At 66.2% G+C, this 115,343-nt stretch carries 95 protein-coding genes, 2 tRNA genes and 4 pseudogenes (2 of these 101 cut by a window edge); 46 read left to right on the forward strand and 55 right to left on the reverse strand.

Annotated features, from left to right (window positions below; translation table 11 throughout):
* The 4 genes from MEU52_RS14925 to MEU52_RS14940 all read left to right on the forward strand — a co-directional run.
* On the forward strand, positions 1-838 hold the 3' portion of the coding sequence (locus MEU52_RS14925) for a branched-chain amino acid ABC transporter permease (protein ID WP_238122353.1). Its footprint begins 233 nt before the window's first position; only the last 838 of its 1,071 coding nucleotides appear in the window; its start codon lies beyond the left edge, outside the window; its stop codon occupies positions 836-838.
* A 62-nt stretch (positions 839-900) separates the two neighbouring features.
* Entirely contained in the window at positions 901-2,190 is a 1,290-nt protein-coding gene (locus tag MEU52_RS14930; RefSeq protein ID WP_238122464.1) for an ABC transporter substrate-binding protein, read from the forward strand.
* Between the two features lie 178 nt (positions 2,191-2,368).
* On the forward strand, positions 2,369-3,208 hold the full coding sequence (locus tag MEU52_RS14935) for an ABC transporter ATP-binding protein (RefSeq protein ID WP_238122352.1): 840 nt from the start codon (positions 2,369-2,371) through the stop codon (positions 3,206-3,208).
* 63 nt (positions 3,209-3,271) lie between these two features.
* Positions 3,272-4,516: a phenylacetate--CoA ligase family protein gene (locus MEU52_RS14940; protein ID WP_238122351.1), complete on the forward strand. Its 1,245-nt coding sequence runs from the start codon at positions 3,272-3,274 to the stop codon at positions 4,514-4,516.
* A 140-nt stretch (positions 4,517-4,656) separates the two neighbouring features.
* On the opposite strand, the gene hemH is transcribed toward MEU52_RS14940, so the two are convergent.
* The 3 genes from hemH to cpdR form a co-directional block, all read right to left on the reverse strand.
* Positions 4,657-5,736, reverse strand: coding sequence for a ferrochelatase (hemH, locus tag MEU52_RS14945; RefSeq protein WP_238122350.1), 1,080 nt, complete (start codon positions 5,734-5,736; stop codon positions 4,657-4,659).
* 120 nt (positions 5,737-5,856) lie between these two features.
* Positions 5,857-5,931, reverse strand: a tRNA-Val gene (locus MEU52_RS14950).
* A 61-nt stretch (positions 5,932-5,992) separates the two neighbouring features.
* Entirely contained in the window at positions 5,993-6,373 is a 381-nt protein-coding gene (gene cpdR, locus MEU52_RS14955) for a cell cycle two-component system response regulator CpdR (protein WP_238122349.1), read from the reverse strand.
* Between the two features lie 165 nt (positions 6,374-6,538).
* On the opposite strand from cpdR, the gene MEU52_RS14960 reads away from it, so the two are divergent.
* Positions 6,539-7,426, forward strand: coding sequence for an N-formylglutamate amidohydrolase (locus MEU52_RS14960; protein WP_238122348.1), 888 nt, complete (start codon positions 6,539-6,541; stop codon positions 7,424-7,426).
* A 1,285-nt stretch (positions 7,427-8,711) separates the two neighbouring features.
* Positions 8,712-9,494: a histidinol-phosphatase gene (gene hisN, locus MEU52_RS14965; protein ID WP_238122347.1), complete on the forward strand. Its 783-nt coding sequence runs from the start codon at positions 8,712-8,714 to the stop codon at positions 9,492-9,494.
* 4 nt (positions 9,495-9,498) lie between these two features.
* Here hisN and MEU52_RS14970 read toward each other — a convergent pair whose 3' ends face one another.
* Positions 9,499-10,443 (reverse strand): alpha/beta fold hydrolase, encoded by a 945-nt coding sequence (locus MEU52_RS14970; RefSeq protein WP_238122346.1) that lies wholly within the window; start codon positions 10,441-10,443, stop codon positions 9,499-9,501.
* Between the two features lie 258 nt (positions 10,444-10,701).
* Here MEU52_RS14970 and MEU52_RS14975 point away from each other — a divergent pair, with 258 nt between their 5' ends.
* From MEU52_RS14975 to MEU52_RS14995, 5 genes are all read left to right on the forward strand, one after another.
* On the forward strand, positions 10,702-11,214 hold the full coding sequence (locus MEU52_RS14975) for an Hsp20 family protein (RefSeq protein ID WP_238122345.1): 513 nt from the start codon (positions 10,702-10,704) through the stop codon (positions 11,212-11,214).
* Positions 11,215-11,389: 175 nt separating this feature from the next.
* Entirely contained in the window at positions 11,390-12,379 is a 990-nt protein-coding gene (locus MEU52_RS14980; protein ID WP_238122344.1) for a phosphoglycerate dehydrogenase, read from the forward strand.
* 70 nt (positions 12,380-12,449) lie between these two features.
* Complete coding sequence (locus MEU52_RS14985; protein ID WP_238122343.1) at positions 12,450-13,082, forward strand: TetR/AcrR family transcriptional regulator; 633 nt, start codon at positions 12,450-12,452, stop codon at positions 13,080-13,082.
* 102 nt (positions 13,083-13,184) lie between these two features.
* Positions 13,185-14,357 (forward strand): efflux RND transporter periplasmic adaptor subunit, encoded by a 1,173-nt coding sequence (locus MEU52_RS14990; RefSeq protein WP_238122342.1) that lies wholly within the window; start codon positions 13,185-13,187, stop codon positions 14,355-14,357.
* Positions 14,354-17,479, forward strand: a complete 3,126-nt coding sequence (locus tag MEU52_RS14995; RefSeq protein ID WP_238122341.1) for an efflux RND transporter permease subunit — start codon at positions 14,354-14,356, stop codon at positions 17,477-17,479. Before MEU52_RS14990 ends, MEU52_RS14995 begins: the two co-directional genes overlap by 4 nt.
* A 110-nt stretch (positions 17,480-17,589) precedes the next feature.
* Here MEU52_RS14995 and MEU52_RS15000 read toward each other — a convergent pair whose 3' ends face one another.
* Positions 17,590-18,159 carry an HdeD family acid-resistance protein gene (locus MEU52_RS15000; RefSeq protein ID WP_238122463.1) on the reverse strand — a complete coding sequence of 190 codons (570 nt, stop codon included), beginning with the start codon at positions 18,157-18,159 and terminating at the stop codon, positions 17,590-17,592.
* Positions 18,160-18,311: 152 nt separating this feature from the next.
* On the opposite strand from MEU52_RS15000, the gene MEU52_RS15005 reads away from it, so the two are divergent.
* Positions 18,312-18,992, forward strand: a complete 681-nt coding sequence (locus MEU52_RS15005; RefSeq protein ID WP_238122340.1) for a DUF1345 domain-containing protein — start codon at positions 18,312-18,314, stop codon at positions 18,990-18,992.
* Positions 18,993-19,106: 114 nt separating this feature from the next.
* Here MEU52_RS15005 and MEU52_RS15010 read toward each other — a convergent pair whose 3' ends face one another.
* Complete coding sequence (locus tag MEU52_RS15010) at positions 19,107-20,225, reverse strand: L,D-transpeptidase family protein (RefSeq protein WP_238122339.1); 1,119 nt, start codon at positions 20,223-20,225, stop codon at positions 19,107-19,109.
* A 270-nt stretch (positions 20,226-20,495) separates the two neighbouring features.
* Here MEU52_RS15010 and MEU52_RS15015 point away from each other — a divergent pair, with 270 nt between their 5' ends.
* The 3 genes from MEU52_RS15015 to metH all read left to right on the forward strand — a co-directional run bounded on the left by MEU52_RS15015 (position 20,496) and on the right by metH (position 26,244).
* Complete coding sequence (locus MEU52_RS15015) at positions 20,496-21,527, forward strand: ArsR/SmtB family transcription factor (RefSeq protein ID WP_238122338.1); 1,032 nt, start codon at positions 20,496-20,498, stop codon at positions 21,525-21,527.
* Positions 21,527-22,450, forward strand: coding sequence for a methylenetetrahydrofolate reductase [NAD(P)H] (gene metF, locus MEU52_RS15020; protein ID WP_238122337.1), 924 nt, complete (start codon positions 21,527-21,529; stop codon positions 22,448-22,450). Before MEU52_RS15015 ends, metF begins: the two co-directional genes overlap by 1 nt.
* A gap of 74 nt (positions 22,451-22,524) precedes the next feature.
* A complete protein-coding gene (gene metH, locus MEU52_RS15025; protein WP_238122336.1) occupies positions 22,525-26,244 on the forward strand; it encodes a methionine synthase in 3,720 nt (1,239 codons plus the stop codon).
* On the opposite strand, the gene MEU52_RS15030 is transcribed toward metH, so the two are convergent.
* Positions 26,207-26,743: a methyltransferase family protein gene (locus MEU52_RS15030; protein WP_238122335.1), complete on the reverse strand. Its 537-nt coding sequence runs from the start codon at positions 26,741-26,743 to the stop codon at positions 26,207-26,209. The two genes, metH and MEU52_RS15030, sit on opposite strands and share 38 nt — an antisense overlap.
* A gap of 242 nt (positions 26,744-26,985) precedes the next feature.
* On the opposite strand from MEU52_RS15030, the gene MEU52_RS15035 reads away from it, so the two are divergent.
* Genes MEU52_RS15035 through MEU52_RS15045 form a run of 3 tightly spaced genes read left to right on the forward strand, consistent with a single transcriptional unit; the run spans position 26,986 to position 29,330 of the window.
* Positions 26,986-27,513 (forward strand): YeeE/YedE thiosulfate transporter family protein, encoded by a 528-nt coding sequence (locus MEU52_RS15035; protein WP_238122334.1) that lies wholly within the window; start codon positions 26,986-26,988, stop codon positions 27,511-27,513.
* Between the two features lie 24 nt (positions 27,514-27,537).
* On the forward strand, positions 27,538-28,158 hold the full coding sequence (locus tag MEU52_RS15040) for a YeeE/YedE thiosulfate transporter family protein (RefSeq protein ID WP_238122333.1): 621 nt from the start codon (positions 27,538-27,540) through the stop codon (positions 28,156-28,158).
* A 5-nt stretch (positions 28,159-28,163) separates the two neighbouring features.
* Positions 28,164-29,330: an NAD(P)/FAD-dependent oxidoreductase gene (locus MEU52_RS15045; protein WP_238122332.1), complete on the forward strand. Its 1,167-nt coding sequence runs from the start codon at positions 28,164-28,166 to the stop codon at positions 29,328-29,330.
* 6 nt (positions 29,331-29,336) lie between these two features.
* Here the strand turns inward: MEU52_RS15045 and MEU52_RS15050 are convergent, their stop codons facing one another.
* The 9 genes from MEU52_RS15050 to MEU52_RS15090 all read right to left on the reverse strand — a co-directional run bounded on the left by MEU52_RS15050 (position 29,337) and on the right by MEU52_RS15090 (position 38,995).
* Positions 29,337-29,705, reverse strand: a complete 369-nt coding sequence (locus MEU52_RS15050) for an ArsR/SmtB family transcription factor (protein ID WP_238122331.1) — start codon at positions 29,703-29,705, stop codon at positions 29,337-29,339.
* Positions 29,706-29,841: 136 nt separating this feature from the next.
* Entirely contained in the window at positions 29,842-30,699 is an 858-nt protein-coding gene (gene rsmA / locus MEU52_RS15055; RefSeq protein ID WP_238122329.1) for a 16S rRNA (adenine(1518)-N(6)/adenine(1519)-N(6))-dimethyltransferase RsmA, read from the reverse strand.
* The gene (gene pdxA, locus MEU52_RS15060; protein ID WP_238122327.1) at positions 30,696-31,760 is read right to left on the reverse strand and encodes a 4-hydroxythreonine-4-phosphate dehydrogenase PdxA; all 1,065 of its coding nucleotides are present in this window, start codon (positions 31,758-31,760) and stop codon (positions 30,696-30,698) included. Before pdxA ends, rsmA begins: the two co-directional genes overlap by 4 nt.
* On the reverse strand, positions 31,760-32,674 hold the full coding sequence (locus tag MEU52_RS15065; RefSeq protein ID WP_238122325.1) for a peptidylprolyl isomerase: 915 nt from the start codon (positions 32,672-32,674) through the stop codon (positions 31,760-31,762). The genes pdxA and MEU52_RS15065 overlap by 1 nt, the downstream gene beginning before the upstream one ends.
* A gap of 273 nt (positions 32,675-32,947) precedes the next feature.
* Positions 32,948-35,368, reverse strand: coding sequence for an LPS-assembly protein LptD (locus MEU52_RS15070; protein ID WP_238122324.1), 2,421 nt, complete (start codon positions 35,366-35,368; stop codon positions 32,948-32,950).
* A gap of 83 nt (positions 35,369-35,451) precedes the next feature.
* Positions 35,452-36,543: an LPS export ABC transporter permease LptG gene (lptG, locus tag MEU52_RS15075; protein ID WP_238122323.1), complete on the reverse strand. Its 1,092-nt coding sequence runs from the start codon at positions 36,541-36,543 to the stop codon at positions 35,452-35,454.
* A gap of 4 nt (positions 36,544-36,547) precedes the next feature.
* Positions 36,548-37,711, reverse strand: a complete 1,164-nt coding sequence (gene lptF / locus MEU52_RS15080) for an LPS export ABC transporter permease LptF (RefSeq protein WP_238122322.1) — start codon at positions 37,709-37,711, stop codon at positions 36,548-36,550.
* A gap of 161 nt (positions 37,712-37,872) precedes the next feature.
* Complete coding sequence (locus tag MEU52_RS15085; protein ID WP_337927142.1) at positions 37,873-38,238, reverse strand: ArsC family reductase; 366 nt, start codon at positions 38,236-38,238, stop codon at positions 37,873-37,875.
* A 67-nt stretch (positions 38,239-38,305) separates the two neighbouring features.
* Entirely contained in the window at positions 38,306-38,995 is a 690-nt protein-coding gene (locus MEU52_RS15090) for a TetR/AcrR family transcriptional regulator (protein ID WP_238122320.1), read from the reverse strand.
* Positions 38,996-39,604: 609 nt separating this feature from the next.
* On the opposite strand from MEU52_RS15090, the gene MEU52_RS15095 reads away from it, so the two are divergent.
* The 3 genes from MEU52_RS15095 to MEU52_RS15105 all read left to right on the forward strand — a co-directional run bounded on the left by MEU52_RS15095 (position 39,605) and on the right by MEU52_RS15105 (position 41,821).
* Entirely contained in the window at positions 39,605-40,525 is a 921-nt protein-coding gene (locus tag MEU52_RS15095; RefSeq protein WP_238122319.1) for a lipid kinase, read from the forward strand.
* Between the two features lie 22 nt (positions 40,526-40,547).
* The gene (locus MEU52_RS15100; RefSeq protein ID WP_238122317.1) at positions 40,548-41,288 is read left to right on the forward strand and encodes a TerC family protein; all 741 of its coding nucleotides are present in this window, start codon (positions 40,548-40,550) and stop codon (positions 41,286-41,288) included.
* A 146-nt stretch (positions 41,289-41,434) separates the two neighbouring features.
* Positions 41,435-41,821, forward strand: a complete 387-nt coding sequence (locus MEU52_RS15105) for a hypothetical protein (protein ID WP_238122316.1) — start codon at positions 41,435-41,437, stop codon at positions 41,819-41,821.
* 67 nt (positions 41,822-41,888) lie between these two features.
* On the opposite strand, the gene MEU52_RS15110 is transcribed toward MEU52_RS15105, so the two are convergent.
* The 3 genes from MEU52_RS15110 to MEU52_RS15120 form a co-directional block, all read right to left on the reverse strand.
* A complete protein-coding gene (locus MEU52_RS15110; RefSeq protein WP_238122314.1) occupies positions 41,889-43,178 on the reverse strand; it encodes an NAD(P)/FAD-dependent oxidoreductase in 1,290 nt (429 codons plus the stop codon).
* Between the two features lie 75 nt (positions 43,179-43,253).
* A complete protein-coding gene (locus tag MEU52_RS15115; protein WP_238122313.1) occupies positions 43,254-44,657 on the reverse strand; it encodes a glutamine synthetase family protein in 1,404 nt (467 codons plus the stop codon).
* A gap of 227 nt (positions 44,658-44,884) precedes the next feature.
* On the reverse strand, positions 44,885-45,733 hold the full coding sequence (locus MEU52_RS15120; protein WP_238122312.1) for a DUF3108 domain-containing protein: 849 nt from the start codon (positions 45,731-45,733) through the stop codon (positions 44,885-44,887).
* A 367-nt stretch (positions 45,734-46,100) separates the two neighbouring features.
* On the opposite strand from MEU52_RS15120, the gene infC reads away from it, so the two are divergent.
* The gene (gene infC / locus MEU52_RS15125) at positions 46,101-46,625 is read left to right on the forward strand and encodes a translation initiation factor IF-3 (RefSeq protein ID WP_238122461.1); all 525 of its coding nucleotides are present in this window, start codon (positions 46,101-46,103) and stop codon (positions 46,623-46,625) included.
* Between the two features lie 150 nt (positions 46,626-46,775).
* Here the strand turns inward: infC and MEU52_RS15130 are convergent, their stop codons facing one another.
* Entirely contained in the window at positions 46,776-47,459 is a 684-nt protein-coding gene (locus MEU52_RS15130; protein ID WP_238122310.1) for a BA14K family protein, read from the reverse strand.
* A 213-nt stretch (positions 47,460-47,672) separates the two neighbouring features.
* On the opposite strand from MEU52_RS15130, the gene MEU52_RS15135 reads away from it, so the two are divergent.
* The gene (locus MEU52_RS15135; RefSeq protein ID WP_238122308.1) at positions 47,673-48,158 is read left to right on the forward strand and encodes a BA14K family protein; all 486 of its coding nucleotides are present in this window, start codon (positions 47,673-47,675) and stop codon (positions 48,156-48,158) included.
* A gap of 76 nt (positions 48,159-48,234) precedes the next feature.
* On the opposite strand, the gene MEU52_RS15140 is transcribed toward MEU52_RS15135, so the two are convergent.
* Both MEU52_RS15140 and MEU52_RS15145 read right to left on the reverse strand, forming a co-directional pair.
* Complete coding sequence (locus MEU52_RS15140) at positions 48,235-49,848, reverse strand: phosphoenolpyruvate carboxykinase (protein ID WP_238122306.1); 1,614 nt, start codon at positions 49,846-49,848, stop codon at positions 48,235-48,237.
* Positions 49,849-50,036: 188 nt separating this feature from the next.
* Entirely contained in the window at positions 50,037-50,783 is a 747-nt protein-coding gene (locus tag MEU52_RS15145; RefSeq protein WP_238122305.1) for a HugZ family pyridoxamine 5'-phosphate oxidase, read from the reverse strand.
* A 277-nt stretch (positions 50,784-51,060) separates the two neighbouring features.
* On the opposite strand from MEU52_RS15145, the gene MEU52_RS15150 reads away from it, so the two are divergent.
* From MEU52_RS15150 to MEU52_RS15180, 7 genes are all read left to right on the forward strand, one after another.
* Positions 51,061-51,759 carry a response regulator transcription factor gene (locus tag MEU52_RS15150; RefSeq protein WP_238122303.1) on the forward strand — a complete coding sequence of 233 codons (699 nt, stop codon included), beginning with the start codon at positions 51,061-51,063 and terminating at the stop codon, positions 51,757-51,759.
* A gap of 43 nt (positions 51,760-51,802) precedes the next feature.
* Entirely contained in the window at positions 51,803-53,572 is a 1,770-nt protein-coding gene (locus tag MEU52_RS15155; RefSeq protein ID WP_238122302.1) for a sensor histidine kinase, read from the forward strand.
* Between the two features lie 32 nt (positions 53,573-53,604).
* The gene (locus MEU52_RS15160) at positions 53,605-54,051 is read left to right on the forward strand and encodes an HPr kinase/phosphorylase (protein WP_238122301.1); all 447 of its coding nucleotides are present in this window, start codon (positions 53,605-53,607) and stop codon (positions 54,049-54,051) included.
* 105 nt (positions 54,052-54,156) lie between these two features.
* Positions 54,157-54,558 (forward strand): PTS sugar transporter subunit IIA, encoded by a 402-nt coding sequence (locus MEU52_RS15165; RefSeq protein ID WP_238122300.1) that lies wholly within the window; start codon positions 54,157-54,159, stop codon positions 54,556-54,558.
* Positions 54,527-54,895, forward strand: a complete 369-nt coding sequence (locus MEU52_RS15170; RefSeq protein WP_238122299.1) for an HPr family phosphocarrier protein — start codon at positions 54,527-54,529, stop codon at positions 54,893-54,895. The genes MEU52_RS15165 and MEU52_RS15170 overlap by 32 nt, the downstream gene beginning before the upstream one ends.
* A gap of 176 nt (positions 54,896-55,071) precedes the next feature.
* Positions 55,072-56,481: an ATP-binding protein gene (locus tag MEU52_RS15175; RefSeq protein WP_443267196.1), complete on the forward strand. Its 1,410-nt coding sequence runs from the start codon at positions 55,072-55,074 to the stop codon at positions 56,479-56,481.
* Between the two features lie 200 nt (positions 56,482-56,681).
* Positions 56,682-56,758, forward strand: a tRNA-Arg gene (locus MEU52_RS15180).
* 1,419 nt (positions 56,759-58,177) lie between these two features.
* Here the strand turns inward: MEU52_RS15180 and MEU52_RS15185 are convergent.
* The gene (locus tag MEU52_RS15185; RefSeq protein WP_238122297.1) at positions 58,178-58,900 is read right to left on the reverse strand and encodes an enoyl-CoA hydratase/isomerase family protein; all 723 of its coding nucleotides are present in this window, start codon (positions 58,898-58,900) and stop codon (positions 58,178-58,180) included.
* Between the two features lie 14 nt (positions 58,901-58,914).
* On the reverse strand, positions 58,915-60,078 hold the full coding sequence (locus MEU52_RS15190) for an FAD-dependent monooxygenase (protein ID WP_238122296.1): 1,164 nt from the start codon (positions 60,076-60,078) through the stop codon (positions 58,915-58,917).
* A gap of 155 nt (positions 60,079-60,233) precedes the next feature.
* On the opposite strand from MEU52_RS15190, the gene MEU52_RS15195 reads away from it, so the two are divergent.
* Positions 60,234-60,857, forward strand: coding sequence for an isochorismatase family protein (locus tag MEU52_RS15195; protein WP_238122295.1), 624 nt, complete (start codon positions 60,234-60,236; stop codon positions 60,855-60,857).
* On the opposite strand, the gene MEU52_RS15200 is transcribed toward MEU52_RS15195, so the two are convergent.
* The 5 genes from MEU52_RS15200 to MEU52_RS15220 form a co-directional block, all read right to left on the reverse strand.
* Positions 60,846-61,406, reverse strand: coding sequence for a MarR family winged helix-turn-helix transcriptional regulator (locus MEU52_RS15200; protein ID WP_238122294.1), 561 nt, complete (start codon positions 61,404-61,406; stop codon positions 60,846-60,848). The genes MEU52_RS15195 and MEU52_RS15200 overlap by 12 nt on opposite strands.
* Positions 61,407-61,603: 197 nt before the next feature.
* Positions 61,604-62,887: a TRAP transporter large permease gene (locus MEU52_RS15205; RefSeq protein WP_238122293.1), complete on the reverse strand. Its 1,284-nt coding sequence runs from the start codon at positions 62,885-62,887 to the stop codon at positions 61,604-61,606.
* Positions 62,884-63,450, reverse strand: coding sequence for a TRAP transporter small permease (locus MEU52_RS15210; protein WP_238122292.1), 567 nt, complete (start codon positions 63,448-63,450; stop codon positions 62,884-62,886). Before MEU52_RS15210 ends, MEU52_RS15205 begins: the two co-directional genes overlap by 4 nt.
* Before the next feature lie 31 nt (positions 63,451-63,481).
* Positions 63,482-64,672, reverse strand: coding sequence for an amidohydrolase family protein (locus MEU52_RS15215; RefSeq protein WP_238122291.1), 1,191 nt, complete (start codon positions 64,670-64,672; stop codon positions 63,482-63,484).
* A gap of 9 nt (positions 64,673-64,681) precedes the next feature.
* Positions 64,682-65,266: an amino acid synthesis family protein gene (locus MEU52_RS15220; protein WP_238122290.1), complete on the reverse strand. Its 585-nt coding sequence runs from the start codon at positions 65,264-65,266 to the stop codon at positions 64,682-64,684.
* A gap of 189 nt (positions 65,267-65,455) precedes the next feature.
* Between MEU52_RS15220 and MEU52_RS15225 the strand changes: the two genes are divergently transcribed.
* From MEU52_RS15225 to MEU52_RS15245, 5 genes and pseudogenes are all read left to right on the forward strand, one after another.
* Positions 65,456-66,133, forward strand: coding sequence for a GntR family transcriptional regulator (locus MEU52_RS15225; RefSeq protein WP_238122289.1), 678 nt, complete (start codon positions 65,456-65,458; stop codon positions 66,131-66,133).
* Between the two features lie 58 nt (positions 66,134-66,191).
* Positions 66,192-67,202: a TRAP transporter substrate-binding protein gene (locus tag MEU52_RS15230; protein ID WP_238122288.1), complete on the forward strand. Its 1,011-nt coding sequence runs from the start codon at positions 66,192-66,194 to the stop codon at positions 67,200-67,202.
* 115 nt (positions 67,203-67,317) lie between these two features.
* Positions 67,318-68,733 (forward strand): aldehyde dehydrogenase family protein, encoded by a 1,416-nt coding sequence (locus tag MEU52_RS15235; RefSeq protein ID WP_238122287.1) that lies wholly within the window; start codon positions 67,318-67,320, stop codon positions 68,731-68,733.
* 78 nt (positions 68,734-68,811) lie between these two features.
* Positions 68,812-70,467, forward strand: coding sequence for a GMC family oxidoreductase (locus tag MEU52_RS15240; protein WP_337927135.1), 1,656 nt, complete (start codon positions 68,812-68,814; stop codon positions 70,465-70,467).
* A 73-nt stretch (positions 70,468-70,540) separates the two neighbouring features.
* Positions 70,541-70,702: pseudogene (locus MEU52_RS15245) on the forward strand (transposase); the annotation flags it as partial.
* 93 nt (positions 70,703-70,795) lie between these two features.
* Here MEU52_RS15245 and MEU52_RS15250 read toward each other — a convergent pair.
* Positions 70,796-71,185 (reverse strand): annotated as a pseudogene (locus MEU52_RS15250) (alkanesulfonate monooxygenase); the annotation flags it as partial.
* A 330-nt stretch (positions 71,186-71,515) separates the two neighbouring features.
* Here MEU52_RS15250 and MEU52_RS15255 point away from each other — a divergent pair.
* The 3 genes and pseudogenes from MEU52_RS15255 to MEU52_RS15265 form a co-directional block, all read left to right on the forward strand.
* Positions 71,516-72,046 carry a flavin reductase family protein gene (locus tag MEU52_RS15255; RefSeq protein ID WP_238122286.1) on the forward strand — a complete coding sequence of 177 codons (531 nt, stop codon included), beginning with the start codon at positions 71,516-71,518 and terminating at the stop codon, positions 72,044-72,046.
* Positions 72,047-72,185: 139 nt separating this feature from the next.
* Positions 72,186-72,458: pseudogene (locus tag MEU52_RS15260) on the forward strand (hypothetical protein); the annotation flags it as partial.
* A pseudogene (locus tag MEU52_RS15265) lies at positions 72,453-72,848 on the forward strand (integrase core domain-containing protein); the annotation flags it as partial. The pseudogenes MEU52_RS15260 and MEU52_RS15265, both read left to right, overlap by 6 nt.
* Before the next feature lie 156 nt (positions 72,849-73,004).
* Here the strand turns inward: MEU52_RS15265 and MEU52_RS15270 are convergent.
* The 6 genes from MEU52_RS15270 to MEU52_RS15295 form a co-directional block, all read right to left on the reverse strand.
* A complete protein-coding gene (locus tag MEU52_RS15270; RefSeq protein WP_238122285.1) occupies positions 73,005-73,391 on the reverse strand; it encodes a (2Fe-2S) ferredoxin domain-containing protein in 387 nt (128 codons plus the stop codon).
* Between the two features lie 10 nt (positions 73,392-73,401).
* Positions 73,402-74,385 (reverse strand): CobW family GTP-binding protein, encoded by a 984-nt coding sequence (locus MEU52_RS15275; RefSeq protein ID WP_238122284.1) that lies wholly within the window; start codon positions 74,383-74,385, stop codon positions 73,402-73,404.
* Between the two features lie 4 nt (positions 74,386-74,389).
* On the reverse strand, positions 74,390-75,391 hold the full coding sequence (locus tag MEU52_RS15280) for a DUF6925 family protein (protein ID WP_238122283.1): 1,002 nt from the start codon (positions 75,389-75,391) through the stop codon (positions 74,390-74,392).
* 20 nt (positions 75,392-75,411) lie between these two features.
* On the reverse strand, positions 75,412-75,933 hold the full coding sequence (locus MEU52_RS15285; RefSeq protein WP_238122282.1) for a hypothetical protein: 522 nt from the start codon (positions 75,931-75,933) through the stop codon (positions 75,412-75,414).
* Positions 75,934-76,256: 323 nt separating this feature from the next.
* Positions 76,257-76,412 (reverse strand): hypothetical protein, encoded by a 156-nt coding sequence (locus MEU52_RS15290; RefSeq protein ID WP_238122281.1) that lies wholly within the window; start codon positions 76,410-76,412, stop codon positions 76,257-76,259.
* 11 nt (positions 76,413-76,423) lie between these two features.
* Positions 76,424-76,651 (reverse strand): CbtB domain-containing protein, encoded by a 228-nt coding sequence (locus MEU52_RS15295; protein WP_238122268.1) that lies wholly within the window; start codon positions 76,649-76,651, stop codon positions 76,424-76,426.
* Between MEU52_RS15295 and MEU52_RS15300 the strand changes: the two genes are divergently transcribed.
* The 6 genes from MEU52_RS15300 to MEU52_RS15325 all read left to right on the forward strand — a co-directional run bounded on the left by MEU52_RS15300 (position 76,650) and on the right by MEU52_RS15325 (position 83,779).
* Positions 76,650-76,844: a hypothetical protein gene (locus MEU52_RS15300; protein WP_238122280.1), complete on the forward strand. Its 195-nt coding sequence runs from the start codon at positions 76,650-76,652 to the stop codon at positions 76,842-76,844. The two genes, MEU52_RS15295 and MEU52_RS15300, sit on opposite strands and share 2 nt — an antisense overlap.
* Positions 76,845-77,167: 323 nt before the next feature.
* The gene (locus MEU52_RS15305; protein ID WP_273546285.1) at positions 77,168-78,316 is read left to right on the forward strand and encodes a transporter substrate-binding domain-containing protein; all 1,149 of its coding nucleotides are present in this window, start codon (positions 77,168-77,170) and stop codon (positions 78,314-78,316) included.
* Between the two features lie 40 nt (positions 78,317-78,356).
* Positions 78,357-79,064 carry an ANTAR domain-containing response regulator gene (locus tag MEU52_RS15310; RefSeq protein WP_238122278.1) on the forward strand — a complete coding sequence of 236 codons (708 nt, stop codon included), beginning with the start codon at positions 78,357-78,359 and terminating at the stop codon, positions 79,062-79,064.
* A 560-nt stretch (positions 79,065-79,624) separates the two neighbouring features.
* Entirely contained in the window at positions 79,625-80,659 is a 1,035-nt protein-coding gene (locus MEU52_RS15315) for an aliphatic amidase (RefSeq protein WP_238122277.1), read from the forward strand.
* A gap of 73 nt (positions 80,660-80,732) precedes the next feature.
* Positions 80,733-81,560: a CbbQ/NirQ/NorQ/GpvN family protein gene (locus MEU52_RS15320; RefSeq protein ID WP_273546265.1), complete on the forward strand. Its 828-nt coding sequence runs from the start codon at positions 80,733-80,735 to the stop codon at positions 81,558-81,560.
* 11 nt (positions 81,561-81,571) lie between these two features.
* Complete coding sequence (locus MEU52_RS15325; protein ID WP_238122276.1) at positions 81,572-83,779, forward strand: nitric oxide reductase activation protein NorD; 2,208 nt, start codon at positions 81,572-81,574, stop codon at positions 83,777-83,779.
* Between the two features lie 83 nt (positions 83,780-83,862).
* On the opposite strand, the gene MEU52_RS15330 is transcribed toward MEU52_RS15325, so the two are convergent.
* From MEU52_RS15330 to MEU52_RS15370, 9 genes are all read right to left on the reverse strand, one after another.
* Positions 83,863-84,051: a hypothetical protein gene (locus tag MEU52_RS15330; protein ID WP_238122275.1), complete on the reverse strand. Its 189-nt coding sequence runs from the start codon at positions 84,049-84,051 to the stop codon at positions 83,863-83,865.
* Between the two features lie 163 nt (positions 84,052-84,214).
* The gene (locus MEU52_RS15335) at positions 84,215-85,564 is read right to left on the reverse strand and encodes a tubulin-like doman-containing protein (protein ID WP_238122274.1); all 1,350 of its coding nucleotides are present in this window, start codon (positions 85,562-85,564) and stop codon (positions 84,215-84,217) included.
* Positions 85,565-85,725: 161 nt separating this feature from the next.
* The gene (locus MEU52_RS15340) at positions 85,726-87,738 is read right to left on the reverse strand and encodes a nitric oxide reductase activation protein NorD (RefSeq protein ID WP_238122273.1); all 2,013 of its coding nucleotides are present in this window, start codon (positions 87,736-87,738) and stop codon (positions 85,726-85,728) included.
* On the reverse strand, positions 87,735-88,550 hold the full coding sequence (locus MEU52_RS15345) for a CbbQ/NirQ/NorQ/GpvN family protein (protein WP_273546284.1): 816 nt from the start codon (positions 88,548-88,550) through the stop codon (positions 87,735-87,737). The genes MEU52_RS15340 and MEU52_RS15345 overlap by 4 nt, the downstream gene beginning before the upstream one ends.
* Positions 88,551-88,613: 63 nt before the next feature.
* A complete protein-coding gene (locus MEU52_RS15350) occupies positions 88,614-90,308 on the reverse strand; it encodes a tubulin-like doman-containing protein (protein ID WP_238122272.1) in 1,695 nt (564 codons plus the stop codon).
* A gap of 110 nt (positions 90,309-90,418) precedes the next feature.
* The gene (locus tag MEU52_RS15355; protein WP_238122271.1) at positions 90,419-90,745 is read right to left on the reverse strand and encodes a hypothetical protein; all 327 of its coding nucleotides are present in this window, start codon (positions 90,743-90,745) and stop codon (positions 90,419-90,421) included.
* A gap of 10 nt (positions 90,746-90,755) precedes the next feature.
* Positions 90,756-92,279: a hypothetical protein gene (locus tag MEU52_RS15360; RefSeq protein ID WP_238122270.1), complete on the reverse strand. Its 1,524-nt coding sequence runs from the start codon at positions 92,277-92,279 to the stop codon at positions 90,756-90,758.
* A gap of 91 nt (positions 92,280-92,370) precedes the next feature.
* The gene (locus MEU52_RS15365; RefSeq protein WP_238122269.1) at positions 92,371-93,123 is read right to left on the reverse strand and encodes a CbtA family protein; all 753 of its coding nucleotides are present in this window, start codon (positions 93,121-93,123) and stop codon (positions 92,371-92,373) included.
* An 11-nt stretch (positions 93,124-93,134) separates the two neighbouring features.
* Positions 93,135-93,362 (reverse strand): CbtB domain-containing protein, encoded by a 228-nt coding sequence (locus MEU52_RS15370; RefSeq protein WP_238122268.1) that lies wholly within the window; start codon positions 93,360-93,362, stop codon positions 93,135-93,137.
* Between MEU52_RS15370 and MEU52_RS15375 the strand changes: the two genes are divergently transcribed.
* Positions 93,361-93,537, forward strand: coding sequence for a hypothetical protein (locus MEU52_RS15375; RefSeq protein WP_238122267.1), 177 nt, complete (start codon positions 93,361-93,363; stop codon positions 93,535-93,537). The two genes, MEU52_RS15370 and MEU52_RS15375, sit on opposite strands and share 2 nt — an antisense overlap.
* A 492-nt stretch (positions 93,538-94,029) precedes the next feature.
* Here the strand turns inward: MEU52_RS15375 and MEU52_RS15385 are convergent, their stop codons facing one another.
* The 10 genes in view from MEU52_RS15385 to MEU52_RS15430 are tightly spaced (at most 41 nt apart) and all read right to left on the reverse strand, a layout consistent with a single transcriptional unit that may run on beyond the window.
* Positions 94,030-94,782: a thioesterase II family protein gene (locus tag MEU52_RS15385; protein WP_238122266.1), complete on the reverse strand. Its 753-nt coding sequence runs from the start codon at positions 94,780-94,782 to the stop codon at positions 94,030-94,032.
* A complete protein-coding gene (locus tag MEU52_RS15390) occupies positions 94,779-96,464 on the reverse strand; it encodes a condensation domain-containing protein (protein WP_238122265.1) in 1,686 nt (561 codons plus the stop codon). Before MEU52_RS15390 ends, MEU52_RS15385 begins: the two co-directional genes overlap by 4 nt.
* Before the next feature lie 8 nt (positions 96,465-96,472).
* On the reverse strand, positions 96,473-104,245 hold the full coding sequence (locus MEU52_RS15395) for a non-ribosomal peptide synthetase (RefSeq protein WP_238122264.1): 7,773 nt from the start codon (positions 104,243-104,245) through the stop codon (positions 96,473-96,475).
* Entirely contained in the window at positions 104,242-108,666 is a 4,425-nt protein-coding gene (locus tag MEU52_RS15400) for a type I polyketide synthase (RefSeq protein WP_238122263.1), read from the reverse strand. Before MEU52_RS15400 ends, MEU52_RS15395 begins: the two co-directional genes overlap by 4 nt.
* Positions 108,667-108,707: 41 nt before the next feature.
* Complete coding sequence (locus tag MEU52_RS15405) at positions 108,708-109,271, reverse strand: siderophore biosynthesis protein (protein WP_238122262.1); 564 nt, start codon at positions 109,269-109,271, stop codon at positions 108,708-108,710.
* Entirely contained in the window at positions 109,268-109,852 is a 585-nt protein-coding gene (locus MEU52_RS15410) for a hypothetical protein (RefSeq protein ID WP_238122261.1), read from the reverse strand. Before MEU52_RS15410 ends, MEU52_RS15405 begins: the two co-directional genes overlap by 4 nt.
* Positions 109,853-109,857: 5 nt before the next feature.
* A complete protein-coding gene (locus MEU52_RS15415; RefSeq protein WP_238122260.1) occupies positions 109,858-110,097 on the reverse strand; it encodes an MbtH family protein in 240 nt (79 codons plus the stop codon).
* Positions 110,094-111,551, reverse strand: a complete 1,458-nt coding sequence (locus MEU52_RS15420; protein WP_238122259.1) for an aminotransferase class III-fold pyridoxal phosphate-dependent enzyme — start codon at positions 111,549-111,551, stop codon at positions 110,094-110,096. Before MEU52_RS15420 ends, MEU52_RS15415 begins: the two co-directional genes overlap by 4 nt.
* Positions 111,548-112,462 (reverse strand): class I SAM-dependent DNA methyltransferase, encoded by a 915-nt coding sequence (locus MEU52_RS15425; protein WP_238122258.1) that lies wholly within the window; start codon positions 112,460-112,462, stop codon positions 111,548-111,550. Before MEU52_RS15425 ends, MEU52_RS15420 begins: the two co-directional genes overlap by 4 nt.
* Positions 112,455-115,343, reverse strand: the 3' portion of a protein-coding gene (locus tag MEU52_RS15430) for an amino acid adenylation domain-containing protein (protein WP_337927654.1). It continues 1,704 nt past the right edge of the window; only the last 2,889 of its 4,593 coding nucleotides appear in the window; the start codon falls outside the window, past its right edge; the stop codon is at positions 112,455-112,457. The genes MEU52_RS15425 and MEU52_RS15430 overlap by 8 nt, the downstream gene beginning before the upstream one ends.

A 115,343-nucleotide genomic window follows, 5' to 3' on the forward strand; every position in this document is an offset into this window, starting at 1 on the left:
CATCGGCCATGCGGTGTTCTTCGGCTTCGGCGGCTTCGCCTCGGCCTATCTCGCCGACAAGGGGGTGCCGGTGCCCCTCGCCATCGTGCTGGCGGGGCTGTGGACCACGGTGGTGGGCCTCATCTTCGGTCTGCCGGCGGCACGGGTGAAGGGGCTTTACCTCGCCATCGCGACGCTGGCCGCCCAGTTCATCCTGCAGGATTTCTTCGTGCGGGCGGAATGGTTCACCGGCGGCACCCACGGCGCCATCGCCGCGCCCTTCACCTTGTTCGGCTATGACCTCTCGGGAGACGACAAATACTTCTACGTGGTGCTGTTCTTCGTGGTCATCATGTATCTCGGCGCCACCAACCTCATGCGCACCCGGGACGGGCGGGCGCTGATCGCGGTGCGTGATCACTATCTCTCCGCCGAGATGATGGGGGTGAACCTGGCCAAGTATCGCACCATGGCGTTCGGCATCTCTTCTTTCTATGCCGGCATCGGCGGCGCGCTTTATGCCCATTATGTGGGGTTCATGTCGGTGGAGGGATTGGACATCCTGTTCTCCATCCAGTTCCTCGGCATGATCATCATCGGCGGCCTCGGCTCCATCATGGGCACGCTCATGGGCACCATCTTCATGGTGCTGCTGCCGGAGGCCACCGGCTGGGTGGCGGGGGCGCTGTCGGGCAGCGTCATCGATCAGGTGCTGCACCTGAAGGATGGCATCAGCTACCTGCGCGAGATGCTGATCGGCGCCGCCATCATCCTGTTCCTGATGTTCGAGCCGGACGGCCTCGCCCACCGCTGGCGCCAGATCAAGGCTTATTGGAAACTCTATCCGTTCTCGTTCTGAGTGTGACATCCCAAGCAAAAGACGGCGAACCGCCGCTTCGAGGAAACGCCAAGGAGACGATGATGCAGAAAAAGACCGCCGCCGCCCTCACCCTGGTGTCGACGCTGGCGCTGGCCAGCGCGGCGCCCGCCCTGGCCCAGCAGATCAACATCGGCCATCTGGCCGACTATTCCGGCGGCACCTCGGACGTGGGCCAGCCCTACGGCCAGGCGATCCAGGACACCATCGCCTGGATCAACGCCAATGGCGGGGTGAACGGCAAGACCATCAATTCCGACTTCAACGAATACGGCTACCAGGTGCCCCGGGCGCTCGCCGCTTTCAAGAAGTGGGTGGGCTCCGACAAGGTGGTGGCGATCCAGGGCTGGGGCACCGCCGATACAGAGGCCCTGGTGGGCATGGTGACCAAGGAGCAGATTCCCTATTATTCGGGCTCCTATTCCGCCTCCCTCACCGATCCGTCGGGCAAGGCGAACGAGCATTCCACCCGCTCCGCGCCGTTCAATTTCTTCTATGGCCCGTCCTATTCGGACGCCGCCCGCGCCATGGTGAAGTGGGCCGCCGACGACTGGAAGGCCAAGGGCAAGCCCGGCAAGCCCAAGTGGGTGCACATGGGCGCCAACCACCCCTATCCCAACTCGCCCAAGGCGGCGGCGGAAGCCTATGCCAAGGAACTGGGTTTCGAGGTGCTCGACCCCATCACCTTCGCCCTCACCCCCGGCGATTACACGCCCCAGTGCCTGACGCTGAAGCAGTCGGGCGCCAATTACGCCTATCTCGGCAACACCGCCGGCTCCAACATCTCGGTGCTCAAGGCCTGCAAGACCGCCGGCGTGGACGTGCAGTTCCTGGGCAATGTGTGGGGCATGGACGAGAACGCCATGAAGGCCGCCGGCGAGGCCGCCAACGGCGTGGTGTTCCCGGTGCGCACGGCGGTCACCTGGTCCGGCGATGCGCCGGGGCTCGCCACCGCCCGCGAGATCTCCAAGATCTCCGATCCCTCCGGCAACACCTATCGCCCGGTGCACTATCTCACCGCCATCTGCACCGCCCTCTACATGAAGGAAGCCATGGAGTGGGCGGACAAGAATGGCGGCGTCACGGGCGTGAAGATCCGCGACGGCATGTATCAGAAGAAGGACTGGGTGCCGAAGGGCATGGAAGGCGTGTGCGTGCCCTCCACCTGGACCGCCACGGATCATCGTCCCACCACCACCGTGGAGCTCTATCGCGCCGTGGTGAATGGCCCGACCGATGCCTCGGTGACCGAGCTCATCAAGAACGGCACCATCAAGCTCGAGAAGGTCACCACCGTCGATCTGCCGCGCAAGACCGAGCTGCAGGGCTGGTGAGTCCCCCCTGAACGTCCGCGTCCTCGCCCCCTCTCTTCTCGCGGGAGAGGGGGCGGGCGCGGAGAATTCCGGACCGCCGGGGGAGGTGGAAGACCCCTTCCCCCGGCGCTCTCCCACGCGGCACGCGGGCGTTCTGCCTGCCGCGCGGGTCCGCGTTAGACCGAAATCGGAGACCGCCATGGCCGAGGCCGCATTGAAGCTCGATCCCGTCGCCGAAACCGGGCCGGCCCCGCTGTTGGCGGTGGACAATATTGAGGTGGTCTATAACGACGTCATCCTGGTGCTGCGCGGCCTGTCGCTGAAGGTGCCGCAGGGCCAGATTGTCGCCCTCTTGGGCTCCAACGGCGCCGGCAAATCCACCACGCTGAAAGCCATCTCGGGCCTCCTGAAAACCGAGGATGGGGAGATCACCCGCGGCGAGGTGAACTTCCTGGGCGAGAAGATCAACGGCATCGAGCCGGACAAGATCGTGCGCCGGGGCATCTTCCAGGTGATGGAGGGGCGCCGCATCATCGCCGACATGACGGTGCTGGAAAACCTGCGCCTCGGCGCCTTCACCCGGCGCGACAATGAGGTGAAGAGCGACATCGAGCGGGTCTATGAATTCTTCCCGCGCCTGCGCGAGCGCACCGGCCTTGCCGGTTATCTCTCCGGCGGCGAGCAGCAGATGCTGGCCATCGGCCGCGCCATGATGGCCCGCCCCAAGCTCATTTTGATGGACGAGCCGTCCATGGGTCTCTCGCCTTTGATGGTGAAGGAGGTGTTCGCCATCATCAAGAAGCTCAATGTGGAGCTGGGCGTCACCATTCTGCTGGTGGAGCAGAATGCGCGGGTGGCGCTTTCGGTGGCGGACTACGGCTACATCATGGAGCAGGGCAAGATCGTGCTCGATGGCTCGGCGCAGATGCTGGCCACCAATGAAGACGTGAAGGAATTCTACCTCGGCCAGGGCGGCGGCGAGGAGCGCAAGAGCTTCAAGAACCTGAAAAGCTTCAAGCGCCGCAAGCGCTGGCTGTGAGCGGGCAGGGGAGGGGAAAAGCCCCTCGGATGATGGATCTCAGATGTTCAAGCAGGCCGCGCAATGACTGATCCGAACCGCTATTACGATGCCAGCGAGACCCGGGACCCGCAGGCGCGGGAGGCGGCGCTGTTCGCCGCGGTGCCGGCCCAGGTGGCCCATGCCAAGGCGAAGTCGACCTATTTCGCGGCGCTGCTGAAGGATGTGGAGCCGGAGGCCATCACCAGCCGGCAGGCGCTGGCGCAGTTGCCCGTCACCCGCAAATCGGAGCTGTTGGAGATCCAGCCGAAAAGCCTGCCGTTCGGCGGCCTCAATGCGGTGCCGCCGGGCAAGCTCTCGCGCATCTTCATGTCGCCGGGGCCGATCTATGATCCCGAAGGTCATGGCCCGGATTTCTGGCGCTTCGCCCGCGCCCTGTTCGCCGCCGGCTTCCGCGCCGGCGACATCGTGCACAATGCCTTCTCCTATCATTTGACTCCGGCGGGCTCGATGATCGAGGGCGGCGCCCATGCCCTGGGCTGCGCGGTGGTGCCGGCGGGCGTGGGGCAGACCGATCTGCAATTGCGCGCCATCGCCGACATCCGCCCCGCCGGCTATGGCGGCACACCGTCCTTCCTGAAGATCCTCCTCGACAAGGCGCGGGAGAGCGGCACCGACATCTCCTCGCTGAAGAAGGCGCTGGTGACCGGCGAGGCCTTCCTGCCGCCCCACCGGGCGGAGCTGAAGGCGGCGGGCATCACCGCCCGCCAGTGCTATGGCACCGCCGACCTCGGCCTCGTCGCCTATGAGAGCGAAGCGGAAGAGGGGATGATCGTCGACGAGGGCTGCCTGGTGGAGATCCTGCGCCCCGGCACCGGTGATCCGGTGGAAGCCGAGGGCGAGGTGGGCGAGGTGGTGGTGACCCTGTTCGATACGGATTACCCGCTGATCCGCTTCGCCACCGGTGATCTTTCCGCGGTCCTGCCGGGCATGAGTCCCTGCGGGCGCACCAACATGCGCCTGAAGGGCTGGATGGGCCGGGCCGACCAGGTCACTAAGATCCGCGGCATGTTCGTGCACCCGGTGCAGGTGAGCGCGGCGGTGAAGAAGCACCCGGGCGTCGCCAAAGCGCGCCTCGTGGTGGACCGCATCGGCGATGCCGATGACATGCTGCTGGAGGTGGAGGTGGCGGACGCCGCCGCCCTCTCCCAGGAGGCGCTGCTGGACGATCTGCGCGCCACCACCAAATTGCGCGGGCGCCTGGCCCTTCTCGCACCCGGCACCCTGCCGGCCGATGCCAAGACCATCGAGGATCGCCGGCCGGTGTGAAGCCAAAGGGCCTTGAGCTTGCCTCAGGGCCCTTTGGTATTTATGGCGCTTTGGTAGTCATGGACCTTTGGTCAAGCCCGCGCGGCGCTTGAGCGAACCCATTGGGGAGCGGTCGAAGACCGGGCCCGAAGGTCCCCGGATCAGGCCCTGATCCAGCCGCCGAGCTCGCGGCGCACCACATGGGCGAGTACGCGCATGCCGGCGTCATCATCATTGAGGCAGGGAATGGCGGCGAACTGTTCCCCGCCATGCTTCAGGAAGATGTCGCGGTTTTCGACGCCGATCTCTTCCAGGGTCTCCAGGCAGTCCGCCACAAAGCCCGGGTTGAACACCGCGATGCGCTTCACGCCGCTCTCGGCCAGCGCCTGCACGGTGGCGTCGGTGTAGGGCTGCAGCCATTCCTCCCGCCCGAAGCGGGATTGGAAGGTGAGGCGCAGCCGCTCCTCCCCCCAGCCGAGCCGCGCCCGCAGGAGCCGCGCCGTCTTGGCGCACTGGCAGGCATAGGGATCGCCCTTGAGGTGGTAGGATTTCGGAATGCCGTGGAAGGAGGCGAGAATCACCTCCGGCTCGAAGTCGAGCGCCGCCACATGGCGCTCCAGGTCCTCGGCCACCGCATCGATATAGACGGCGTCGTCATGCCAGGGCGGGGCGATGCGGACGGCGGGCTGCCAGCGCAGCTTTTTCAGCGCATCGAAGGCGGCGTCGGCCACGGTGGCGGTGGTGGCGGCGGCATATTGGGGATAGAGCGGCACCACCAGGATGCGCTCGCAGCCCTTGGCCTGCAGGGCACCGATCTTCTCGACGATGGCCGGGCGGCCGTAGCGCATGGCGAAATCCACCACCAGGCGGTCGTCGGTGCCGGCGAGGCGCGCGGCGAGCTTTTCCGCCTGGCTGCGGGTGATGGTGAGCAGCGGCCCCTCGTTGCGCTCGAGGTTCCAGATGGTCGCGTAATCGCGGCCCTTCCGGCCCGGGCGGGTGGTGAGGATGATGCCGTTGAGCACCAGCCACCACAGGGCGCGGTTCACCTCGATGACCCGGCGATCGGAGAGGAATTCCTTGAGATAGCGCCGCATGGACCAATAATCGGTGCCATCGGGTGTGCCGAGATTGACGAGGAGCACGCCGATTCGGCCAAAAGCGACGGCCGGATGATCACCCGCGGGCGATGACCCCGCATCGGCGGACGGGATCGGGGACGGTGGCAGGGGGGATTGGCTCATCAGGTCACCTCTGTGGCGCAGATGGAGCCTCGGAGCGGCGCCGTCAATCGGTCCGGCTGCCGCGGCGCGCAGGGCGTGCCCCGGAGGGGACGATCTGCTGTCGGTGAAGGTGAGGAGGGATGGTGGGCGCGACAGGGATCGAACCTGTGACCCCTACGATGTCAACGTAGTGCTCTCCCGCTGAGCTACGCGCCCCTCCACGGGAAGCGCCTCTATATCCACTCCGCCGGCGGGTGGCAAGGCGCCAAACGCAGGTTCATGCGGCGGCGAGCATCTTTCCCACTTCGGAAACGAGATCCCGCAGATGGAAGGGCTTGGACAGCACCTTGGCCTCGGTCGGGGTCTCGCCATCGGCATTGAGGGCGACCGCGGCAAAGCCGGTGATGAACATCACCTTGAGGTCGGGATCGAGCTCGGTGGCGCGGCGCGCCAGCTCGATGCCGTCCATCTCCGGCATGACGATATCGGTGAGCAGGAGCTCGAACGGCTCTTCGCGCATGCGTTCATACGCGGATTTGCCATTGTCATAGGAAGCCACCGAATAGCCGGCATTCTGCAGCGCCTTCACCAGGAAGCGCCGCATGTCATTGTCGTCTTCGGCGAGCAGGATCTTGGACACGCCGTTTCCCCTGATCATTCGTGAATCCGGCCCGGCCACGCCGGGCGCCCATGTGCTTTGTGTCGCCCAATCGGGTAAATTCGAGGTGAAAGCCCGGTTCCCCCTTCACAAGCCCCCCTTCGGGCGGGCATCATGTGGGGAAGCCAAGCCTTTAGAATCCCTCCAGAGTTTTTGCGGCGCACGATGACGGCCTGCCTCGCTGACACCATAGATCCCGCATTCGAGATCCTGGGCCTTGAGGCTGCCACCGGGCCGTTCCTCTTCAACTCCCCCCATTCGGGCCGCATCTACCCCCGAAGCTTCGTGACGCAGACGCGCCTGGACTTTGCCACGTTGCGCCGGTCCGAGGACAGCTTTGTGGACGAATTATTCGAGGACGTGGTGAACGCCGGCGCACCCTTCATGCGGGCGCTGTTCCCGCGCGCCTTCCTCGATCTCAACCGCGAGCCTTACGAGCTCGACCCGCGCATGTTCGAGGGTCGCCTGCCGCCGTTCGCCAACACCCGCTCGGTGCGGGTGTCCGGCGGGCTTGGCACCATCGCCCGGGTGGTGGGCGAAGCCCAGGAGATCTACCCGGCCCGCCTGTCGGTCGCCGAGGGGCTGGAGCGCATCGAGACCTTCTACAAGCCCTATCACCAGGCTCTGCGCCGCATGATCGCCGCCACCCAGCGGCGCTGGGGCGTGGCGGTGCTGGTGGACTGCCACTCCATGCCCTCCGGCTCGGCCCGGGACGACAGCACCCGCGCGGATTTCGTCATCGGCGACCGCTACGGCACCAGCTGCAGCGAGCGGGTAACGGAGGCGCTGGAGGCGGAGCTGAGCGCGGCGGGCTACCGGGTGCTGCGCAACAAGCCCTATGCCGGTGGCTATATCACCGAGCATTATGGCAACCCCGCCGCCGGCCTGCACGCGGTGCAGATCGAGGTCAATCGGGCGCTCTATATGGAAGAGGCCCTGTATCTGCGCGCGCCGGGCTTCGATCGCCTGCGGGCGGAGATCGGCGCGGCCATGCCGCGGGTGTTCGCGCGGCTGACCGGCGTGCTGGCGCCGCCGCGGGCCGCAGCCGAGTAAGGTCATCCACAACCTGAGCGGGCATGAAAGACTGGCGGCTCAAGGCCTTAAGGATCTGCCCTGCAGATCTGCAAAAGCTGCCTTGCGTTTTTTGAATGGCAGTTATACGAATTTGCTCGTCTGGGCTCCACCGTGTCCCTCGGGATACACGAGTGCGCGGTGGGGGCAGCGGTCTGAAGCGCCGAAGAGCGCGGACGGAATGCGCCAAGGGGCGCGACGTGCGGAGCGCTGACGGATGGTGGGGAATGGATCGGCCTTCGGGCGGCCGGAACCCTTCGATCCACCCCAGAAAAGAAAGGGGCCGTCCGTGTAAACGAACGGCCCAAGTCTAGGGAGGAAACGCCCAAGGAGGGCAGCGACACAGCGACGCCAATCGCCATGTCGCACTGCACAAATAGCCGAGTGCGCTGCCAGAAATCAAGTGCCCGTTTGTCGCATCGCACGGTAGAGAATTAATCCATTGTTTTTCTTTGATTTTTTGAGAGCCCGCTCAAGCGGCTAAGACCCCCTCCGGTCCCTGGTGCCATCTTTTCGTCACGAATCGACCGGTTCGCACACGACTGAACGTGCTGAAATGGCGTCGCCCGTCCGCCGGGTGGTGGGCCAGATGCTCCGCTTGGAGGCCGGGCCGCGGTCGCGATGCATCTTATTCGTGTGTTGAATGGATGCGGCGACTTTTCATTGTAGAATGCGGGTTGTGCGCGCAGGTCGTCCCGGCCCGGCGCAGTCGCAGCGAAGCCGTATAGCCAATGTCCGCGCCAGATGTGCTGGGGACATCAAAGACCTGCGGGCTGCAAAGAGGTGTGGAGACGCCCAAAAGACCGGTGGAGACGCAGCGGTGGAGGCGCCAAGACCTGTGGGCTTGCCAAAAGAAAGGGGCCGCTCGCCAAATGGGAGCGGCCCAAGTCTAGGGAGGAAACGCCCAAGGAGGGCAGCGGCACTGCAATAGGCAATGCCGCGCTGCATCAATATGCGGGGATCACCCTATTTCTTCAAGCTGCGCCGCCGCGGATTGTTTAGGCAGCTTTGGGGGTGAAAAAGCCCGCCGGCACACACTCTTGCACACATCTGCTCATTCCTTGATCCGCCCCTGCCCGAATCCTCGCCGCCCCACCGATGGGCGACGCGGCCTGCGGTTCGCACTTGATTGCCCGCGTGTTCCGCTGCATTCCGGGATCACGCCAGGGCCGGTGCCGCCTGTCCGCTGCACGGAAGGCGGGCGAAGTCCTTGCCACCGAAGCCGTTCGCGGGCTGCCGCAGGGGGCGGCAGATCTGGAGCGCATTCATGACCGCCGTCGCCATCGACGACTTCGTGCATCACCTCGCGACCGTGTCGGGCGAAGCGATTCTGCCCTTCTTCCGCACCGCTCTGGGGGTGGAGGACAAGAGCCACGGCACCGCCTTCGATCCGGTCACGGAGGCCGATCGCGCCGCAGAGCAGGTGATGCGGCGGATGATTCGCGAGGCGTTCCCCAGCCACGGCATCATCGGCGAGGAGTTCGCCAACGAGGACACTGACGCCCCCTATGTGTGGGCGCTGGATCCCATCGACGGCACCAAATCGTTCATCGCCGGCCTGCCGGCCTGGGGCACGCTGATCGGCCTCATGAAGGACGGCGACCCGGTCTACGGCATGATGCACCAGCCGTTCATCAAGGAGCGCTTCTTCGGCAATGGCGCGGTGGCGCGCTATCGCGGGCCGGCGGGAGAGCGGGTGCTGCGGGTGCGCGACTGCGCGCGGCTGGAGGACGCCATGCTCTACACCACCAGCCCGCGGCTGATGCATGGCGCCGACCGCACCGCCTTCGAGCGGGTGGAAGAGCAGGTGCGGCTGTCCCGCTATGGCGGGGATTGCTACGCTTACTGCATGCTCGCCGCCGGCCTGGTGGACCTGGTGATCGAGACCGAGCTGAAGAATCACGACATCGTCGCGCTCATCCCCATCATCGAGGGGGCGGGCGGCATCGTCACCAGCTGGGAGGGCGGCTCACCGGCGGAAGGTGGCCGGGTGGTGGCGGCCGGCAGCCGGGCGGTGCACGAACAGGCACTGCGCGTGCTGACCGCCTGAGGGCTCACAGCACCGGCGTGCCGGGGATGAAGGCGTCGAAGGCGGCCCAGAACTGGGCGCGGAAGATGTCCCGCTCCTGCAGGATTTCGTGACGGGCCGCCGGCACCACCACATGGGCGCCGGCGATGAGGCGCGCCGACAGATGCTCGATGGCGGCATTGGAGACGATGCGCTCGGCGCCCGCGGCGATCATCAGCAGCGGTTGGCGGATCTGCCGGATCACCTCCGGATCGGCCAGGGTGGCCATGGCGCCGTAGGCGGCATGCAGCCAGCCATTGGTGGGGGCGCCGAGGCCGAGTTCCGGGTGGGCCTCCACCAGGCTGGCGGCGCGGGCGTAGCGCACCGGGTCCGAGGTCACCAGGTTGCGGGCAAAGGGGATGGCGGTGATCGGCCGGCCGCGGGCACCGGGCACGAAGGCCCGCGCCAGCCCCGCATAGGCGAGGGTGGTGACCAGCGGACGCACCAGGCCCGGCAGCGGCACCACATCGACACCCAGCATGGGCGCCACCAGCACCATACGATCGAACCAGCGGTGGCCGGCCAGGGTGCCGTGGAGCAGGATGGCGCCAGCCATGGAATGGGCCAGCGCGAAGTGCGGCGCGGGGCAATCGGGCAGCAGCACCTCGCGGGCGAAGGCTTCCAGATCGGTCACATAGTCGCGGAAATGCCGCACATGGCCCTTGAGCGGAGACCGCAGGAGGCGCTGCGAGCCTCCCTGGCCGCGCCAGTCAAGGGTGGCGACGGCGAAGCCGCGGCTGCGCAGCTCCCGCACCACCTCGTAATATTTCTCGATGAACTCGGCGCGTCCCTGAAACAGCGCCACCGTGCCGCGCAGCGTGCCCTGGGGCATCCAGCGCGCATAGCGCAGGCGCACGCCGTCGGCGGTGGTGATCTCTCCGGTGATGGCGCCCTCGGGCGCCGGATCATCGGGACGGCTGAACAGGGTCATGGAATTTCGGCCCGGATGCCTGGAGGCGCAGAGGATCGGCTTGGGACGAGGGTTACACGCTCGCCGCCGCCACCACAACGATCCGCCTGATCGCCCCGCGCCGGCAGGGGTGAAACGGGATGACCGCGCGCGAACGCGGCGGGTCTTGACGGCTCTTGGGGGCCTTCCCACATCGAGAATGGCGCCGGTCATCGTGACGGCGCCAGGATCGGGCCCGGCTTCGGCGGGCCCTGCATGTCGCTTCAAGGAGGATATGCCATGCGTACGTTTGATCTGTCCCCGCTGTATCGCAACACCGTTGGCTTCGACCGGCTGTTTTCGCTGCTCGATTCCGTTGGCGGCGTCGATGCGGCACCCACCTATCCGCCCTACAATATCGAGCGGACGGGGGAGAATACCTATCGCATCACCGTCGCGGTGGCGGGCTTCACCGATGCCGAGCTGAGCATCGAGGTGAAGGAGAATGCGCTCACCCTCAAGGGTGAGAAGAAGGCGGCCGAGGAGCAGCAGAGCGCGCAGGTGCTCTATCGCGGCATCGCCGCCCGCGCCTTCGAGCGCCGCTTCCAGCTGGCCGATCATATGGAAGTGCGAGGCGCGGTGCTGGAGAACGGGCTGCTGCACGTGGATCTGGTGCGCAACATTCCCGAGGCCAAGAAGCCGCGCATCATTCCCATCGCCACCACCGGGGAGGCGCCGAAGGCGATCGAAGGCGGCACCACCGTCGAGGGGAATGCCGTGGCGGTACCCCAGCCGGCGCCCCAGGCGGCCTGACGTCGGGGTGACCTGACCCAAGGACCGGAGGTGCCGGGGTCCTGGCGCCTCCGGGACCTGTTCGGCGGCGACGCGGTGGGCGTCGCCGCTTTTCTTTTGTCGGCCTCTTGATCCGGCGCGATCCCGGCGCGAGGAGAGGGCAGACGTCGATTCCGTCGATCAGGATAGGCTGCCCGTGTCCGCAACGCCCCTCAAGGTTCTCGTCACCACCCGGCTGTTCGATGCCGCCGCCACCCGCTTCCTGGAGGATCGCGGCTTCGAGGTGGTGGGCTCCGGCCTGCCCGCCGACGCCATCGATACCGACATTTCCGATGCCGATCTCGACCGCCTCCTCGAGGGGGTCGGCGGCTGGATCGTCGGCCTGCGGGCGGTGACGCGGCCGGTGCTGGCGCGGCATCCGCAGCTCAAGGTCATCGCCCGCCGCGGTGTCGGCTATGACCGGGTCGACGTGGCGGCGGCGCGCGATCTGGGCCGCGTGGTGGCCATCGCCGCCGGCGCCAACGACCCCTCGGTGGCCGACCACACCCTGGCGCTGATGCTGGCGGTGATGCGGCGGCTGCGGGAAGGGCAGGCCCGCATGGGCCATGGCGACTGGCGGCCCCTGAGCGGCACGGATCTGTTCGGCAAGACCGTGGGCCTCATCGGCTTTGGCCGCATCGCGCGCGGCGTGGCGCGCCGGCTCAAGGGGTTCGATGCGCGGGTGCTGGTCACCACGCCGCGTCCAGACCTTGCCTGTGACGGCGTGACCTTCGTGCCCCTCGCCGAGCTGCTGACCCATAGCGATGTCGTGAGCCTGCATGCGCCGCTGACGTCGCAGACCCGGCATCTGATCGACAGCGCCGCTCTGGCCGCCATGAAGCCGGGTGCGGTGCTGGTCAACACCTCGCGCGGCGGGCTGGTGGACGAGGGCGCCCTGCTGGGGGCGCTGGAGCGCGGCCATCTCGCCGGCGCCGGTCTCGACGTGTTCGAGGCGGAGACCGATCCGGCCAAGCAGGCGCTCGCCCGCGCGCTGGTGGCGCGGGAGGACGTGGTGGCGAGCCCCCACACCGCCGGCGGCAGCCGTGAGGCGCTGGCGCGGGGCAACCTCATCTCCGCCCATTGCGTCGCCGCCGCCCTGTCGGACGAGGAGCTGCCGCCTGGTTGCGTGGTGGCCGACGGGCGGTAAAGCCGCCCTGCGCCTCTTGCGTCTTGATCGCTGACGATTTATGACAATCGTCAGTTCATTGGAGGCGCGTGTGACCGTCAGGGTGAAAGAGGCCGGCCGGCACAGGGAAACCGCGGAGGAGACGCGCGCGCGGATCACCCTGGTGGCCGAGGACCTGTTTCGCCGTATGGGCTTCGCCAAGACCGCGGTGGCCGATATCGCCGCCGAGCTGGGTATGTCGCCCGCCAATGTCTACCGCTTCTTTCCCTCCAAGACCGCCATCGTCGCCACCATCTGCCAGCGCTGCCTGGGGGAGATCGAGCGGCAGGCGGAAGTGATCGGCGCCGGCCCCGGCACGCCGCAGCAGCGCATCATCGACATCTATCTCGCCATCCTGCGCTACCACCGGGACAATTTCCTGGCCGAGCGGCGGGTGCACGACATGGTGCTGGTGGCCATCGAGAACAATTGGGACAATATCGAAAGCCACAAGGCACGCATGGGCGCGGTGGTGGCCAAGGTGCTCCAGGAGGGGATCGAGACGGGGGTGTTCGTGCCCCACGATCCCGCCCAGGTGAGCGGCATCATCCTCGGCACCTGCGTGCGGTTCTGCCATCCGGTGCTGGTGGCCCAGAATATCGATGAGGACCTGGAAGCGAGCCTGACCGCGACCATGCGCTTCATTCTGCGCAGCATTGAGGTGAACCGGTCCGATCTGGCCTGACTAGCGGTGCCTCGGCACCGCGTTTCGTCATGGGCGTTTTGTGACGATTACGAAAAAATATCAGCGTTGAACCATAACCGTTCAGCCGACAGGAACCGAACCATGGCCTTTCGTTCTTCGATCCTTCGGGATGGACTGCCCTCGCGCCGGGGGGGCCGGGCGGCGCTGCTGCCGGCGGCCGCCCTCACCTTGTCGCTGGCGCTGGCCGGATGTGGCGAGAGTGCCCCGGCGCAGACCGAGGCGGAACCGTCCCGTCCCGTCCAGGTGACCACGGTCGAGCTGCGCCCGCGGGAGGCGGAGAAGACCTTCGTCGGCGTGGTGCGGGCCCGTCGCGAGATCGATCTCGCCTTCCGGGTGGGGGGCAAGGTGGTGCAGCGCAAGGTGGAAGTGGGGGACCGGGTGCAGAAGGGCGATCTGATCGCCCGCATCGATCCGGAAGACCTGAAGCTCGAGCTGGAAAGCGCGCGAGCGGAGATGGCCGCCGCCACCGCCAATCTGGCGCAGACCACCGCCGAGGATGGCCGCTATCGCTCGCTGACGGCCAAGGGCGTCGCCTCCAATGCCGAGCTGGATCGTAAGGCGCTGGCCAAGGAGGAGGCGGTCGGCCGCCTCGAGCGGGCCAAGAGATCCCTGGAGCTGGCGGAGAACCGGCTCTCTTATGCCGATCTCGTCTCCGACACCGCCGGCGTGGTGGTCTCCACCGCTGCCGAGCCGGGGCAGGTGGTGTCCTCGGGGCAGACCATCGTGCGGGTGGCGCGGCTCGATGAGAAGGAGGCGGCGGTGGCGCTGCCCGAAACGGCGCTCGCGGCGGCCCGCAGTTCCGATGCCTCGGTCTCTTTGTGGGCCGATCCCAACCGGCGCATTGCCGCCCATCTGCGCGAGCTGTCGCCCCAGGCCGATCCCGCCTCGCGCACCTATGCCGCCCGCTTCACCCTGGAGAGCAACGACGATGCGGTGGCCCTGGGCATGACCGCCACCGTGACGCTGACCCCCAAGGCCGGGGTGATGGTGGCGCGGCTGCCGCTGTCCTCGGTGTTCGACAAGGGGCACGGCCCCCACGTGTTCGTGGTGGACGAGGCCACCCACACCTTGGTGGCGCGGCCGGTGGAGCTGGCCGGCTACACCGACGATTCGGCGCTGATCAGCAAGGGAGTGAGCCAGGGCGAGCAGGTGGTCACCCTCGGTGTCCACACGCTGGAGCCGGGCCGCAGCGTGCGCACCGTGCCGGCCAAGGATGCGGTGAGCACGACCGCCCGCGCCGAGGTGCGCCCATGAGCGCCGGCCCCACTCCCGAGGAGGCGGCGGCGCTCAAGAGCCCGTTCAACCTCTCGCGCTTCGCCATCACCCATCGGGCGCTGACCCTGTTCGCCATCATCCTTCTGGGGGCGGCGGGCTTCTATTCCTACCTCAACCTCGGCCGCGCCGAGGACCCCTCCTTCACCATCAAGGTCATGGTGATTTCCGCCGCCTGGCCCGGTGCCACCGCCTCGGAAATGCAGGCCCAGGTGGCCGATCCCATCGAGAAGAAGCTGCAGACCATGCCGCATCTCGACCGGGTGGAAAGTTATTCGCGCCCCGGCATCAGCTTCGTGCAGGTCTATCTCGCCGACACCACGCCGCCTTCTGCGGTGAAGGACCTGTGGTATCAGGTGCGCAAGAAGGTGGGGGACATCAAGGGCGACCTGCCCCAGGGGGTGATCGGCCCGAGCTTCGACGATGAATATGGCGACGTCTATTCCGCCCTCTACATGCTGAGCGGCGACGGGGCGTCGCCCGCCGAGCTCAAGCGCCAGGCGGAGATGATCCGCCAGCGGCTGCTGCGGGTGCCCAATGTGGAGAAGGTGGACCTCATCGGCGAGCGGCCGGAGCGGATCTATATCGAATTCTCCCACGCCCGCTTGGCCACCCTCGGCATCACCCCCGCGCAGATCTTCGACAGCGTGGCGCGGCAGAATGCGGTGGTGGCCGGCGGCGCGGTGGACACCAAGGCCGACCGCATCAATTTGCGGCTCAGCGGGGCCTTCACCGGCGCCGAGGCCATCGCCGAGGTGCCCATCAGCGCCGGCGGCGCGCTGGTGCGGCTCGGCGACATCGCCACGGTCAAGCGGGCCTATGAGGACCCGCCCAGCTACGTCATCCGCCAGCATGGCCGGCCGGCCCTGGGCCTCGGCGTCTCCATGGCCCAGGGCGCCAACATCCTCACCCTCGGCCAGGACATTCAGCGCGCCATGGCTGATGCCATGACGGAGGTTCCGGTGGGCATCGACGTGGTGCAGGTGGCGGACCAGCCGCACATCGTCGGCGAATCCGTGGGCGAGTTCCTGAAGACCTTCGCCGAGGCGCTGGTGATCGTGCTGGTGGTGAGCTTCCTGTCGCTGGGCTTCCGCTCCGGCATCGTGGTGGCCCTGTCGGTGCCGCTGGTGCTCGCCATCGTGTTCCTGGTGATGTTCGCATCGGGCATGGACCTGCACCGCATCACCCTCGGCGCCCTCATCATCGCTTTGGGCCTGCTGGTGGATGACGCCATCATCGCCATCGAGATGATGGTGGTGAAGATGGAGGAGGGCTGGGACCGCATCTCCGCCGCCAGCTTCGCCTGGACCTCCACCGCCTTTCCCATGCTCACCGGCACGCTGGTGACGGCGGCGGGCTTCCTGCCGGTGGGCTTCGCCCGCTCCTCGTCCGGCGAATATGCCGGCGGCATCTTCTGGGTGGTGGGCATCGCCCTCATTGCCTCCTGGTTCGTGGCGGTGCTGTTCACCCCCTATCTCGGAACGGTGCTGCTGCCGGATATGAAGGGCAAGCACGCCGCCGAAGACCTGCGCAGCGGCCGCCTCTATCGCCTGCTGCGGGGCATGCTGGAGGCCTGCCTGCGCCATCGCTTCCTGGTGATCGGCACCACCGTGGGCCTGTTCGCCCTGGCGGTGGTGGGCTTCGGCTTCGTGCAGCAGCAGTTCTTCCCCACCTCCACCCGCACCGAGCTGTTCCTGGAGATGCGGCTGCCGGAGGGCTCCTCCATCGAGGCCACCACCACCACCGCCAAGAAGGCCGAAGCGCTGGTGGGCGAGGATGCGGACATCCTCTCCGCCACCACCTATATCGGCCAGGGCGCGCCGCGCTTCTGGCTGGGTCTCAACCCGGTGCTGCCCAACCCCAATTTCGCGCAGATCGTCATCGTCACCAAGGATGTGGCGGCCCGCGAGCGGGTCAAGGCGCGGCTCGACAAGGTGGTGGCCGAGGGCGCCCTGTCGGAGGCGCGGGTGCGCGTCGACCGCTTCGTGTTCGGTCCGCCGGTGGGTTTCCCGGTGCAGTTCCGGGTGGTGGGGCCCGATCCCCTGAAGGTGCGCGACATCGCCGAGGAGGTGCGCCAAGTGATGGGCGCCGATCCGGCGGTCATCGATCCGCACCTCAATTGGGGCGAGCAGGTGAAGTCCATCACGTTGTCGGTGGACCAGGACCGGGCCCGGGCTTTGGGCTCCACCCCGCGCGACCTCGCCGAAACCCTGCAGACCCTGCTGTCCGGCTACACCGTCACCCAGTATCGGGAGGGCAACCTCCTGATCGGCGTGGTGGCCCGCGCCGTGCCGGAGGAACGGGTGGATCTGGAGCGGCTCGGGGCCCTCACCGTCACCAACCACAATGGGGTGGCGGTGCCCCTCGGCCAGGTGGCGCGCATCGCTTACTCCAGCGAGGAGCCGATCCTGTGGCGGCGTGACCGCGACCTGGTGCTGACCGTACGCGGCGACGTGCGCGACGGGGTGCAGCCGCCGGATGTGACTGCGCGTCTCCTGCCCAAGCTCGCCGCGGTGAAGGCGGCATTGCCCGCCGGCTATCGCATCGAGACCGGCGGCTCGGTGGAGGAGAGCGCCAAGGCCAACAAGTCGCTGGCGGCGGTGTTCCCCATCATGATCATCGTCATGCTCACCATCCTGATGATCCAGCTGCAGAGCTTCTCCCGGCTGGCCCTGGTGATGGCGACGGCGCCGCTGGGGCTTATCGGCGCCTCGGCGGCGCTGCTCGTGACCCACCAGCCCTTCGGCTTCGTGGCGCTGCTGGGCCTGATCGCGCTCGCCGGCATGATCATGCGCAACACGGTGATCCTGGTGGACCAGATCGACCATGACATCGCCGCCGGCGCCACCCCGCACCAGGCCATCGTCGAGGCGACGCTGCGCCGGGCGCGGCCGGTGGTGCTCACCGCGATGGCGGCGGTGCTGGGCATGATCCCGCTGGCGGAAAGCGTGTTCTGGGGGCCCATGGCCATCACCATCATGGGCGGCCTTTTGGTGGCGACGGCGCTGACCCTGCTGGTGGTGCCGGCCCTCTATGCCACCTGGTTCCGGGTGAAGGTGACCGCCGACGCTCCAGCGTCCGGCGCGCTCCACCCGGCGGAATGAGAGGGCACGGAACGGACATCGCCCCCGTCTCGTTCCGGCCTCTCTTCATGCGCGCGGCCCCGTCCGAAAGGACGGGGCCGCGTTGCGTTTCAGGCGGATGAGCGGACGGCTCAGGCGGTCTTCTGGCGCAGGGCAAGGCCGAAGAAGAAGGTGCCCACGCCGTTGACGATCAGGTCGATGCCCAGGAACAGGCCGAGGATATAGACCGAGTTCACCGGCCACTGAGCGATGATGATGGCGCCCAGCAGCAGGGTGATGAGGCCGGAGAACACGATCCAGCCCCAGCCGCCGGTGCCGCGTGAGCCGATGCCCGCGGCGATGCGGAAGATGCCTTCCACCGCCAGCGCCACGCCGATGAGCAGGGTGATGACGCCGGCGCCCAGCAGCGGATTGTACATGATGAGGCCGCCCGCCACCACGTAGAGCAGGCCGGCCAGCAGCCAGTAGAAGAAGCGGCCCCAGCCCTGCACGCGGAAGGCGTGGATGACCTGGATCACGCCACCCACCAGGATCAGCGCGCCCACATAAAGGGCGGTGGCGATGGTGGACACCAGCACATGGGCGAGGGCGATGAAGCCCAGGATGACGAAAGCGATGCCGAGCGCGACGAACCAGCCCCAATTGGCGCGGATGGCATGCAGCGTGTCGGTCAGCGCGGTAGAGGACGCGGGTGAAGGCATGGACATGAGCCGTCTCCAAAGATGCGTGTCGGCGCGAACAATCGGTGATGCGGGGAGCCCCCCGGGGCCACCATATAAGCACAACCCCATGAAGATCACGCAGATGTGTAAGATACTTAAGGCGTGAGCGTCGCGATGGTGGAGACCGGGGCATGAAAGAGAGGGAGGGGGCCGCGGCGCGGCCGCCGCTGCTGGCGCGGCTGCTGCGGGCACATCTGCGGCTGACGCTGGCGGTGGCCACCGCCGCGCTGGTGTTTGTGCTGCTGCCGCCGGCGCTGGGGCATGACGTGCGCTTCCTCGCCAGCTTCGATGTGGCGGCGGTGCTGTGGCTGGCGCTGGCGCTGCATCTGGTGGTCTCCTCCGATGCGGCGGTGGTGCGCCGGCATGCGGAAGCCGCCGATGAAGGGGCCTGGGCGGCGTTTCTCATCGGCCTGGTGGCGAGTTTCGCCGGGGTGGTGGCGGTGGCGCTGGAAGCCCATGCCTCAGGGGAGGGGACGGCGCACCGCCTCGCGCACATTCCCCTGGTGGTCAGCACGCTGGTGCTGGCCTGGCTGTTCTTCCACGGCGTCTTCGCCTTTCATTATGCGCGGGAATTCTATCGGCCCGAGGTGGCGGACGCCCACCCCATGCTGAAATTCCCCGGCACCGGCGAGCCGGATTATTGGGACTTTCTCTATTTCGCCTTCAACATCGGCACCGCGTCACAGACCGCCGATGTCTCCATCACCTCGCCGCGGCTGCGCCGGCTGGCCCTGGGGCACCAGATCGCGTCCTATCTCTTCAATGCCACCATCATCGCCCTGGGCGTGAACGTGGCGGCCGCTCTGGTGTGAGGCACAAAATCAATGTGACGGGCAAAGAAAAAGCGCGCTCGCAGGAGCGCGCCTTGTTTTTCGGGAGACAGCTCTTGCCGCCTGTCGATCGGGCGGCGAGCGCCGGATCGATGGTCAGCGCTGCGCTGCGGCCACCGGCACCGCCGCCGGGGCCATGCTCGCCTGAGCCGGGCTCGACACCGGCTTCGGCAGGATCACCACCTTGGTGCCCACCTTCACCCGGTCATAGAGGTCTTCCACATCGTTGTTCAGCATGCGGAAGCAGCCCGAGGACACGAACTTGCCGATGGTCTGCGGCTCGTTGGTGCCGTGGATGCGGTAGACGGTGCCGCCGAGATACATGGTGCGGGCGCCGAGCGGGTTGCCCGGGCCGCCGGCCATGAAGCGCGGCAGGTAGGGCTGGCGCTGGATCATCTCCGCCGGGGGCCGCCAGTCCGCCCATTCCTTCTTGGCGCTCACCCGCTCGGTGCCGGCCCAGGTGAAGCCTTCGCGGCCCACGCCGATGCCGTAGCGGATCGCCTTGCCGTTGCCCATCACGTAATAGAGGTACGTATTGGGGGTATCGATGACGATGGTGCCAGCCGGCTGGGTGGTCACATAGTCCACCGTCTGGCGGCGGAAGCGATCCGGCACCGGCTCGGCGGGATCCACGTCCTCGATGCGCGGGCCGGACGGCGCCTCCTGGGTGCCGGGCACGACGGCGGCGTTGGATTCATAGACACCGGCCGGTGGGGCGGCATTGGTGGGATACTGGCTCTGGCCATAGGTCTGCTGGCCGGCGTTGCCCTGCTGATAGGCAGGCTGGCCGTAAGGCGGCTGCGGATAGGCAGTGGCTGCCGGCTGCTGTTCGTAGCCCTGCTGCGGATAGGCCGACTGCGGATAGGTGCCCTGCTGCTGCGGATAGGCGGGCTGCGCCGGCTGCGGATAGCCGGTGGAAGCCTGCTGCTCCTGGCCGCCGTAGGACGGCGCCTGCTGATAGCCGGGGGGCGGCGCCAGATTGGTGCGCTCCACGCCATCGGCGGCCGCATTGGAGCCGCCGCGCGCATAGGGATCGCTGTAGCCGGGAGGTGCCGCGCCATAGGTGCCGCTGACGCTTCCGGGCGGCACATCCGCAGGAAGTGCCCCGGTCTCGTCGCGAGAGGGGTAGCCCGGATACGCGCTCTGGGCAAAAGCCGGTGCCGACAGCACGGTGGCCCCAAGGGCAGCGAGAAGGAGTGAGTGGCGCAAGGTCATGACAGAGGTGTTAACCCTGAAACGTGACGAAATTGGAAACGGCGCAAAGGAAATTTCGACACGCTGAGGTGGTAGCTGTACGCCCGATGCTGCCCCGCGCAACGTCAAGCACATGCCCCGTTCACAGCCGTTTAGCGCCGCCTCGTCGGGGAGGCAACGCACGTGGATGCAACGCCGCATATCGTGATCGGAATGGGTCGGTTCTGGGGCGGGGCACGGTGCCGCATCGGTGCTTGAAATTCTCCTCGCTCAAGATATAAGCATATCCTTATGTCTGACTCTGAGCCGCCGCGCCTGTTGTTCGCCTCCCTGCTCGATGCCCTGAAGGCGGCGGGGGAGGAAACGCGCCTGCGTCTTCTGGCGGTGCTGGGCGAGGCCGAGCTCACGGTCTCCGATCTCACCGAGATCCTCGGCCAGTCCCAGCCGCGCATCTCGCGTCACCTGAAGCTGCTGGCGGAGGCCGGGCTGGTGGAGCGGCATCGGGAGGCCAGCTGGATCTTCTATCGCCGCACCGCCGACGGGCCGCTCGCCGAGGTGGCCGGCCGCCTCTTCGATCTGCTGGATCCGCGCGACGGCGTGCTGGCGCGCGATCGCGAGCGGCTGGAGGCGGTGCGGGCGACCCGCGCCGCCGCCGCCCAGGCCTATTTCGCCGCCCATGCCCGCGAATGGGACGAGATCCGCAGGCTGCACGTGCCGGAAGCGGCGGTGGAAGCGGCGGTGCGGGCGAGCTTCGCCGATGCGCCCATCCAGTCGCTGCTCGATCTCGGCACCGGCACCGGGCGCATGCTGGAATTGTTCGCCGGCGGCATCGATCGGGGCATGGGTCTCGACCTGTCGCCGGAAATGCTGGCGGTGGCGCGCACCCATCTGGAGAAAGCCGGCATCCGCAACTGCCTGCTGCGGCAGAGCGACATCTATGCCGTGCCGGCACCGCGCGATTCCTTCGATGCGGTGATCGTGCACCAGGTGCTGCATTATCTCGATGACGGCGGGCGGGCGCTCACCGAGGCGGCGCGGGTGCTGAAGCCCGGCGGCCGGCTGCTGGTGGTGGATTTCGCCCCCCACGATCTCGAATTCCTGCGCGAGGCCCATGCCCACCGGCGGCTCGGCTTCGCGCGCGAAACGGTGGAGGCCTGGCTGATCCAGGCCGGCCTCGTGCCGGAACGGTTTCAAACCCTGGCGCCCGAACATGCGGGCGAGCAGGGGCTGACGGTATCGCTGTGGCTGGCGCGTGATCCGCGCGCCGGCGCGGCCGGGCAGGCGCCGGTTTCCGAGGGCGCCGCCGACAGGGAGGTGGCGTGATGGCGGGCGAAGTGCGGGCGAGCCGGGAAACCGGGCGGGCGCCGGTGACGGTGTCCTTCGAGTTCTTTCCCCCCAAGACCGAAGAGATGGAGAAGACCCTGTGGGCCTCCATCGGCCGGCTGGCGCCGCTTCAGCCGGAATTCGTCTCGGTGACCTATGGCGCCGGCGGCTCCACCCGCGAGCGCACCCACGCCACCGTGGCGCGCATCGTCAAGGAAACCACCCTCGCCCCCGCCGCCCATCTCACCTGCGTCAACGCCACGCGGGACGAGGTGGATGCGGTGATCCGCGCCTATGGCGAGGCGGGGGTGAAGCATATCGTGGCGCTGCGTGGCGATCCGCCCGCCGGGGTGGGCACCCGCTATGAGCCGACGCCGGGTGGCTATGCCTATGCGGCGGACCTGGTGGCCGGCATCAAGCGCATCGGCGATTTCGAGGTGTCGGTCTCGGCCTATCCGGAAATGCACCCCGAAAGCCCCTCCATCGATGCCGACATCGAGGTGCTGAAGGCCAAGGTGGATGCCGGCGCGACCCGCGCCATCACCCAGTTCTTCTTCGAGAACGACGTCTATTTCCGCTATCTGGACAAGGTGCGGGCGAAGGGCATCGACATTCCCATCGTGCCCGGCCTGCTGCCGGTGACCAATTTCAAGCAGGCCTCGAACTTCGCCACCCGCACCGGCGCCACGGTGCCGGCCTGGCTGCTCAAACGGTTCGAGGGGCTCGACGACGATCCGGAGACGCGCAAGCTGATCGCCGCCGCGGTGGCGGCCGAGCAGGTGACGGACCTCGTTGATCGCGGTGTCACCGATATCCATTTCTATACGCTGAACCGCGCCGACCTCGTCTATGCCATCTGCCACCTGCTGGGCCTGAGGCCGAAGGTGCCGGGCGTGGCGGCGGCGGAGACGCGCGCGGGGTAGCTGGTCCCGCGCCCCGTTGTTCGACATTTCATCTCACGGCGGCCGCTGATGCCGCCCGTAGCCCGAGATCGATCATGAGCTCTTCCGACGTCTTTTCCGCCCTCACCGCCGCCGCGCGCGAGCGCATTCTGGTGCTGGACGGCGCCATGGGCACCATGATCCAGGCGTTGAAGCTCGACGAGGCGGGCTATCGCGGCACCAGGTTCAAGGACTGGCCGCGCGACGTGAAGGGCAACAACGACCTTCTGAGCCTCACCCAGCCCGACGCGGTGCGCGAGATCCATCTCAAGTATTTCCGCGCCGGCGCCGACATCGTCGAGACCAACACCTTCTCCGGCACGACCATCGCCCAGGCCGATTACGGCATGGAAGAGATCGTCTACGAGCTGAATTTCGAGAGCGCCCGCCTCGCCAAGGAAGCGGCGATCGCGGCGGAGCAGGAAGACGGCCGCCGCCGCTTCGTCGCCGGCGCCTTCGGCCCCACCAATCGCACCGCCTCCATCTCGCCGGACGTGAACGACCCCGGCTTCCGGGCGGTGACCTTCGATGATCTCGCGAAAGCCTATGGCGAGCAGGCCCGCGGCCTCATCGCCGGTGGCGCCGACATCCTCCTGGTGGAGACCATCTTCGACACGCTGAACGCCAAGGCGGCGATCTTCGCCATTGAGGGGCTGTTCGACGAATTGGGCCTGCGCCTGCCGGTGATGATCTCCGGCACCATCACCGATCTGTCGGGCCGCACCCTCTCCGGCCAGACGCCTTCGGCCTTCTGGTATTCCCTGCGCCACGCGCAGCCCTTCTCCATCGGCCTCAATTGCGCGCTCGGCGCCAAGGAGATGCGCGCCCACATCGCCGAGATCGGCCGGGTGGCCGATACGTTGGTGTGCGCCTATCCCAATGCCGGCCTGCCCAACGAGTTCGGCCTCTATGACGAGAGCCCGGAAGCCATGGCGGCGCTGGTGGGCGAGTTCGCCACTTCCGGTCTCGTCAATATCGTCGGTGGCTGCTGCGGCACCACGCCGGACCACATCGCCGCCATCGCCGGGGCGGTGAAGGGCGTTCGCCCCCGCGCCATTCCGGAGCTGGAACCGCGCCTGCGCCTCTCCGGCCTGGAGCCGTTCGAGCTGACCCGCGAGATCCCGTTCGTGAACGTGGGCGAGCGCACCAATGTCACCGGCTCGGCGCGGTTCAGGAAGCTCATCACCAATGGCGATTTCCCCGCCGCGCTGGCAGTGGCCCGCGACCAGGTGGAAAACGGCGCCCAGGTGATCGACATCAACATGGACGAAGGCCTGCTGGACAGCGAGGCCGCCATGATCACCTTCCTCAACCTCGTCGCCTCCGAGCCGGACATCGCCAAGGTGCCGGTGATGGTGGACAGCTCCAAGTGGGACATCATCGAGCAGGGGCTGAAGCGCCTGCAGGGCAAGGGCATCGTCAATTCCATCTCGCTGAAAGAAGGCGAGGCGGCATTCCGCGAAAAGGCCCGCCTGGTGCGCCGCTACGGCGCCGCGGTGGTGGTGATGGCGTTCGATGAAGAGGGCCAGGCCGACAGCTACGCGCGCAAGACCTCCATCTGCAAGCGTGGCTATGACATCCTCACCGGGATGGGCTTCCCGCCCGAGGACATCATCTTCGATCCCAACGTGTTCGCGGTGGCCACCGGCATCGAGGAGCATGCGGGCTATGGCGTCGCCTTCATCGAGGCCACCCGCTGGATCCGCCAGGGACTGCCTTATGCCCATGTGTCGGGCGGTGTCTCCAACCTCTCCTTCTCCTTCCGCGGCAACGAGCCCGTGCGCGAGGCCATGCACGCGGTGTTCCTCTACCATGCCATCCAGGCGGGCATGGATATGGGCATCGTCAATGCCGGCCAGCTCGCGGTTTATGACGAGATCGAGCCGGAGCTGCGCGAGGCCTGCGAGGACGTGGTGCTGAACCGCCGCGCCGATGCCACCGAGCGGCTGCTGGCGCTGGCCGAGAACTTCAAGGGCCAGGGCCGGGAGAAGAAGGAGCAGGACCTCACCTGGCGCACCTGGCCGGTGGAGAAGCGGCTGGAGCACGCTCTGGTCAACGGCATCACCGACTATGTGGAGGCCGATACCGAGGAAGCCCGCGCGCGGGCCGAACGGCCGCTGCACGTGATCGAAGGGCCGCTGATGGCCGGCATGAACGTGGTGGGCGACCTGTTCGGCGCCGGCAAGATGTTCCTGCCCCAGGTGGTGAAATCGGCCCGCGTCATGAAGCAGGCGGTGGCCTATCTCATGCCCTTCATGGAGAAGGAAAAGGCCGAGCAGGGCCTCACCGCCGCCTCGGCCGCCGGCAAGATCCTCATGGCCACGGTGAAGGGCGATGTCCACGACATCGGCAAGAACATCGTCGGCGTGGTGCTGCAGTGCAACAATTACGAGGTCATCGACCTCGGCGTCATGGTGCCCACGGCCAAGATCCTGGAAACCGCCAAGGCTGAGAAGGTGGATGTCATCGGCCTCTCGGGCCTCATCACCCCGTCCCTGGACGAGATGGTGAACGTGGCCGCCGAGATGGAGCGCGAAGGCTTCTCGCTGCCCCTTCTCATCGGCGGCGCCACCACCTCGCGGGTGCATACGGCGGTGAAGATCTCGCCCCAATATGAGCGCGGCCAGGCGGTCTATGTCACCGACGCCAGCCGCGCCGTGGGCGTGGTCTCGAGCCTGCTCAATGCCGAGACCCGCGGCCCCTATGTGGCGGACATCCGCGCCGAATATGTGAAGCTGGCCGAGGCCCACGCCCGCGCTGACGCGAACAAGCAGCGGGTGCCGCTGGCCAAGGCGCGGGAAAACGGGCTGAAGCTCGATTTTTCCGGCTATGTCCCGCCCCGGCCGCAGCTGCTGGGCACCGAGGTGTTCGAGGATTACGACCTCGCCGACCTCGTGCCCTTCATTGATTGGACGCCTTTCTTCCAGTCGTGGGAGCTCACCGGGCGTTACCCCGCCATTCTGGACGACAAGGTGGTGGGTGAGCCCGCCCGCGCCCTGTTCAAGGATGCCCAGGCCATGCTGGCCAGGATGGTGGAGGAGAAGTGGGTGACCGCCCGCGCGGTGATCGGTTTCTGGCCGGCCAATGCGGTGGGCGACGACATTGTGCTGTTCCGCGACGAGAGCCGCGCCAACCCGCTCACCACCCTGCACACCCTGCGCCAGCAGCTGGCCAAGCGGGAGGGCCGCTTCAACCTGGCGCTCGCGGATTATGTGGCGCCCATGGAAAGCGGCGTCGCCGATTATGTGGGCGGCTTCGCGGTGACGACGGGCATCGGCGAGGAGGAGCGGGTGGCCGCCTTCAAGGCCGCCAATGACGATTATTCCGCCATCCTGCTGAAAGCCCTGTGCGACCGCCTCGCCGAGGCGTTCGCCGAGCGCATGCACCAGCTGGTGCGCACCAAATACTGGGGCTATGCGCCGGAGGAAGCGCTGTCGAACGAGGCGCTGATCGCCGAGACCTATCGCGGCATCCGCCCGGCGCCCGGCTATCCGGCCCAGCCCGACCATACGGAGAAGGGCACGCTGTTCGCGCTGCTGCACGCCACGGAAGAGGTGGGCATCCGCCTCACCGAGAGCTACGCCATGTGGCCGGGGGCGGCGGTGTCCGGCTTCTATTTCGCCCACCCGGAAGCCGCCTATTTCGGCGTCGGCCGCATCGAGCGTGACCAGGTGGAGGATTACGCCGCCCGCAAGGAATGGACGGTGGCGGAAGCCGAAAAGTGGCTCGCCCCCATCCTCAACTACGATCCCACCCGCCAGGCGGCTGCGGAATAGGGCGGGGGCGCCCGATCCAGCGCGGCACCCGCGCCGCATAAGAGGTGAAGGCGGGGCCGAACTTGGCCGCGAGGTGCCATTCCTCGCGGCGGGCGGCGAGACGGTCGGTGGCGAAGGCCGCCACCAGCGCGGCGCCCATCAGCCAAGCATTGCTCAGGACCAGACCGATCCCCAGCACCAGCAGCGTATTGCCCAGATAAATGGGGTTGCGCGTGAGCGCGAAGGGCCCGTGGGTGACCAAGTGGTCGGCTGCGCGGTGGGGCAGGATGTTGGTGTGCGCGCGGCGCAAGGTGTGCAACGCCCAGAAATCGAAGCCCAGCCCCGCCGCCGCAACCAGCACGCCGGTGCCGCGCAGGGGCCAGCCGATCACGGCGGCTGGCCACCCCACCGGCACGAAGGCCTGAAGACCGAGCCCGGCGACGAGGGCGGCGCCATAGATCAGCGGCGGCCAGGGAAGGCGGTTGGGCCGCGTTGCGGCATGATCGGGCATGGATGTCATGATGACTTCCCTCTGGCACCGGTGCGGGCGCTCGGCGTCGGCGGCATTCGAGCAGCCCATCCCATTAGCGCTGTTCATTGAAGCATAACCTGCGGGGGACGATCCGCGTGCGGCGCGTTCGACCGGGTGCCGCCGTGGGGCGACGGCCTCTTGCCAAAACATTCAAATCATATAATTTCATTTTCTTGAATATATAGGCCTGTGCCCCGGTGGCCGGTCCTGCCTCTCGCGGAGAGCTTCCCATGCGCATGTGTTCCCTGCGCCAGAAGGCGTGGTCGCCTTATGTGGCGGGCATCATCATCGGTCTGCTGCAGGTGCCGGCCTTCCTTCTCATCTCCACCGCCCTCGGCGCCTCCTCGTCTTATGTGACGGTGGGCGGCTACATCGCTGCCCTGTTCGATCCGGCGGTGGTGGGCATTGATTATGTGGCCAAGCACATGGCCGCTACCGGCAAGAACTGGTGGCAGGTGGCCCTGGTGGTGGGGGTGGCGCTGGGCGCCTTCCTGTCCATGAAGCTGTCGGGCGCCAAGCGTCAGGCCATCTCCCCCATCTGGGGCCGGGCACTCGGCACCCACAGCCCCGTGGCGCGTTATGCGATGGCCTTCGGCGCCGGCTTCCTGATGCTGTTCGGCGCCCGGGTGGCCGATGGCTGCACCTCTGGCCACGGCCTATCGGGCATGGCGCAGATGGCGGTCTCCTCCACCATCGCCGTCGCCTTCATGTTCGTGGGCGGCATCGCCACCGCCGTCCTCGTGCTGCGCCGCATCTGACCCGCGCCTTTCGGGAGAACCTCCATGTCCGTCTTTCCGGCCATTCTCATCGGTCTCGCCATGGGCGTCGTGTTCGGCTTCGCCTTCGAGAAGGCCCGGGTGTTCGAGCCCGGCATGATCGTGGGGCAGATGCAGCTGCGCAACTTCACCATGCTCAAGGTGTTCCTCACCGCGGTGGCCACCGGCGCCGTGGTGCTCGCCGCGCTGCAGGGTTTCGGCCTCATCAAGCTCGCCCCCAAGGCCACCTTTTACGCTGCCGATATGCTGGGCGGCCTGGTGCTGGGCGCCGGCATCACCCTGGCGGGGGCGTGCCCCGGCACCATTCTGGCGCAGATCGGCGCCGGCTATCGCGATGCCTGGTTCACCCTGGCCGGCGGCCTCGCCGGCGCCATCGCCTTCAGCTATGCGGAGCCCGCCTTAACGCCGCTGCTGTTCACCGGCGGCCCCGGCAGGCTCACCTTCATGGACCTGACCGGCCTGCCCTATCCGCTGCTGGCCGCGGGCTTCGCCGTAGTGCTGGTGGGTGCGCTGGTGGCTCTGGAGAAGTGGCGGCCCTGGCGGGACGATCTCGGTGCTGACGTGGATGGCGACTTCGCCGCCGCCCCCGAGGCGCCCGTGTCCGCCCGCCTGAAGGCAGCGGAGTGAGCGCCATGGCCGCCGCGCAGGCCGCGCCCGGCGCCGGCGAACGGCGCATCGTCATCCTCGGGGCGGGTTTCGCCGCTTTGACCGCGGTGCGGGCGCTCCGACGCGCCGGGGTGCGGGCGCCCATCACCCTGGTCTCGCCCTCGGCGACGCTGACCTATCTGCCCAGCCTCATCTGGATTCCCGCCGGGCTGCGCCAGGGGGCGGATCTGCAGGTGCCGCTGGCGGACTTCTTCGCCCGGCACGGCGTCACCCACCTTGCCGGGCAGGTGGAGGCGGTGAGCGATGGCGGCCGCATCGTCGAGACCTCGGCCGGCCCGGTGGCCAACGACATGCTGCTGATCGCCACCGGCGGCCGCTATATCCGCAAGCTGCCCGGCATCGAGCACGCCATCATCCCCTGTTCCGGCATCGCCGCTGCCGAGGCGGTGCGCGATCGCCTGGCGAACATGGCGGGCGGCACCATCGCCGTGGGATTCGGAGCCAATCCCAATGAGCCCTCGGCAGTGCGCGGCGGGCCCATGTTCGAATTCCTGTTCGGCATCGACACCCTGCTGCGCCGCCAGGGCCGGCGGGAACGGTTCGAGCTGGTGTTCTTCAACCCCTCCACCCAGCCGGGCCAGCGGCTGGGGCCGAAGGCCGTGGGCGGGCTTCTGGGCCAGATGGCGCGGCGCGGCATCACCACCCGGCTCGGGCACAAGATGGTGCGCTTCGACGCCCATGAGGTGGTCACCGAGGGCGGTGCCTTCGCCGCCGACCTCATCTTGTTCATGCCCGGTCTGACCGGGCCGGCGTGGCTGGAGGCGAGCGGCCTGCCCAGATCCCCCGGCGGCTTCATCGTCGCGACGGAGACCTGCGCCGTGCCGGGCCTCGAACGGGTCTATGTGGCGGGGGATGCCGGCTCCTTCCCGGGGCCGGACTGGATGCCCAAGCAGGCCCATCAGGCCGATCTTCAGGCCGAGGCGGCCGCCCGCAACATGGCGGCGGAGTTGGCCGGCCGCCCGGCCACCGCCACCTTCAAGCCCGAGCTGGTCTGCATCGTCGACACCCTCGACGCGGGCATGCTGGTGTTCCGCAACACGAGGCGCAATTTCGCTCTGCCGCGCCTTGGCCCCTTCCACCACCTCAAGCGCCGTTTTGAAACGCACTATCTCAAGGCCTATCGCCGGGGCTGAGGGGGCTCAGGGCGCCGCCTTGCGGCCGCAGAAGATGTCGTAGATCACCGTCAGCACCCGCTGCACATCCTCGCTGGCGAGGCGATAGAAGACCGCCTTGCCGTCGCGGCGGGTGGTCACCAGCCCGTCGAGCCGCAGCCGCGCCAGCTGCTGGGAGACCGCCGGCTGGCGCAGTGAAAGGATGGTTTCCAGTTCGGTCACCGAGCGCTCGCGCTCTGACAGAAGGCAGAGCAGCAGCAGTCGGTGCTCGTTGGCCAGGGCCTTCAGGAAGGCGCTGGCATCGCGGGCATTGCCCATCATGGTTTCGATCGTCGGCGAAACCGCGCCGGCGCGGCACAGCTCGCCGGCATCTGGTGGCGATCCAGTGGGGACCATGTGTGTCTACCTTGATCGAGACCGCCGCCCGCGTTGCGGGCCGCACTCCATTCAGCCGGTGGGCCGGTGATCACGCGGCGCGGGACCTCCCTGGCCGTGACGACCCTTCACCGCCGGCTAGCAAAACCTGCGCCAATCATGTGGTGGCGGCATGGCGCGCCGCGAAGGCGTTGGCCAGCGCCACGAACCCGTCGACGTCGATCTCCTCCGCCCGCGCCGTCTCCGCGACGCCCGCCGCCGCCAGCAGCGGCAGCGGATCGCCGCCCAGCGACTTGAGGCTCTGCCGCAGCATCTTGCGGCGCTGGCCGAAGGCGGCTTCGGTGACCCGCTCCAAGGTCGCCAGCGCACAGGGCGCGGGGCTAGCGCGCGGCACCAGGTGCACCACCGACGAGGTGACCTTGGGCGGCGGCACGAAGGCGGAGGGGGCGACGTCGAAGGCGATCCGCGCGGTGGTGCGCCAGCCGGCCAGCACCGCCAGCCGGCCATAGGCCTTGCTGCCCGGCGCGGCGACGATGCGCTCCGCCACTTCCTTCTGGAACATGAGGGTCAGTGAGGTGAACCACGGCGGCCAGGGGTCGCTCGACAGCCAGCCCACCAGCAGCAGGGTCGCGACATTGTAGGGCAGGTTGGCCACCACCCGCGCCGGCTGGCCCTCCAGCAGCGGCAGCACGTCCACCTTCAGGGCATCGCCCTCGATCACCTGTAGCCGGCCCGGATAATGGTCGGCTACTTCCGCCAGGGCATCGAGGCAGCGGCGGTCGCGCTCGATGGCGATCACCCGGCGGGCGCCGAGCGCCAGCAGCGCCCGGGTGAGGCCGCCGGGACCGGGGCCCACCTCCACCACCGTGGCGTCCTCCAGCGGGCCCGAGGCCCGGGCGATGCGCCCGGTGAGGTTGAGGTCCAACAGAAAATTCTGGCCCAGGGACTTCTGGGCGGACAGCCCATGGCGACGGATGACGTCGCGCAGGGGAGGCAGGTCGTCGAGGGCGCTCACGGCGTGGGAACCTGATGGCGGGATGGGGCAGGCTGCGCCCGGGTGTCGGCCCGTTCCGCCTGGGTATCGGCCAGCCGCCGCGCCAGCCGCAGGGCGGCCATGAGGCTGGTGGGTCGGGCACGTCCGGTACCGGCGAGATCGAAGGCGGTGCCGTGGTCGGGCGAGGTGCGGATGAAGGGCAGGCCCAGGGTGACGTTGACGCCGTCGTGGAAGGCCAGCGTCTTGGCGGGGATCAGCACCTGGTCGTGATACATGCCCACCGCCACGTCATAGGTGGCGCGGGCCTCGGGATGGAACAGGGTGTCCGCCGGCAGCGGGCCGCGCGCGTCGATACCGGCGGCGCGCAGCTGTGCCACCGCCGGGCGGACCACGTCCTCATCCTCGCGGCCGAGGGTGCCGTTCTCGCCGGCGTGCGGGTTGAGCCCGGCGAAGGCGAGCCGGGGCGCCGCCAGCCCGAAGCGCCGCTGCATGTCGCGGGCGATGATGTGGCCGGTCTCTACCAGGAGCGCCGGGGTCACGAGATCGGGCACCTGGCGCAGCGGCACATGGATGGTGGCGGGCACCACCGCCAGCGCCGGCGACCAGATCATCATCACCGGTCGCGGTGCGGCGCCGCCGGCGTCGGTGGCGCGATGGGCGAGATATTCGGTGTGGCCGGGAAAGCGAAAGCCGGCCGCGTACATCACCGACTTGGCCAGGGGATTGGTGACAAGAGCCGCTGCGCTGCCGGCGCGCACCAGGTCGATGGCGGCGTCGAGGCTGGCGAGCACGCTGGCGGCGCTGGTGGCGTCGGGCTGGCCGGGGGCGGCGGTGGCGCTGGGGCCCGCCGGCCAGACCGGCAGGGCGGCGGCGCCCAGGGCCTCCGCCGGCCGGGTGACGATGGCGATGGGGATGTCCAGGCCCAGCTCACCGGCACGCCGCGCCAGCAGATCGGGATCGCCGGTGGCCAGGAAGGCGGGCAGGTCGGCGCGGGCCTGCCAGGCCCGCAGGATGAGCTCGGGGCCGATGCCCGCGGGCTCTCCGGTGGTGAGGACGAGCGGGCGGTCCGCGGGCTGGCCCATCAGCGGTACTGAATCAGCGCGCCCTTGCGCAGCTCCGCCAGCAGCTTGCTGCTCACCGAATTGAACTGCTTGCTGGAGAGCTCGTCCTTGATCTCGCGCTTCTGCGGGCTTTCCCCGCGCACCTGGCGCTTCTCGCAGACGGCGAAGGTCTCGACGCCGGACTGGCTGACTTCCGGCGGGGTCAGACGGCCGACGGCGGTCTGGTCGAAGATCTTCTGCAGCGCCGGCGGCATGTCGGAGGAGAGGCGCAGGGCCGGCGGCCGCACCACCACTTCGCGCAGGCCCTTGAGCATCTCCAGCCCGCTTTCGCAGCCGTTGAAGCGGGCCCGCACCGAATTGGCCTCGGCGAGGCGGGCGCCGTGGCCGTTGGAATTGCGGGGCACCACGAAGATGATGGGGCGCAGCACGTATTCGGTGGCGGTGAGCGAGGTCTCACCGCGCTTCTGCAGGGCGGCGATGACGTCGGCATCGCGAATGGTCACTGAGCCGGCGCGGCTGCGCACATACTGGCCCCAGACATAGTCGGCGGCGAGCTTGGTCTTGAAGGCCTCGGGATCGAGGCCGCCCTGGGACAGGCCGGCGGCGAGCTGCTGCGCCGTGCGGCCGGAACGCTCGGCCACGCTGGCGAACAGGCGATCGGCGTCCTTCTGGTCGATGGTGGTCTTCAGGTAGCGAACCTGCTGGATCTTGAGGCGATCGTCGATCAGCTGCTCCAGCGCCTGCTTGGGCGAGATGCTCTTGCGGTCCAGGAGTTGAACGAGGCGCTGGCGCTGCGTCACGTCGTAGGAGGTGATGGGGTCGCCATTCACCATGACCACCACCTTCTGGGCCAGGGCGGTGCCCGGGGCGAACAGCGGCAGCAGCAGCGCGAGTGCGAGCGTCAGGAGCGGGGCGAGGCGAAGAGGAATGCGCATGGTCCTTATCCGAACGCGGCAAGCGACATACGGTCGGCAAGAGGAGGGAACCCCAGATCTTTGCCGGGGCGCTGTGGCACGAATGGGGCCAAGGTCTGGAGCCACGACCAGGGGCCAAGGCCGGACATCAGCGCCTGCAGCGGGCCCGGCGGCGAAGGAAGCGCCCTGCAACGGCAAGAGGACCACAGCGGGAACGCCCCGCCGGACACCGCGGGCAACGCAATGCCCGCAGACTAGCGTTTCAGCCGCAGCGGCTCAAGACCGCAGCGGCATTCACTGGCTGGTGTCGCCGCTGCCCGAGCCGAACGAGGTGGAGAAGCCGCCTTCGCCGAGGGTGCGCAGGCCGATCCGCAGCATCACCTTGTTCACCGGATCGCCGCCCGGACCGTTCACCGTGTAGTCGGTCACATAATTGAGGGCGAAGGTCAGGCAGTCGTCGATATAGCTGAGGCCGATCAGCGTGTAGTCGAAATCCGACTCGGCGATATTGTAGCGGACGCCGCCGCTGATGGTCCAATTGTCGGTCAGCTTGTAGCCGGCGGTGGTGTAGATGCCTTCGCGCAGCTCGTAATAGCCGAGCAGCGGCTGCGGCTCATAGCGGCCATAGGTGACCGAGACGCCCAGGCGATCGATCTGGCCGCGCCCCTGCAGCTCCAGCCGCTGCAGGGCGAAGTCCTCGTTGTCGAAGCGGAAGCGGGAGACGAACTCGAGCTGCTTGGTGGGCGAATAGCCGAACCGGGCCACATAATCGGAGGTGGTGGTCTCCAGCCCCGATTCCAGGCCGGTGTTGGCCATGTCGCCATAGGCGTAGGAGTTCTTGCCGAACAGGCTGTAGGACTGGCCGACCAAAGCGTTGACGGTACCGAAGCCGCGGATGACCGCATTGTAGGTGATACCCACATTGGCGCGGCTGCCGCCCTCGACCCGGTCATAGCCGGAATACTTGCTGAGCTCGAACAGGTTGGTGTCGTCGAACACCAAGCTCTGGGCGTCCTCGTTGGGGAAGGAGCCGATGTCGGTCTCGTTCGGGCGGATGATGATCTGCGCCCGCGGCTCGATGGTCTGGGTGCCCCAGCTCTCCGCGGAGATGAAGGGATAGCGGTAATCCAGACCGATCGCCGGCATGCCGCGAATGAGATCGTCGGAGCCGGACATCAGCGGATTCTGCCCGGCATAGGAGCTGCCATACATGTAGTTGTAGGGCAGCTGGTCGATGTTGACGGAGGCCACGTCCACGCGGGCGTTGACGAACGGCGTCCACATCTGGCCGGCGGAATCGGTGATGGTCTTCTTCCAGTAGAGCTCGGCGGACAGGCGCGTGTAGTCGCCCGGCGCGCCGCGCAGCAGGCACTGGGTGGGGTTGGGATTGGCCAGGGTGCAGGAGCCGGTGGGAATGCCGGTGGCGCCCACCGCCGAATCCCAGGACGACATGCCGATGAAATCGGCCTGCTCACGGGTCAGGCTGGTGAGGTTCACCTTGATGCCCGACTCGCCGCCCCACAGGGGCTTGTCGAAGACCTTGCTGTAATTGAGCGAGCCCACCACCGGAATGCGGTCCTGGTCGTCGGTCACCGACATGCCGAGGAAGTACATGCCGCGCAGATCGAAATAGGACCGGTCGCCCTGGCCGGTGAGGTACACCGATGACGTCTTGGTGGTGATGGTGTCGCCGGAGATGTTGTAATCGCGCAGGAAGGTGCGGTCCGACACCAGGGCGCCATCCCAGCCGAAGGTCCAGAACTTGTTAATCGCGAAGGCGCCGGAGGTCTCGATGGCGCCGCGATTGTCGCGATAGCCCGGCAGATAGTCCGGCAGGCCACCGGCGGTGGTGCTGATGAACTGGTCCTTGTCCTGCTGGATGATGCCGGAGGCGCTGATGGTGTAGCTGCCATTGGCCAGGCGCTGGCGCCACTCACCCTGCATCAGCACGCCCTGCTTGGTGGTGTAGGCGGGCGTCAGGGTGAGGTCGCGGTCGGGCGCGATGTTCCAGAAGAACGGCGTCGCCACCCCATAGCCGATCTGGCTGGACGAGAAGAACTCCGGCATCAGGAAGCCGGTCTTGCGCTTCACCGTCGGATCGGGGGACGACAGGTATGGGAAATAGGCCACCGGCAGGCCGAAGAACTCGACCGTGGCGTCCTTGTAATAGATCATCCGCTCGTCTTGGTTGTGGATGATCCTCTTGGCCTTGATCTGCCACAGCGGCGGCTTGCTGGGGTCGTCCTTGCACGGCTCGCAGGCGGTGTAGACACCATTCTGGAAGACGGTGACGTTGCCCTCCGTGCGATCGGCGCGGATGGCGGCGAAATGGGTCTTGTCCGGGGTGTCGAGCCGCAGAGAATCGATGAAGCCCTGCTTGAAGTCCTGGGTCAGCTGCAGGTTGTCGGCCGTGATGACCTTGCCGTCCTTGTCGGTCAGGCGGACATTGCCCTGCGCGTGGAGCTGATTGGCCTTGCGGTCCAGAATCACGCGGCGCGCCTCCAGGGTGGCGCCATCGTAATAGATCTGGACGTTGCCGGCCGCCGCGACGGTTTCCTTCTGGAAGTCGTATTCCATCTGGTCGGCCGTCACCAGCATCTTCTGGTTCGGGTCGATCTTCCGGTTGGGCATGATCTCGCTGCCCACCGCGCCACTATTCTGCGCGGCGGCGGGGGTGGCGAGGCCGGTCAGGCACAGCGCGAGCAGGGCGGCCACCGCACACGCAACACCGCTCCGCCGCTGCGTCCACGCGGGGCGATTGGGGTGCGTCGTTGTCGCGGCGGGGTGCAGAGCGACCCTCATCCGTCCTCCCGATACAACAGAATGACAGCCCCCATAACAATTCCGGCTACTGCTGGAAACCACGCTGCAGCAACAGGATGAACGATTCCTGCATCACCGAGATCCTCGGCGAGCTTGGTCCCAACATAAAGCAGAAACCCTGCCGCCACGCCACCGAGAATCGTCTGGCCCACCCCGCCGAAGCGGAACACGCGCAGCCCCACCACTGCGGCGATCAGCACCATGGCCACCAGCAAAAGCGGCCGCGCCAACAGGCTCTGCAGCTGCAGCCGATAGCGAGTGGCGCCGAAGCCGGCCTGTTCTGCACTGCGAATAGCAGAGGGCAGTTGCCAAAATGGCACGGTCTCCGGCGCGATCAGCGAATCCTGCACCTGGGAGGGATCGAGATTGGTGGCGATCTCATAGGTGTCGAAGTGTTGCAGGTCCTGGCCCGGAATGAGCACGCGGGCGTCGCGCAGGATCCAGGCGCCCTCGCCCAGGGTGGCCGAGCGGGCCTCGACGCGCTCCATCAGCCGGTCGTGCCTGTCGAACTCGTACACCACCACCGTCGACAGCTGGCGCCCGCCCTGGGAAGAGGCGGCGGCCTGGATGATGGCCTGGCCGTCGACGCTCTGCTGGCGCACCCAGAAATCGTCCTTGCTTGGCCCCAGAAGGGTGCCCGATCCGCCGAAGATCTCGCTTTCCAGCTGGTTCGCCCGCTCCTTGAAATCGGCGGAGAGGGGATTGAACACGGTGGTGGCGAACACGCCGATGAGAAAGGCCACCAGCACCGGCGGGGCGATGAACTGCCAGACCGACAGCCCCACCGCGCGGGCCACCACCAGCTCCAGGCGGCGGGACAGCAGGACGAAGGTGGCGATGCCGCCGAACAGCACCGCGAACGGCAGCAGCTGCTCGGTGAAGGCGGGGGCGCGGTAAAGGGTCACCAGCGCCACCATGGCGGCGGAGACGTTCTCGCGGTCGGCGGTGCGCCGCGCCATCTCCAGGAAGTCCACCAGCATGATGAGGCCGACGCAGGCGAAGAAGATCAGCCCCACGGCGGCGGCGAAGCGCCGGGCGAAATAGAGGCCGAGGGTGCGTCCGATCATGGCGTCACGACGCTCCGCCGCGGGCCAGCCGCTGCTTCAGGGCCTCGAGCGGCCCGTGGGCCCAGGCCGGCATGGCGAACTGCAGCCGGTCGCTCAGCACCAGGGCGCACAGGGCCACCACGATCAGCGGGAAGATGTAGATCAGCGGCACCGCCAGGGCGTGGCTTCGCAACTGGCCGGCGATGGCGAAATTGCCGATCTGCACCGCTGCCATGGCGGGAATGATGGCGAGGAGCGCCATGCCGCGGCTCTGGCGGGTGGTGCGCGGCCGGGCCAGCGCCGCCGCGGCGATGGCGAAATAGGCCAGCGGATAGAGCCCCGCCGACAGGCGCTTGTGCAGCTCCTCCCGGAACCGGCCGGGGAAGAACTTCTGGAAGAAGTCGTCGGGGGCCGGGTTCAGGATGTAGGCGAGGGGGCGCTCGGTGGGCCGGATGGCGGTTTCCTTGCTGCTCGGTGCCAGCGAGGACAGATCGAGGGCGTAGCGCTGGAATTCCACCACGGAGGTGCTGTTGTTCTTGGCGTTGCCGGTGTTGCGGCGGTGGATGGAGCCGTTCTCCAGCACCAGGAAGGTGCCGGCCGGGCTATCCACGATCTGCCCGCGATCGGCCAGATAGGTGGAGATTTCCTTGTCGCGGGCGTCGTTGATGAAGATGCCCTGCATCACCCCGTTGGCGGCGCGCTCGCGGACATGGAAGATCAGTCCCGGGGTCAGGCTGATGAAGCGGCCCGGCTGGGCGACGAACGACACCACGTCGGCGCGCACCTTGGTCACCTGGTCGCGAAAGGCGGCGAGGCTGGTGGGCACGATGACGACGGCCAGAGCCGCGCAGAAGGCGGAGACCAGCAGGGCGAGGATGATCAGCGCCCGCAGCACCCGCCACGGGCTCATGCCGGCCGCCGCCATCACCACGATCTCGCTGTCGCCGTTCAGCTTCAGCAAGGTGTAGGCGGTGGCGATGAACAGGGCCGCCGGGGCGATCACCAGCACCAGCGTGGGCATGGTGAGGCTCGTGATGGCGATGAAGGCGAGGATCGTCTGGCCCTGGCTGGTGACGAGGTCGAGCTGGCGCAGCGCCTGGGTGGACCAGATCATGCCGGCCAGCACCACCACCACGCCGGCAAACGCGATGGCGGCGGTGGAGAAGATGTAGCGATCGAGACGGCCCATCAGTCATTCACCAGATGCACGGAACCGCCCGCTGCTCACGCATGCCAGTTTCAAGCGGGCCCTGGATAGCGGCAAGGCTCGGTCGGCGCAATTCACCCAGCGTTGCACGGTGAGCGTGTATCGCGGGCAGGCGGCAGCGCGCGGCAATGCGTTGGGCGGGCTCAAGCGGCGGTTCCGTTGAATGCGGTCTCGTAGTCCTGCGGCTTGAAGCCCACCAGCAGGCGGCCCTGGTGCTCCAGCACCGGTCGCTTGATCATGGAGGGCTGCGCCAGCATGAGGGCGATGGCCTTGTCGGCATCGAGGTCCGCCTTGTCGGCCTCGGGCAGCTTGCGGAAGGTGGTGCCGGCCCGGTTGAGCAGCACCGGCCAGCCCAGCTCCGCCACCCAGCCGGCGAGCCGCGCGCGGTCGATGCCCTGGGTCTTGTAGTCATGGAAGGTGTAGGCGACGCCATGGGCGTCGAGCCAGGTCCGCGCCTTCTTCATGGTGTCGCAGGCCTTGATGCCATAGAGGGTGCTGCCGTCGGCCACGTGGTCTTCCTTCAATCGCGCGTTCGCCGGAGCGGCGGGCGAGGGGCGTTGCCGCTCGATCTGCACGTCAGTCCGCTCGACGTTTGGCGCCATAGGCGCTCATGAACATGTAGACGGCGCCCTTCACCACCTTGGCGGTGTGGGCGGGATCGGGCTGCTCCGCATTGCCCATCAGAATGGGCACGGTCACGCCGTCCTTGCACAAGGACAGGAACTGGCTGGCGGCCTGCTCGGCATCGGGAATGACGAGATCCCCCTGCTCGACGCGGGCGTTGAGATAGTCGGAGAGCCGGCGGATGCCCTGGCAGGGGCCGGCCTCGAAGAAGCGATGGGAGATCTGCGGAAACTTGCTGCCGATGGCGATCACGGTGCGCAGCGTGGCCATGTGCTCCGGCCGCACCATGGCGGCGATGAAGGAATGGCCGAGCTTGGTGAGCACCTTCTCCACGTCGGGCTCGTTGCGGTCCAGCACGAACATGCGTTCGGCGGTCTCGTTGCACTCGCTCGCCACCAGGGCGGCAAACAGGTCTTCCTTGTTCTGGAAGTAGACGTAGAGCGTGCCCTTGGAGACCCCGGCGGCGCGGGCGATGTCGCCCATGCTGGCGGCATCGAAGCCGCGCTCAAGGAAGACCTGGCGGGCGCCGGAGAGGATCTGGCGACGCTTCTCGGGATCCTGGCCCGCACCGGGCGAGCCCTCGCGCAGGTCGCACGCCTTGGCGTGGGCGCTGTCCGGGGCGCTGAGGTCGCTGGTGGTCACCTGTTCAAGTCCTCTTCGTTTCCGCCCGTTCTTGCGGCAGCGCGGGGGTTCACGCAAGTCCGCCCCGCAAGTCCGCCCCGCAAGTCCGCCCCGCGCTGGCGATGGACAGTCCTCCGCCCCGGTCAAAAAACTGACCGAACCGTTCGGTTCCCTCTTGCCATACCCAAAGAGCTGGTTTAAGTCAAAGTCAGTTCGACCGAACCGTTCGGTCAAATCCGTGGTTCCGCAACCCACGGACTGATCGGACTGAGGGAGGAGGGCACCGCCCCCGCTCTCCTCCCTCAAAATTCTTCGGCGAATCCGCAATTCCCCGCATTTCAGACCGTATCGCGCCGCCATTCGGACGCATGAGCGTGGGTGTGCCGCTGTCGCGGGATCAAGGCTGCGGCATCCTGCCACACCTGGCATGCCTTGGCGCAGGGGATGCAGACCCTACCTTGAGGCAGACCGATCCGGGCCCCTCTGGCGCGACGCTGCCGTCGCGTGATGTCGGATCGTGGTTTGCCGGGCATGAGCCTTCGGTGGTGCGCGCGCTGCAGTGCGGCGACCGCCGCCTGGTGTCTCCTCCCGGCACATCGCGTGACCCGAGGACCCAGGATCGAGCCGCCTATGACTGCACCGCCCTTGCGCCGGCGTGCGCTGCTTCTCATCAATCCCCGCGCCCGACAGGGCGACATGCCGCTGGACGCGGTGCGCGGTGCTCTGGCCGCCGGCGGCATCAGCCTCACGGACGGCGCTTGGCCGGGCGACGCCGGCGGGCCCAAGGGGCTCAGCGATCTGGTGCGGCACGCGGCGCCCCATCATGATCTGATCATTCTGGGCGGCGGCGACGGCACCCTCAATTCCGCGGCCGAGGGCCTGTTCGATACCCAATTGCCGTTGGGCGTGCTGCCCTTGGGCACCGCCAACGATTTCGCGCGCACCCTCGGCATTCCCACCGATCCGCTGGCCGCCGCACGGGTCATCGTCGCTGGCCGGCCGCAGGCCGTCGATCTCGGCGACGTGAACGGCCACCCTTTTCTCAACGTGGCCAGCGTCGGCTTCAGCGCCGATCTCGCCCGCGCCCTCACCGCCGACGCCAAGAAGCGCTTCGGCGTGCTGGGTTATGGGGTGGTGGCGGCCCGACTGCTCTGGCAGTCGCGGCTCTTCACCGCCTTCATCGAGCACGACGGCACGGTGGAAACCGTGCGCACCCTGCAGGTGTCGGTGGGCAACGGCCGCTACTACGGCGGCGGCATGGCGGTGGAGGCCAGCGCCACCGCCGACGACGGCCAGCTGGATTTCTACAGCCTGGAGGTGGCCCATTGGTGGCGCCTGCTGGGGCTGCTGCCCAGCCTGCGCCGCGGCACCCAGGGCCAGTGGGCCGATGTGCGGGCGTTCCGCACCACCGAAGTGGTGGTGCGCACCAGCCGTCCCCGCCCGGTGAACACCGACGGCGAGCTCGTCACCTTCACCCCCGCCCATTTCCGGGTCCGGCCCGGCGCCCTGCGCGTCTACGCGCCGGATGCCCCCGCCCCATTCCTGTTCTGACCCCCATTCGAGGCGAAACGTCATGGATTATCTGTTGCAGCTGGCCGCCGATCCCGGGGCCTGGGTGGCCCTGGTCACGCTCATCGCCATGGAGGTGGTGCTCGGCATCGACAATCTGATCTTCATCTCGATCCTCACCAACAAGCTGCCGGCGCAATATCGCGCCAAGGCGCGCCGCATCGGCATCGGTCTGGCGCTCATCCTGCGCCTCGCGCTGCTGGGCACCGTGGCCATCATCGTCACCCTCACCACGCCGGTCATCACCGTGTTCGGTCACGGCTTCTCCTGGCGTGACATCATTCTGCTGGCCGGTGGCCTGTTCCTGGTGTGGAAGGCCACCAAGGAGATCCACCACAATGTGGATCCCCACCCCAACGACGACATGTTCGATTCCAAGGTGTCCCTGGGCTTCGTCGCCGCCATCGCCCAGATCCTGATGCTGGACCTCGTCTTCTCCGTCGACAGCATCATCACCGCGGTGGGCATGACCGAGCATATTCCGATCATGATCATCGCCGTGGTGGTGGCGGTCACTTGCATGCTGCTGGCCGCCGGACCCCTGGCCCAGTTCATCGAGGCCAACCCCACGGTGGTGATGCTGGCCCTCGGCTTCCTCATCATGATCGGCATGACGCTGATCGCGGAAGCCTTCGGGGCCCATGTGCCTAAGGGCTATGTCTATGCCGCCATGGGCTTTTCCGCGGCCATCGAGGCGCTCAACATGGTGGCGCGCAAGCGCCGCGCGCGGCTTGAGCAGGGCTGATGCGGGGCCGATGCGGGGTGGCCGCGCGTGTCGCGGCCGCCACCCCTTGCGACAGCGGTAACCCTGGGTTCTAAAGGGAGGCCGCCGTCGCCGCGGTTGCCGGCCGAGGACCCACCCGGCCGGCTGCAGACGCAAGAGGTCAGCTCATGGGCACCATTCTTTCCCGCATGTTCGCGGTTCCCGGGCTTGCGGCGCGCCGCGCCACCATGGTGGCCGCCGCCGCGATGGGGGCGGGGCTGCTGGCCGCGCCGGCGGCGCAGGCGCAGACCTGCCTGGAGCAGATCGTCGTCGTCCAGCAGCAGTTGAAGAACCAGGTTCCCCAGACCCGGCAGCCGCCGGCGCAGCAGCAGAGTGTCGCCGCGCAGGATGCCCAGCAGCCGACGCCCGGCTCGCTGGCGGCGGCGGGCGTCACGCAGCCGGAATCCGGGCCACTGGGGGCGCTCAACGCGGCGATGAACCTGCAGGCCGCCGGCGATGAGGCGGGCTGCCTGAAGGCGCTGGCCGAGGCCCGCCGCCTGGGCGGGCTCGACTGAGGACGGTTGGACGACGGAGGTCTGCACGGGGCGGGCCCAAGGCGGGCCCAAGGCGCGCCGTCACGCCCTAGAGGCGGTCGCGCAGGGCGTAATAGCTGAGGCCGGCCACCAGCAGCGGGTAACGCAGGGCGGTGCCGCCGGGAAACCGCGGCACCGGCAGCTTTTCCAGCAGGTCGAAGCGTTCGATCTGCCCGCGCACCGCTTCGGCGAGGATCTTGCCGAACAGCGGCGCCAGCGCCACGCCATGGCCGCTGTAGCCGGCCGAGACCAGCACGTGGTCGGACATGCGCCGCACGAACGGCAGCCGCGTCAGGGTGATGCCCAGCACCCCGCCCCAGCCGTAGTCGATGCGCACGTCGGCGAGCTGGGGAAACACCCGCAGCATGAACGGCCGCACGAATTGCGGCACATTGCCATGCAGGTTGCGGCGATAGCTTTCGCCGCCGCCGAACAGCAGCCGGCCATCCCGCGACAGGCGGAAATAATTCACCACGAAGCGGCTGTCGGCCACCGCCGCGCCATCGGCGATGATGCCGGCGGCGCGCTCTCCCAAGGGCTCGGTGGCGGCAATATAGTTGCAGATGGACATGACATGCTCGTCCACCCGGTGGTCGAGCCCGTCCATGAGGCCATTGCCGCATTCCAGCAGGAATGAGGCCTTCACCGTGGCGCCGGTGTCGGTGGTGAGGGTGACGCCGTGCCAATCCTCGAAGCCCGACACACGGGTGTGCTCGTGGAGGCGCACCCCGGCCCGGGTGCAGGCGGCGGCGAGGCCCAAAGCGAAATTGAGCGGGTGGAGATGGCCGCCCCCATGGTCGTAGACGCCGCCATAATAGCCGGGCGAGCCCACCAGCGCCCGCACCTGCGCTTCGTCGAGGGGCTCCATGGCGTCATAGCCATAGGTGTCCTGCAGGTGGCGGGCATAGGCGTGGCTCTCGGCCACGTAATGGCGCTTGTGATCGGCCAGGATCAGCCCGTCGGTGAGGTCGCAGGAGATGTTGTGCCGGGCGATCAGGTCGCGCAGCAGGGTTTTCGAGTCCTCGGCGAGCTCCCAGAGCTTGCGGGCATCGTCGAGGCCCAGTTCCGCTTCGAGATAGTCCTGGTGGCGGCGCTGGCCGGAATGGATCTGCCCGCCGTTGCGGCCCGACGCGCCGGAGCCCACCTGCGAGGCCTCCAGCAGCACCACGTCGAAGCCCGCTTCCGCCAGATGCAGCGCCGCCGACAGACCAGTGTAGCCGCCGCCCAGCACGCACACATCCGCCCGGGTCTCGCCCTGCAGCGCCGGATAGGACGGAATGGCGTTGGCGGTGGCCACATACCAGGATGCGGGATGCGCCATGGGGCGGGGGGACGACATGGTCTGCTCCGTGCTGTGGCGTCCGCGCAGGCGTGAGGCCGGGGGCGCGCGGGGGAGGCCGCCGCGCGCCGTGGCTCACACGTTCAGCAGCAGATATTCCCGCTCCCAGGGCGAGATCACGCGCATGAAGGTCTCGAACTCCGCCTGCTTCACCGCCGCATAGGTGGCGACGAAGCGCTTGCCGAGCACCTCCGCCAGGGGCTCGGCCTCCTCGAATGCCGCCACCGCCTCCAGGAGGCCGCGGGGCAGGTCGAAGTCGAGGTCCTTGGCGTCGCCCTCCAGCGGATCGGTGGCGCGCAGCCCCTCGACCATGCCCAGGTAGCCGCAGGCCAGCGAGGCGGCGATGACGAGATAGGGGTTGGCGTCGGAGGACGGCACCCGGTTTTCCACCCGGCGCGCCGCCGGGGTGGAGGGCGGCACCCGGAGGCCGGCGGTGCGGTTGTCATAGCCCCACTGCAGGTTGATGGGGGCCATGGAATCGCGGGTGAGCCGCCGGTAGGAATTCACATAGGGCGCCAGGATGCACATCACCGCCGGCAGATACTTCTGGTGGCCGGCAAGGAAGGAGAAGAATTCCGGCGTCGGATCCCCCTCGTCGTCGGAGAAGATGTTCTTGCCGGTCTGGGTGGAGATCACCGACTGGTGGATGTGCATGGCGCTGCCCGGCTCGTTGGCGATGGGCTTGGCCATGAAGGTGGCGTAGATCTTGTGGGCGAGCGCCGCCTCGCGGATGGTGCGCTTGAACAGGAACACCTGATCGGCCAGCACCAGCGGATCGCCGTGGCGCAGGTTGATCTCCATCTGCGCCGCGCCGTCCTCGTGGATCAGGGTGTCGATCTCGAGTCCCTGCGCCTCCGAATAATCGTAGATGTCCTCGAACAGCGCGTCGAACTCGTTCACCGCCTGGATCGAATAGGACTGGCGGCCGATCTCCGGGCGGCCGGAGCGGCCCACCGGCGGCTTCAGCGGATAGTCGGGATCGGTATTGGGCTCCACCAGATAGAATTCGATCTCCGGCGCCACCACCGGCTTCCAGCCCTTGGCGGCATAGAGATTGATGATGTGCTTGAGCACGTTGCGCGGCGCGATCTCCACCGGGCGGCCGTCACGGTGGAAGGCGTCGTGGATCATCTGGGCGGTGGGGTCCTGGGCCCAGGGCACCGAGCACAAAGTGGAGAAATCCGGCTCCAGCACCAGGTCGCTGTCCGCCACCACCGAATCCACCAGCCCCTCATAGGAGGGGTATTCGCCGGAGATGGTCTGCAGGAACACCGACAGCGGCAGGTTCATCACCGGCGAGGAGAAGAATTTCGAGGCCGGCATGATCTTGCCGCGGGCGACGCCGGCAAGATCCGGCACGGTGCACTCGATCTCGGTGATCTCCCGCGCCGCCATCCAGGCCTTGGCCTCGCTCAGGGAGGCGGCCCCGTGGGGCGCGTCGGCCGCATGTTTGCCCGCCAGCTTGCTGCGTTTCGACATGATGTCCTCAAGCGTGACCTGCTCACGCCTCCCAAGGGAACACCGGCCGCCCCCGCAGTGTCAACGCGGGCTCATGCGAGGGCTGGAATGTCCCGGTGGCGGGCCGTGCGGAACGGGCCACGAACGAATCACGATCGAATCGCGCGGGGCCCACGGTTCGCTTTTCGCCCCCTACTAGCGCTAGTAGGCCAGGGCCGGCGGTAGCCGATTCCTGTAGATTGGGGCGGTCAGGGCTTGGTGGCGCTCGCCGGCACCGGCGCGTCCTTGGCCTTGGCCTCGAAATTGGTGGCCTGGAACAAAGCGGTGCCGATCATGGTCGCCACCGACACCTTGAACGGCGCCATCAGCCGGGTGCCCTCGATGGGCACCAGCCAGACGAACATGTCCTTGTTGTCCTGCATGTAGCGCACGGTGTAGCGGCTGGGGCGATGCCCGGCGACCGGCTTGTAGCGCACAGAGCAGACCACGGCGGGTCCCTTGTAGCCGGTTGCCTTCACGGTCTCGGTGCGCAGGTAGGAGAGCGTGATGTCGTAGCGCTGGCGCCCGTCGAACACCGGCACCGAGCGATCGCACGCGGCGGCGGACAGAAGGTCGGCGGTGCCCGGCACATAGACGAAGGCGCCGCTCATGGGATCGATGATGTTCTGCAGCGTGGTCTTGGTGAGCGGCACCCGATCGGGCAGGGGCTTGAGCGGCGGCTCGATTTCCATTTCCGCCAACGCGCCGCTGGTCATGGCGAGGCGGGCGAGCTCCTTCTTGCCATCCGCCTCGGCGTTGAGGGCGTAGACCCGGGGCACCATCTTGTCGCCGTTCAGGGCGCCGCGGGCCGCCGCCACCCCCTTGCCCGAGGAGACGGCCCGCAGCACGCCGGTGATGCGGCCGGAGCCGGAGATTTCGTAGCCCTCGGCCCCGGCTTCCACCACCACCGAGGCGCGCCCCAGTTCCACGCCGCCGACGCTCAGCACGTATTTGGCGTCGAGCCGGCCTTCGGCGCAGGCCGGTGCGGCCCACATCGCAAGGGCGCCGGCGACCAGCACGCCGCGGAAGAGACTGGAGGCGGAACCTGCGTCGATCATGTCTGTCACCGTGAATCCGGCAGCCCCGAGCGGGCGTGCCTTTCCGGATGCGCCGGAGCCATGCTCCCAGATGCGGGGGGAAGGCGGCTGAACTGTGGCTGCCGGGACTATGCCGCCAGCCGAGACCGCGCGTCCAGCGGGGGCGGAGCGGCAGGGTGTGGGCAAAGCGGTGCGCCAAACCGGGCCGGGGGTCCGGAAAATCCGCAAGGTCATTGACTTTCTGCCCGTTTATCCCGATCTTTCAGCCCTGCCCCAACCCTGGGTCCCGGCGACGGCCGGCCGATAAACGCGGCCGCCGCCCCACGAAGGACGGCCAGCGCTGGGGAAAGTGTTGATTGTTGAGGAGATCGAAGCCATTCGCCGCCCCATGAGACCCGTCGCGCCGGAGAAGGATGGACCGCGCGTCAATGAGGAAATCCGCATCCGCGAAGTCCAGTTGATCGACCAGGACGGCCAGAACCGCGGCGTGTTGGCTATCCGCGATGCGCTTGCATTGGCGCAGGAGGCCGGCCTCGACCTCGTGGAGATCGCTCCCAACTCGGCGCCCCCCGTCTGCAAGATCCTCGATTACGGCCGCTTCAAGTATCAGAACCAGAAGAAGGCCAGCGAGGCGCGCAAGAAGCAGAAGGTGGTCGAGGTCAAGGAGATCAAGCTGCGTCCCGGCATCGACGACCACGATTACGACGTGAAGATGCGCGCCATGCAGCGCTTCTTCGAGGAAGGCGACAAGGTCAAGGTGACGCTGCGCTTCCGTGGTCGTGAGATGGCGCACCAGGACATCGGCTACAAGCTGTTGCAGAAGCTGAAAGAGGATGTCACGGCCATCGCCAAGGTGGAGGCCGAGCCCATGCTCGAAGGCCGCCAGATGATCATGATTCTCGCTCCGCGCTGACGGAGCGCGCGGTCTGGTTTATCCGCATCCATGAAAAAGGCCCGAGGCGGCAGCGCCTCGGGCCTTTTCTTTTGCCATGCCGCTCGCCCCTGGGGCGCTGGGCCCATGGCCCGGGCGGCGGGCACCGCCGGGGCCATGGCTCAGGCCGTGTCACGGGCAGGGATGCTGCCGCCCGTCGTAGCCGGTGAAGGTCCCGGTGGAGGGATTGTAGGAGCGGTAGCGCTGCATGCAGTAGGCCACCGCGTCGTCATACACCGGCGCGCTGTTGGCGGCGGCCGCCGCGCCCAAAGCCAGGCCGGAGGCGACGCCGAGGGCGATCCAGGCGCCGGAATTGTTGTAATAGCCCCAGCCCCAGCCGGGACGATACCAGCCCCAGCCGGGATACCAGCGACCCGGTCCCCAGGCGCCGGGCGGCGGCCGCCAGCCCGGACGACCCCAGCCCGGGCCAACGGGACCCGGCCCCGGCCGCCAGCCGGGGCGATTCCAGCCCGGCCCCGGCCGATAGCCCGGCCGCACATGCGCATAATTGGGGCCGCGATACCCCGGACGACCGTAGACGGGCCGACCATAGGCGGGTCGGCCATAGCCCGGCCGTCCATAGGCGGGCCGGCCCATCCGCGGGCCATAGGCGCGCGCCGGCGCACGGGCCGGCCCCCTGTAGGCCCGTGCGGGGGCGCCGCCCCGCCACTCCACCGGCTGCACCGCGGCGCCGCGCGCCGTCTGATCGGTGAGCCCCAGGCGGAGCGCCTGCGCGCCCGCCGGCAACGGCGTAAACGACAGCAAGCCGGCCGCGACGGTCGCCGCCACCCATGCCACCTTCTTGATCCCGAGCATGATGTTTCACTCCCATCAGGCGTCGCTAACGTCAGGTCTCATTGTGTCAATTGTGGCGCCCGCTCAGCGTCGCGATGTGTCGAGAAAACGGCAATTGCGGCAATCGGTTCCGGCGACCGGCTGGCGATGATGAGCGGTTGCCATCTCCTTGCCCTCTCCATGGGGCATGAATCACCTCGGGCGGCGTTGCCGTCGTGCGAGAAGGAGAAGCGAATGCAGAAGAAAACGGCTTCCGCGGTCGGCATCGCCAGCAAGGCGATGGTGTGGACCCTCGTGGCCGGGCTCAGTGCCGGCGGCGTCACAATGAGCGCGTCGCAGGCGGTGGCCCAAGGGTTGGCGAGCGGAATGGCGACGATGGGAGATCGCCAGGCCGATGTCACGCAGGTACAGGGGCCGCCGCCCGGCCGTTATCGTCCCGGCCCGCGTCCCGGCTGGAACCGTCCGCCGCCCCCGCCGCCGCACGGGCGCTGGGGCAATCCCTATTGGCGCAACGGTGGCTGGTATTATCGCAACAATTCCGGGGCCTGGATCGCCGCCGGCGTTGCGGGCATCGCCCTGGGCGCCGCTGCGGCGGCGGCCGCCCAGAATGCCCAGAACCAGCGCGATGCGGTGGCCTACTGCATGCAGCGCTACCGCTCCTACGATCCGCGCACCGGGACCTATCTCGGTTACGACGGCTATCGGCACCCCTGTCCGTGAGGATGACCCGGGGGCGGCTTGCCGCCCCCGGGTCCTACACGGGGCGCCATGACCCCGGTCCGCTTACACGGTGCGCCTACTCGGCGGCGATGCGCACCTGGGGCTGGGCATCGCGCACCGCGGCATCCACATGGGCCTCGAACTTCGCGAAATTGTCCTGGAACATGGCCACCAGCCGGCGCGCGGTGGCGTCGAACTCGGCCTTGTCGGCCCAGGTCTTGGCCGGCTGCAGAATGTGCGGCTCGATGCCCGGCACCGAGGTCGGCACCTTGAAGCCGAAATAGGGATCGGTGCGGACATCCGCATGTTTGAGCGAGCCGTCGAGCACGCCGGCAAGCAGTGTGCGGGTGACCTTGATGGGCATGCGCCGGCCCACGCCATATTTGCCGCCGGTCCAGCCGGTGTTCACCAGCCAGCAGTCGACCCCGTGATTGGCGATGAGATCGCGCAGGAGGTTGCCGTAGACCGAGGGATGGCGCGGCATGAATGGGGCGCCGAAGCAGGTGGAGAAGGTGGCTTCCGGGTCCTTCACCCCCTTCTCGGTGCCGGCCACCTTGGCGGTGTAGCCCGAGAGGAAGTGATACATAGCCTCCGCCGGCGTCAGCCGGGCGATGGGCGGCAGCACGCCGAACGCATCGCAGGTGAGCATGACGATGTTCTTCGGCATGCCGGCGCGCCCGGTGGGGCTGGCATTGGGGATGAAATCCAGCGGATAGGCCGCGCGGGTGTTTTCGGTGCGGCTGCCGTCGTCGAAATCGGGCACCCGGGTGACCGGGTTGAGCGCCACATTCTCCAGGACCGTGCCGAAGCGGTTGGAGGCGGCGAAGATCTCCGGTTCCGCCTCCGCCGACAGGCGGATGGTCTTGGCATAGCACCCGCCCTCGAAATTGAAGACGCCGCTCGGGCTCCAGCCGTGCTCGTCATCGCCGATGAGGGTGCGGCTGGCGTCGGCCGAAAGGGTGGTCTTGCCGGTGCCGGACAGGCCGAAGAACAGGCACACGTCCCCCTCCGCGCCCACATTGGCAGAGCAATGCATGGGCATGATGCCCTGCTGCGGCAGCAGATAATTGAGGACCGTGAACACCGATTTCTTCATTTCGCCGGCATAGGAGGTGCCGCCGATGAGCACGATGCCGCGCGAGAAATTGACCGCGATCACGGTTTCCGAGCGCACCCCGTGGCGCGCCGGATCGGCCTTGAAATCGGGCAGGTCGATGATGGTGAGGTCGGGCACGAAGCCGTCGAGCTCGGCCCGCTCGGGCCGGCGCAGCATGGTGCGGATGAACAGGGAGTGCCAGGCGAAGGCGGTATAGACGCGCACCTTGATCCGGCAGGCGGGATCCGCGCCGCCATAAAGATCCTGGGCGAACAGGGTCTTGCCTTCGGCGAGGGCGAGGAAATCCTGGTGCAGGGCGTCGAACTGGGCCGGGGTGATGGCGCCGTTATTGTCCCACCATACGTTGTCCTCGGTGGCGGCATCGCGCACCACGAACTTGTCTTTCGGGCTGCGGCCGGTGTGAACGCCGGTTTCCGCGGTCAGCGCGCCGCCGGAGGCAAGGTGGCCCTCAAGGTGTTCCAGAGCGTGCTCATAGAGCTGCGGCTCGGTCAGGTTCCAATGGATCCTGTTGACATGTTTCAGCCCGAAGGCCTCAGCGCCACAAGCGCTGTTGCGGTGACCAGTCTCCAGCACGGCGTTTCTCCATCATCGTGTTTTCCGGCTTGCTGCCGGCTCTTTATGGCGGCGTCGAGGCCCGCTCGGCCGCCGACGCTGCGCGCCCCGCGCCGGGGCGCGGGACGAACCTGTAGCGCCCCGCACCGCGGGCGCGCGACGACCCCGTGACACAGGGTCATAGAGATGGCGATGCCGGCGGAGAAAAATCAAGCGGCCTTGCTGCTGCGCGCCTGCTCCACCAGCGCCACCAGGTCCTTGCGCACCGCGCCCACGTCGGTCTTGCGGTCCGAGAAGGCGAGGCGCCGCACGCTCGGGCCGGAGGTGATCTCGAAGCCCTCGGGGTCCAGTCCCACCATCCGCCATGCGCCATCGGCGGCGCCGGCCAGCACGGTGGCATACAGGCTCACCGCGTCGGCGTGGTCGGCATTCATGTGCGAGACGATGCCCTCATGGGCCTCGCGCACCGCTTCGGCGCCGCTCCAGTCGGTCACCAGGGCGCTGCCGGGCACATCGATGATGCGGCCGAAGCCTTCGACCAGATGGGCGTGGTCGAGATCGATGCGGTAGAAGGCGAAGTCCTTGAAATCCGCATAGCCGGTGGCCGCCTCATGGCGGGCGAGGTAGCGCGCGCGCACCAGGGGATCCTCGGCGGCGGCGATCCGGCCGATGAGGCTGGCCCGCGGCGCGTTGAGCGGATCATCCGCCTCCGCCGCCGACACCAGCAGCGACACCCGCGCATCGCGGGCGATGTTCTGGGTGTGGCGGGCCAGCTGGGAGATCAGCAGGGTGGGGCGCCCTTCCGGATCGGTGCCCACCGCCACCAGCGACGCATAGGGCCCGCCATCGGCATCGAGGGTGGCCAGGGTGCCGAACCGCGCCTCGCGGATCAGGCGGCGCACCGTGGCGGCGGCGGTGTCGGCCACGGAAGGGGCTTCGGATGCGGTCTGTGTCACGGGCGTGGCTCCTCTGTCGCGACGGAGGATGGGGAAGGCCCTCCGCGATCGCAAGTGGAGGGGACGCCCGGCACGGTCGGGAGGGGTAACTATAGAGGTATTCCAATGCAAGGGCGGGGGCTGGAACGCCACGGAATGGTTGGAGTCTGGTGAGAATCTCGCTATTTTGCAGCCGTTGGCGCTTGAGTGTCACATTTCGGCCACGCGAGGCGGGTTCACCGGCGCGTTACGGCCGCGCAGAACAGCCGGTCATTGTGGACGGCTTGAAAGAGGTGTCATGCCCACCATCGCCCTCGTCGACGACGATCGCAACATTCTCACCTCGGTGTCCATCGCCCTGGAGGCGGAGGGGTATCGCATCGAAACCTACACCGATGGCGCCTCCGCCCTTGATGGCTTCAAGACCAATCCGCCCGATCTCGCCATCCTGGACATCAAGATGCCGCGCATGGATGGCATGGAGCTGCTGCGCCGGCTGCGCCAGAAGACCGACATGCCGGTGATCTTCCTCACCTCCAAGGATGAGGAGATCGACGAATTGTTCGGCCTCAAGATGGGCGCCGACGACTTCATCAAGAAGCCGTTCTCCCAGCGCCTCCTGGTGGAGCGGGTGAAGGCCGTGCTGCGCCGCGCCGGTGCCAAGGACGGGGTGGTCACCCGCGAGGTGGACAGCGCCAAGGTGCTGGAGCGCGGCAACCTGCGCATGGACCCCGAGCGCCACACCTGCACCTGGAAGGGTGAGCCGGTCACCCTCACCGTCACCGAATTCCTGATCCTCCAGGCCCTCGCCCAGCGGCCCGGCGTGGTGAAGAGCCGCAACGCGCTGATGGATGCGGCCTATGACGACCAGGTCTATGTGGACGACCGCACCATCGACAGCCACATCAAGCGCCTGCGCAAGAAGTTCAAGTCGGTGGACGAGAGCTTCGAGATGATCGAAACCCTCTACGGCGTCGGCTACCGCTTCAAGGAATGAATCCCTCTCCGGTCGCTCCGCGTCCTGATCGGCGGTACGCGCGATGACCGCCGAAGCCGAACCGCACGATGCGACCCCCGCGCCGGAGCGCGGCGGGCTGCTCGGCGCGCTGAGGCGCGCCCGCCGCTTCGTGGCCTTCAAGAGCTTCTCGTCGCTGACGCGGCGGATCGTTCTGTTGAACCTCGCCGGCCTCTGCGCCCTCGTCTCGGGCATCCTCTACCTGTCCGAGTTCCGCTCCGGGCTCATCGATGCCCGGGTGCAGAGCCTCCTGGTGCAGGGCGAGATCATCGCCGCCGCCATCGCCTCCTCGGCCCAGGTGGAGACCAACTCCATCACCGTGGACCCCGACCGTCTGCTCGAATTGCAGGCCGGCGAAAGCTATGGGCCGAGTGAAGAAGGCTTTGCGCCGCTTGAGTTTCCCATCAATCCGGAGCGGGTCGCACCGGTGCTGCGGCGCCTGGTGGGCCCCACCGGAACCCGCGCCCGCATCTATGATCGCGACGGGCAGATGCTGCTCGATTCCCGTTCGCTCTATTCCCGCGGCGAGATCCTGCGCTTCGACGTCCCCTCCCCCAACGAGCCCCGCCCGGGCCCCCTGGAGCGGCTCTGGCGCGCCATACAATTGTGGTTCGCCCGCGGAGACTTGCCTGTTTACAAGGAGTTCGGGCCACAGGCCGGCAAGAGCTACCCGGAGGTGGCCATCGCCGCGCTCGGTGGCAAGGCCAGCGAGGTTCGGGTGGATGATCGTGGCCGGGTCGTGGTCTCGGTCGCGGTGCCGATCCAGCGCTTCCGCGCCATTCTCGGCGTCCTGCTGCTCTCCACCCAGGGCGGCGAGATCGACGCCGCGGTGCGGGCCGAGCGGTTTGTGATCGTGCGGGTGTTCCTGGTGGCCGCGGTGGTCATGGTGCTGCTCTCCGTGCTGTTGGCGGGCACCATCGCCGACCCGGTGCGCAAGCTGGCGGCCGCCGCCGAGCGGGTGCGGCGCCGCATCAAGACGCGGGTGGAAATCCCGGATTTCACCACCCGCGCAGACGAAATCGGCCACCTCTCGGGCGCCCTGCGCGACATGACCGGTGCCCTCTACAACCGCATCGAGGCCATCGAGAGCTTTGCCGCCGATGTCGCCCACGAGCTCAAGAACCCGCTGACCTCCCTGCGCAGCGCCGTGGAGACCCTGCCGCTGGCCAAATCCGACGCCTCGCGCGGGCGGCTGCTGGAGGTCATTCAGCATGACGTGAAGCGGCTCGACCGCCTGATCACCGACATTTCCGACGCCAGCCGCCTCGACGCCGAACTGCAGCGCCAGGAGGCGGTGGAGGTGGACCTCAAGCAATTGCTCGAGATGGTGGTCGGCATGGCCCAGGACGTGCGCAAGGACGACGGGGTGCGGGTGGCGCTGAGCTTCGAGCGGCCGCACGCCGGCGCCGCCGCTTTCCTGGTGCCGGGCCATGCCTCGCGGCTGGGGCAGGTGGTGGACAATCTGGTGTCCAACGCCCGCTCCTTCTCGCCGACGGGGGGCACCGTGAGCGTCGCCTGTCGCCAGCTGAAGGACGGGGTGGAGATCACCGTCGACGATGAGGGGCCGGGGATCCAGCCCGATGCGCTCTCGCGGATCTTCGAGCGCTTCTACACCGACCGCCCGCACCAGGGGTTCGGCCAGAATTCCGGCCTGGGACTATCCATTTCCAAGCAGATCGTCGAAGCCCATGGCGGGCGGATCTGGGCGGAAAACCGCATGGTCTCGGGGCCGGACGGCGCCCAGACCGTGGCCGGCGCCCGGTTCGTCGTGCGCCTGCCGGCGGGCGAGCCATGACGGAGCCGGCGCCCCCGGAGCACGCCCCCCCAATGCACGCCCCTTCGGTGCACGCGACCTGCATCGCCCTTGGCGATCGCGGGGTGCTGATCCGCGGCCCGTCCGGCTCCGGCAAGTCGACCCTGGCGCTCCAGCTGCTGCTCGATCCGCCCCGCGCGTTGCCGCTCGCCGAGCTGGTGGCCGACGACCGGGTGCTGCTGCGCGCGGCGGCGGGGCGGGTGTGGGCGCGGCCGGTACCGGCGCTCGCGGGGTTGCTGGAGGTGCGTGGCCTGGGGGTGCGGCGGTGGCCCCACCGCGACAGGGTGTCGCTGTCCCATGTGGTGGATCTGGCCAGCCCACTGGCCGCGCGCCTGCCATCAGATGAGGCGCAAACCGTTCGCATCTGTGATGTCGCGCTGCCGTGCCTGCGTCCGGTGTGCCTTGAAAGCGCAGCATTGTTGCTGGCGGCGGCCTGGTGCAGTCAACCTTACGAAAACTAAATGTGCTTTTGTGCGTTGCACCCCTTGCGTAATTTTTGAGCCGCTCTGAATATGAATGTCCCGCAACGCGGGAGGCCTTCATCGGGGGATGAAGGCGGAGGAAGCATGATCGGTCTCGTCCTCGTCACCCATGGCCGCCTCGCCGATGAGTTCCGCTCCGCCTTGGAGCACGTCATGGGCCCGCAAAGCCATATCGCCACCGTCACCATCGGGCCGGAGGACGATATGGAGCGCCGTCGGCAGGATATCATCGAGGCAGTCGCCCGGGTGCGCTCCGGCGGCGGCGTGGTGATTCTGACCGATATGTTCGGTGGAACCCCTTCCAACCTGGCCATCTCGGTGATGAACACGCCGGATGTCGAAGTGGTGGCCGGCATCAACCTGCCCATGCTGGTCAAGCTCGCCAAGGTTCGCGGCGAGCTGCCGCTCGCCGAAGCGGTGGACGTGGCTCAGGAAGCAGGCAGGAAATACATCAATGTCGCAAGTCGCGTCCTCGCCGGTAAATGATCTGTCGGGACGGGCCCTGCCGTCCGAAGACCCGGCCGAGGCCTGTGGCGGGCCGGTCGACCCCTCCGCGCTGGTGCGTGTGCTGCCCATCATCAACAAGCGCGGCCTTCACGCGCGCGCTTCCGCCAAGTTCGTGCAGACCGTGGAGCGCTTCGACGCCCAGGTGCGGGTGTGCCGCAATGGCGAAGCCGTGTGTGGCAACTCCATCATGGGCTTGATGATGCTGGCGGCCGCACCGGGCACTACGGTGACCGTGACGGCCACCGGCCGCCAGGCCGAGGAGGCTCTGGCGGCGCTGAGCACCCTGGTCGCCGATCGCTTCGGCGAAGAGGAATAGACGCACCCCCGACACCGATGCTGGCTTCGCACAAGGTCTGTGCTTATCTCTAGACATCACGTTTCCGCGCGTGGGACGCGCCACCGAAACGGGCGTTCGCCCCTGTGAGTGTCATGTTCGGGACCAGAGCCGATCCACCGATCGACCCGCCCCACCACCGCCGGGGCGGCTTCAGCTTGTCCGCGAAGCTCCTGGTCTTGACCGTGTTTGTGGTGGCGGCGGTGGAAGTGGCCGTGCTGGTGCCGACGATCGCCAATTACCGGGTGGCCTGGCTCTCCGATCGCCTGGCCGCCGCGCGCACGGCGGCGCTGGTGCTGGATGCGGCGCCGCAGGACAGCATTCCCATGGATCTCACCCGCCAGCTGCTCGCCAATGTGGGGGCGCAGGTGATCGTGGTGAAACGGGAGGATACGCGCCGTCTGCTGGCCGCCTCCGACATGCCGCCTCAGGTGGACGAGCATGTGGACATGCGGGACATGAATCTCTGGAGCGCGGTGCGCGGCGCCGTCGAGACCCTGTCGGCGCCCGATGGGCGGATGCTGCGACTGGTGGGCGAGGCCCCCTCCGGGGCGGACTTCATCGAGATCGTGCTGTCGGAAACGCCGCTGCGGCGGGCGCTGCTGCGCTTCACCACCACCACGCTGCTGGTGTCCGCCATGGTGGCGGGCGCCGCCGGCGCCCTGGTCTATTTCAGTCTCAACGCGCTCTTCGTGCGCCCCATGCGGCGGCTCACCGAGCGGATGACGGCATTCCGCGAGAATCCGGAGGATGCCTCCCGCATCATCGTGCCGAGTGGGCGGCGTGACGAGATCGGCACGGCGGAGGAGGCGCTGCAGGAGCTGCAGCGCGGCCTGGCGCAGACCCTGAGCCAGAAGAGCCACCTTGCCGCGCTCGGCCTTGCGGTCTCCAAGATCAACCACGACTTGCGCAATCTCCTGGCGTCTGCCCAGCTGCTGTCGGATCGCCTGGCGGCGCTGCCCGATCCCACGGTGCAGCGCTTCGCGCCGAAGCTGCTGGCGGCGCTGGATCGGGCCATCACCTATTGCGAGCAGACCCTGTCCTATGGGCGTGCCATGGAGCCGCTGCCGGAGCGGCGCGACGTGGCGGTGGCACCGCTGCTGGAGGAGGTGCGCGATACCTTGGGCCTGGGTCCCGGATCGGGCATCGCCTGGGTGGCGCAGGTGGAGCCGGGCCTGGTGGTGGATGCGGATCCCGACCAGCTGTTCCGGGTGATCTTGAACATCGGCCGCAATGCGGTGCAGGCACTGGAAACCCGCGCACCCCTCGATCCCGCGCGGGATCAGATCCGCCTGGTGGCACGGCGCGCGGGCGCGGCGGTTGAGATCGAGATGGGAGACACGGGGCCGGGCATTCCGCAGGACCGGCGGGCCCATCTGTTCGAGGCCTTCGTCTCGTCCGCGCGTCGCGGCGGCACCGGCCTGGGGCTGCCCATCGCCGATGAGCTGGTGCGGGCCCATGGCGGCGAGATCCGGCTGCTGGATGGCAAGGAAGGCACCACCTTCCGGATCACCCTGCCGGACCAGCCGGAACGGGACCGCCAGCGGCGGGAGCGCCTGCGCGCTTGAGGGCGGCCGCGCTCGCATTCGAGTATGCTTTGCGACCGGTGTTGTCCACAGGCTGTGGGCAGCAGGGCGATTTCGGCTTTTGCCCTTGCGCGGTCGAATGAAACGCAGTAGGTCACACACCTCGCTGGCGGAGTTCTCCGCCGCGGGTCCTGCGGAGGTCTCCTCCGAAAGCGGCATCCCAGCCGCCCACACAGGACGATGCGCCGGTAGCTCAGCTGGATAGAGCACCAGACTACGAATCTGGGGGTCGGGAGTTCGAATCTTCCCCGGCGCGCCATCTAAATCAAAGACTTAGAGATTTAGCGCAGACTAGAAAAACAAATTAGTCTGCGGAAATCCGGCCCGATGCTGGGGTCGACGCGTCGCGACATTTTGACTCCCCCTTTACGCTGTCGCCGCTTCGACAGGAATTCGTTGGCCGAGTGCCATGGGGGAGAGCGGATGACCGTCCGGCAGCTCATCGCCATCGCCCCCCACCCGGGGACAGGTGATCTTGGCCCTCTCTCCCCCGAGACCGCCGCCTGCTCATGGCTGGGCCGCGCGCTCTCAGGGCGGGACACAGCCGCCACAGCCCAATCCGTCCGATCCGCCCCGTTCGCCGCGCAGCCCAGGCCATGCTCGCGCGCGGCCGCACCCTCTCTGTCGCGCGCTCACGCGTCTCGGGGAGCCATGTCCGGGGACATGTCTCCGGCATCGACGAAGAAGGGATCGCCGTCATTGCCCCGCCCGTGGCTCTGATTGCGGCATTGTGCATCCTGGCCTATCGGCTCGCGACTTTCGCGCCGCCCGTCATGCTGGCCCTTGCCGCTGCCCGTTTCGCCCTTGGCACCGGAACTGGATCGGTCGGGTATCGCCGGAGTCATCTCAGGCGGTGCCTCCTTCGGTGTCCTGACGTTCCTGTTCGCGAGCGTTCGCACTCCATTCGTGCGCCTCGCCGTCGCTAGTCGCGCCGGCCGCCGTCGCGGCTATGCCCTCGTCCACGGCCTGACAGGCGAATCCATGTCGTTTCCCCTCTGGCGGATGGTCTTCTGCCTCGCCGGCGGCGCATGCATCGGCCTTGCGCGGTGGCGCCGCTGGCCGATCCGCCATGACCCGCCGCGCCGATGACTGCACAGGACGGAAACCACACGCAGTGAAGGGTTTTTGGGGGGGTGCCCTGCGGGCTGGGCTCAGACGATGGCGCAGGCGGAGACAGGGAACAGGAATCCGTCCTCGGTCTCCCGCAGGCCCACTCTCGAGGGAACGGCGCCAAGAAGCCCGGTTCGCGGTGCTACTTGAACAGGCGATGCAGCTTCGATCTACGCGGGAACGCTGCTATTCTTCCGAATGCTACCTCGAACCCGGTAGCGCCGGCCATCGACGACATTCCGGTCGCAAACCCCTTGTCGTGGTCGCTCCCCTGCAGGGGAACGACGAAAAGTCCACCGCACTGCTGCGGCCGAGGGCTTTGCCCGACCCTTTTGACGAAGCCCCTCATGGTCACGACGTGAGCGTGCGACACCGATGATAGCCCTCGGGCGCTTCCTTTTCTCCGCCGGTTTCAAGCCGCATCCATCGCGGCCTCGCTTGGTCTGGGTCTGACCGAAGGCCAACGACGAAAGCGCCGCTTCGATCCTGAAACCGCAACGTCCGCCTGCGGCGTTCTTCCGCCGCCGGCTAGGGTCGGCTTTGCAGCGCAAAGCCCGGGATCAGGCTGCTATCCCTTCAATTGCCGATGCGACATCTCGTTTGCATAGAGCGAGATCCCAAGTGACGGCGCAAGTGGTGCCGGCAGACTTTCGGTGCGCTCCAAGAACTCCTTCACGAGAGCAATTGACCGGCGATCGTAACTGGCAACCTGCTTCGCCATCGCGAGCACCACAGCGTCCAGATTCTCCGACGAAACGACGCGGGCCGCTAAGCCCAGCTGAATGGCCTCCTGCCCACTCAGTTCGCGCCCGGTGAAGATCAGGTCGCCGAGAATGCTACGCGGCAAAACATACCGATAATGGCTCAGCACGATGGTCGGTGGAATGCCATGTGGAATCTCCGGAAAGCTCAGCCTTGCATCCTCCGCCACGATCACAATGTCGCAGCGCCCTGCCAGTGAGAGGCCCGCACCTTCGGCCCGGCCGCGGATTGCTGCGATGGTGACCGCACGGCATCTTTGGACCGCCTCGTTCAACTTTTGGATTTGCTGAAATTCCTCGACAATGTCGAGGGGATCCGAAGACTGCACTGCAGGCCGTTGCCGGCCGAGAGAGAAGTCGGGGCCCGTCGAGCCGAGCACCACGACGCCCGGGCCGCCGTCAAGCGGGGCTACCGCGTTCAAGCTATCGGTCAATTCATCGATAGTGGCCGCGTCAATGCGGTGGCCGGCCTCGGGCCGATTCAGGGACAGGTAGAGAACGTCGCCATCGGTGTGGCTCAAGATGCTCATTTCGGCGCTTCCGCTCAAAGAATGGGAGTGTTCAAGATGCGATCGCTGACAGCAATGCGACCGGAGGCATTCTGCGCCAGCTCCCGGCGCGCCTCCTCCATCTGCTCAGCCGTCAATACCGCCTGTTCTTCCTCAAGCCAGCTCCGAGCAAAGGCATAGACGAAAGCACAACGCGCGTAGCGCGCTCGCCCATAGCGCATGAGGCGCTGCTCCAGCGTGCCATCCGCCTGCATCACCTCGTGAGCCAGGATCAGAGCGTCCTCGACCGCCATAGCTGCGCCCTGTGTCAGGTGAGGAGGCACAATGTGGGCTGCATCGCCCCCGATAGCGACACGCCCGCGATGCCAAGGCCAAGGCACCAACATCGGCTCCAAGGCACCATAGACGATATCGGATTGCTCATTCAGACTGGCGCTGACTTCCGATACGTAGCTGCCAAACTGGGCCAACCGCTCTTTCCAGAGCGAGGCCAGATCTTTCCGCTCGTAATAGGCGCCGATCGGCTCAGGGCGAATATTGAACAAATACATCTTGTCCTTGCTGATGGGCATCGCGCCGGCTTTTCCGCCGCACCCCTGCAAGAATTCCATGCCGGTGACACACTCCGGGCGGTCCACCTGGACCCGCCACGCCCCGATCCCGCAAGGCCGGGGAACGAACATTGTTCCAACAAGGTGCTGGCGCGTGGTCGAGCGGATGCCGTCGAAGCCGGCGACCAGGTCGAATGCGTCGTTCGTTCCGTCCGAGAAGCGCACGCGCACCACGTTCGCGTCGCTTTCATCATAGGCGCTGATCTGCAGCCCCAAGCTGACTTCCACGCCGATCCGCTTCGCCGCCGCCAACAAAATGCGGTGCAGCTCCGCACGCGACAGCGCGCAGACCGCCGGAACCCGCTCATCTCCCAGAAGAAATTTATGCTCGGCGATGAGACGACGTTGCGCGTCGAAGATCGTCATATGATCATAGATGAATCCATGATCCAAAATCTCCTCCAGCACACCCAGATGATCATAGACCCGCAGTGCATTTGCGGGCTGGCCAAGGCCGACTCCGGTCACGTCAAAGGCAGGCCGACGCTCGATCAACCTCACCTGCGCCCCACGTTGCGCAAAGGCAAGCGCCGCGGCCAAGCCCCCAACGCCGCCGCCGGCAACCAAGACCCTTCTGACCACATCCATGGATTTTCTCCAGCTCACGCCCTAGCGTCCGGCCGAAGCCAAGCCCACCCTCGGGCTCGGGAGCGGCCCCAGGGAGCTTGCTCCAGCCGATATTTTATGTATCCTAAGTTATATAACTTTTGTACGTCAAGCGAGTTCCGTGAAAAGGGGTCAGCATGACTGAGGTCGATACTTCGGTTTATCAGCGGCAAAAGTTCGGGCAGAAGCTCGGATTTGGGGTCTCGGCGTCGCTGGTGGTCATCGATTACACGCGCGGGTTTGCCGATCCCGCGATCCTCGGCGGCGGCAACATCGCAGCCGCCATCGCCAACACGGTGACGTTGCTGAGCGCAGCGCGTCACGCGGGCATTCCCATCGCATTCACCCGGCACATCTATGCGGACGATGGCAGCAACTTCAACCTGTTCAACGTGAAGCTTCCGACCAACAATCTCCTGACCACCAGCAGCGACGCAGCGCAAATCGTGCCGGAGCTTACCCCGACCGCCGGCGAGCTTGTCATCGACAAGCAGTATCCGTCCGCCTTTATCGGCACCAATTTAGCGAGCTGGCTCACCCAGCGGCGGGTCGACACCTTGATCGTGACGGGCTGCACGACGAGTGGCTGTGTGCGAGCCTCGTCCGTCGATGCCATGTGCGCAGGCTTCCGGCCCATGGTCGTGCGGGATTGCGTCGGCGATCGGGCTGAGGGCCCCCATGAGTCGAACCTTTTCGACCTGCAGCAGAAATACGCCGACGTGGTGTCCCTGACCGAGGTTCTGACCTACCTATCGCGATAAGCGGCGTCCCCGTTTGGGGCGCAGATCAGAAGCCGGAGACCCCTCGTCCTCCGGCTTCGCTGTCCGGTCGATCCCCCCGACATAAAACGCCATGATCTCGTGGACGGCCTCGCGCTCCTCGGGAGCGACCTGAGAGCGAAACGCGCTCATGTGCGCGTGCGCATCTTGCACGATATCGAACAACCGCTCTTCACCGCTGGCGGTGATATGGACGAGCGTCGCGCGCCGATCGGTTTTCGAGCGGGTTCTGCGGACAAGCCCCACCTTTTCAAGCTGTTGCACCAAGCGCGATGCAAGCGTCTGCACGATATTGAGCCGATCGGCGATGCGGCCCACCGGCAGAGCCTTTCCCGTCGCACCGAAGATCTGGATCAGCGCCTGATGCTCCAGCGGCACGAGATCGTGCTTGCGCGCGCAATCATCGATAGTCATCTGCACCTTGCGAATGACATAACGTGCCTGCGCCACTTTCTTCATGTAATCAGTAAACGCGTAGACGTGCGTTTTCTGATCGATGTCGACCCAGCTGACGTCCCGCGCGTTGTCCATCCCAAGGCACCCCGACTGCCGCCTGCACCCAAAGCGTACTTAGGTAGCAGATTTTTGGAGCCAGGTTGATCCGCTGCTTCCGCGCCATCGAGGAAGGCCGTATCCAGGGTCGCCCCTGGGCACGGCGCTCCGCTCAAAGCTCGCCGCAGGGCCGTTCGCCTCAGCTCCTGCGGGCCGCTGCGTGGGCGCGCGCATCTCTAGCCGGCCCGATACCACTCTAATGGCACCATCGTTAGAGACGGTATAAATGTAATCAGCAGCAGAACGAGCAGATATATCAGAACGAACGGAATAACTCCAATATAGAGCTGCGACATCGGCACCTTGAACAAGGCATTCGACGCGAACAGATTCAGGCCGAACGGGGGCAAGAACATTCCGATCGCAAGGTTGATGGTCACGATCAACCCGAAATGGACGGGATCGATGCCAGCATTAGCGATCACGGGAGCGAGCAGTGGCGTCAGGATCAGGATTGCAGGTGGCGGTTCCAGCACGCTCCCAATGAACAGCAAAGCCACGTTGAACGTCAGGAGTAGAACCCAGGTGTCGAGATGCAGGCCATTGATGAATTCCACCAACTGCTGCGGCAGGCCACTCGTCGTGATCAGCCACCCATAGGCACCCGCTACCGCGACGAGGATCATGATCTGCGCAACCAGCACCGTGGATTCCGTCAGGCACCGCCAGACGCCGGCCCATGTCAGCTCATGGTAAACATAAACGGAAACGAGCAAGGAATAGATGCAGGCAATCCCGGCCGCTTCCGTCGGCGTGAAAATGCCTCCATAGATGCCGCCGATAATGAGGACGGGAGTGAACAACGCCCAGCTGGCGCGCCGCGCAGCGGGAATGATGACCGACAGCTGCGGTCGCCCAGTGACCGGGATGTCGAGGATCTTCGCCCGCACCATCACATACATGCTTAACAGCGCCGCGATCATCAGTCCCGGGATGATGCCGGAAAAAAAGAGCTGCGTGATCGAGACCTGCGCCGTGATGGCATACAGGATCATCGGAATCGACGGCGGAATAATAACGTCGATGACACCTGTCGCTGTGATCAGGCTGACGGAAAAGCGCCGACCGTAGCCCTGGCGTTCCAGCGTGGGGATGGTGAGCTTCCCGATTGCGGCGACGCACGCGATGCTGGAGCCTGACATCGCACCAAAGGCGGACGCCGAGCCGATTGCCGCCACGCCCATCGAGCCGCGAATACCGCCGACCAGCGACAGGATAAATTCGATGAGGCGCGCGGCGATGCCGCCGCGAGCCATGAAGTCTCCCGCAAGGATGAAGAGCGGGATTGCCAGCAGAGGAAAGCTGTCCAGACCACCGAACATGGTGGTGTGAATGGCGCGGATCGGACCGACGTTGAGGTCGAGGATGCCGAAGATCGTCGCCGCCAGGAGCACGATGAAGATCGGCGCGCTCAGCGCGACCAGGATGACCGGCAGGCCGACGAAAATAAGTGCTGTCATGACGACGGCTCCAGTTCCGAATGCGCGTCATCCACCGCCAGTGGACCGAAGACCACGAGGCGCAAGACCATCATGACAGCGATGAGAATGACGCCCACCATCAGGAACGACTGCGGAATCCACATCGGCAATTCGAGCGCATCGCTGCGCTGGTTGAAACGAAAGAGCTTCGACACGACGAAGAAGCTATTCCATGCAAGCACGAGAAGAAGCGTGACAGAGAAGAACGTGATGAACGTTGCCACCGCAGCACGAAGCTGAGCCGGCAGCCTTTTCACCAGCATATCGAGATGCATGTGAACGCCTCTCCACGTCACCGCGGCGGATGATGAAAAGATGACGAACACCATCAGGTAGATCATCGCCTCTTCCGCCCAGCTGAATGCGTGGCTGAAGACATAGCGCCCCACCACATTCACCCCGCAGATGAGCACGATGCAAAGCAGCGCGACTGCACCGAGCTGCGTCGACACGTTCGAAAGGATGTCCCCCGCCCTGCGAAGCCGCGGAAAGCGGTCGGCGCGGGCTGGCGGCGCAGTTGCAAGGGTCGAGGCTTGGGTCATCTGAAAATTCCCGTCTTGGAAGAATCTTTTTTTAGTGAGCCTCCCCGCTGAAGGTCTGCATGATGGTGCTCTTCGCCACGCGGACCTTGCGGGTTGTTGCCGGGGTATTTCGACTGCGGCCGACGAAACGCGGCACGCCATTGGTTATGACTGCGCCGATTGCAGGGATATCTCCGTTCCGCAGACCGGAGAGCGCATCGGCCTGGGAGCCGCCATCGCATGCATCGATCAGCACGATGTCCGCCGCACGCCCCGGGGCGATGATGCCACTGTCGAGGCGGAATACCCGGGCATTGTTTCCCGTGGCCGCCGCAACCGCGATCTCCGGCGCCATGCCGCCGAGAGCGACTAGGTGCGTGATCGTGTACCAGATCCCCAATGGCATGATGCCGCTGCCCGTGGGCGTGTCCGTAGCGATCAGGAGACGTTCCAGTTGATGCGCCGATTTCAACAGGTCGGCCACCAGGAGCGTGGTCCGCAAATTGCCGGCGGTGCAGACCTGCAGCGCCATCTGCGATTCATTCACGAGGCGAGCGAAACCCGGCTCGGGCATCGCCGTCGGTCCGCCGTTCACGTGATAGGAAACGTCGGGGAGGATCTTGAGGAGATGTTCCGCCCAGATCCCGCCCGAACCGGGAATGGAGGAGCCGCCGGTGTGCACCATAGACACCATCCCGGCCCGCCGTGCGGCTGCCACCAGCGGCGCGTATTCGTCGGCGCTTGAGAAGGCACCAAACCCGGCCTTGCACATCCAGATGCCAAGACGCGCGGCGTCCTGAAAATCCTCCTCCGCCAGCCCCGGCTCGAGGATCAGGGATCCAGCGCACACGCGCATGCCCCCCGGCCGATAGGTCTGAAAGGACTTCATCGCCGCGACGGCAAGCGCCTTCACGCCAGCGGGGTCTCGCGGGCGCCCGGGAACGTGCACCTCCGACGCGCTGATGCTTGTGGTCACGCCGCCGTGCACGTAGCTCTCCAGAAATCCGACCGTCTTCTGGCGGGGCGTATAGTCTCCGAACGTGATGTGCACATGGGAGTCGATCAGGCCCGGCGCCGCGATCGTCCCGCCAGCATCGATCACGACATCGCAGCCGTCCAAGGACGCACCGGTTCCGACAGACACAATCTTGCCGGCCTCTGTGACGATTGTGTCGCCTGCCGCAACCGGGGCATCGATGTCCCCCGTGAGAACTCCACCCAGATTTGCGATTCCGACTTTCATCTGAGGCTCCTACACCGCCGCCACGGCCGCGCGGGCGACGACCTCCTCGTGGGTCAGGCCACCCACGCGTGCATTGAGGCGCCCCCCCGTTGCGAGCACAAAGATGATCGCGACCTCGTCCGGCGCCGGCCCTTCCGGAAGCATGATGGTCATGCCGTTGTAGTGCGAACGCACATAGACGTCGTCCGTGTGATTCAGCGGGATATCGACCGCCGTTCCGGGACCACCGACCTTGGTCATGGAAGAGATCCAAGCCTTGCCGGTGCCGATCATCTCGCGCATGGGGTTTGCGAAGCTCGTGGTCAGCAGGGCATTCGCGTGCTCCTGCTCGCCCGCGACGCCGACGATCCCCCCCTTGCCGTACGCCTGAATCTCCCCGCGGGCGACATACTTGGCCGCCATCTGCGCGAGGGTCGAACCGAGCGCCACGGATGCAGCGATTCCATCGGACAGATCAGCCTCGTATCCGCCGACCCATGGATTTTCAACGACCGCGACGACCGCAACTTTGCGAAGCGGAACGGCGGCCCGAATGCCGGCCTCTTCCCGTTGCTCGCTCAGGATCGAATAACTGCGACGAATCTTCAGTTCCATGCTCTGAACTCATTTTTCCGGGCTTGACGTTCTGTCATCATGTTTTAAAAATGTCTGACAATTTGTCAAACAGATTCACAGGTGCGCGTAGCCATGGACGGACGGCGGGGCAAAATCGCGAGCAAGCCAGCTGGGCCACGGAGGTCTCGACAGATCGATGCCGGAGGTTTGGAGCGCGGCGGCGATGGCTTGACGCGCGCCGATCTGCAGATCCAGCCGAAGACGATACAGCAGCAGACTGTCGAGAGGCTCCGCTCCGCCATTTCCGAGGGTGTGTTTCAACCCGGCGAGCGGCTCGTGGAAGTCGAAGTGGCGGGGCTTCTCGGCATTAGCCGCCCGTCGTTGCGCGAGGCCCTTCGCAGCCTCGAGAGCGAGCGCTTGGTTACGATCGTGCCGAACCGCGGCCCCCATGTCTCAGTCGTGACATGGGCAGAAGCTGGGCAGATCTATCATGTTCGTAAGCTGCTGGAGGGAGAGGCCGCTGCGCTCGCGGCAGAGCACGTCGAGGCGCATCACCTTGAGCAGATGCGCTGCGCCCTCGAGGATTTTCGAGCAGCTGTCACTGTGGGTGATCGTCGTTCGCTGATTGTTGCCACCACCGCCTTCTACCGGGCAGTGGTGGATGGCTGCGGGAACCGGATCATCGCCGAGATGCAAGCACACCTTTATGCGCGGATCAGTTTCCTCCGCGACCGGTCCATGTCGAATCCTGCAAGACCCCGCGAGAGCCTCAAGGAGATGACCGCGATCTACGAGGCCATCAAGCGGCGCGACGCGGAAGCGGCCCGGCTCGCGGCCGTCCGTCACGTTGACCTAGCATGCAGTGCCGCCCTGGCCGCGTACAAGGAGAGTGATGGCGAGACATAATCGAATCTAAATAAAAATATAAAAACGAATTCCTTATATAAAACCAGAGGAACATAAAATGAATCGACGGGATTTTCTTGTCAGTGCCGGTGCTATCTTGGTCGCATCGGCGACCGGCGGCGCTGCCTTGGCGCAGAAGCCGATCGTCATGAAGCTTGGCACGGCGACCATCAATGATTCACAACACGCTTGGATGAAGCGATTTGCGGAGTTGGTTGCCGAGAAGAGCGGCCAACGCATCTCCGTCGAGGTCTATCCAGCGAGTCAGCTTGGCGCATCGCCCCGCATGATTGAGCAGACGCAGATGAACACCATACAAGGTGTCGTCACTCCACCGGAATTTCTCGGTGGGATCGATTCACGGTTTCAGGTACTGAGCGCACCCGGCATCTTCACCGATCTGGCGCATACCAATCGCACACTTCAAGACCCCGAGTTCAACAAAGCGTTTCTTTCGCTCGGTCAGGATCGCGGTCTGCTGGGGCTTGGTCTGTTCATCTCAGGTCCTTCAATTTTTGCATCGACCAAGCCGATTAAGGCGCTCGATGATTTTGGCGGCAAGAAGATCCGCGTTTTGCCGGCCCAGCTTCAGCTGGAGCAGATTCGCGCATTGGGCGCGACTCCAATTCCGATGCCCCCCAGCGAAGTTCTGCCTGCACTGCAGCAGGGCACCCTCGACGCGGTAATGAGCTGCCTGCCTGTCTTGGCCGGTTTGCGCTACAACGATGCGGCCAAATACCTGTCTGAGACGAACCACGGCGTCATCTCGTCGATCGCGGTGATCAGCAAAGACTGGTACGACGGCCTTCCTCCGGATCTTCAGAAGGTGATTGTTGAGGCGGGCAAGCAGGCGACGACTGACGTTTACGAGTTCTCGGTGAAGGACGTCGACGACGCGCGCGAGCTCTGGGTCGCAGGTGGCGGAGAGATCGTCCCGATCACCCCGGAATTTCGCGCCCAGGTGGCAGCGAAACTCGCCCCTCTTGCGCGCGAGCAGCTCAAATCGCGGCCACAAGACCTTGCACTCTACGAGTTGCTCGTTCGGGCCACCGAGCGCACCAAGCGCTAGTTGCAGATTCCATCACAGCCGCGCGCACTGCTCCGCTTCCATGCCGGCGCGCGGCTGCACGCCACCTTAGACAAGCCCTCGCCTAGGACGCGTACGCGCGCTATGGAGACCCGTCTTGGAGACGAACCGGTTTTACGTCGGCGGACGGTGGGTATTGCCCTCGTCTCAAGAGATCTTCACGATCTACAACCCTGCCAACGGGGAGAAAACCGCGGACATCAGCGTCGGCACAGGTCAGGATGTGGCCGCCGCCGTCGCTGCCGCTGCGCAAGCCTTTCCTTCCTATGCCAATACGACGCCGGCCGCGCGGCTGGATTTGCTTGCTCGGATTGTCCGTGTCCTGCGGGAGCGGCAGGACATCCTTGCGCATGCGGTGACGACAGAAATGGGAGCACCTATTTCATTCGCTCGTTCCGTTCAGGTCGCTACGGCAATCGCGCATTTCGAGCATGCGGCGAAGGCTCTCGCCGGCTTTGAATTCGAGCACACCTACCAGCGCTATTGTGTTACCTATGAGCCGATTGGCGTGTGCGGCTTGATCACGGCCTGGAATTGGCCGTTGGCGCTCATCGCTTCCAAACTGGCTTATGCTTTGGCTGCCGGCTGCACCGTGGTTCTTAAGCCCAGTGAGTTCGCACCCCTATCCCCCCTGCTACTGGCTCAGGCCCTCCACGACGCCGGGGTGCCACCAGGGGTGTTTAACTTGGTCAATGGTGTCGGGGCAGTAGTTGGCCAGGCGATCTCATCCCATCCTGATATTGATATGGTGTCGTTCACCGGCTCAACGCGCGCGGGAATTCTTGTCGCGAAGTCAGCCGCTGATACCGTCAAGCGCGTGCACCAGGAGCTCGGCGGTAAGTCCCCGAATATCCTGCTGCCCGATGTCGACCTTGAGAAAGCGGTCAACATGGGGGTGCGCCGAGCATTTTCCAATGCGGGTCAGTCCTGCCAGGCGCCGACGCGCATGTTTGTGCACCGGAGCCAGTATGACGCTGCGCTTGGGTTTGCCAAAGCATGTGCAGAGAGCCTGAATGTCGGCGATCCGTTCTCGCAGGAAACCGAGCTTGGACCGGTGATCTCTGAAATTCAGTGGACACGCGTTCAGGCGCTCATCAAGGCGGGGATCGATGAGGGGGCCGAGATCGTCACCGGCGGGCTCGGCCGACCGGACCATCTGGATCGGGGGTTCTTTGTGCGCCCTACGATCTTCGGCGCAGCGACCAACGACATGACCATCGCCCGACAAGAGATTTTCGGCCCAGCGCTCCCTATCATTCCCTATAAGAGCGAAGAAGACGCACTGCGTATGGCTAATGACACCGAATATGGCCTCGCCTCCTATATCCAGAGTCAGGATTTGGCGAAGGCGCGGCGGCTCGCGGCAAAAATCCGCGCGGGTCGCGTCTATATAAATACAGTCGTCAATGATCTCGACGCACCGTTTGGTGGATACAAGCATTCGGGGAATGGACGGGAACAAGGGGTCAAGGGCCTTGAAGAATATCTCGAAACGAAGGCCATCCTGACCTGACCTGAGGCGTTTAGGCGCTGCATCGATTCTCAGTGTGGCGAAGCTCGTGCCTTGCCGCCGCACATACAACGAGGCGGGATGATGGAACGCCGAGCAAAGGTCTACGATTACATCATCGTTGGAGCGGGATCGGCGGGTTGTACGCTGGCGAGCCGTCTCACCGAGAGCGGCAGCTATCGCGTCTTACTGCTTGAGGCCGGAGGCTGGGATTGGCATCCCTACATCCACATCCCTTTGGCCTGGGGTAAGATCCTTGGCGAACGCCGCCATGACTGGATGTATTTCACCGCTCCCGAAACCCGCCTGGACAACCGCGAGATTGAGTGCGCGCGTGGAAAGGTCATCGGCGGATCGTCGTCAATAAATGCAATGCTCTATTGTCGCGGAAACCGCGATGACTATGAGCGTTGGGCGGCGAGTGGTTTGCCGGAATGGGATTATGCCCATGTCCTCCCGTATTTTCGGAAGCAGGAAAGCTGGGAGTTCGGCGCCAACACCTACCGCGGTGGCGATGGCCCTCTGAATACGATGGTCACGCGTTACCAGGATCCGTTGATCGAGGCCTATTTCGAGGCCGGTCGTGAGATCGGGTATCCGACCAATCCCGACTACAATGGGAAGACACAGGAGGGGCTCGGCTATGTGCAGTCGACAATCCGTTCAGGACGGAGGTGCAGTGCCGCAGTCGCGTACTTGCGCCCGGCCTTGGCTCGCGACAACCTCCAGGTCATCACAGGTGCGTTGACGACAAACATCAGCTTTGAAGGCACCCGCGCAACGGGGGTTGAATTTCAGCACAGGGGTCGAAAGGGTCAGGCGGAAGCCGAAAGAGAAGTAATTATCTGTGGTGGAGCGATCAATACGCCACAGATATTGATGCTATCTGGCATTGGTGATCCTGCCTTATTGAAGGCGCTCGATATTCCCGTGAGAGCCGCGCTGCCCGGCGTCGGGAGAAATCTGCAAGACCATCTGTCTGTAGCGGTCGATTATGATCGAGCGGCGCCCGGCCCTTTTCATCATGCCATGCGCGTGGACCGCATAGCAAAGGACGTTCTGAATACCTATTTCAGAGGAAAAGGCTTCGCTACCGAGCTTCCTGCCGGTTTTACGGGATTTGTCAAAAGTCGGCATGATCAGGTTCTTCCAGACGTTCAGTTGATATTTCGCGCGGCCCCATTGGCAGCCTGGCCCTACCTGGAGCCGTTCCGCAAGTCCTTCCCCGATAGCTTTGCATGCCGGGCGGTGCTTCTGCGCCCACACAGCCGGGGGCATATTGATCTTGTGTCCAAGGACCCGACCGCGCGGCCGCGCATACTGCAGAACTTTCTCGCCGACAGGCGGGATTGGGAGACCCTTCGGGCCGGTCTGCGGTTGAGTGCGGAGCTTGGGCGGCAGCGGAGTCTGATGCCCTATATCCGCCAACAAAAGAGCCCGGGCATCGCGCCTTCGGATCATGAGCTCGACGCGCACATCCGCGGAACTGCGTTGACGGCACACCATCCACTCGGCACATGCAAAATGGGGCCCTCTTCGGATTCTTTCGCTGTGGTCGGCTCCGACCTGCGGGTCCATGGGATGGAGAGCCTCCGCGTGGTCGATGCCTCGGTCATGCCAGATATGATCGGCGGAAATATCAACGCTGCGGTTATAATGATGGGAGAGCGAGCGGCTGATCTCATTCTCGGACGCAGGATGTCACCTGGTGCGCATTTGTCGTCGCGGCGAGAGTGAGCGATGCGTCAGCTGAACCGCCCCTAGAGTCTTAGACGCCTTCTTCCCTAAATTCTGAGGCAAGGAGGCCCCGATGAGCAAAGCGAACTTCACCGAGGACTTCAAGCGCGACGCGGTCGTTCAGATCACCGAGCGGGGCTATCCGGTTGCGGAGGTGGCGGCGCGGCTGGGGGTCAGAAAGTACTCACTCTACGAGTGGAGGAAGCGGTACGGCAAGGTGGTCGCCACGAGGCGAACAACGTCCCGCTGAAGCCGCCGCCAACGACAGTGACGGACCGGCGCGACCCGCCCCCCGGCAACATGGCGTGGTGCTCCTCTTGGGTTCCGCTCAGGGCGCCGAGGCGCGGCGTTCCTCAGGGACGATGACATTGCCGATGATCTCGCCGAGCGGCCCGCGATGGTTGGTCACCACCCCCGGAGCGCCGGTTCCGGCGGCGCGCGGCAGCAGCAGCAGGGCACTTTCGCCGAAGCGGTAGGCTTCCTCCAGGTGGGGATAGCCGGAGAGTGCGAACGTATCGATGCTGATGGCCATGTATTCCTTCATGCGCGCGGCGACCGTTTGCGGATCACCCACCAGCGCCGTGCCCGCGCCGCCGCGCACCAGGCTGACGCCGGCCTACAGGTTGGGGGCCACTTCCAACCTGTCGCGGCGACCGCCATGCAGCGCGCTCATCCACCGTTGGCCGTCCGAATCCATGCGCGCGAACACCTGTTGCGCATCACCTCCCGCGCCCTGTGGGAGGTGCCCAGATGACGGCCACCGCCATGGGTAGGGAGGAGCCACGGGACATTGGCGTGCTCGGCTGCGGGCCGGGCGGATCTGCGACAGTCTCGGACATGGGTGGGCTCCGGCTTCACAGATCGACGCCAGGAGGACGGCGTCGATTTAAATTCAATAAAATATCTAGATATTATTGACTATATGAAATGGCGCTGTCTATCCTTTTTCCCGAACTAACGCCTCCGCGCCATTGCGGAGGCTTTCGACCACCCGCCGCGTCGCCGTCCCAACCGGGCTCGGCCGCCGCGGCCCACCGATGGCCCTCAGATGAATGCTCATTCAGCCGCCGTTGCTCCCGCCACCACAGCGCTGCCGCCTGCCTCCCTCGCTTTCCGCTCCGCCATGCGCAAGCTTGCAGGAGCGGTGAGCGTGCTCACCGTCGGCGCAGGCGAGGAGCGCACCGGGCTTACCGCCACCTCGGTCAGTTCGGTGTCGGTGGAGCCGCCAACCCTGCTCATCTGTGTGAACCGCACCGCCTCTTCCCTGGCGCCGCTGCTGAAGTACCGCGCCTTCGCCATCAATGTTCTGCGCCCCCAGCACGAGGAGGTGGCGGGCCGCTTCGCGGGCAAGGACGGGCTCAAGGGACAGGCGCGCTATGAGGGCGCAGACTGGACCCGCCTTTCCACCGGCGCGCCGGTGCTCGCAGACGCCCTCGCCACCTTTGACTGCGAGCTGGAGGATGCCATCGAGCGCCACTCCCACGTCATCGTCATCGGCCGGGTGGTGGCCTCCCGCATCACCGAGAATGCGGAGCCGCTGCTTTACTGGGCCGGCGACTATCGCCGCCTTGCCCTCTGATCCGGCGTTGAATCAAAGGACTTCTCCCATGTCTTCAGGTCGCGCCTCCGGCATCAATCGCCGCCGCTTCGCCCTCGCTGCTGCCGCGCTGGCCGGCAGCCTCATCCTCTCCGCCGCGCCGGTTTCGGCGTAGGACAAGGTGGTGCGTATCGGCTACCAGAAGTACGGCACCCTCATCCTCTTGAAGAGGCGAGGCCTGCTGGAGGAGGCCTGCAGCCCCTCGGCTACACCGTGAAGTGGGCCGAGGCCCAGATCCGAGAAATCCATAGACCCACACCAAACGCAGCCCCTCGGCTACACCGTGAAGTGGGCCGAGGCCCCGGCCGGTCCCCAACTGCTCGAAGCGCTCAATGCCGGGGCCGTGGACTTCGGCAATGCAGGCGAGGCGCCGCCCATCTTCGCCCCGGCGGCGATGGTGGACACCTCGCTCTCCGGCGCCCGCGTGGCGCGTGAGCTCGACGAGGTCATCGCCCGCCGCGGCCGGCCTTGCATGATCGTCTCCGACAATGGCACGGAGCTGGTCAGCCGGGCGATCCTCGGCTTCTGCGAGGAGACCGCCATCGAATGGCACGACATCGCACCGGGCAAGCCGATCCAGAACGCCTTCGTGGAAAGCTTCAACGACCGCCTGCGGGATGAGTGTCTCAACGAGCACGCCTTTTCCTCGCTTGTCGAGGCGCGGCGGATCATCGAGGCTGGGTACAACACCGTCAGACCCCATACGAGCCTCGGCGGCCTATCGCCGTCGATGTTCGCGAGTCGGTCCCATGAGGACCAAAACCCAGCCGGGCCTAACTTATGACCGGCAGGAAAATGGGGGCACGTCAATCTCAATGGAAATCAACAAACGTGGTCTGAAGACGACGCTCGCGAGACGATAGGCATGGCAGGGCAACAAGATCGTGGCGCTCGGCTTGTGGTCGTGCTCAAGCTGTTGGGGTCGATGGCCGGCATGTCACTACCCGTGGATGGTGTCGGGATCGATCGAGAGGACGAGCCTTTCCACGCGTCTGCCGCCGATGATGTGCGAGCGCAGGATTTCGGCGACGTCATTCTCATTTTCGAACCTGTACCATGCAGCTTCCGGATAAATGACCAGGACGGGACCATGGCTGCAGACGTTCATGCAGCCTGCGTGGTTGATGCGGATGCGCCCCAGGCCGAGCGCCATGGCGAGGCGGCACATGTAATCGCAAAGTTCGCGACTCCCTTTTCCGCCGCAGGAGCCCCGCCAGTGGGTCGGCGGTCGCGCGTTGGTGCAGCAGAAGACGTGAATGCGATACACCGGCTCATCGCTCGCAGGCGGAGGGCGACATGCCTCTGGGTCAACATGCTCTTCGCTCATTGGCCCGATCCTAGCTGGCCACGCATTGCCTGAACCCCTCCACGAATTCGGCGCGGTCGAGGTTTCGGCCGATGACGACAAACTGTGACATGGGCGTCTCATCATCGGTCCACGGCCGGTCCTGACGCATGGTTGTCAGCATGCGCACGCTCTGAAAAACGATGCGTTGGGGAAACCCGCGCGCATGAAAAATGCCCTTGGTGCGGTAGAGATCTTGTCCACGGGCCTGTGCAATGGTGTTCAACCAGATCGAAAAGCGGTTCAGATCGATGGGCCGGCTCTCTTCCAGAACGAACGAGGCGACCGCGTCGTCGTGCTCATGCTCATGATCGTCGAGAAACGCTGGATCCACTTCCAGTTTCTGCACGAGATCGAACGCGCCGACGCCAATGACCTTGTCGAGGTCGATCCGGCTATCCTGGGTGTGGTGGATGCGGGCCAGCGGATTGAGGGCGCGGATGCGGGCTTCGACCGCCTTCAGTCGTTCGGCATCCACCAGGTCGATTTTGTTGATCAGGACGATATCGCTGAAGGCGACCTGCTCAACCGCCTCGTTGCTCTGATCGAGATTTGCATCGATGTTGACGGCATCCACCAGGGTCACGAAGGCGTCGAGCTGGATACTACTCTTCACTTCGTCGGCGACGAAGAAGGTGGAGGCGACGGGGGCGGGATCAGCGAGGCCCGTCGTTTCGATCAGGATGCCGGTCAGATCGTCTGCCCGCTCGCGAAGCCGCTGCAGCGTGTCGATCAGATCGCCGCGCACAGTGCAGCACAGACAGCCGTTGTTGAACTCCACCAGCTCGGCCTGGTCATCCTGCACGACCAGCTGGCCGTCGATGCTGATCTGGCCGAATTCATTGACGATCACGGCGATCTTCTTGCCGTGCTCCTCGTGCAGGATGTGATTGATGAGGGTTGTCTTGCCGGAACCAAGAAAGCCCGTGACGACGGTGGCGGGAATGCGGCTGTTCGCCGATTTTGCGGGCGGCATCGTCCTATCCTTCCGTGGAAATTGAGCTCAGGGACAGCATTCGAGAAAGCGGCCTGTCGAAGGCGCGCTCCCAATCGGGGCGGTCGCTTTCTTGCCTGCGCCAGCGACGCTGCCTCAGGGCGACTCGAATGCAGGACAGCTCGGCGCGTGTCGGCGCGCGCCGGTGGCCGAATAGGTTGCTCAACGCATTCGGTGGCAGCGACAAATCAAGCATATGCTCGACCTGTCGTTTGAACCGGGCAAGAGGCTGGTCGCCATAGCGATCGATCAGACTTTGAAACGCCGCGTGGCGGTCGATTGCGTTCGTTGCATGGGGATGGCGGGGCCGTGGCGGGAACACGTAGCCAACCGGAACAAGCCCGGGAGGGATGGGCGCGATATTGGCGTGTGTTGCGGAGCCCGACAGCAGATTTGGAATGAGGTGTCGCCGTTCCGGATGGCACGTTTCGATGCGTCCCAAAGCCGTCTGGAATATCCATGTGTCCGCGTGAAATCGTTCGGCACATTCGGCGGGCTCGATCGACTGGCCCGCCACGGCGCATAATTTGTGCCCGATGTCACTCGCGTGGGGGCGGACACATACGTCGGCATAGGGTGTTTCCAAACCAAGATCGTAGCAACACAGATCCCGTTCGGACGCATCGAGAGCATCCGCATCGGGTCCCATGGCCGTGACGTACGGTCGCTGGGACATTCGTGCCTGCTGCTCCGGCAGGCAAAGCGCGACGCCATGATTCCAGCTTTCCGGATCCGAGCTGATCATTTCGAAGGCAATCAGCTGAAATCCGTCACACATCTTGAGTGCAATTCGAGCCGTCGCGGTCGCCGCTTCCACCCAGCCGTCCCGGACGTCGACGAATGTGCGGGGCTCGCCCGGAAACTGCCCCACGGCGCCAAACGCCCCCAGGCTAAGGGCGCATTCCGGATCGGCTATAGCCCCGACAAGCCAGGCGAAGCTGGGACCGGGCGTGTGCTCTGGCAAATGGAATGTGGCAGCGCTGTTCATCGCTCTGATCCGTTTCCGCTTCAGGATCGGCTTCTGTTTCGAGCTTTACTGACCGCCCGCCGTCCAAAAGCGGCCGTCATTCCGCCTGCCAGACCAATCGACACAAGCCAACCCGCCGCGACTGTCGGTTGAACCGGCGCGATAAATTCACCCGTATGGAATGTCTCCGCGCTGCTCTGGCAGAGGACAAACGCCAAGGCCGCTGATCGGTCATTCTCGATGGAGGCGACGATCCGGGCAGCCTGCGCATGAGCCTCCGGCTTGGTCGCCAAATGCTCAAGGAGGGCCCAAGTGCCAGCCAGATAGGCATGGGAGCATCGATTGAAGCTGCTTTCCTCATTCGTGATGGCTCCCGGAACGAGCCCCCACAAGCAGTATGTCTTCTGAATTCTGGTGTAGTTGAGCAGCCGGCGGAACCGCTCGTCGGTGCGGGTCTGGCGTTCAGCTAAGGCGATGATGGCGCCATAGTAAGGGGCCACGAACGCCATGTCGGAGTGAGCGATTGCCGAGATCTCGAGCCCGCGCGCCTCGGCACTGTTCATTTCTGCGCCAGATCGGTGTGCCTCGGCTGCAGTCGCGGCCACAAGCAGCAGGATGCCGAGAGGGAGCGCAGACCAGGGGCGGGTTGGTGCGGCGGCTGAGCTGCGCCTTGATGTGCGGTCCGGCAAAAATCTCTTCATCGTCTTGCGCCTCGGATGGCACGCCCTTGAACGGCGCGACGTGCTGGTTTTTTGCCTCAAAACGACCGCTCTTTCCGTCTGCAGAGCGTCCCGCATTCGCAACATCGTGCCCCGCCCGCTCTCGCCGAAGACTTGGCCGCTCTCAGCCTGGCATCAGCTCCCGAGCTGATTCCGGCTCTGGGTCGTCAGGCTTTTGCGACGGCGGGTGCGGCGCCGCCTCCGTGCGCCTCGCTCGCCATGGAACGCCTGAGCGTGGCTGCGCCAAGGGATCTCGGCAAGCCGATGGCAACGCTGGCGATCAATCCGGCCAGCATTCCCTTGAACAAGAGCTTTCCGGCCATGTTTGGGCTCCTCAGTGGCAGGGGAAACCGAGCAGGTGGCGGGCATCATGGACGTATTCGTGGACATAGGAGCCCGCGAAGACGGAGAGGGCCCCTTCCTCGACCCCGACGAAGTAGATGGCGAGCAGCATCATGAGGCCGCCGAAGAGGGCCCATGGCATCACCTCACGCAGCGGGATCGGAGCGGGGGTGGCAATGGATCCCGAGAATTTGGCCTGATGCTGCAAGAGTGTGGACATGGTCATCCTCCTGGACAAGGGGGTTCTGGACAAGGGGGTTGAAAAACGCAAAACGCCCCACGCGGCCCGGCCCAGGAAGGACGAGAGCAGTGGGGCGTTGATGCCGAAAATTTTGGGTAGCTGTATTGCTGGCAAAAAATTTGCATGGCTTTTCCAGCCTGTCAAGCGCTGCTTCAAGATCGCCCTCAGGTAAGGGTTGGTCGAGTGGTGCAACTCCAGTGTGTTGCCGTGAGGCCGCAGATGAGGACCGGTTGTTGGTAAGAGGTGTTACGTTGGGGACGGCAATTCATGGTTGCCGGTATGTGGTGAAATGCAGTCACCTAAACATAGAGTTGACAGGGCTGGCGCGGCTCTTCTAGCTTTTCCGCGACCGGCTGAGCGAGCCATAAACCCGATGTCTTCTGCTGGGTAACCCCTATTTTCTTCCATTTTCGTGGCAACGAGTGGGCGTTGCTTTTGTCAATCGGAAGGATCCGGTGAAAAGTGGAAGGCGCCATGCAAATGCAGGGGTTGAATATGCACGGCAGCGCAAACGGATCTTCTCGCGGCGGCGCAGCGACATCCGAGCCCTGGCATGTCGGGGTCCTCTTTTCGAGGACTGGCTTCATGTCGGTCATTGAGGAAACACAGCTTCGTGGCACCTTGATTGCCATAGAGGAAATCAACGATGCCGGCGGCATCAATGGCCGGCCGATCGTTCCGATCATCTACGATCCGGGTTCCGACGTGCGGTCGTACGGGCAGTATGCGAAGCGTCTCATGGTGGAGAATGGCGTCTATACAATATTCGGTTGCTACACCTCGGCGAGCCGCAAGGCGGTGCTTCCTGTGGTCGAGCGTCTCAATGGGCTCTTATGGTACCCGACCTTATACGAAGGGTTCGAGTTTTCACCGAACGTATTATACACAGGAGCGACGCCAAACCAGAATTCAGTCCAGCTATGTAAAATGTTGATGGAGCAGTTTGGTACGCGTTTTTATTTTGTCGGTTCGGATTACGTTTATCCACGCGAGTCCAATCGGGTCATGCGTGAGCTCATTCAGGGCAATGGTGGGACAGTCGTCGGTGAGCGGTATCTCAAGCTGGAGGCGGAGCGGAGCGAATTCGCGCCAGTCTTGCGCGATATCAGGGAAGTGCAGCCTGACGTCATCTTCTCGACGGTCGTCGGTGAGTCAACGACCTTCCTATATCAGACCTATCATGATTTCGGTCTTAATCCGAAGTGCCTTCCCATTGCGAGCTTGACGACAACCGAAGCCGAAATTCGCGCCATGGGGTTCGACGTGGGAGAAGGTCACTACACTGCGGCATCTTACTTTCAGGGCGTGCAGACGGAAGGGAACAGCCGGTTCGTGAGCCGATACCGTGAGCGATATGGTGAAGACGAACCCACGAATATGTGCCTGGAGGCATCCTATTTTCAGGTGAACCTTTTTGCCCGAGCGTTGGAACGGACCAATTCTTTGGAAACCTCACTCCTGCGCAATTCGGTCATGGGCGCCGAGTTCGATGCGCCGCAGGGGGCCGTATCGATCAATCCCTTGTGGGGGCATGCCGATGTTTGGGCGCGCATCGGCAGGGTCAATCGGCAGGGCCAATTCGACATCGTTTATCAGTCGCCATCCAATGTTAAGGCCGATCCTTACCTCGTAAGCCATGGTTGATGGGGGCAAGACGAGAAATGAGCAGCGTGGAGAGCGCGAAATGAGCAGTGCGGGGGGCACCGGCGAGACGTCGAGCAAAGAGCCGGCGGCCGAGGGGCGGCAGCTTGAGCAACGTTCGGACTTGGGTTCAGGCGTGAACCGGCTCGCCGGCCGAGTCCCCTCCGGGGACCAGCGTCGGCCGGGTGCGCGCTCGAGCGAGCTCAACGTCGCCGTGATCGTGGAGCGCGACGACAACGGCGAGTTTCTCATTCGCGAGCTTCAGCGGCTAAGGGCGGTTGTTCGACACATCTGGCCGGTGCCTGCGCAACTGCCCCTGCAGCATGACGTGATTTTTTGCCTGCTTTCGGAGGATCTGCCGCAGCGGATCCCGTGGGTGCCGGGAGAGCCCTCTTCGGCGTTGGTCGTCGTCGATGATGGCAAGCAACCGTTAGACTTGAAGTTGATTCACAATTGTGCAGGTCATGGTGTGCTCCACTTTCCTGCAACCTCCCGCGCGATTCAGACGGTGCTGATGCTTTCGCGGGAGAGTTTCCAATATGAGCGTCGTTTGCGGGGGCGTATCGACAAGCTGGACGACAGCCTGCGCACGACACGGCTCGTCGAGCGAGCGAAATCCCTGTTGGTCCGGACGAAAAACCTAACGGATGAGGAAGCCTACAGCTTCCTCCGTACGCGAGCCATGGAGAAGCGCGTTACGATTGGCGCAGTGGCGTCGACCGTGATTGACTCGTATGAGCTGCTCGGCTAATAGAATTACGTCGTATTCGGCAATAGCGCCGTAGTGAAAATGATGTAGGGCCTGTTCTCTTGCGGTGGCGGGAGGCGGGCTCTTTTTGTGTGCCGCAACACGGCGGTACTTTTCGGCGTGCGTGCCGATCTCACAATCTCACGTGGCAACAAGGCCCTGACATGATCCGTCCGACCGGGCGGACCAGGGCCTTTTTTGTTGTTGGATGACGAATGTGACCACTCCAGATCCTTGTCTTGAAGAGTTGCGGCCATGCGATGGGGTGTTCTTTGCCGTTTGTCGCGCGGTCAGCGCGATCGGCATCGCTCTCCATGTGTCTGGTCGCGGACCTCAGGGACGTTTCGGCTGCGTTGCGCCGGGAAGGGCGGTCTTCCGTCGGATGTGTGCGCGCGCTGCGGTCTATCCCATGTCAGCCAGAAAAGTCACCAAGGCTGTCGAGAGTCCGTGGTCCGGTGTCTGCGGCCGCGGCGAAGATCTCTTCCGCATGGTGCCAACGTTCTCAAGCGACGTTGCCTCTTCTCCCGCCTCAGATCGTAACGCGAGAACTAAGGAGATCCGTCATGTTCCACGGAGACATCACCAGCAGCAACGACACTGTTGGTGTCGCTGTCGTCAATTACAAGATGCCGCGGTTGCATACCAAGGAGGAGGTTCTCGAAAACGCGCGTAACATCGCGACCATGATCGAGGGCATGAAGGTTGGTCTGCCCGGCATGGACCTTGTGATTTTCCCGGAATACTCCACCCATGGAATCATGTATGATTCCAAGGAGATGTATGAGACTGCCTCGCAGGTTCCGGGCGAGGAGACGGCGATCTTCGCGGAAGCCTGCAAGAAGGCCAATGTCTGGGGCGTCTTTTCGCTGACGGGCGAGCGCCACGAGGAGCATCCCAACAAGGCGCCCTACAACACGCTCATCCTCATGAACAACAAGGGTGAGATTGTGCAGAAGTATCGCAAGATCATGCCCTGGGTTCCCATTGAGGGCTGGTATCCCGGAGACTGCACCTATGTGTCCGAGGGTCCCAAGGGCATGAAGGTCAGCCTCATCATCTGTGATGACGGCAACTATCCGGAGATCTGGCGCGATTGTGCCATGCGTGGCGCCGAACTCATCGTCCGCTGTCAGGGATACATGTATCCGGCCAAGGAACAGCAGGTGCAGATTTCCAAATCCATGGCCTGGGCCAACAACGTCTATGTCGCGGTGGCCAACGCGGCCGGTTTCGATGGCGTTTATTCCTATTTCGGCCATTCCGCGATCGTCGGCTTTGATGGCCGCACGCTCGGTGAATGCGGAACCGAGGAATATGGGATCCAGTACGCTCAGCTTTCCGTGTCGGCGATCCGGGATGCGCGGCGCAACGGCCAGTCCCAGAACCATCTCTTCAAGTTGCTCCACCGCGGCTACACCGGAATGATCAATTCGGGTGACGGTGACAAGGGTACCGCGGCGTGCCCCTATAATTTCTATGCCAAGTGGGTGAGCGATCCCGAGGGCACTCGCGAGATGGTCGAGGCGATGACCCGCACCACCATCGGCACGGAGGAATGTCCGATCGAAGGGATTCCGAACAGTCCATCGCATCGCTGACGCTCCGACGAGAGGCCTCCAGCGTGAAGGCGCTGGAGGCTGACGGCACGCCGGTCGATACGACAGGTAGGACATGGCTGGTCAGCGGAAGGGGGCACATGTGTCGATGATGGACGCCTACCGTATCGCCGAGGAACCCTATTACCGGGATGTGGGCCACGAGGTGGAGCTGTTCCGTGCGGCTTATGACAGTCGGACGCCGGTCATGCTGAAGGGGCCGACCGGATGCGGCAAGACACGTTTCGTGGAACACATGGCGTGGCGCCTCGGCCGGCCGCTCATCACCGTCTCCTGCCACGAAGACATGACGGCCTCCGACCTGGTCGGGCGCTATCTTCTGGATGCGGAAGGCACGGTCTGGCATGATGGGCCGCTGACACTGGCCGTGCGCCATGGCGCGATCTGCTATCTCGACGAGATCGTCGAGGCGCGGCAGGACACGACCGTCGTGATCCACTCGCTGACCGATGATCGCCGTATCCTGCCGCTCGAGAAGAAGAACGAGGTCGTGGCCGCCCACCCCGACTTCCACGTGGTGATCTCCTACAATCCTGGATACCAGAGCGTTCTGAAGGATCTGAAGGAGTCGACGAAGCAGCGGTTCGGCGCCATCGCCTTTGCCTATCCTGATCCGGCGATCGAGGCCGAGATCGTCAGCCGCGAGGCGGGTATCGAGCGGGGAATGGCGGACAAGCTGGTGCGCATCGCGGAGCGGTCGCGCAATCTGCGCGGAAAGGGGCTCGAAGAGGGCGCCTCCACCCGCGTGCTGATCAATGCCGGCCGGCTGATCGCGAAAGGCGTGCCGCCTGACCGAGCCTGCCAGTTCGCCATGGTGGTTCCCATCACCGATGATCCCGACATGCGCGATGCTCTTGCCGGGGCGATCGATGCTTGCCTCTGACAAGGTGCGCGATGACCTTGATTGCGAGACGCAAGGAAGATGCGAGCGGTCCGATGGACTGGCAGGGGCGGTGGCGCGCCGCGCTCCGGCGCATCGAACAGGCCGGCTACGGCGCAAACGTCTATGATGCCTACACGGCTGCGGGACCGGCGCTGTGGCGCAATATCGGTCCGGGAGCGGCCGTCGATCTCGGCCGATCGGTCTCTTATGTGGCCATCCGAAGCGGCAAGAGAGCCGCTGCGCTTCTGCCGCCAGCGGCGGTGGAGGCGTCGGAGCGTCTTGCGAAGCCGGAGCATTTCGCAAGGTGGCTGGAGACGGTGGACGCGCTTGCCAAGCAGGCGCCCCGGTATGTGCCCCTCCTGCTGGAGCGGACGGGGCGGCTTCTGGGCGTCCTGGATATCCAGGCCTTCATCGCCTTCGTTCGCATGGGCCTCAGCATCGGGCGATCGGACAATGAGCGGGGCCGGGCTTTCTTCTCGCTCGCCAGCGCGGAGGCGTTGAGGCTGCTGGGCGATGGGGGCGTGGAAGCCTTCGCGGATCGCCGCGCCGCGCTGCAGGCCTATCTCACGGCCCTTTGGGCCATCCATCCGCCGCTGGTGGAGGTGCCTGCCGATGCCCCCGAGCATTTGCGGCGCCGGCCAGGCTTCGGTGGTGGAGGCATTCGTCTGCCGAGCGCGTTCGCGGGATTCAGCGCGGACGATCAGACGGCGCTCTACCGAGCGGCGCTCGCCCATATCGGCGCGCACCATCGCTTCTCCCGCACCACCTTTCCGTCCTTCGGGCTCAAGCCTCTGCAGATCGCCTTGACCTCGCTGATCGAAGACGCGCGCGTCGAGCGCCTCGCGATGGCCGCCATGCCCGGGCTGCGCCGTCTCTGGGGGCGCTTTCACATGGCGCGGCCGGAAGGCGCGCCCGTTGCGATCGCGCTGATGGCACGCCTGTCCCGTGCGCTGTTCGACAGTGACTATGTCGATCCGCACGGCTGGGTGGAGAAAGGCCGGCGCCTGTTCGATACGGAGGCCGCGAGCGACATCACCGACCCGCAACTGAGCCGCAGGATCGGCGGGCTCCTCGGCAACGATATCGGCCAGATGCGCCTTCAGTTCGATGCCAGGGCCTATGTCGTTCAGCCCGCCTATCGGGATGACAATCTCGGCCTCTGGCACTTCGATCCGCAGGAAGATCTGCCCCCGCTGGAGATGGATGCGGTGTTTGAAGGGGCCGTGGTAACCCGGCAGGACGGCGACGGCGGCCGGAGCGAAACCGATCCGGATGCCGGCCATTCGGCGGGAAAGCTCCGCCAGGGCTGCGACGACGAAGGGATCGTGTCGGCCCGCTATCCGGAATACGATTATCTGAGTGGTCATTTTCGGCCTGCGTGGTGTACGGTTCGGGAGGTTGCCCCTGCAATGGGGACTGCCGCCGCCACCGCCGTCTTGAGGGACACGCGCTCCGATCTGGTGGAGCGCCTCTCGGCGCTCATGCGGTCCGCGCGCATCAGCCGCCAGGAGCGGGTGAAGCGGCAGCCGGACGGCGAGTATCTCGATGTGGACGCGAGCATCGCCGCGATGGTTTCGCGTCGTGTCGGCGAGATGCCGGACACGCGGATCTATGGTCGTTATGAGCGTCGTTCGCGGGATATTTCCGTGCTGCTGCTGATCGACGTGTCGCGTTCGACGGCCGACACGACCCGGGACGGGGCGGCGCGGGTGATCGACGTGGAGCGCCTTGCCGTATCCGTCATGGCGCGGGCCATGGAGAGCCTGGGCGATCCATTCGCGGTGGCCGCCTTCTGCTCGAATACACGGGACGATGTTCGCTACTGCCGGATCAAGGATTTTGGCCAGCCGTTCGATGAGCGCTGCATGGGGCGGCTTGCGGGGCTCGCGGGCGATTTTTCAACACGTCTCGGGCCGGTGATCCGGCATGGCGGCCATTATCTGCGGGGGCAGGGCACCTACCGGCGCCTTCTCCTCATCGTGACCGATGGCGAGCCCTCCGATATCGACGTGGACGACCGGCAATATCTCGTAGAGGACGCCCGCACTGCCGTTCGGGACCTGAAGCGGGATGGCATGGATGTCTTCTGCGTGACCCTGGACTCCGGCGCGGAATCGGCCGCTGAACGGATATTCGGGCGCAAATGGTCGCTCGCGATCTCTTCCCCGGACGAGCTTCCCCAGCGGTTGCCGCAGCTTTACCTGAGGTTGCGATCATAACCTGAAGCGCCACGCCGTGGCCCCTCAACCGTCGCATCGGTGCGGTTGTCCCGCTTGTCGTCCAGGGGGAGGGAAGGATCAGATCAGGTGCCACAGCATGTCGCGCAGCCGCGCGCGTGCGCGGCGGTTGCGTCGCGATAGCGCTCGATCCCTGGCAGGTGTGCGTTGATCCGGACCAGCTTCCGCGCAGTGACCGGATTGAGCTCCATCCGTGCATCGAAGCGCTTCGGCAGGCTGGTGCAGCTGTTGCCGAAGCGTGGGACGACAGTCATCTGCAACCTGCTGTTGGACGATGCCGCACACCGCTTCCGGCGGCTCGTTACAAGCGCGCCGTAAGCCGTACTTCCTTCCGTTTACATCGGACCGAAACGTGCACGCACGCTTTGGTCCGATGACCCGTCCGCAGCAGACCAGCAACCGCCTTGCCGGCGGGGATCAGGCCTGCTCGAGCGCCTTTGCATTGGCATCCGCAGGTCCCGGCACAGGGTCAGCGCCGTATGCCGTCAAATCGCTCTTCTTGACGGAAGGGAGGATGATGTTCGCATAGGATGTCAGTTCATCGAAGAACTCGCGTGTGAACGCGTGATAATTGTCGTCGCCTGCCTTCAGGTAGAGGCCCTTCAGCAATTTGCCGAGCTCGTCCATCATCATGCCGTTGCGCATGTTCCGCGACGTATAGATGTGCGCCTCCACGTAGTCCGTCTTGTAGCCATCGGCGAGCCCTGCATAATTCGGCACGAAGCTGATCCATTGCTGCAGCATGGCATCCCACGTGGACCGCGCCTGGCCAGGCAGCACCTGAACCCCGGGATGGCTGAATTTCGCGACGTTGAACATGATGGTTTTGCCGCCGGCCTTCGCCAGGACCCGTGCCAGGTGAGCGCCATTGTCTGAAACCGCCCAGCGCATGACGGAGTCCGCGACAAAGCGATTGGTGACCAACTGCTTGAAGTGCTGGCGGATCTCCTTCTGCCCGGTTTTTGTATAGGCGGTCAGGCGTTGCCAGCTGTGCTCGGTGGATACGATGAAGCAGCCGCCGGGGAAGGCGCTCTTCTCCGCTGCCCCGGACATTGTCCGATCGATGTCCTCGATCGCCATCGTCTGCGCCAAGCTGTTCTGATAGACGCCGTCGCCGCTGTGGCTCAACTGGGCGAGGCCGACCAGCCGGACGGTCTCGCCCAGCCCCAGCTTCCCGAGTTCCCGGGCGATGTCGAATGCCATCCCGCTGCCGGTTCCGCCGGCGAGGCCAAACGCGATGAGTACCGTGGACGGATGCCTGGCGCGCTTGACCTGATCCGCGAAGCGCTGCAATGCGCCGGCGATCGGCTTGTCATCAAGATAAAGGCCGAAGGCAGCGATGGCCTTGGCGATGGCGCGGGGGGTGTGCTCGCCCGGCTTCGGCAGCTGGAGCGCCTTTGGCAGGGGCGACAGCAAGCCCTCTCCGCCGGCAGTCGTGTAGAGGGGAAGCACGGCGTTGATCTTCGGCCCGAAGGTCGCTTGGTCCGGGATGTCGAGCACCAATGACTCGTAGTGGCACTTTTCCGCCGGGATTCCCCGCGACTTGAGACGGGCATCGAACGAACGTGCATAGTCGTTGGCCACCTGGATATCGTCGTCGCCGATATCGATCAGGAGGCCAGCCAGTGTCGTTCCGTCTTGCGTGAGATTGTCCTCGGCCTCGCCGGTTCGAAACAGCGCCTCGACGTAGACGGCGCCCGTGCGGCCGAGGCCGATGACGTGGACACACTGGGGTTCGGAATTCTTCGTCGTGTCTGCGGTGGACATCGTTGTATTCCCCTCACTCGTGATCGTCGGTTGAGACGTTTGTGCGCTTATAAAATGAATTAGTGATTTTCGCGCTCACATTGAGTTGCATTTATAACTATAACATTTGAGCACAGTATTTTATGTGCGCGAACATATATAAAATTAGTCTGAAAATGCTGCTAAGCCGCCAGAATCCGGATGAGCGTCTTGTTCGTGTTGCTGGTGAACGCCGATGCGCGTTCAATGATCAGGAAGTTGCGCGTGCCGAAGATCCGGCGCACGTAACGGTCGGCGCGCCGGTCGAGTGTCAGGCAATAGGTACGCACTTTCTGTGCGGCCGCACGGACGACGGCGTCGCGTGCGTCCTCGACGAGATAATTCTCTTCGACGACATCGATGTCCGCGGGTTCGCCGTCGGTCAGGAAAAGGATCACCTTGCGATCCGTCATTTCAGCAGCCAGAAGCGTGGTCGCATGGCGCAATGCAGCGCCCATGCGGGTCGACAGGCTACTGGTCAATGCCGCGAGCCGCGCCCGCTGCGGGCTGCCGAACGGCTCGTCGAAATCCTTCACTCTGCTGTAGCGAACCTCGTGACGGCCGTTGGAGGAAAAGCCGTGCACCGCGACCCGGTCGCGGTCGGCGTCCAGCGTTTGCGCGACGATGGCTGCGGCCTGCTTTTCCAGATCGAGCACCTTGGTGAAGCTGCCGGCAGAGAAGCGGTCGGTCGACGTTGAAAGATCCATCAGCACGACGACGGCCGTCGAGCGCCGGCGCCGCCCGTGGTGGAAGAAGATGCGTTCATCGGGCGCAAGACCGGATCGTTGCTGAACGACGCTCTCGATCGCCGCGTTCAGATCGAGTTCATCCCCCTCCGACTGGCGCATCAGGCGGATGGACCGATCCGGGATGCGTGCCGATCCCTGGCGATGCGCGCCGCCGTGGAGCGCGAACCGCGGCGGCTCCGCGATGCCCCGACGCTCTGGCGCCTGCTCGACAATGGTCGTCCAGTCCTCTCGCAAGGTCTCCAGGCGGTGGTCCCATTCCGGGTAGAGATAGCGAGGACGCAGATCGATGTTCAAAAGGTCCTGCGCCGGGGGCGTCTCGCGCTGCGCGCCCGCTTCGAGCACCTCGATGTCGACAGGGGCGTCCTCATCCACCGGCAAGGCGAGATCCCGGCTCCACAGAAGAGTGTTGTCGTCGCGATACGCTGGGACGGGGTGGCTGTCGCGGGGCAATGACAAGCGCATCTTGCCGATGTCGATGGAAAGCGTCCGCGCGAGGCGATCGAAGGCTGAAATGTCGCACAGGTCGCGCGCCGCAGCCTCCTCGAAGAGCTCGCGTCCCTTGCCGACCCATGGGTTGGAATCGGGATAGGTCGGATCGTGAAGGGCCCGCGCAAGCCGCGCCATCAACCCGGCCAGCTCGGCGCCGGACCTCTCCTTGTTCGCGGTGTGGAAGAGTCCCCAAAGGGAGTGCAGCCCCGGATGCTTCTGCGCCGTGAGCCGTTCGACGCGCGCGTCTTCAATAAGAGCCGTCATGGCCAGCAGCACGGGACGTCTGTTGCCGGCTGCGCGCGCCAACGGTGAATGGCACAGATGCGCAGCGACATGGGCAAGCATGGCGCGCAGGAGGAGACCACGTTGCTCGGGGTCGATGCCGTCGAAGCGGCGCGGAAGACGGATCACCTCATTGTCGACCGTCGGCGCAGGTGACGGCTCTCCCTCTCCGCGCGGCTCGTGGAGATCGATATGGTGGTGCGCGATGCCGAAGCCAGCCAGGTAGTGAAGCAACGTTCCGCGCTGCTCCAGAAGATATTCCGTGTCGTTCCGCGTGCGCCGATCGAAGAACAGCTCGGGGTTGGCCCGGTCGAAATAATCAATGCGATGCCCGGGGGCGTTGCAATGGCGCTTGAGGCCATGCAATGCCCATCTGCGAACGCCATGGGTGTCAACGGCCATTCCCGGTTGGAGGTGGAGCCGTTCGGCGAAAACCCGCGCGGCATCGGGGGCTTCGGCGGCGATCTGTGCGATCAGGTCGACCATGTCGGCCAGTCCCGCCTCGTGTTCGAGATGTTCCGCCAGGCCGGGCAACGCGGCGACGATGGCCTCATGGGTCGCGGCGTCGACCGCCCGCAATGCCGCCAGCCGCCGCGTGAGCGAAGGCCTTTGAAGCGCTTCCGCCTGCAGTGTCATGGCCAGGGCCCGAACTGCGCCTCCACGAAGCCGCGCAGGGCCGCCTGAAGGTCGCCGTCATCCGAAAGGGGGACCGTCATCGCGAGCGCGCAGGCATCGTGCGGGGAGATTCCTTCAACAATGAGAGCGCCGGCATGTACCAGCATGCGCGTGCTCATGCCTTCATCAAGGCCTCTGCCGCGCAACATGCGCGATTGCGCGGCCACCGCAACGAGCCGTTCGGCGATGTCACTCGAAATTCCGCTTTCATGCGTGACCACCTCGGCTTCGATCGCGGGCGGCGGGAAGTCGAAAGCGATCGCACCGAACCGTTGAGCTGTCGAAGGTTTCAGGTCCTTGGCGGCGCTTTGGTATCCCGGGTTGTAGGAGACCACCAGCCGGAAATCGGGGTGCGCCCGGACCACCTCCCCGCGCTTGTCCAGATGCAGAATCCGGCGGTCGTCGGTCAGGGGGTGGATGACGACGGTGGTGTCCTGACGGGCTTCGACAATCTCATCGAGGTAGCAGATGGCGCCATGACGAACCGCCGATGTAAGCGGGCCGTCGTGCCACACGGTGCCTTGGGAATCGAGGAGCCAGCGCCCCAAGAGATCGGAAGCGGTCATGTCCTCATTGCAGGCCATGGTGATCAAGGGCCGCTTGAGCCGCCACGCCATGTGCTCGACGAACCGCGTCTTGCCGCATCCCGTCGGCCCCTTGAGCATCATGGGCAGGGCGCGCGCCATCGCTGCGGTGAACAGCTCAACTTCATTGCCCGCGCTGCGATAATAGGGCTCATCCTCTATCAGCAGTGGGAGAATGCGGTCGTCCATATCGGCCTCTCGTGGGTGTTCGGAGCCGCTGCGCGCGGCTCCGATCTCGTTCACGCGCCGGCGTCACGCATGCTGTCGAGCGAGAGGCTTGGCGTCGCCGCCGGGCGTCTTGACCACGGTCTTGGTCATTGCCGCGATGCCTTCCTCAAGGATGACCTTGCGGTTCGGCGGAGGGAGCTTGTCGCCGCGCACCTGATCGTATGGCACCACCACCCAGCAGGCGCAGCCCCAGATGCACTCGCCGGCCATGCCTTCGAAGCGGATCGCCGGCTCTGAGAGCATGGGGCCGATATCCACGAGCCAGGCGTGATCCTGCAGCTTGGCTTCCCAGTCGAGCGTGTCGTATTTCTTCTGGCTCTCCCAGAATGCAAAGAGGTCCGTTTTCGCGACGCCGGGCAGGATGACGTTGGCGTAGGACGTGAGGGCGTCGAAGAACTCGTGGTTGTAGGATTGATAGGTCGAATCACCATCGAGAAGGTAGGAGCTGGAAATCATCTCCTTCATGCCTTTTTCGATATTCTCGAAGCCCATGTCGCGCGACGCATGAATGTGGACTTCGGCGTAGTCGGTCTTGAAGCCGTCCTTCAGGCCGCTGTACTGCGGCGTGAAGTCGATCCACTGCGCGATGACGGACTGCCATTTCGATCCGGACTCGCCGGGCAGAACCTGCACACCGGGGTGGGTGAGCTTGGCGACGTCGAAGAGGGTCCAGTTGCGGGCCTTGGACGAGAGCGTCTCGTGCGGAGCGCCCGTGAAGCCGGCCGGCCGGAGGGCGCGAAACAGCACGCGTCCATAGTCCATCACGGCAAAGCGCATGAAGGAGTCGGCGACGAAGCGGTTGGTGACCATCTGCTTGAAGCCCTGACGAACTTCTTTCTCGCCGGTGGTCGTATATGCCGTGAGGCGCTGCCAGCTGTGTTCGGGATTCACCACGAAGAAGCCGCCGGTGAACGGGCTGCGGTAGAGGTCGCCCCAGACCGTCGTGACACCGGCATTCTTGTCATCGTCGAGCATGCAATCGAGCTCGTTCAAGGCGGTATACTGCCCCGGGCAGTTGTGGACATCATCTCCATCGCCGCTGTGGGAGAGCTGTCCGACGCCGATCACGGGGATCCGGCGGCCCAGCTTCACGTTCGACAGATGACGGGCGAGGTCCACCACCATGCCGCTGCCCGTGCCGCCGGCGATGCTGAACGCGACCATCACCATGGACGGCAGCGTCGACTTCTCCACCGTGTCCACGAAGCTGCGCAGCGCGACGTCCATCGGGCGCTCGCCTGCATAGTAGGCGTTGGCATAGATGCCCTTGGCGACAAGGCGGGGGAAATGACTTCCGGCCTCGGGCATCTGATACTTGTGCGACACATAGGATTCGAAGTTCGGATTCCAGTAGTAACGGGGATATTCGAGCTTCAGAAATTCGCGGGTCCGGTTGAGGCCCTCGAAGAACTCCGCCTTGCCCGGCACCGGCAGAGCGATCGCCTGGAAGTTGAAACGATCGGGCGCGACGCCGCGGGACTGGAGCCGCTTCTTGAAGGCGTTCGCATAGTCGATGGCGACGGCCATATCTTGGTCGCCGATGTCGACGACCATCAGTGCGCATGTCGCGCGGGGGTCTTCGGCGAGCAGATCCTCGATCTCGCCGGTGCGCAGCAGCGCTTCGATGTAACAGGCGCCGGTGCGGCCGATGCCGATCGCGTGGATACAGTGCGGTGACTGGGTGCCCGTGGCGCTGTTATATAGGGATGACGAGGCCATAGGTTCGACTCCTCTGGTTAAAGGTCTAGAACGCGCGTGATGTATTTGACGGCGAATTGAGATGATGAAGGCGGTTTTCTGGCGTCTTCAGATGCCGTTTGGCGCCGCTGTCAGCAGCGGATATTGAACGTCTCAGTTTGATCCAAGATGCCCAGATGGCGCAGAATGTGCGCGACCGAGCTGGCGCGTTCGTGGGCGACGTAGAGCATGTAGTCTTCCACGAACAGCCCGGGATCCCTGGATATGACGCCGGACTCGATCAAATCGACGCCTGCCTCAAGATTTTTTCGATGTAGTTTTGCGCTCCAGATGGGTGTCTCGATGTAGATCGCCTCATCGTCGACACCAACGATATTGACGAATTTTCCACCCCGGATGGTTGGAACCTGATAGCCGGCACCGTATTTGGCTTTTACCTCGTTCCAATCGAGTGGCATCGGGATCTCCTCACGCGTCTTCGCCGCGCAGCTGATGCCGCGGAACGGCGATCCACTGGTTGCCGTTGCCGATGCTCGCGCCAGCCATGCCTTCGATCACCGTGGAGGGTTCGCAAAGCAGCAGGCCCTGTTCGAGAAGGAGCGCATGGTGCAGGTGGCGTTGTTCCATGGGCTCCGCGTCGTAGCCCTTCAACGCCCCCTGGAAGGCGGACAAGTCCTTCAGGGCGACGCGAGGCAGCAGGTATTGGATCGCGCCGGGCGATCCACCGTCGACCTGGTGCGGGGGCACTTCCGGCATGAATGCGGCATTCAAGGCGTCGATCCAATCCTTGGCCGCATGGTCGTTGGCGCTGTCGGCGGTCCGCATTTCGAGGAACTCGGGCTGATAGTCGGGCATGAGCCCCAGCGCGGTGCGAAGGTCCTTGGCTGCCGGGCCGGCCGTGTCGGACCCGAAGCCAAACATATGGATCCAGCGTGCGCCCCATGGAGTCCGGGCGGCCGAGTGCTGGGTCGAAGGTGCCGCGACCCAGTTCAGCAACCGCAGCGCCTCCCAGAGGTTCGCGCCGCGGCGCTCGGCAAACAGCGACGACAGCTGCTGCTCGACGGACTTGCGGGCCTCATGCGGGTCCACGTCCGCTGGCTGAGGGACGATGATGAAGCCTGCCGTGAACGGGTTTTTGAAGAGATCGCCGCAAGACGGGGTGACGCCCTTGTTCTTGGTCTCGTCGCAGAGCACATCCAGCTCGCTGAACACAGCATGCAAGCGTGCGCCGCGCGCTGTGGCGGAATCGCTCGGGTGGGGGGTGATCCCAACTCCGGTCACCAGGATGCGGCGGCCAAGGATGCTCGACGAGAGGTGACGTGCGAGATCCAGGGCGATCCCACTGCCCACGCTCTCTCCAAGTCCGAAGACGATGGCGACCACGGAGTCACCCCCCGTCGCCTCCACGCTGGAGGCGAAGCGCTTGAGCGCGCCGTGCATGGGGCGGTCGCCATCGTAGAATGCGCGGCCGTACGCCGCCTTCGCCACGGCCCTTTGAATCGAGCCATCGGCGTCTCGCAACGGCGCGTCGGCGGGCAGCCAGGCCAGTGAATCCGGGTTCGGGTGGTACAGGGGATACTCAAGCTTGAGAAAGTCGATGTACCGGGCCATGGAGGCCTGCAGATCCTCCATGGGCGGCAGCTCGACCGGCATGATCTCGATCTGGGAGCGGTCGCCTGCAAGCTTTGAGGCTGATGCAATAAGGGGCTTGAGGTCGTCGTCACCGATATCGACGCCCAGAACGGTCAGTCGGGAGCCGGGCGGGTCGAGGAGGTCGACCGGAGCGTTGTCAAGGAACCTTTGGACCACGCCCGTCCCTGCTTTTCCGACGGCGATCAGATGGACGCCAAACGGATGCTGCGAGGATTGCGGGATCCGGTGAATGCCACGCTTCAACGCATCAAGCTTGCGTTGCTGTAGCTTGGCTTCGGTGGTGCCGATGGCGGGCAAAGGCCGCCCTCGGCGAAGATCCAGGCCTGCATTTGTGGGCATGTCTTACGTTCCTCGAACCGTTGCTTGTGCACGACCGTTGCAGACTTGGTCGGAGTGTCTTGACGGGGCCCGGCGCGGCCGGGCGCCCGCGTCAGGCGGAGATGTGTTCGCGGCTCCGTGCCTTAGGGCTTCTCGTCTGGATTGCAGCGAATGCAACGGCGAGAGCGGCCCAGAAGATGACGTGTCCGGTCAGGGAGGCGGCCCGGAAGGCCCAGAGGGCATCGGTGGGGAAGGTCTCCGGCACCTCGTTGACGGAGGGCAGGGCCGCGAGCGCCAGGGCGATGGTGGCCACATAGACGCCGGCCGGCAGGACGAAGGCTCGCCAGTCCCCGAGGGACATCCAGAGCCTTCGCCCTGTTATGAGTGCCGCCACGGCGGTGAAGAGGGAGAAGCCCATCATCACGAAGTAGAGCTGCGTGCGGGCATCGATGGTGTCGCCACTGCCGACGGCGGGCGGGTTGGGGGGATATTTGAGGGCCGGGACGAGAACCAGCGCGATGAGGCCGACGGCTGCCAGCAGGAGAGTTGTGGTTCGTGGCCCGAGCGCGCCGAGGCGTCCGTTGGCGAAGGCGAAGGCGATGGCGAACAGCCCGCCGACGGCAGCGCCATATGCCAGGACGCCGGTGAGCAGGCCAAATCCGGCCTGGGTCTGGCGGCTGACGAGCTCGGGCTCTGCTGCGGCGACTTCAGGTGCGTGTGCGTGGGGAACGGCGCTTTCCGCCTGCTCCTCGAAGGCGATGGCGCGCTCAAGCGGCGGCTCGCCAAAGACCCTGAGGAAGCAGAAGATGAGAAGGCTGGCGATCAATCCGGCCAGCATTCCCTTGAACAAGAGCTTTCCGGCCATGTTTGGGCTCCTCAGTGGCAGGGGAAACCGAGCAGGTGGCGGGCATCATGGACGTATTCGTGGACATAGGAGCCCGCGAAGACGGAGAGGGCCCCTTCCTCGACCCCGACGAAGTAGATGGCGAGCAGCATCATGAGGCCGCCGAAGAGGGCCCATGGCATCACCTCACGCAGCGGGATCGGAGCGGGGGTGGCAATGGATCCCGAGAATTTGGCCTGATGCTGCAAGAGTGTGGACATGGTCATCCTCCTGGACAAGGGGGTTGAAAAACGCAAAACGCCCCACGCGGCCCGGCCCAGGAAGGACGAGAGCAGTGGGGCGTTGATGCCGAAAATTTTGGGTAGCTGTATTGCTGGCAAAAAAGTTTGCATGGCCTTTTCAGCCTGTCAAGCGCTGCTTCAAGCCAAATTTTGAGCATTCATTTTGTGAGGTGCTCCCAATCGCGCGGACAGTCTGGCGGCGTGGCCAAGCTGGGTTCGAGTATCGGTTACGCGGCCAAGTTGATACCGCCTGCCATGCCCCCCCGCTACGCGCTCCATCTGAGGCTCGAGTCCGTTCCATCGACAGGACCGGACCATGAGGACCGGACCACGCAGCGATCGAGGTTCGCGGAAGAGCAGAGCATCGGCGTGCTTTGTGAGCGGGAGGCCGCGCGAAGACGGCGGTCACCTTTGGGTCGTCGACGACAACGATCAGCGCCCACATTTCGCGCTCGGTGATCTGACGCGGGGGGCGTTCGCTTCGACCTTCACCGTAACGGAAGATTGGCTGCGCAATCCCGACCAGCTCCGCCGGTCGAGCGTTGCTCAACCGGCGCATCAACGCCAAACTCACCAGAGGACTCAGGTCTCTATGGCATGGGAGAAGGGGGGCGGGCCTTCAAAAAGGGCGTCGGACCTGGCCGCGTCAGCAGGCCGGCATCGCCGCAACATTCGGTGGCGTGCGGGTGTGGAGCCAGAGGCGCTCCAGGGTGTCGGGCAGGGCATCGAAGACGCTTTTGGCGATCATGTGCCGGCCTTCGACGGTGTGCATCATCGTCGTCCCGGTGATGAACTCCGACCAGGCGCAGGCGGCCTCCCATTGCACGAAGGCGTCGGCGTCGGCGTGGAAGACGTGGGCGGGGCAGTCCAGCCGGTCGCCGGATGTGTCGTGCTGGTAGACTTCACAGATGCGGAAGTCATTGCGCAGAATAGGCTCGAATACCGCCATGGCTTCCGGGTTGTTCAAGATGTCCATGTGAATCCCGCCCAGGTCCGCGAGGGTGCGCTGGAAGTCGTGCGGAGCGAGCGTATGGAACGGCTCGCGATCCAGAACCATGCGATCCGGCGCGTTGCAGCCGAGAACAAACAGCATGTCTGGCCCCGGCAGCCCCCAGCGGACCCAGCGCCGGGCGATCTCGTAGCCCAGCAGCGCACCCATGGAATAGCCGAAGATGGCATAGCGGCCGGTGAGGCGGGCCTGCAGTTCCTCGGCCATCTGATCGGCCAGGGCATCAAGGCTGGCGGGCAGGGGATCGTTGAAGCGCACCTCCCGCCCCGGCAGCGCGACCGGGTGGATGTTCATGGATCGCCCCGGCCGGGCCCAGCCGCGGAACAGGCTTGGGCCGACTCCTGCGGGTGGCAGAGCCAGGAGGAGGGGGGGGGAGTCACAAGCGCTCATAGCTCCACCTCGATATGGTCGTCGCCGGCGCCCGATTGCGCGACCAGGCCGTCAATATGGGCGGCGAGCTCGGAAAGAACCGGCTGCTCGAAGAGCGCGCGCACCGGAAGGCGCACGGGGAGCGCGCCCCTCAGCCGGCTGATGACCCGCGCCGCAAGCAGGGAATGGCCGCCGAGCTCGAAGAAATTCGCGTCGCTCTGCAGCGCCCCGCATTTGAGGACATCCTGCCAGGTGGTGGCCAGAAGAGCTTCCGTCGGCGTGGTGAGCTGCCGCCGCGGAGGGGAGGCGGCGCGCGTCGGGTCATGGGCCGCGGGCCGGTCTCCGCCGACGGCGAAGCCCAAAGCGGTGGAGGCCGGTGGCAGCTGCGCCAGGATGGCGCCGACTGTTTCCGCCGGAGCGCGCGACATAACGGCAAGGAGCGCGGCGAGCCGGGAAGCCATGTCGGCGATGGTCGCGGCTGAGATCACATCCGCGCTATAGCCGATGTCGAGGGTGAGACCGTCGGCGTGGGGCCGGGCCCAGAGCGTCAAGGGGAAGTGGGTTCGCTCGTCGAAGTCCAGGCCCTCGCTGGTCAAGGCTGGCTGCTGTGGTGCGTGGTCCCGGGCGGTGAAATTCTCGACGACGAGGAGGGTGTCGAAAAGGGAGGCGCCGCGCCCCTGGATCTCGGACAGCGGCACATGCTCATGCTCCATCGTGGTGGCCTGACGGGTCTGCAGGTCGGCAAGCCAATGGTCGAGCGGCTGGGCCCGATCGATCGCTACGCGCACGGGAATGGTGTTAATGAACAGGCCGATCATCGAGGTGGCGCCCGCCAGTGTCGGGGGACGACCGGAGGTCGTGGTTCCGAACACAATGTCGTCCGCCCCGGTCTGCCACGCAATGAACAGGCCGAGGGCGCCCTGCAGCAGCGTATTGAGGGTGTGGCCCGAGGCCGTGCAACAGGCCTTCATGCTGCGGTGAAGGTCTGGGGGACAGGTCCAGGTGTATCGTTGGAACCGCGTGGTGGCGTCGCCGCTCAACAGCCGTGTGGAACCGGGAGCGCCGGCAAGATAGGAGCGCCAGAAGCTGGCCGATGTGGCCCGGTCGCGCCGCTTCAACCATCCGATGTAGGCGCTGTAGGGCGGGGCATCGGGCAGAGGTGGCGTGTCCGCGCCGGTTTCGCGCTGGTAGAGCAGCAGAAATTCTTCCAGAAGTTTGCGGATCGACCAGCCGTCAAGAATGATGTGGTGATAGCAGACGACCAGGATGGAGTCCTGCGGCCCGGTCTCAATCCACTGCGCCCGGGCCAGCGGCGGACGCCGCAGATCAAAGGTCGTCGCCCGGTTGGCGGCAAACAGGTCGGACAGTTTTGCCCGCTGCTCCGCGTCGCTGGCGGCGCTCCAGTTCAGGGTCGTGACTGCGGCCGGAGCATCCCGGACCACCACCTGGAAGGGCTCGTCCCGCTCCTCCCAATGGAAGCCGGTGCGCAGCACGCCATGACGTTGGATGAGGCCGCGCCAGGCGGCCTCAAGCGCGGCGCCATCGACCGCGCCGCGGAGACGGATGGCGGTCTGCGGCATGTAGAGGCCATCGGTTCCCGAAGACACCGTGTGGAACAGGAGGCCTTCCTGCATGGGTGACAGCGGATAGATATCCGCGATGGCATTGCGTCCGGTGATGGCGGCGGAGCTTGGGTGCGGCATGGGGCGTCTCAAAGGCTCCGGAGGATGTCATCCAGCTCATGCTGATTGAGGGACATGTGCGGGAAGTCGGCGGGGGTGAAGCCCGTCTCCGGCGCGGCGATGCAGTATTCGACCAATGCCGTGAGCTGGGCCCGGAACTCTTCCGACAGCTCCGCGATGGTGCTGCGATCATGGATCGCGGCGGAATAGGCCCAGCGCACGCTCAGGCAGCCCTCGGAGACGATGGCGTTCACATCGAGGAGCACGCCACGGGGATTGGCACCGCCGCGTGGCTCTCCGGCCGGTTCCGGCGCGCGGGCGAACAGGGCGTCACCCTCGAACAGATGATCCGTCTGGCCGAGATAGTTGAAGCGGATCGCCGCGATCTCCTCCAGGCGGGGCAGCGCTTTCCCCCGGAGATATTTGAGCACTCCGTAGCCGATACCGATGTTCGGGATGCGTCGCAGGCTGTCCTTCACGGCGAGCAGGGTGGCGCGCGTGTCGGCGTCGGGTTCGGCTTCGAGCAGCAGGGGGTGAAGGCCGGTGAACCAGCCCACGGTGCGGGAGAGATCGCGCGCCTCGAACAGGTCGGGCCGGCCGTGGCTCTCCAGGATGATGCGCAGCCGGTCCTGTCCGGACCATCGCCGCAGCGCGCCGTACAGGGCGGCGAGCATCAGCTCGTCGGCCTCGACCGGATAATGCGCTGGAGCATCATGCAGCAGGCGCTGGGTGGTGTCGCGATCGACAACAAGCCGCACCATGGCCGTATCGCGGGAAAGGTTGCTTCCCGCCGGGTGATCCGCCGGGGGCGGCGGCAGGGGCGCCTCGCAGATGCCGCGCCAATAGCCGAGTTCGTCGTCGAAACGGTCGCTGTCCGCAAGGGTACGGACCCATGCCCCCACCGGGCTGGTGCGGAGGGGCAGGGGCGCCTCGCCGGCGGCTTCTGCTTCGAGGCAGTGGCGCAGGTCGTCAAGCAGGATGCGCCAGGAGACACCGTCGATCACCAGATGATGCGCCGCGAGGGCGAGGCGCTGATCCTGGGCGCCGATATTGACGAGCACCGCGCCCCAGACCGGCCCGTCCGCGATGTCGAAGCTCCGCGACAGGGCATTGGCTTCGGCGGCGATGACGTCCGGCGCCTCCCTTTCGCTGCAGCTCACCACCCGCAGCGCCGGCGCCGGGGTGATGGGGGCATAGAGCTGGGTCCATCCGTCCGGGCCGGGCGCGTAGCGCGCCCGCAGGGCGTCGTGGTCGGTGTGGATGCGGTTCATCGCCGCCTGCAGGGCCTGCGCCTCCAGCCGATGGCGCGGACGCAGCAGCAGCGCCTGGTTCCAGTGGCTGGGTTCCGGAAAATCCTGCTCGAAGAACCAATGCTGGGCCGGGGCGAGGGGGACGTTGCCGGTGACCGGTCCCGGTTCCATCTGCTCCGCGCCCAGTGTTGCCACTGAGGCGGCCAGGGCGGCCAGGGTGCCGTGTTGAAAGAGCTGGCGCGGCGCGATGGCGATGCCCTGCTGGCGCGCCAGTGCCACCACCTGGATGGCGAGGATGGAATCGCCGCCGAGGGCGAAGAAGTTGTCGTTCCGGCCGATGTCGGCACGCCCCAGCAGCTTCGCCCAGATGGCCGCGAGGATCTGCTCGAAACCCCGCCGCGGCGCCCCATCGTCGCGGTGGTGCGGACCGTCGGTGGTGGGGTGGCCGGCGGTGGGGTCCGGCAGCGCCTTGCGGTCGAGCTTTCCGTTCGGCAGCCGCGGCAGTTTGGCGAGGAGCGCGATGAGCGTCGGCACGAGGTGGCGCGGCAGCTGCTCGGAGAGATAGGCGGATACGGCCGCCTTGGCGAGGGGCGCGGGCGTCTCGATCCAGGCCGCCAGACGGGCGTGGCCGGGGGCGTCGTGCCAGGCGTCCACGGCAACGCCGGTGATGCCCGGATAGCGCAGGAGCACCGCCTCGACCTCGCCGGGTTCGATGCGGAATCCGCTGATTTTCATCTGCCGGTCGCAGCGGCCGAGATAGTCGATATTACCGTCGGTGCGCCGCCGCACCAGATCGCCGGTCCGGTAGAGCACCGGGGCGTGCCCGGTGGTGGCGAAGGGATTGGGCAGGAAGCGCTCGGCGGTCAGGTCCGGGCGATGGTGATAGCCGCGGGCGATCCCACGGCCGCTGAGGTAAAGCTCGCCGGGCATGCCAATGGGCACCTCTTGCATCTCTTCGTCCAGCACATGGGCCTGCGTGTTGGCGATGGGCTGGCCGATGTGGATGCGCTCGATCGGCTCCTGGAGGCGGTAGCCGGTCGAATAGGTGGTGTCTTCCGAGGGGCCATAGAGATTATGCAGCGCGGTGACCGCGCCGTCCGCCAGGATCGCAGCGGCAAGGCTCGGCGGCAGCGGTTCGCCGGCGAGGCAGACCGTTCGCGCATTCGGCGGCAACGGTCCGAACCGCATGAGTTCCGCCATGGGGGTCGGCACGGTGTTGATGAGCGTGATCTCGTCGGCGAAGGCGGCGTCGGGAAGCTCGAACAGATCTTCCACCATGAACACGCGGCCACCGGCCGCCAGGGTGGCGAAGATCTCGAAGATCGACAGGTCGAAGCACACGGAGGTTGCGGCCAGAACGCCGGAGAGTTGCTGCGGCGAGAAGGTCTCGCGAGCCCAATGGGTGAAGGCCACCGCATTGCCATGCTCAATGGCGACGCCCTTCGGCTTGCCGGTGGATCCCGACGTATAGATGACGTAGGCGAGGTCATGGCCGCAGGCGCCGTTCGTGTCGGGGGCGTCATCGCCTGCTGATGCTTCCGCCTTGGTGGGCTCCCATATGGTGGTCGGGTCCAGGGTTTCCCGCCCGAGGAAATGGGGCTGGTCCTCCCGCGTCAACAGCAGCGCCAGGCGTGCGTCGGAAGCGATGAAGGCGACGCGCTCCTGCGGATAGTTGGGATCGAGCGGCACGTAAGCGGCTCCGGTTTTCAGCACCGCCAGCATGGCGGCCACCAGATCGACCGTGCGGCGCAGGCAGATGCCGACGCAGGCACCACGGCCGATGCCCCGCGATATGAGATGGCGCGCAAGCGCATTGGCCCGCTGGTCGAGCGCCCCATAGGACAGGCTGCGGTCCCGATCGGTCACGGCGATCGCCGTGGGGGCGCGGCGGGCGCTGCGCTCGAAAAAGCCATGCAAGGTGTCCGGCGCCGGCGGGGTCTGCTGGGCGGTGTCGTTCCACGCCTGGATCTGCTGGCGTTGTTTCGCCGGAAGGCAGGAGATGCGCGCCTGCGGCAGGTGGGGGTGGGCCACCAGTGTCTCCACCAGTGCCGCGAAGGCCTCCGCCATGGCGGTGATGGTGGCGGGCAGGAACAGGTCTGTCCTGAAGATGAAGGCGCAGTCCAGAAGCCCATTCCGGTGCCGCACATTCAATGTCAGGTCGACCTTGGCGCTGTCCGGCGGGAGTGAGACCGGAGCGCTCTCCAGCCCGATGGGATCCATGTCGCGCGGCGTGTCCGCTTGCCAGCTGAACATGGCCTGGAACACCGGATTGTGGCTCCAGTCGCGGGGGACGGCGAGGGCGTCGACGACCCGCTCGAAGGGGGTGTCCTGGTGCTGGAAGCCTTCGAGCACGGTGAGGCGGGTCCGTTCGAGCTGGCGGGCGAAGCTGGCATCGGGCTCGTAGGCCAGCTTCAGGGCCAGGGTGTTCACGAACAGCCCGACCACCTGCTCGAACGCCGGATCCGGCCGCTGGGAGATGGGCGTTCCGATGACCACCTCGCGGGACCGGGAATAGCGCGACAACAGGATGGTGAAGGCCGACAGGACCGCCATGAACAGCGTGGCGTCATGTGCGCTCGCCAGCGCCGCCAGGCGTCGGGTGACATCCGCACCGAGGGTGAGGCGCACGCCGTCGCCGCCGCCCTCCTGCTGCGCGCCGCGCGGGAAATCGGTGGGCAGCTCCAGCAGGCGCGGTGCATCCTGCAGCTGCTGCCGCCAGTAAGTGAGATCATCGTCGCCGACCTGCTGACGCTGCCAGGCGGCGTAGTCTGCGTAGCGCAGAGCCAGGGGCGGCGTCTGCGTCTGTCCCGGGTCCCCCACCAGCCCGTTATAGAAGGCGGTGACGTCCCGCTGGATCAGCTCCAGAGACTGCGCATCGGCGACAATGTGGTGGATCACGATCAGTACGACGTGATCCTGCGGCCCCACGGCAAAGATCCGGGCGCGGAACAGGGGGGCGTGCTGAAGATCGAACGGGATTCGGCATTCCGCAGCGAGATCTTCAGCCAGGGTCGCGTCGCTGGATGGCCGATTGGCGACGTCGGGCTCCACCACAGGCTGCACGTCGATGACCGGCTGGCCGGTGTCGGTGACGATGCGCGTGCGCAAGGCCTCGTGGCGCTGAGAGAGGCGCCGGAAGGCTTCGACCAACGCCGCACGGTCCAGCGGGCCGCGTAGCCGGATCGCCGCGGGCACGTTGTAGGAAGGGCTTTTAGGCTCGAGCTGCCAGAGGGTCCAAAGCCGCTGCTGGGCGAAGGACAGGGGGATCGGCTCCCCCTCCGCCAGTCGCGGGATGCTGACGCCGCCGGAGGGCTGGCGCGGGTCGGACATGCCGGCCGCCGGGGCGATGGCCGCCGCGAAGTCCTGCAGGTTCGGGAACTCGAACAGCGTGCGCAGCACGTCCTTGGTGGGCAAGGCGAAGGGCAGGCGGGCAATCATCCGCATGGCCAGAAGGGAATGCCCGCCCAGCTTGAAGAAATTGTCCTGGCGGCCGATGTCCGCCACCTTCAGGGTGTCCGACCAGGCCGCGGCGACCTGCCGCTCGACATCGGTGACGAGCGGCGCCTTGTGACCGGTCGTGAAATCCGCGATCGCCGGCAGCGCGCCGCGGTCGATCTTGCCATTGGGCTGCTGGGGCAGCCGGGTGATGAAGCCCCACAGGGTCGGCACCATATGGGCGGGCAGCACCTGCGCCAGGGTGCGCCGCAGGGCGGCCTCGTCGAGGGTGATGCCGTCGTCCGGCTCCACGAAGGCTGCGAGCTGCCTGTCGGCGCCGCCGGTGACCGTGACGACGGCCTTGGCGACCCCGTCGATCCGTTCAAGGTGATGCTCGATCTCGCCGGTTTCGATCCGCAGACCGCGCACTTTCACCTGCTGATCGAGCCGGCCGAGGAATTCCAGCAGGCCGTCCGCCCGATGCCGCACGCGATCCCCGGTGCGGTAAAGGCGTGCGCCGGGCGATGACGAGAAGGGGTCGGGAAGGAAGCGCTCCGCCGTCTGCGCCGGTCGCCCGAAATAGCCGCGCGCCAGTCCGCAGCCGGCCAGGTGCAGCTCGCCGGAGACGCCCTGCGGGCGTACGCGGCCGGCTCGGTCGAGAATGTAGGTGCGCGTGTTGGGGAGCGGCCTGCCAATGGGCACCACGCCGCCGTCATATCCTGCCCCATGCAGGGCGACCTCCGTCGAGAACACGGTGTCTTCGGAGGGGCCATAGAGATTGTGGATGTGCAGATGCGGGTAGTCCGCGCGCAACCGCGTCACGAGGGAGGCGGGCAGCGGCTCGCCGCAGAAGGTGGCGCATTTCACCGTCTTCGGCAGGCGCTGGGTCTGCAGCAGCTCCTGCAGCAGGCTCGGCACCGTATTGATGAAGGTCACGTCCACCTTGCCCGTCAGGTCCGGCAGGGTGAGAAAATGCTCGGTGACCACCAGCGCGCCGCCAATGACGAGGGGCGCGAAAAGCTCGAACACCGACAGGTCGAAGCTGATGGAGGTCGGCACGAGCATATAGGCCATCTCGTCCCGGCTGAAGCGGGCCTGCGCCCAATGCATGAACGCAACCACCGAGCGGTGGGCGATGGCGACACCCTTGGGGCGCCCGGTCGAGCCCGAGGTGTAGATGATGTAGGCGAGATCGTCGGGTTCGACCCGGGGCCGGGCTGCCAGGCGGGCGGCGGGCAGCGCGTCCACATCCAGGATCTGCAGCCCCTCGCCCGTCGCGAAGGAAGGTTGATGGTCGGACAAGAGAATGTCGAGGCCGGCATCCTGGGCGATGAATGCGAGCCGTTCGGCGGGATATTCCGCATCGAGCGGAACATAGGCACCGCCGGATTGGAGAATGCCCAGAAGGCCGGCGATCATGCCCGGGGAACGGCGCATGCAGATGCCGACACGATGTCCCGGCCTCACGCCGGCCCCCACCAGCGCGGCGGCGATGCCGGCGGCGCGGTCGGCCAGCTCCTGATAGGTCCATGTCACGGTGCCGTCGGTGACCGCCGGCGCACGGGGGGTCGCCCCGGCCTGCATCCGGAACAGGTCATGGAGGCAGAGCCCGGCGGCTTCCTCCCGTACCGGGCCGGCCCCGGCCGCCACGGCGGCGGCGACCTCGTCGGGGGACAGCAGATCGAGGGTGGACAGACGCCGCTGGGGGGCCTCGACGATCATGGCGAGCAGGCGCTCGAAGCGGCGCGCCATGTCGGCGATGGTGTCCTCGTCGAACAGGTGGCAGGCGTATTCGATCTTGCCGCCGATATCCGGCCCGATGTCCTCCAAGTTGAACCGCAGCTCATACTTGGTCGCCACCTCCCGCAGCGGATAGGGCGCGATGGCGAGGTCGTGCAGGCCGGGCGGTGGGGCGATGGAGTGCTGGATGTCGAACTTCACCTGGAACAGCGGGTTCAGTTCGGACAAGGAGCGTTCCGGGTTGATCGCCTCCACCAGCCGCTCGAACGGGATGTCCTGGTGCGCGAGACCCTGCCGGACTGATGCTGCCACGCGCATGAGGAGATCCTCGAACGTGGGATCGCCCGAGAGGTCGCTGCGGAACACCAGCGTGTTGACCATCGGCCCGATCATCGTCTGCGTCTCGGGGCGGTCGCGATTGGCCACCTCGCTGCCGACGATGATGTCGTCGCTGTCGCTGTAAAGGTGCAGCAGCACCTTGAAGGCGGTCAGCAGCAGCGTGAACACGGTCACGTTCCGCTGCGCCGCAAGTGTGCGCAGCCGCAGCGCCAGGGCACGATCCAGCCGCACCGGCAGATGGCGCCCTTCGAAGCTGGTAGCGGCGCCGCGCGGGCGGTCGAATGGCAGCTCCAGCACCGGCAGCTCTCCCGCGAGCTGTGCGGTCCAATAGGCGAGCTGGTCGCGCAGCACCGGGCCGGCCAGCAGGTCCCGTTGCCAGAGCGTCCAATCAGCGAACTGCACGGCGAGGTCGGGCAGGTCGGCAGGACGGGCCATCACCTGCGCCTCATACAGTTTGGACAGCTCTCGCGCGAACACACCCATGGACCATCGATCGGAGATGATGTGATGCATGCCCAAAGCGAGCACGTGCGCGTCGTCACTCAGCTGCAGCAGCGCGGCGCGCAGCGGCGGCCGCGTCAGGTCGTAAGGGGTGCCGACCAGTTCCTCCACGTGGCGGCGCGCGCTCGCCTCCGGATCGGGGGCCTGACGGTAATCCTGATAGGAGAGGTCGAGGGCATCGGGCTCCCCCACCACCTGCAGGGGGGTGCCATCCGCGCCTGGGGTGAACGCGGTGCGCAGCGTGTCATGGCGCGCCACCAGCGCCGCGAAGGCGCGGGCCAGGGCCGGACGATCGAGAGGGCCCTCCAGGCGCAGGGCGAGGTTCATGTTGTAGGCAACGGTGCCGGGATCGAGCTGCTGCATGAACCAGAGCCGCTGCTGCGCGAAGGATAGCGGCAGGGGCGCGGCCGGGTTCCCACGCCGCGGAAGGGCGGCGGGCGCGGCGCGGTTCCCGCGCTTGGCGTTGAGGAGTTTGCGTTCCAGGAGCTGCCGCCGCTCTGGTGAAAGAGCATCAAGTTTCTGCAGGACCTCGTTCATCGGGCATCGCTCCCGGCTATCAGTCGGCCGACTTCGTCATCGGAAAGGCTGCCGACCTCATCGAGGAGATCGGCCAGGACGTGCAGGTCCGTGTTCTCGGCAATCCGCGCGGTAAGGGTGGCGGCGATCTCCGCCGCCGTCGGGTTGTCGAAGAGGAGATCGCGCATGGCGATGTCGACCGGAAAGGCGTCACGCAGTTTCGCCACCGCGCGGATGGCCAGCAGCGAGTGGCCGCCGAGCTCGTAGAAGCCGTCATTCACGCCCACGCGCTCCAAGCCGAGCAATTCCTTGAAGATCTCGACCACGGTAGCTTCCGCCGGCGTGCGCGGTGCGAGGAAGGCGGTGGCCAGCGCCGGCCGGCTGCGGCCGCCGGTGGCGCCGATGGGCTCCACCGCGGTGGCGACGGCGCCAATGAACGGGCGGCCGTTGGCCGAGAGCATCGTCTGGCCGCTGCATCCGGCGTCGATGAGGCTTGAGGTCAGCGCCCAGGCCGTCGCGGGGGACACCGCCGCGGCCGTCGCCGCGCCCGCCCGCGGGTGTCCGCCCGCATCCGGAGCAACGCGCGGATAGCCGATGGCGAACCAGCGGGTGGGCCCTGTCCGATCCTGCCGGGCCACGAGCAGATCCATGGCCTGGTGGGTGGCCGCATAGGCGGCAAGGCTCGGACCGCCGACCGCGACCGACAACGAGGACTGGATGCAGCAAAAGCCGATCCTGCGCCGCCCCGCCGCTGCGATCAGCGCCTGCAGCGGCGCGTGCAGGGTGTCGAGATTGTGCTGCCAATGGGCGTCTTGCAGCGCGGTGATCGGGGCCGCGGAAGCCCGGTCCGACTGAGGCATGCTCAGAAAGACGCCGTCCACCCGGCCGCAGGCGGCGACGACAGCATCGAGCGCGGCGTCGAGCGACGCCGTGTCGGTGCCATTGAGGGGGATGCGCAGGGTGTCGGCCGTTTCGAGCGATGGCGCGCCACTGTCCTGCAACAGGGCGAGCCGGACTCCGGGCCATGCGGAAAGCCCGTCGCGCCAAGCCTGGCCGACCGGGCCGGTGAGGTCGCCCATCATCGCATAGACACCATTGCGCAGCAGCCCGGCTTGCCCGTCCGCCTTGGAAGGCTCCAGGCGCTCCATCTCGGGCAGCCAGCGGTGCGGGCCGCGCAGCGCCACGGTGCGCCCATCGCGGCCGAGCTCATCGCAGATGTGCCGCGCCACCTGCTCCGGCGGGAGAGCGTCGGTCGCCTCGATGTCGATGTGGCGCCATGCCAGGTGGGGGTGCTCCTGGCCCACCACTGGCATCACCCCACCGACCAGGGCTTGGGCGGCGTCGAGATCTTCCAGGCCGGTCACGTCCGCGGCGCATCGGGTGAGCAGGGTCAGGCTCAGGTGCCGTTCATCGTGCGCGAGCGCGGTGACGACGGCCAGCATGGCGCAGGCGTCGGCGTTGAGCGGCGTGGCCGTCGGCCGGGGCCGCAGCGGCCAGGCGAACAGCAGGTGATCGGGGGGGGCGCCGCGCTCCGCCAGCGTCGCCAGCAGGCTCGCATAGTCGGCGGGTTCACCGGGACGCAGGGCGAAGCACCGATAGTCGGGTTCGGCGAACTGGTCGCTGGCGATGACCCGGTAGGGTTCAGCGCCGGTGCGTTCGAGGATCTGCGCCAGGGCTGTGCCGATCCGTCCGTCGTCAAAGATCAGGACACGCCCCTTCAACGGCGCCGCCTTCGCGGCGGCTGGGGGCTGCCTGTGCCATGTGGTCCGATAAAGGGTGGGCCCGGGCGCCTCCGCAGCGGCTGGGCCGGCCGCTTCGTCGGGCCGGACCCAGAAGCGCTCCCCTTGAAAGGGATAGGTGGGCAGGGGCACGCGCCGGGCGCCGCGGGCGGCCGGCAGGTCGAGTGCGCCATTCAGCTGCCAGCACCGTCCCAGGGCGGTGAGGACCTGTTCGGCCTCTTCGCGCCGGTCTTCATCCCCGAGCGTGGCGATGCAGGGCACCGTCGCGGGCGCGGTCTGCGCCGTCAATGTGCTGAGCGTCCGTCCGGGACCGACCTCGATGAAGAGGGGCGCGGGCAGGGACAGCAGGGTCCGCGTGCCCGCCTCGAACCGCACCGGCTCCAGCAGGTGGCGCACCCAATAGTCCGGATCGGTCGCCTGCTCATCTGTCATCCAGGTGCCGGTGACGTTGGAGATCAGCGGGATGCGGGGCGGGGCCAGGGGGATGTCCCGAAGCACCGCGCGAAAGGCGTCGGCGGCCTCACCCATCATCGGGGAGTGAAAGGCATGAGAGGTCTTCAACAGCCGGCTGGCGACTCCATCCTGCTTGAGGCGGCGCTGCAGGTCGGCGATGGCCGCGCGGGCGCCGGACACCACACTGAGCCCGGGGGCGTTGGCCGCCGCCAGGGCGATGTCGGCTGACAGCCAAGGTTCCACCTCCTGGTCCGGATGGATGATCGCGAGCATGGCGCCGGCGGGCGCCCGCTGCATGAGGCGGCCGCGGGCCACCACGAGGGCGAGCGCCGCATCGAGATCGAACACGCCGGCGAGGCAGGCAGCCACATATTCGCCGATGCTATGCCCATGCATGGCCCGGGGCGCGACGCCGTGCGCCATCCAGGTGCGGGCCAGGGCATAGGAGACGGCGAACAATGCCGGCTGCGCGACGTCGGTCCGATAGATGGCGTCGTCGCCGGAGAACAGATGCTGCCGAAAGTCGAGGCCCATCAGGTGGTCGAGCCGATCGGCGCACGTCTCGAAGGGCATTCGGAAGGCGGGCAGGCCGGCGTGCAGCGACCGGCCCATGGCGGCGTAGGAGGTGCCCTGGCCGGGAAAGAGGAACACCGGCTCCGGCTCCGGTCCGCGGGCCGTCTCATCGAAGCTCGACAGGGCGCGCAGGCGCGCCGCGGCGGTGGCCGCGTCCGAGGCCACCACGAACTGCCGATGCGGGAAGTCCGTCCGCCCGGCACGCAGGGTGAACGCCGTGTCGGCGAGGTCCGGCGCCGTGGGCGCATCCAGGTCCGCGGCGAGCGCCGTGGCGCTGCGCGACAGGGCGGCGGCGTCGCGGGCGGAGAGGGTGACCAGCTGCGGGCCGCCAGTGCCCGTCGACGGTGCCGGACGCTGGGGAGCCTCCTCCAGGATCACGTGTGCATTGGTTCCGCCGATGCCGAAGGAGCTGACGCCGGCGCGCCGGGCCTGCCCGCCACTCTCCCACGTGCGCAGATGGGTGTTGACGTAGAAGGGGCTCGCGGCGAAGTCGATGCGCGGATTGGGCTGTTCGTAATGCAGGCTCGGGGGCAGTTGGCCCTGCCGCACCGCGAGCACCGCCTTGATGAAGCCGGTGACGCCGGCTGCGGTGTCCAGATGGCCGATATTGCTCTTCACCGAGCCCAGCGCGCAGAAGCCGCTGCGGGTGGTGTGCCGCCGGAAGGCCTGGGTCAAGGCGGCAACCTCGATCGGATCGCCGAGGGCGGTGCCGGTGCCATGGGCTTCCACATAGCCGATGCTGTCCGCGTTCACGCCGGCCATGGCCAGCGCATCGGCGATCACCGCCGCCTGGCTGTCCACCTGCGGCGCGGTGAAACTCGCCTTCAGGGCACCATCATTGTTGATGGCCGAGCCGATGATGACCGCGTCGATGGCATCGCCGTCGGCCAGGGCATCGGCCAGCCGCTTGAGCACCACGATGCCCACGCCGCTGCCGGGAACCGTGCCTGCCGCGCTGGCGTCGAAGGCGCGGCAATGGCCATCGGGAGAGAGGATGCCGCCCTCCCGGGCGCGATAGCCCGATGCCTGCGACAGCGAGACCCCGCCGGCCAGGGCCATGTCGCAGTCGCCGGCGAGCAGGCTCTGCACCGCCAGATGCACGGCCACCAGCGATGACGAACATGCGCTTTGAACCGTCACCGCCGGTCCGCGTAGGTCGAGCTTGAAGGCGGTGCGAGTGGCCAGGAAGTCCTTGTCGTTGGAGACGAACAGCTCGTAGGGGCTGACGGTGCCGCGGATCCGCGCGTTGTCGTGCAGGTTCAACAGGTAGGTGTTGATGCCCGCTGCCGCGAAGACGGCGGTGGCGCCTGGCCGCCGGCCCCCGGCATAGCCTGCGGTTTCCAACGCCGCCCAGGCACATTCGAGGAAGACGCGCTGCTGCGGATCGAGGATTTCCGCCTCGGCCGGGCTGTAGCCGAAGAATGCGGCGTCGAAGCGATCGGCCCCCTCCAGCGGTCCGCCCGCCGCGACAAAGTCGGGCAGGTCCAGTTGCGCTTCCGACACGCCGTTGGCTCGCAGCGCATCCCGGCTCCAGCGGGGAATGGAGTCGACACCGCCAAACAGGTTCTGCGCAAAGTCTCCCACGTTCTGCGCGCCGGGAAAGCGGCCTGCCATTCCGATGACGGCGACATGGTGTTCGCTGGCATCGGCATGAATGGGGGCGGACATGTCGTTCATGAGCGAATTCCCTGCGGGGCCGAGGCGTGAACCTCGCGCGGTCACGAATGGAAGGGGCATCTCTTGCCGGCGGGATCGATCAGGCTCAGGCGGCCGCGCTCGAAACGGCGCAAGGTTTCCACCGCATGGCGATCGTCGTAGCGCAGGCTGCCGGCCTCGCTGCCCACGAACCGCGCGCAAATGCCCGTGTGGCTCTGCGCGAGGTGGCGATAGGCGGCCACAAAGCCGCCGTGGGCATCGGCCAGCTCTTCTGGAAGCTGCTCGAAGACCGGTCGCAGGTCCCGCCACACCCCCACCAGGACGGCATGCTCCCAGGACATCAGGCCGCTGAAATCATCGGACTCCACCGAGGGCTGCATCATGGATTGGCGGATGCTGTTCTCGTAGTCGTCCTTGGTGAAGCTGGCGGCCAGTTCCATGGAGGCCGCCGACGCGGTCAGCAGCGTGGCCGCCGCCGTCAGCTCCTCTGCGGCGGCGGCGCGCGATCCGCGCTCCAGCAGCAGGCGAAAGCGCCTGAGCGCGACGATGAGACCCTGGACATTGAGGAAGAAGGCCCAGTGAAACTCACGCCAGATCGCGTAGGGAGACGGAGGCGCGCCACTCATGCGAGAGGCTCCAGCCCGAAGGTTCTGGCCAGCAGATGAGTGTGGCACACGAACCCGTCGATCTGGCGGCGCACCTGGAGTGGGGCCAGATGATGGCTGCGCTCGAACAAGTGCGTCACCGCCCGCGCGGTCTGCACCAGGCTGCGCACCATCGCGATCGCCGGCGTGTCGGACGACAGGCGGTTGACGCGGAAGTAGCGGTCGTAGTCCTTGGCCTGAAACGGCGTGAGCTGCAGGCCAGTGGTGTCGATCTCTGCCGGTGGACCGAGCGGCGGGGGGATGTCGCGCAGCAGCGCATCCAGCTGCTTCAGGCAGGCCGGGCGGTCGAGTTCCAGTGCCTTCAGCAGTCCGTGCAGCAGAGCGCGCAGGTGCCGGCTGTCCGCCTCGCCGAGGGTAGCTTCGGCCACCAGCTTGTCCGGCAGCGGCAGATCGAGCCAAGGGTCGTGTCGGGCCGCGGCGTCCGCCGCGGGCGGCGGGGCAGCTCTCACCGGGGTCGGGGTGCCCGGGGCTTGCGGCTCGGAGCGCCGGGCATCGGGGAGGTCGGCGGCCAGCGGCGCCGACGTGTCCAGAGATCTGTCCAAGGCGCCTACTCCTGCCGGGAGGGTGCGGCGGGCAGGGCCCCGTCCATGAGGCGGCGCAGAGCCAGCGGCCGCATGTCGGTCCACACCTCGCCAATATGGTCGAGACAGGCCTGTTTGGGCCCGGAGAACCCGCCGTCGCGCCAGCCGGAGGGGATGTCCTTGTAGGTCGGCCAGATCGAATAGCGTTCCTCGTCGCTGATTACGACGCGGTAGTTCGGCTCGTCGGCTTGATCCGGAGTGCTCATGGTGTGTGTGCTCCATCGGCGAGAGGAAGGAGACCGAGGCCCGCGAGGGACTGGAGGCTCTGGCAGAAGGCGTCGTGGATGGTGTCGATGTCCGCGTCGCCGTGCGCCGTCGACAGGAAGCCGCCTCTGTCGCCGCCGCGCAGATGAATACCCGCGGTGAGCAGCAGCAGCGACATCAGGTTCAGGGCGAGGGGCGGCACCCGGCTGCGGCCCGCCGCCAGGACGAAGAACGAGCCGAAGTGCGTGAACACCACCGGCAGCTTGGCCTTGGCCAGGGACTGGTTGAGCCGCGTCACCAGGGCGCCGGTCCGGGCGTTCAACTGCTCCTGCAGAGCTGGTCCCTGTTCGAGCATGTGGCGGGCCGCAGCACGGGCTGCCGCGAGGGCGAGGGGGTGCCGGCAATAGGTGCCGGCGACGAAGGTGGGGGTGACCCGTGGCGCGGAGGCATCGCCATAGTCCCAGTCTCCGCCGTCGACATGATCCATGAAGCGGCTGCTGCCGGCGATCAGGGCCAGCGGCATCCCGCCGCCGGCGATCTTGCCGTAGGTCGCAATGTCCGCCTTTACCCCGAAATGCGCTTGGGCCCCGCCCGGCGCCACCCGAAAGCCGCTGATCATCTCATCGAAAATCAGCGCCGTGCCGGTCTGCTCGGTGATGGCGCGCAGGGTGCTCAGGAAGGCGCGCGGCTGGAGATCGATGTTGCGGCTCTGTACCGGTTCCACCAGAACCGCTGCGATCTGCCGGCCCTTCCGGCGCAGCAGGTCCAGCGATCGCGGATCGGCATAGTCCAGCAGGACGACATCGCGCGCACCGGCCGGCGGGATGCCGGTAAAGGCCGGCATGGCGCGGTACGCCATCCACCGCCGCGCCAGCGGGGGCATCACGCGCCGCAGGGCTCCCGGCGCGTCGCCGAAGGTCGCGGGGCGGTTGAGCACCTGGTCGCAATGGCCGTGATAGGAGCCGGTGAAAATGGCGATCCGGCTGCGTCCGGTGGCGGCGCGGGCGATGCGCAGGGCGGTCATCACCGCCTCGGTGCCGGTGTTGCTGAAGGTCACCCGTTCGTGGCCGGTCAGGCGGCAGAACATCTCCGCCGTCTCGCTGGCGAGGTCCGACTGCGGGCCCAGGGCGAAACCCTTGGCCAGCTGCTCCTCGATCGCCTGCCGGATGAACGGTGGGTTGTGGCCGAACAGATTGATGCCCATGCCCATGAGAATGTCGACATAGCGGTGGCCGTCGGCGTCCCACAGGTACGGCCCCTCGGCGCGGGTGGCGACCAGCGGATAGAGCGCCTCCTTGGCGAGCTGGGAGAACGGCACGCCAATCCCGCTCTTGTCGGCGAGGACCCGCCGGTTGGCGGCGCTTGCCGCCTTGGACTGCAGCGTGCGCCGGTTGAATGCGGCGATGATGGACGTTGCGGCCGCCGCCGGCGTCGGGGTGTCGGCGCGGGCGTTCATCGGGCGGCCGCCTGTGTCATCGCCCGCGGGGCTGGGGTGGCGATTTCAGGCGAGGTGGTCGTCGCGTTGGCGACCTTGCGGCAGAGGAAATAGGCCGCGTGCTGGTCGTCGATGGCGCCGCCGCCGGTGCTCCGCAGTTCCGGCTCGAAGCCGCATGCGCCCAGCAGCTCCGTCATGGCGTCGAGATCGTGCCCCCAGACGGTATTCGCCACCGAGTGCCGCTCCCAGTCGGGGCAAAGGCTGCCGTAGCGGGCCAGCAGCGCGAGGCGGGAGCGGCGCAGAGCCTTGCCCCGGGTGACGCGGGCGATCACGCTCCCGAGGGGCAAGCGTCTCGCGTTCCGGGGTCGCCGGTAGATGTCGACGGTGAAGGTGCCGCGGCCGGCCGCAGGGTCATAATCCGGGGTGATCAGCCAGGCATAGTCGGCGTGCAGTTCGCCTTCGGTGGGCCGTCCCCGCCAGTGGCGGGACATCTGGGCGGGATGGTTGACGTCGAAAATGAACAGGCCGTCGGGCACGAGGGCGGCGTTGGCGCTGGTGAATACGCCGCACAGGTCCTCCAGCGCGGCCATGTGGTTGAGGGATGCGCTGGTGCACAGAATGGCGTGAAAGGGGGCGTCGAACGCAAAGGCGCGGGCATCACCCTGCACGAAGGTGGCGGTGGGGGCGTTCTGGCGCGCATGGCGCAGCATATCCGCAGAGCCATCGAAGCCGGTGACGGCATAGCCGCGCTCGGCCAGGCGCCCGGCCAATTGGCCTGTGCCACAGCACAGATCGAGGATCCGGCCGCCGGCAGGGAGATGGGGAAGAACGATCCGCGCGATGGGGCCGATCTTGTGTGCCACATATCTCGGGCCCAGGGTCTGATTGTAGAGCCACGCCCAATCATCATAAGTCTTGGCTTGCTCAAGCATGGATCAAACTGGCCTCGGCTGCGGGATTTAGCGCGCCTGCCCGGATGAAGGCGCGCAGATACTTGCGGAATAGCGCGGTATCGAGCGCCGGTTCGGTGAAGGGCGCGTTGGCGAGGGCCGCAGCGGCGCGGCGCCGATCGATGGGTGCGAGCGCCCTGCCGGCGGTCTCCCCGGCCGCCGCGGCGGCCTGCTCGAACAGGCCCATGAGCGGGTAGAGCGGGTGGCTGGGATCCTCGCGCGCGATACGTTTCAGGGTCGCCCGCCAGGCCGCGCGCGGCACGCGCTCAAGCGACAGACCTTCCAATGCGCAGGCCTCGAAGAGGCGTGCCGAGGAGACCGGAGCAGAATGGGTGAGGTGGAAGGTCTGCCCCGCCGAAGTCGGCTGGTCGGCCAGCGCGACGATCGCCCGGGCCACATGGTCCACCGGCAGCATCTCCAGCATGGTGTCGCCGGCCGGCGCGGCGCCGCAGCGCAGGTAGCCCTGCATCAGACGGCAGAGAATGTCCGCGCCGTTGAATGCGCCCGTTTCGCTGTCGCCGGAGATCGCGCCGGGCCGGAAGATGGTGACCGGCAGCCCCCGCTGGCGGATCTCCTCGGCGAGATGCTCGCACACCCATTTGCTGCGGTTGTAGCCGCCGATTGGTGGGGGAAAGGCACTGATACCGTCACTTTCGAGAATGGGCCCCGTCGCACCGCGCCGGGTCAAGGCGCTGAGGGAAGAGACCAGGTGCAGGGGCCGCCCCGTGCCGGCACAGGCCAGCCGGATGATCTCCCGGGTGCCGTCCACATTGATGGCCCGCAGCCGCTCATAGGGAAAAAGGTGATGCACCTCGGCGCCATTGTGCAGGATGGCGTCCATGGTGCCGGCCAGATGCGCGCGGGTGCCGGCGGAAAGGCCCAGGTCCGGCAGGGCGAGATCGCCCTGCACCACATGCAGACGTTCGGCCAGCGCCTCCTGCCACAGGCCATAGCGATCGAGGGCGGCCCGCAGGCGCTCGCGGCCACCGGTGCCGCGCACCAGGCACCAGACCTGGCGCGCCTCGTCGCGCAGCAGTTCGCGCAGCAGGTAGGCGCCGAGAAAGCCGGTTGCTCCCGTCAGCAGAACCTGGCGGGGTGGATGGACGCTCCGCACACCGGCAGGAGGGCGGAGCGACGTGTCGAGGCGGATGTCAGCGTGCAGCGGCTCATCCTGCGGCGGCGATGCCGGGGGCACGGAGAGGGTACGCCGGGCCACCTGCGCGGCCAGCGCCTCCACGGTGGGGGCCTCGAAGAGATCGAGAACCCCGAGCTCCAGCGCGAACCGCTCCCGGGCGCGGCTCACGAGCCGGGTGGCCAGCAGCGAATGGCCGCCGAGGGTGAAGAAGTCATCCTCGGCGCGGATCGAGGCGAGGCCGAGCACCTCCTGGAAGGCGCCGGCAATGGCCGTCTCCAGGGGGCCGTTCGGTGCCCGGCCGGCGCTCGCATGCGCCATATCCGGCGCAGGCAGCGCCTTGGTGTCGATCTTGCCGTTGACCGTCAGTGGCAGGCTGTCGAGCCAGACGAATGCCGCCGGCATCAGGAACCGGGGCAGGCGCTCGGCCAGCCAGGCGCGCAGCGCCGCGGGTGCCGGCGGGAACGCGGCCTTCGCCACGCCGTAGGCGACGATTTGTGCGCTCCCCGCTACGTCGGCGCGGATGGCGACCGCCGCTCCCGCCACCTCGGGATGGCTGAGGAGGATGGCGGCTAGCTCGCCCGGCTCGATGCGGTAGCCGCGAATCTTCACCTGGTCGTCGAGGCGCCCGAGCACGCGAATGCGCCCGTCCGGCAGCCGGCAGGCCCGGTCGCCCGTGCGGTAGAGAACGCCGGACGTGCCCGGCGGTCGGAAGGGGTCTGGAACGAAACGCTCCGCCGTCAGGGCAGCGCGCCCCAGGTAGCCTCGGGCGATGCCCACCCCGCCGATGTGCAGCTCCCCCGGCACCCCTACCGGCAACGGTTCGAGGTTGGCGTCGAGCACATGCAGATGCTTGTTGGCGGCCGGGCTCAGTGTGGCGTCGAGCGGATGCCCGTTTCCGCAATTGACCATGCTGGCGTTCACCGTCGTCTCGGTGGGGCCATAGGCGTTGATGAAGTGGTGTTGGCCACTCCAGCGCGCAATCAGCTCCGGCGATGGCGCTTCGCCGCCCACCAGCACCGTCCGCAGCATCGGATAGTCGCCCGGCGGCAGCGCCAGCAGCGCCGATGGCGTCATGGTCACGTGGGTCACACCGTGCGCGCGGAGCCGTGCGGCCAGCGTGGGGCCAGGCAGCAGGTCTTCGGCGGTGAGCAGCAGCAGGCAGGCGCCGGCGCCCAGGCTCATCACCAGCTCCGGGATGGAAGCATCGAAGCTGAAGCTGAAGAACTGCAGCACGCGGTCGCCAGGGCGGACGTCACAGCAGCGGATCTTGTCGGTGGTCAGGTTGGCCAGCCCGCCATGCTCCACCAGCACGCCCTTGGGCCGGCCTGTGGAGCCCGAGGTGTAGATCAGATAGGCCACATGACGCGGGTGCGAGACGGGCGCGGGATTGGTCTGCGGCGCCTGCTGCGGCCAGTCGGTATCGAGACTGATCCGCGAGGTACCTTCCGGCAACCGTATGGCGCTGTGGGACAGGATGAGCCCTGCACCGGAATCTGCCAGCATGTAGGCGATGCGTTCGGTGGGATAGGCCGGATCCAGGGGCAGGTAGGCGGCGCCGGCCTTCAGCACGGCGAGCCAGGCCGCGACCATGTCGAAGCCGCGCTCAAGGGCGATGGCGACCACGCTCTCCGGCCCTACGCCTCGCCCGCGCAGCATGTGCGCCAGCTGGTTGGCGCGGCGGTTGAGCGCGTCATAGCTCAGGTTTCGCGTGCCGTCGGCGGTGGTCTG

The sequence above is a fragment of the Xanthobacter sp. NM-25 genome, from assembly GCF_022138605.1.
Taxonomy (GTDB): domain Bacteria; phylum Pseudomonadota; class Alphaproteobacteria; order Rhizobiales; family Xanthobacteraceae; genus Xanthobacter.

Coding starts and splice junctions, on each gene's coding strand:
- MEU52_RS15270 (WP_238122285.1), bottom strand. CDS start 73,391: ATGAGCGAAGAGCATGTTGACCCAGAGGCATGTCGCCCTCCGCCTGCG.
- pdxA (WP_238122327.1), bottom strand. CDS start 31,760: ATGGGCCAGCCCGCGGACCGCCCGCTCGTCCTCACCACCGGAGAGCCC.
- MEU52_RS15300 (WP_238122280.1), top strand. CDS start 76,650: ATGGTCATCCTCCTGGACAAGGGGGTTCTGGACAAGGGGGTTGAAAAA.
- MEU52_RS15190 (WP_238122296.1), bottom strand. CDS start 60,078: ATGGATGTGGTCAGAAGGGTCTTGGTTGCCGGCGGCGGCGTTGGGGGC.
- lptG (WP_238122323.1), bottom strand. CDS start 36,543: ATGATCGGACGCACCCTCGGCCTCTATTTCGCCCGGCGCTTCGCCGCC.
- MEU52_RS15160 (WP_238122301.1), top strand. CDS start 53,605: ATGCACGCCCCTTCGGTGCACGCGACCTGCATCGCCCTTGGCGATCGC.
- MEU52_RS15135 (WP_238122308.1), top strand. CDS start 47,673: ATGCAGAAGAAAACGGCTTCCGCGGTCGGCATCGCCAGCAAGGCGATG.
- MEU52_RS15120 (WP_238122312.1), bottom strand. CDS start 45,733: ATGATCGACGCAGGTTCCGCCTCCAGTCTCTTCCGCGGCGTGCTGGTC.
- MEU52_RS15340 (WP_238122273.1), bottom strand. CDS start 87,738: ATGACACTGCAGGCGGAAGCGCTTCAAAGGCCTTCGCTCACGCGGCGG.
- MEU52_RS15170 (WP_238122299.1), top strand. CDS start 54,527: ATGTCGCAAGTCGCGTCCTCGCCGGTAAATGATCTGTCGGGACGGGCC.
- MEU52_RS15185 (WP_238122297.1), bottom strand. CDS start 58,900: ATGAGCATCTTGAGCCACACCGATGGCGACGTTCTCTACCTGTCCCTG.
- MEU52_RS15005 (WP_238122340.1), top strand. CDS start 18,312: ATGAAAGAGAGGGAGGGGGCCGCGGCGCGGCCGCCGCTGCTGGCGCGG.
- metF (WP_238122337.1), top strand. CDS start 21,527: ATGGCGGGCGAAGTGCGGGCGAGCCGGGAAACCGGGCGGGCGCCGGTG.
- MEU52_RS15215 (WP_238122291.1), bottom strand. CDS start 64,672: ATGAAAGTCGGAATCGCAAATCTGGGTGGAGTTCTCACGGGGGACATC.
- MEU52_RS15130 (WP_238122310.1), bottom strand. CDS start 47,459: ATGCTCGGGATCAAGAAGGTGGCATGGGTGGCGGCGACCGTCGCGGCC.
- MEU52_RS15220 (WP_238122290.1), bottom strand. CDS start 65,266: ATGGAACTGAAGATTCGTCGCAGTTATTCGATCCTGAGCGAGCAACGG.
- MEU52_RS15065 (WP_238122325.1), bottom strand. CDS start 32,674: ATGCGCATTCCTCTTCGCCTCGCCCCGCTCCTGACGCTCGCACTCGCG.
- MEU52_RS15285 (WP_238122282.1), bottom strand. CDS start 75,933: ATGAACAGTGCCGAGGCGCGCGGGCTCGAGATCTCGGCAATCGCTCAC.
- MEU52_RS15310 (WP_238122278.1), top strand. CDS start 78,357: ATGAGCAGTGCGGGGGGCACCGGCGAGACGTCGAGCAAAGAGCCGGCG.
- MEU52_RS15155 (WP_238122302.1), top strand. CDS start 51,803: ATGACCGCCGAAGCCGAACCGCACGATGCGACCCCCGCGCCGGAGCGC.
- MEU52_RS14975 (WP_238122345.1), top strand. CDS start 10,702: ATGCGTACGTTTGATCTGTCCCCGCTGTATCGCAACACCGTTGGCTTC.
- MEU52_RS15280 (WP_238122283.1), bottom strand. CDS start 75,391: ATGAACAGCGCTGCCACATTCCATTTGCCAGAGCACACGCCCGGTCCC.
- metH (WP_238122336.1), top strand. CDS start 22,525: ATGAGCTCTTCCGACGTCTTTTCCGCCCTCACCGCCGCCGCGCGCGAG.
- MEU52_RS15230 (WP_238122288.1), top strand. CDS start 66,192: ATGAATCGACGGGATTTTCTTGTCAGTGCCGGTGCTATCTTGGTCGCA.
- cpdR (WP_238122349.1), bottom strand. CDS start 6,373: ATGATCAGGGGAAACGGCGTGTCCAAGATCCTGCTCGCCGAAGACGAC.
- MEU52_RS15385 (WP_238122266.1), bottom strand. CDS start 94,782: ATGAGCGCTTGTGACTCCCCCCCCCTCCTCCTGGCTCTGCCACCCGCA.
- MEU52_RS14940 (WP_238122351.1), top strand. CDS start 3,272: ATGACTGATCCGAACCGCTATTACGATGCCAGCGAGACCCGGGACCCG.
- MEU52_RS15100 (WP_238122317.1), top strand. CDS start 40,548: ATGGATTATCTGTTGCAGCTGGCCGCCGATCCCGGGGCCTGGGTGGCC.
- MEU52_RS15030 (WP_238122335.1), bottom strand. CDS start 26,743: ATGACATCCATGCCCGATCATGCCGCAACGCGGCCCAACCGCCTTCCC.
- MEU52_RS15355 (WP_238122271.1), bottom strand. CDS start 90,745: ATGCCACTCGATTGGAACGAGGTAAAAGCCAAATACGGTGCCGGCTAT.
- MEU52_RS15405 (WP_238122262.1), bottom strand. CDS start 109,271: ATGAGTGGCGCGCCTCCGTCTCCCTACGCGATCTGGCGTGAGTTTCAC.
- MEU52_RS15165 (WP_238122300.1), top strand. CDS start 54,157: ATGATCGGTCTCGTCCTCGTCACCCATGGCCGCCTCGCCGATGAGTTC.
- lptF (WP_238122322.1), bottom strand. CDS start 37,711: ATGGGCCGTCTCGATCGCTACATCTTCTCCACCGCCGCCATCGCGTTT.
- MEU52_RS14970 (WP_238122346.1), bottom strand. CDS start 10,443: ATGACCCTGTTCAGCCGTCCCGATGATCCGGCGCCCGAGGGCGCCATC.
- MEU52_RS15295 (WP_238122268.1), bottom strand. CDS start 76,651: ATGTCCACACTCTTGCAGCATCAGGCCAAATTCTCGGGATCCATTGCC.
- MEU52_RS15360 (WP_238122270.1), bottom strand. CDS start 92,279: ATGCCCACAAATGCAGGCCTGGATCTTCGCCGAGGGCGGCCTTTGCCC.
- MEU52_RS15050 (WP_238122331.1), bottom strand. CDS start 29,705: ATGGTCCCCACTGGATCGCCACCAGATGCCGGCGAGCTGTGCCGCGCC.
- MEU52_RS15015 (WP_238122338.1), top strand. CDS start 20,496: ATGTCTGACTCTGAGCCGCCGCGCCTGTTGTTCGCCTCCCTGCTCGAT.
- MEU52_RS15115 (WP_238122313.1), bottom strand. CDS start 44,657: ATGTCGAAACGCAGCAAGCTGGCGGGCAAACATGCGGCCGACGCGCCC.
- MEU52_RS14995 (WP_238122341.1), top strand. CDS start 14,354: ATGAGCGCCGGCCCCACTCCCGAGGAGGCGGCGGCGCTCAAGAGCCCG.
- MEU52_RS15420 (WP_238122259.1), bottom strand. CDS start 111,551: ATGAACGCCCGCGCCGACACCCCGACGCCGGCGGCGGCCGCAACGTCC.
- MEU52_RS14990 (WP_238122342.1), top strand. CDS start 13,185: ATGGCCTTTCGTTCTTCGATCCTTCGGGATGGACTGCCCTCGCGCCGG.
- MEU52_RS15305 (WP_273546285.1), top strand. CDS start 77,168: ATGCACGGCAGCGCAAACGGATCTTCTCGCGGCGGCGCAGCGACATCC.
- MEU52_RS15110 (WP_238122314.1), bottom strand. CDS start 43,178: ATGTCGTCCCCCCGCCCCATGGCGCATCCCGCATCCTGGTATGTGGCC.
- MEU52_RS15095 (WP_238122319.1), top strand. CDS start 39,605: ATGACTGCACCGCCCTTGCGCCGGCGTGCGCTGCTTCTCATCAATCCC.
- MEU52_RS15350 (WP_238122272.1), bottom strand. CDS start 90,308: ATGGCCTCGTCATCCCTATATAACAGCGCCACGGGCACCCAGTCACCG.
- MEU52_RS15345 (WP_273546284.1), bottom strand. CDS start 88,550: ATGGACGACCGCATTCTCCCACTGCTGATAGAGGATGAGCCCTATTAT.
- MEU52_RS15040 (WP_238122333.1), top strand. CDS start 27,538: ATGTCCGTCTTTCCGGCCATTCTCATCGGTCTCGCCATGGGCGTCGTG.
- MEU52_RS15415 (WP_238122260.1), bottom strand. CDS start 110,097: ATGAGCACTCCGGATCAAGCCGACGAGCCGAACTACCGCGTCGTAATC.
- MEU52_RS14960 (WP_238122348.1), top strand. CDS start 6,539: ATGACGGCCTGCCTCGCTGACACCATAGATCCCGCATTCGAGATCCTG.
- MEU52_RS15210 (WP_238122292.1), bottom strand. CDS start 63,450: ATGACCCAAGCCTCGACCCTTGCAACTGCGCCGCCAGCCCGCGCCGAC.
- MEU52_RS15105 (WP_238122316.1), top strand. CDS start 41,435: ATGGGCACCATTCTTTCCCGCATGTTCGCGGTTCCCGGGCTTGCGGCG.
- MEU52_RS15200 (WP_238122294.1), bottom strand. CDS start 61,406: ATGGACAACGCGCGGGACGTCAGCTGGGTCGACATCGATCAGAAAACG.
- MEU52_RS15370 (WP_238122268.1), bottom strand. CDS start 93,362: ATGTCCACACTCTTGCAGCATCAGGCCAAATTCTCGGGATCCATTGCC.
- MEU52_RS15290 (WP_238122281.1), bottom strand. CDS start 76,412: ATGGCCGGAAAGCTCTTGTTCAAGGGAATGCTGGCCGGATTGATCGCC.
- MEU52_RS15390 (WP_238122265.1), bottom strand. CDS start 96,464: ATGCCGCACCCAAGCTCCGCCGCCATCACCGGACGCAATGCCATCGCG.
- MEU52_RS15425 (WP_238122258.1), bottom strand. CDS start 112,462: ATGCTTGAGCAAGCCAAGACTTATGATGATTGGGCGTGGCTCTACAAT.
- MEU52_RS15365 (WP_238122269.1), bottom strand. CDS start 93,123: ATGGCCGGAAAGCTCTTGTTCAAGGGAATGCTGGCCGGATTGATCGCC.
- MEU52_RS15045 (WP_238122332.1), top strand. CDS start 28,164: ATGGCCGCCGCGCAGGCCGCGCCCGGCGCCGGCGAACGGCGCATCGTC.
- MEU52_RS15330 (WP_238122275.1), bottom strand. CDS start 84,051: ATGACTGTCGTCCCACGCTTCGGCAACAGCTGCACCAGCCTGCCGAAG.
- MEU52_RS15275 (WP_238122284.1), bottom strand. CDS start 74,385: ATGCCGCCCGCAAAATCGGCGAACAGCCGCATTCCCGCCACCGTCGTC.
- MEU52_RS15395 (WP_238122264.1), bottom strand. CDS start 104,245: ATGAACGAGGTCCTGCAGAAACTTGATGCTCTTTCACCAGAGCGGCGG.
- MEU52_RS14930 (WP_238122464.1), top strand. CDS start 901: ATGCAGAAAAAGACCGCCGCCGCCCTCACCCTGGTGTCGACGCTGGCG.
- MEU52_RS15000 (WP_238122463.1), bottom strand. CDS start 18,159: ATGCCTTCACCCGCGTCCTCTACCGCGCTGACCGACACGCTGCATGCC.
- MEU52_RS15375 (WP_238122267.1), top strand. CDS start 93,361: ATGGTCATCCTCCTGGACAAGGGGGTTGAAAAACGCAAAACGCCCCAC.
- MEU52_RS15035 (WP_238122334.1), top strand. CDS start 26,986: ATGCGCATGTGTTCCCTGCGCCAGAAGGCGTGGTCGCCTTATGTGGCG.
- MEU52_RS15195 (WP_238122295.1), top strand. CDS start 60,234: ATGACTGAGGTCGATACTTCGGTTTATCAGCGGCAAAAGTTCGGGCAG.
- hisN (WP_238122347.1), top strand. CDS start 8,712: ATGACCGCCGTCGCCATCGACGACTTCGTGCATCACCTCGCGACCGTG.
- infC (WP_238122461.1), top strand. CDS start 46,101: ATGAGACCCGTCGCGCCGGAGAAGGATGGACCGCGCGTCAATGAGGAA.
- MEU52_RS15240 (WP_337927135.1), top strand. CDS start 68,812: ATGATGGAACGCCGAGCAAAGGTCTACGATTACATCATCGTTGGAGCG.
- MEU52_RS15010 (WP_238122339.1), bottom strand. CDS start 20,225: ATGACCTTGCGCCACTCACTCCTTCTCGCTGCCCTTGGGGCCACCGTG.
- hemH (WP_238122350.1), bottom strand. CDS start 5,736: ATGAGCCAATCCCCCCTGCCACCGTCCCCGATCCCGTCCGCCGATGCG.
- MEU52_RS15205 (WP_238122293.1), bottom strand. CDS start 62,887: ATGACAGCACTTATTTTCGTCGGCCTGCCGGTCATCCTGGTCGCGCTG.
- MEU52_RS15325 (WP_238122276.1), top strand. CDS start 81,572: ATGACCTTGATTGCGAGACGCAAGGAAGATGCGAGCGGTCCGATGGAC.
- MEU52_RS15320 (WP_273546265.1), top strand. CDS start 80,733: ATGGCTGGTCAGCGGAAGGGGGCACATGTGTCGATGATGGACGCCTAC.
- MEU52_RS15400 (WP_238122263.1), bottom strand. CDS start 108,666: ATGAACGACATGTCCGCCCCCATTCATGCCGATGCCAGCGAACACCAT.
- MEU52_RS15315 (WP_238122277.1), top strand. CDS start 79,625: ATGTTCCACGGAGACATCACCAGCAGCAACGACACTGTTGGTGTCGCT.
- MEU52_RS15255 (WP_238122286.1), top strand. CDS start 71,516: ATGAATGCTCATTCAGCCGCCGTTGCTCCCGCCACCACAGCGCTGCCG.
- MEU52_RS15335 (WP_238122274.1), bottom strand. CDS start 85,564: ATGTCCACCGCAGACACGACGAAGAATTCCGAACCCCAGTGTGTCCAC.
- MEU52_RS15150 (WP_238122303.1), top strand. CDS start 51,061: ATGCCCACCATCGCCCTCGTCGACGACGATCGCAACATTCTCACCTCG.
- MEU52_RS14935 (WP_238122352.1), top strand. CDS start 2,369: ATGGCCGAGGCCGCATTGAAGCTCGATCCCGTCGCCGAAACCGGGCCG.